Genomic DNA, 110,233 nt, shown 5'->3' with positions numbered 1-110,233 from the left:
CATCAGCGGCCCGGCGGTGTGGACCAGATCGACGGCGGCCATCGCAGGATGCGCTGCCATGGCGGCGTGCTGCTCGGCTGCGTCCGCGCCAAGCTCCAGCATATCGCCCAGAATTGCCACGCGGCGCTGCCCCGGCAGGCGCGAGAGTGTCTGTAATCCGGCGCCAAGTGAGGTCGGGTTGGCGTTATAGGCATCGTCGATCACGTCGATATGGCCCGCGCCCCATGCGATCCGCTGCACCCGGCCGCGACCGGCGGGGGGTGTCCATGCCTCCAGCCCCGGCAGCAGTGCAGCAGGGTCCAGCCCAAGCGGGCGGGCCATCGCCAGAACGCCCGCAGCATTCATGGCGAAATGCGTCCCGGCCGAGGCCAGCCGCAGGGTCAGATCCTGCCCTTCGACACGGATGGTCGCGCGGGTCATGGCACCGTCCGGGGTGACATCCAGCAGGGCCACGTCCGCATCGGGACCGAATGTTGTGACATTCGCCCGCAAGGCATGGGCGGCATCAAGCAAAATCGGCGTGGTTGGCAGACCCGCAGGAATCACCGCCGCACCGCCCGGTTCCAACCCCTGAAAGACCGCCGCTTTTTCGCGGGCAATGCCGTCGATACTGTCGAAAGCCTCGATATGGGCTGCGGCAACGGTGGTAATCATTGCCGCATGAGGACGGGCCAGACGGGTCAGCGGGGCGATTTCGCCGGGGTGGTTCATGCCAATTTCGATAATGGCGAAATCGGTATCGGCGGGCATCCGGGCCAGCGTCAGCGGCACGCCCCAATGGTTGTTATAGCTGGCCTCGGCGGCGTGGGTGCGACCCAGCGGGGTCAATGCCGCGCGCAGCATTTCCTTGGTCGAGGTCTTGCCGACAGAACCCGTCACCGCCGCAATGCGGGCGCGGGTCCGAACACGGGCGGCGCGGGCAAGGGCCTCCAGCCCGGCCAGCACATCGGGAACGACCAGCAGCGGCGCATCCGGGGCCACGCCCTCGGGGATGCGGCTGACCAGTGCGGCAGCCGCCCCACAAGCCAGCGCCTGCGCAACGAAATCATGCCCATCGCGGGCAGCTTTCAGCGCCACGAACAGATCACCCGGCGCAATCGTGCGGGTGTCGATGCTGATCCCATTGGCCTGCCAATCGGCTGTCACCCGCCCACCAGTGGCGGCAGCGGCATCGGATGCGGTCCACAAAGCCATCAGATTTTCCCATCCAGAGCCGCAACGGCAACCGAGGCTTGTTCAACATCATCAAAGGGATAGACGTCATGACCGACGATCTGGCCGGATTCATGCCCTTTGCCCATAATCAGCAGCGCATCGCCCGGCTCCAGCGCATCGACGCCGCGCAGGATGGCCTCGGCGCGATCACCGATCTCGGTTGCCTCGGGGCAACCCTCCATCACGGCGGCCCGGATCAGCGCCGGGTCTTCGGTGCGCGGATTGTCGTCGGTGACGATCACCACATCAGCATGTTCGGCGGCGGCCTGCCCCATCAGCGGGCGCTTGCCCCGGTCGCGGTCGCCGCCCGCACCGATCACGGCGATGATGCGGCCCATCACATGCGGGCGCAACGATTGCAGCGCGGCGATCACCGCCCCGGGCTTATGCGCGTAATCGACGAAGACCGCCGCGCCATTGTCGCGGGTCGCAGCAAGCTGCATCCGGCCCGGCACCGTCGCCAGTTCCGGCAAGGTCGCAATGACGCGGGCAGTCTCGTCCCCCGCCGCGATGGCCAGCCCGGCGGCCAGCAGCACGTTTTCAGCCTGAAAACCACCGATCAGGTTCAGCCGCAGCAGATGCGTCTGACCCATGATCCGCGCCCGGAGTTCCTGCCCGGTAGCGTCGTAACGCTGGGCCAGAATCTGCAACTCGCAATCCTCGCCGCGCCCGACCGAGATCACCCCCTGCCCGGCATCCAGCGCAATGTCGCGCATCTGGCGGCCGCGCGGGCTGTCGGTATTGATGACGGCAATCGCGTCCTCGTCAAGGATATGGTTGAACAACAGCGCCTTGGCGGCGAAATAGCTGTCGAAATCTTTGTGATAGTCCAGATGATCCTGGCTGAAGTTGGTAAACCCGCCCGCCACCAGCGACACCCCATCCAGCCGCCGCTGGTCGAGGCCGTGGCTGGATGCCTCCATCGCGGCATGGGTCACGCCGGCTGCGGCGGCCTCGGACAGAACGCGGTGCAGGGTGATCGGCTCGGGCGTGGTATGGGCCAGCTTTGCCTGATAATCACCGATTACGCCCATGGTGCCAAGGCTGATCGCCTTATGCCCAAGCGCCTGCCAGATCTGGCGGATAAAGCTGGCAACCGAAGTCTTGCCGCTGGTTCCCGTCACCGCCACCATGGTTTCCGGCTGACGCCCGAACCACAGCGCCGCCGCTCCGGCCAGCGCCGCGCGGGGATCGTCAACGACAATCGCCACCACATCGGAATCGGCCAGCAGCCCCCCGGCGATGGCCGCGCCTTCGCGGTCGGTCAGCACCGCCGCCGCGCCCTGACGCAGCGCATAGGTGATAAACTCGGCCCCGTGGGTTTCCGACCCCGGCAGGGCCGCAAACAGGAAACCATCGCGCACCTGCCGCGAATCGACCGCAATGCCGGTAATCAGCGGGTCGCGGACCCCATGCAGACCCAATGTGGACAGGCGATGCGGCTCGGTCATGGGATGTCCCTTGTTCAGTTCATCGACAGCTTTACCGCAGCCTGCGGGCGCGGGGCAATCTCGGGCAGGCGCGGGCCGTCCTCGGGTTCCAGCCCAAGGATGGGAGACAGGCGGCGAATCACCTCGGCCGCGACCGGCACGGCGGTCAGACCCGCAACCCGGCTTTCGCCGCCGCCGGTCTGTGCGGATGGTTCGTCCAGCGTCACCACCAGCGCATATTTCGGCTGATCCTCGGGGAACACGGCGGCAAAGGTCGCCACCACCTTGTTGCTGTAATAACCGCCGCCCGGACGCGGCTTGTCGGCGGTGCCGGTCTTGCCCGCAACCTGATAGCCGGGAACCTCGGCCGAACGCGCCGTGCCGCGCACCACCACCCCACGCAGCAGATCAAGCGAACGCCGCGCCGCCGCTTCGGACAGCACGCGCGGACCTTCGGCATGGGTCTCGCTGTGAATCAGCGTCGGAGACACCCGCACCCCGCCATTCGCCAGCGTGGCATAGGCGCTGGCCAGATGCAGCGGGCTGGCGGCAAGGCCGTGACCAAAGGAGACCGTCGCCGCCGTTACCGCCGGCCAGCGCGTCGGCACCAAAGGCTTGCCGGTCGGGCCTTCGACCATCTCAATCGGGGTTGGCGTGAAAAAGCCCAGCTTTTCCAGGAAATCCTTTTGCCGCTCGACCCCCACCATCTGCGCAATGCGCACCGTCCCCACGTTCGAGGATTTCACGATGATATCCTCGACCGACATGCTGGAACCGTATTGGTGCAAGTCGTGAATCCGATATTTCCCAATCTGCATCGGCGTATTGGTGTTGATCTGCGTGTTCGGGTTCACCAGACCCAGATCCATCGCCTGCGCCACCGGGAAAATCTTGAAGGTCGAGCCAAGCTCATACTGGCCCTGCACCACCCGGTTGAACAGCGGGCTGTCAGACGGATCGCCTTGCAACAACGGGCTGGGACGGTCGTTTGGGTCAAAATCGGGCAGGCTGGCCATCGCCAGAATCTCGCCGGTTTTCACATCCATCAACACGCCCGCCGCGCCTTTGGCATTCATCACCCGCATCCCCGACGCAAGGGTCTGCTCCATCGCTGCCTGCGCCGACAGGTCGATGGACAGGGACAGCGGGCCATCCTGACCGGGATCGCGCAACTGGCGGTCGAATTGCTTTTCGACGCCCGCCACGCCAAGGATCTCGGCGCTGCTGACGCCCTCGGCCCCGAAACCGGCACCGCCAAGGATATGGCTGGCAAGGCGACCATTCGGATACAGACGCATCTCACGCGGGCCGAACAGCAGGCCGGGGTCGCCGATGTCATGCACCGCCTGCATCTGCTCGGGGCTGATCTTGCGCTTGATCCAGTCGAACTTGCGCTGCGATTTGAACAGCTCCAGCAGCTTGTCCTCTTTCAGATCCGGGAAGATCCGGGCCAGCTCACGCGCGGCCTTGTCGGGGTCAATCAATTGCTGAGGATGCACATAAAGCGAATGGGTCATCAGATTCGTGGCCAGAATCCGGCCCTGACGATCTACAATATCCGCCCGCTGGCTGATAATGTCGCTGCCGCCTTGCTGAACGCGCGGCTCGCTGGGTTGGCTGGCAGCGACCATGCCCATACGCACACCGACCGCCCCAAAGGCCAGCAAAAAGGCCAGCCCCATAACCCAAAGCCGCCCATCGGCGCTGTGCCGGGCGGTCTCTTGAATCTCGGCATGACGCGCGGCGCGGTTCTCGGCCTCGATCTCGTCAGGGTTGGCACCCTGTTCGCGGGCGCGAAGGATGCGGGCCAAAGGGCGCAAGGGGGTGCGGATCATGGCGTTTGCTCCTGTGCGGGGGCGTCGTTTTCGGTGATTTCGCCGCCTTCGGGGGTAAAGCCCTCGGGGCGGCGCGGCGGACGAACCAGCTTTTCCGGCGCTGGCGGATAGGCGATATTGCCCGCGCCCGCGAATTGATCCGAAGTCAGAGGCACCAGCCGCAGCGTATCAAAGTTCATCTGCACAAGCTGGCGCAGGCGGTCGGGCCGGTTCAGATAGGCCCATTCGGCATTCAGCACGCTCAGTTCATCGCGCAAGCTGGCGATTTCGCGCTGAACCACACGCATTTCGTCGATCACCGCCTGCGTGCGATAGTTTTCCCGGTAGGTCCAAAAGGCCAGCCCCATCAGCACAACAATGCCCGTCACCACGGCAAGCAACCGCATCACCGCCCCCTTTGCGCTGGCAGGCGCGGCAAACCCAGCGCCGCCGCATCAGCGGAACCGGCGGGTGCATCGGTGCGCACGCCCACACGCAGATAGGCGCTGCGGGCGCGGGGGTTGGCGGCCAGTTCGGCATCATCGGCCCCAATGGCGCGACGAAACGGCAGGGTAAAAGCAGGGGCTTCAACGGCCATGACCGGCGCATGACGGCTACCACCCCCGGCCTGACCCGAACGCGCCTGAAAGAACCGCTTGACCACCCGGTCCTCCAGCGAATGAAAGCTGACCACCGCCAGCTTGCCACTCGGTTTCAGGGCGCGTTCTGCCGCCATAAGCCCCTGAAGAAGCTGGCCGAACTCATCATTCACCCAAATACGAATAGCCTGAAAACTGCGCGTCGCCGGATGGCTCTGCCCCGGTTTCGGACGCGGCAGACAGCGGGCGACGACCTCGGCCAGCTCCAGCGTGCGGGTCAGCGGGCGCGCGGCGACAATCGCCCGCGCGATCCGCCGCGAGGCGCGCTCCTCACCATAATGATACAGCACATCGGCAATCACCGATTCGTCGGCGCTGTTCAGCAGATCGGCGGCACTCGGCCCATCCTGCGCCATGCGCATATCCAGCGGCCCGTCACGCAGAAAGGAAAAGCCGCGCTCAGCCTGATCCAGCTGCATCGAGCTGACGCCAAGGTCCAGCACCACCCCATCGACCGGCTGCCCGGCCAGCACATCAAGGTCGCCAAACTCGCCCTGACGCAGCAACAGGCGGTCGCCATAATCACCCGCCCAAGCGCGGGCCATGCCGAAGACCAGCGGGTCGCGGTCAATACCGATCACCTGATCCGCCCCCGCCGCCAGCAGCCCGCGCGTGTAACCGCCCGCGCCAAAGGTGCCATCGACCCAAGTGCCAGAAACCGGCGCAACCGCCCGCAGCAGCGGGTCCAGCAGAACGGGGATATGGGGCGCGGCCATGGCCTTAACCCTCCTCGGGCAGACCGGGAAGCAGGCTCAGCAGATCAGTGCCGGGTTCAAGCGAATCAATAAAGGCGTCCAGCTCGGCATCGGCGTCCTGCTGATCCTCGGCAGCCCAAAGCTTCAAGTAATCGCCCGAGGCCACCATATGCGCCCGGTCCGTCAGACCCAGCTTGTCACGCAGCTTTTGCGGCATCACCAAGCGGCCGTCATCGTCGATCTCGGCCTCGATCGACTGGCCGTTCATCAGCCGCTCCAGCACAAGACGCTGGACCGAACCGCGCGGCATCCGATGGATCTGTGCGTCGATTTCTTCGATCGCCTCAATCGTATAAAGTTTGAGGTGATCCTGCTGCGGGCCGCCATAGACAATGACCATCTGCGCCCGGCGGCCGGATTCAAAATCAGGATCGGACAGTTCAAAGACGCGGCGAAACCGCGCCGGGACGGACATCCGTCCCTTGGCGTCGATCTTGACGTCTTCTGAACCTCTGAACCTGCGCGCCACCTGCGGCGTCTCCTTAACTGTCCCACCTTTTCGGCCCGCCCGAAAAGGAAAGGGCGGACCGGGCCGCTGCCACCGCCCGATCCGCCGCCCTCGTTCCCATCTCTGGGCCCCGTTTCGCGGGGATCGTCCGGGTTATCGCGCCACCTGGGGGAGGTGCTGCTCATGCGCCCCGGATCACATCACGGAAAGCGGGTGCCTGTATGAAGCCTGCTTCGCCTTCGCGGGGTCTTTTGATCGCCCCTTCTATCCCGTCTCCGTGAACAAGAAATGCCACGGGAAAACATGGGACGCAATGGAATTATTCGCCACCAACCAACAGCAACCAGAGGCCAGCCACATCATGTTCCACTATAGTTCGCAGAAAACCAAAGGCAGAGAAGCAAACCTAGCGGAATGACAGTCAACAAAACACTAGATATAGACAGATCGCGCATAGGCAAAAAAGTGCCGCATATTCCCAGAAAATATAGAAAGGCCGACATCAGACCGCTGAACATCCACCCGGACAGGTCAGAAAAGCTCAGAATCACGACCAATCACGCCTGCGCGATTCGGAATCTCAACGACGATTCCATGATTTCCCAAACTCGATTCCATAATGTCCCAGCACGCTCTCAGCAGACGAATCGAACCAGACCACGCCCCGCACCAGACATGGCGCACGGCACCACCCCACAACGGCGGAACTGGGCCGAACCGCGCCCCCTCACGAGGATGCGATCTTGACGCTAGGTTAACTTCTCTGGTTAGCGATAACGCTGCATTTGCACGATACCCCAAGCCAAGCCTGCGGCACCACGTCGCAGCACTGCAAGAAACGCAACGTCAGAACCAGAAAACAGACATCCCCACCGTTAAAAACCCCTGCACATCAGACAAGATGTCATCAATCCTTCATGTTTGCGACCCCCTCCGCTTCGGCTTGGAAAAATAGGTCAGCACTTGTTATGCATTTTGCGCATGGCAGCATGGCAGCAATGGTTGTTGTGCAAGCGCAGCAAAAGGCGCATCTTCTGTCCATCGGAAGCGCGATAGCGTTAACGATACGGAATTAAGTTTCCCGGCCGAATACCTCCTCCCTTTCGGCACGGGTTCAGGCGGTGCCCCTCTCCTCCTCCCTCGGGGCGCCGCCAAGAGTTACGATGACGCCCCTTCTCCTCCCTTGGGCGTCATGGTGAAAGCGGCGGCTTCCTTCCTCCTCCCTCGGAAGCCGCCGTAGTTCACCCTCCGCCGAATGGCGGGCAGTTGCGATGGCCCCTCCTCCTCCCTTGGGGCCGATCGTTAGTACTGGTGGCCTCTCCTCCTCCCTGGCCACCAGTGCATCTTATACGCGGCCCACCTCCTCCCTAGGGCCAGCGTTATGCGGCGGTGCCCCTCCTCCTCCCTTGGGCGCCGCCGCTTTTATTTTCTGCGCAGCACGTTATGACAGGGCCATGTTATCTTATCAGCACGGCTATCACGCTGGAAATCTGGCCGATCTGCACAAGCACGCGCTGCTGGCGCGGGCTTTGGCCTATCTGACCGCCAAGCCCAAGCCGTTAACCTACCTTGAAACACACGCCGGGCGCGGGCTTTACGACCTGTCCGGCGATCAGGCCCGGCAGACCGGCGAGGCCCGCGCCGGTATCACCCGCGCACTCGCGGAAGGCTGGCTGCCCAAAGATCACCCGTTACTGGCCGCACTGGTCGCGGTGCGGGCGGAATATGGATCGGAAAGCTATCCCGGCTCGCCGCTGATTGCCCGGCATTTCCTGCGCCCCGGCGACCGCGCCCATCTGGCCGAACTGCATCCGCAGGAATATGCGGCGCTGGAGCGCGTGGCGGATTTTGCCACGCTGCACCATCAGGACGGTTTCGCCATGGCGCAGGCGGTTTGCCCCCCCACCCCGCGGCGGGGCCTGTTGCTGATCGACCCCAGTTATGAGGTCAAGGCTGACTACGCCGCCCTGCCCCGGCAGATCGCACAGATCACCCGCAAATGGAATGTCGGCATCATCGCACTATGGTATCCGATCCTGCGAGAGCCGCGCCACGCCGGAATGCTGGCCGCGTTGGTCGCGGACCATCCCGAAGCCCTGCTGTCCGAAGTCACATTCCCCGCAGCCCGCGACAATCACCGCATGATCGGGTCCGGCATGTTCATCCTAAACCCGCCCTGGGGATTACAGGACGAAGCCCACACCCTGACCCGCATCTTTGCCGGGGCCTAGAACGGCACATCATCCGGCGCATTGGCAGGCTGGACATACCCCGCCTTGACGTTTTTCACCATGTCCCCGAATTGCACAGTCAGGGTATCCTCGACCACGCCAAGGATCGTGCCATCACCGAAACGCGCATGACTGACCCGATCACCGACCGCAAAGCTGGCGGCAGCCTTGGCCTCGATCACCACCGGGCGCCGTGGGCTGGTCTGCTGGCGGTCCTGCAATCGCCGCCAGCCGGGTGAGTTATAGACATCCGCCCGCGCGGCACGGTCCTGCATGGTCGCCGCACCTGCCATTGCCGCCGCGCCGAAGCCGCCGCCGTAAAGGCCGGGCGGCGTCAGCACCTCGATCTCATCCCCGGGCAATTCGTCGATAAAACGCGAGGGCAGTTGCGATTGCCATTGCCCATACATCCGCCGGTTTCCGGCAAAGCTGATGGTGCAAAGTTTTTCTGCCCGCGTGATGCCGACATAGGCCAGGCGGCGCTCCTCCTCCAGCCCTTTGGTGCCGGTTTCGTCCAACGCACGCTGGTTCGGAAACAGGCCATCCTCCCACCCCGGCAGAAAGACGATAGGATATTCCAGACCCTTGGCCGCGTGCAGGGTCATAATGCTGACCTGATCCACCGCATCGCCCGAATCGCGGTCCATGACCAGCGCGACATGCTCGAGAAACCCTTGAAGATTGTCGAAATCTTCCAGTGCCTTGACCAGTTCTTTCAGGTTATCCAGACGGCCCGGCGCATCAGGGGATTTGTCGTTCTGCCACATCGCCGTATAGCCGGATTCATCCAGAATCCGCTCGGCCAGTTCGATATGATTGACAGCCCCATCCAGCGCATCGGCGTGCCAGCGCCCCATCGCCTGAACAAAGTTCGTCAGCCCCGACAGAGCCTTGCCCGAAACCGCCTTTTCTGCCACCGCCCGCTGCGCGCCGATCAGCAGCGGCTCTCCCGCCCGACGGGCAAGGCTCTGGATGGTCTGAACAGCCTTGTCACCAAGCCCCCGGCGCGGCGTGTTGATGATACGTTCAAAGGCCAGATCATCCGCCGGACTGACCGCCAGCCGGAAATAGGCCATCGCATCGCGGATCTCGGCCCGTTCATAGAAGCGCGGCCCGCCAATCACACGATAGGGCAGTCCAATGGACATGAAGCGGTCTTCAAACGCCCGCATCTGATGGCTGGCGCGAACCAGAATCGCCATATCGTTCAGGTCGTTCTGGCCCATGCTGGCCCGGTGGCCGCCATGAAACGCCTCGATTTCCTCACCGATCCAGCGCGCCTCGGCCTCACTGTCCCAATGGCCGATCAGCCGAACCGGGGCGCCCGCCTCGGCCTCGGTCCACAAGGTCTTGCCAAGCCGCCCCTGATTCGCCGCGATCAGCCCCGAGGCCGCAGCCAGAATCTGCGGGGTCGAGCGGTAATTCTGTTCCAGCCGGATCACCTGCGCACCGGGGAAATCAGTCTCGAACCGCAGGATGTTCCCAACCTCGGCCCCACGCCAGCCATAGATCGACTGGTCGTCATCGCCCACACAACAGATGTTGCGATCCCGCGCCGCCAGCAGCCGCAGCCACATATATTGCGCGACATTGGTGTCCTGATACTCGTCCACCAGAATATAGCGGAACCGATCCTGCCACTTTGCCAGCAGGTCTGGATGCGCCTGAAACAGCGTCACGCAATGCAACAGCAAATCGCCAAAATCGACAGCGTTCAGCTCCAGCAAGCGGCGCTGATAGGCACGGTAAAGCCGCACGCCATGGCCTTCAAACGCTGCCTGATCAGATTTCGGCACCCGGTCAGGGATCAGCGCCCGATTCTTCCAGCCGTCAATCAGCCCCGCCAAGGCCCGCGCAGGCCAGCGTTTCTCATCCAGCCCATCAGCGGCAATCAACTGTTTCAACAGGCGAATCTGGTCGTCCGTATCCAGAATGGTAAAGGACGGTTTCAGCGTGATTTCGCCATCACCCACCAATTCCGCATGGCGGCGCAGAATCTTGACGCTGATCGAGTGGAACGTGCCAAGCCACGGCATCCCCTCGACCGCCTCACCCAGCAGCCGCCCGATACGGTCGCGCATTTCCCGCGCCGCCTTATTGGTGAATGTAACCGCCAGAATCTGGCTAGGCCACGCCCTGCCCTGGTTCAGAATATGCGCGATTCGCGTGGTCAGCGCCCGCGTTTTCCCCGTCCCGGCCCCCGCCAGCAGCAGCACTGGCCCATCCAGAGCCTCGACCGCAGCCCGCTGTGCCGGGTTCAGCCCCTCCAGATACGGCGCAGGCCGCGCCGCCAGCGCCCGCTGCGACAGCGGGATGCGGGTTTCGGCCTCTGCCGCCTCGAATGGGTCGTCAAAATCACTCATGGCCGGACCATAGCGCAGCTTGCAGCGCAGGGAAAGATGTTCCTGACTTGTTCCTTAACGGCAGCTTAACCACAATGGATCAGCGAGGCGAACACCAGCGGGTCAAGGCTTTGCGCCTCAAACGTAGGACCTTCGGTCAGAATACTGACCGCATCATGGGAATGCAGCGATTCCTGATGGCTGGCGACGATGCGGAAATCCCCGATCCGCGCATCCGCCAACAACCCTTCGGCAAAGGCGCGCACGGCATCCTCGACGAAAATCGGATGTGCGGCGTTCAGTTCCGCGAAAGCCTGTTCATCCTCGCGCTTCACCATGACCTGCGTTTCGGTCGGCACGGCGCGGCGACAGATGTCCAGCAAGTCCTCGATCCACAACCGCTCCGCGCCCTGCATCACCGCCGAAATCCGCGCAACCGAGCGTTGCGAATGCGGCGTCGCAAGCTGCCCGCGCGTCATCCGCGCATGTTCCGACAATTCCAGCGAGCAAGGGCAGGTCGAGCTGTAAACATAGTCCAGATGGATCACGCGCAGGCGCTTCCCGCCCTGGTCAATCACCTCAAAAGCGGTATCATAATACTGCCAGCCACTCAGCCCCGAGCGCATCGAACCAACCTGCATCGGATAGCTGAGCCGCATCTGAATCCGCGCGTCATAGGCGTCCAGATGGTCCTTATAGTCATCCAGCGCGGCTTGCAGCACCGACAGGCTGAACTCTTTTTCCGCATGGCCGTAAAAAGAGCGCATGATCCGGGACATGTTGATGCCCTTTTTCTCGGCATCCAGACTGACCGTCCCGGTGACTGAGGTCTCCAGCATCACCTCGCCGCCCGCACGGGTGCGATAGCGGATCGGCAGGCGAAAATTACTGATCCCAACATGCTGGATCATTTTCCGCGCCCCGACGATGGTGCTGGACGGGCCGTTCTGCATATCCGGCAGGCTGTCCTTATAGACAGGATCAACCTTGAAATCATTAGGATATTCACGGTTCAGAACCGGATAGCCCGTGTTGGTCATGGCCTTGTTCATCGCGTGATCCCTTGAATTGCGCTGCAAATAAATGGGGGCTGTAAACCAGATTTTAACCCCTTGCAGGCCATAACGGCCCGCATGAGGCTTTGGTTCGATATCAGAATGATTCTTTTGGCGGTGGCGGGGTTAATCCGCCAGCGCCTGCTCGATGTCGCGGATCAGGTCATCGGCATGTTCCAGCCCGATCGACAGACGCACCAGCCCCGGCGTGATGCCAAGCTGGGCCTTGGCCTCATCGCTCAACCGCTGGTGAGTGGTGGTCGCCGGGTGGGTAATGATCGACCGCGCGTCGCCCAGATTGTTGGAAATCGTGACGATCCGCAGCCCGTCCAACAGGCGGAAGGCCGCGTCCTTGCCGCCCGCCAGTTCCAGCGCAATCATGGTCCCCCCCGATCCCATCAGCCGCATGGCCAGATCATGCTGCGCGTGGTTGGCAAGGCCCGGATAGATCACCTGCGAAAACGCCGGATTGCCGGACAGACGTTCGGCCACGATCAGCGCGGTTTCCGCCTGCTGACGCACGCGCAGGTCCATGCTGGTCAACCCGTTCAGCATCAGCCAGGCGTTGAACGGGCTGATCGCACCGCCGGTATGTTTCAGATAAGGCTCGGCCTTGCCACGCACGAAATCACTGCGGCCACAGATCGCGCCGCCAAGCGCCCGGCCGCCGCCGTCGATATGCTTGGTCGTGGAATAAATGATAACATCCGCCCCTTGCTCAACCGCACGGGAAAACACCGGCGTGGCAAAGACGTTATCCACCATGACCAGCGCACCGACGGCATGGGCCAGCTCTGCAATGGCGGGCATATCGGCAACCTCAAGACCGGGGTTCGAAACGGTTTCAAAGAACACCGCCACGGTTTCCGCATTGATCGCTGCCCGCCACTGATCCAGATTGGTGCCATCGACAAAGACCACATCGACGCCAAACGTCTTCAGAATCTCCAGCACATAGATGCACGACCCGAACAAGGCGCTGGCGGCAACGATGCGCTTGCCCGGCTCGGCCACCGCCATAAGTGCGCCATTGACCGCCGCCATGCCGCTGGCGGTGGCAAAACAATCCTCGGTCCCCTCCAGCGAGGCGAGGCGATCTTCAAAAATCCGGCTGGTCGGGTTGCCATAGCGGGCATAGATGAACTCATCCGGGCCGGACTTCACGAAACGCGCCTCGGCCTGTTCGGCACTGTCATAGACGAAGCCCTGCGTCATATACAGCGCCTCGGCCACCTCGCCATATTGGCTGCGGCGGGCGGCCTGATGAACGGCGCGGGTGCGCGGATGACAATCCGAAACATCCTTGAGCGTGGACATGGCATGGCCTTTCTGTGTTCGCTGCGGTTTTGCCCTACTACCGCAGACGGGGCGAGGCAAGAACCCGCCAGAGCAGCCTGCGTCACACAAGTTTCATGCTCTGGTCACATGTCCGTCGCCGCAGCGCGGCATATTGCACCCATCGGAACCGGAACGGAGTCCCCCGATGGCACTGCGGATCGTCAATACCGACGCCCCCCTGCCCCCGGACCTGCTGGAACAGGCGGCAAACCTGCCTGCCGGGGCACCGGTGATCGTGATGATCCACGGGTTTCGCTTTGCGCCGACCCATCCGACCGCCTGCCCGCACCGTCACATCCTGTCCCTGACCCCGGACCTGCCCGGCCCAAGGGTGCGGTCCTGGCCGGAAGGGCTGGGGTTTTCGCACGACTCCCTGACCGACGGGCTGGCCATCGCCTACGGCTGGCCTGCGCTTGGCAAACTCCGTCAGGCTTATGGCCGCGCCGGAATGGCGGGGCGCGGGCTGGCCACACTGGTTCAGAATCTGGCGCAGGCATCGGGGCGTCCGGTCGCGCTGATCGGCCATTCTCTTGGAGCGCGGGTGGCGCTTACCGCAATCCGCCATGCCGCGCCGGGCAGTATCAACCGGGCGATCCTGCTGACCGGGGCCGAGTTTCAGGACCGCGCCCGAATGGCGCTGCGCCCGGACGGCCCGGAAATCCTGAACATCACCACGCGCGAGAACGACCCGTTCGACTTTGGCTTCGAGCTGTGGCTGACGCGCGGCCGCCTGCACCGGCGCAGCATCGGCGCGGGACTGGCCCGACCGCATCCACGCTGGCTGGACATGCAGATCGACGATGGCCAGACGCGGGCGGCTTTGCGACGGCTTGGCTTTGGCATCGGCTGGCGCGACCAGCTTGCCTCACATTGGTCGCCCTATCTGCATCCCGGCATTTTCGAGCTTTACCGCAGCTTTCTGCGCAGCCCACAGCTCATGCCGCTTGGCCTGCTGGCCGCCACCCTACCCGAACAACAGGAGCCGCGCTGGTCCCGCCTGCGCCGACTGGCGCGGCCCGCGTGGGGCTGGCGTCACTCCTCAGGCGTCAGCGCATAGCGTTTGAACAGGCCCGCATTGCCCATAAGAAACACAAAGATCAACACCGGCAGGCCAAAGGTCTTGAAATTGACCCAAAACGTGTCGGACATCAGCCGCCACACGATTTCATTTGCCACGGCCAGCCCGGCAAAGAACAACGCCAGCCGCGCAGTCAGGATGCGCCAGCCCGTCTCTTTCATCGGCAGGGCCTCGCCCATAACCGCGCGCAGCCAGTTGCGGCGCGTGAGCCATGCGAAACCCAGCAGTCCGGCAAAGGCCAGATAGATCAGCGTCGGCTTCATCTTGATAAAGCGCGGGTCGTTCAGCCAGATGGACAGCCCACCGAACAGCACCACCACGACCAGAGTCACGATCTGCGCCACCGACAGCTTGCCGGTTCTGGCCCATGTCACTGCACTGGCCAGCACCGTCAGCGGCACGAACACCAGCGTCGCCAACACGATACTGCCATAGGTTTGCCCCCACAGCGTGACCTCGTGATTGCGGAACAGCATGAAAACCGCGAAGAAAACGGCAATCGGGCCATATTCCAGCACCGCCTTGAGGCGTGGCGACAGCGTGGGGGAAGTATCAGACATTGCGGGCCTTGCTTTGATAAGATCGCTGCCGTTGTGGCGCAGCCCGCCCCGGCGGGCAAGCCCGTGTGGTCAATCCAGCCGGATCGCGGCCAGAATCGGACCGGGCAGTGCGGTCTTGCGGTTGATGATCTGCTGCACCAGCAGCGCATGACGGGTATCGGCGGGCCAATCCTTGCCGGGGGCTACGGCCGGGGGCATGAAATTGGTAGTCACCTCTTGTTGCAGAGAAGCAGCTTCGCCCTTGGTGACACGCAGCGCCATCGGCTGCCGCCCGTCCCATTCAGCCAACATCTGCATATCCAGAACGACATTGCTGTAATTCAACGTCCTGTCCTGATTTTCGCCCGCCGTGATCGTGGCCCGACGGTTCGGGACATAGCGCACCATCACCAGCGCCAGCCGCCCGCGCAGGTCGTTCTGTGGCACAAGGCGGATGTGAAATGCGTCCCCCTCGTGCCGGGCCGAAACCGAAACCGGCACCGGCGCGGCCCGCTGCGCCTCAATAATGCGCATCAGATCAGCAGGTTGCGGATTCATCAGCGCATCCACCCCGCCAATGATGATCTGCGGTGTATAAAGGCTGTCGCCACCAGTCGCCTGCGCATAATTTTTCTGGCGGCGGGTGAAAGCCGGGCTGGCAAGTTCATCTTTCCAGCCCAGATAATCCCAGTAATCGACATGCAGCGACAGCGGCAGAATATCAGGATTTTGAGCCAGATCCGCCAGCATCTGATCAGCGGCGGGGCAGGCCGAGCAGCCTTGCGACGTAAACAGTTCAACCACGATGGGCGCATGTTTCAGCGGCCCCAAGCTCCGCCCCTGCGGGGCACTGCCGCCGATGGCGGACAATGGCGCAACCGGGTCAGGCGCACCCCCACCCGGCTCTTGTGCCATGACCGCCTGCCCGACCAGCAGGGTCAGGGTAATCAGAACATGACACAGGCGAAAGCGGCGAAACATGGTCAAAGGCTTGGGAAACGTGGCAATCTTCATGGCTTCCCCTTAGCGCCCCATCCCGCGCGGGCCAAATCACCGCTGCGTCAGTATCGCCGGCATGGATCAGCCCGTGGCATTGCAGCCACAATCAGGGCCGGAAACGGGCTTGCAACCGCTCCGCCGTTTCGGTATACAACCGCATACAAACGCGGCCCTGCCTTGCAACCAGACCGGAAACAAGGCATCCGGGAAGCGTTCGCCAGACCCATCAATCGACAGGGAGGCCCTGATGCCCATCGTCACCGGAACCGACACCGCCAAGACCCGCCGCAAGCTGAGCGCGGGCGGCAAGGATTATGTGTATTACTCGATTCCCGCCGCGACCGAAGCCGGTCTTGGCGATTTCTCGAAGCTGCCCGCCAGCCTGAAAGTGGTGCTGGAAAACATGCTGCGGTTTGAGGACGCCGGCCACACCGTCAGCGTCGATGACATCAAGGCTTTCGCAGAATGGGCGCAAAAAGGCGGCAAGAACCCGCGTGAGATCGCCTACCGTCCGGCCCGCGTTCTGATGCAGGATTTCACCGGCGTTCCGGCGGTCGTGGACCTTGCCGCGATGCGCGACGGGATCAAGGCGCTTGGCGGCGATGCACAGAAAATCAACCCGCTGAACCCGGTTGATCTGGTCATCGACCATTCGGTTATGATCGACGAGTTCGGCACCCCGCGCGCCTTCCAGCGCAACGTCGAGCTGGAATATGAACGCAACATCGAACGCTATACCTTCCTGAAATGGGGTCAAAAGGCGTTCAACAACTTCCGCGTGGTGCCACCCGGCACCGGCATCTGCCATCAGGTGAACCTGGAATATCTGGCGCAGACCGTCTGGACCGACACCGACCAGAACGGCGAAAACGTCGCCTATCCCGACACGCTGGTCGGCACCGACAGTCACACCACCATGGTGAACGGTCTGGCCGTCCTCGGCTGGGGCGTCGGCGGGATCGAGGCCGAAGCCGCGATGCTGGGTCAGCCGGTTTCCATGCTGATCCCCGAGGTTGTCGGCTTCAAGATCACCGGCGCGCTGCGCGAGGGCGTGACCGCGACCGACCTTGTGCTGAAAGTCGTGCAAATGCTGCGCGCCCATGGCGTCGTCGGCAAATTCGTCGAGTTCTACGGCGAAGGTCTGGACCACATGCCGCTGGCCGACCGCGCGACCATCGCCAACATGGCCCCCGAATATGGCGCGACCTGCGGCTTCTTCCCGGTTGATGCCGAAACCCTGCGTTACCTGCGCCAGACTGGCCGGGACGAGGACCGCATCGCGCTGGTCGAGGCTTACGCCAAGGAAAACGGCTTCTGGCGCGGTGCCGATTACGCGCCGGTTTACACCAGCACGCTGGAACTGGATCAGGGCGATGTTGTCCCCGCGATTTCCGGCCCGAAACGTCCGCAGGATCACGTTGCCCTGACCGATTCGGCTTATGAGTTCAGCAAATACATCAGCGGCACCCGCAAACTGGCCGAACCGGCCCGGCGCGAGATCAAGGAATGGAACGACGAGGGCGGCGCACCTGCCCCGGATTACCTGCCGGGCCATCTGGACGGGTTCAATTCCGGCGCGGTCGAGGGCGAAGGCTACAAGCTGCATGACGGCTCGGTCGTGATCGCCTCGATTACGTCCTGCACCAACACCTCGAACCCCTATGTGCTGATGGCCGCCGGTCTGGTCGCCCGCAAGGCGCGCGCCCTTGGCCTGAACCGGAAACCGTGGGTGAAAACCTCGCTGGCCCCCGGATCGCAGGTGGTCGAGGAATATCTGAAGGCCGCCGGTTTGCAGGAAGATCTGGACGCGCTGGGCTTTAACCTTGTCGGTTTCGGCTGCACGACCTGTATCGGCAACTCTGGCCCGCTGGAGCCTGCGATTTCCAAGTCGATCAACGACAACGATCTGGTCGCCGTGTCGGTGCTGTCGGGCAACCGCAACTTTGAAGGCCGGATTTCGCCGGACGTGCGAGCCAACTATCTGGCCAGCCCGCCGCTGGTCGTGGCCTATGCCATCGCTGGCGACATGAACATCGACCTGACTACTGAACCGCTGGCCTATACGCCCGAGGGGAAAGCCGTGTTCCTGAAAGACATCTGGCCGACCAGCAAAGAGGTCGCCGATCTGGTCGATACCATCGTCACCCGCGAAATGTTCCAGGCGAAATACGCCGATGTGTTCAAGGGCGACGAGCGTTGGCAGGCGGTGGAAACCACCGACAGCGAGACCTATGACTGGCCCGCGTCCTCGACCTATATCCAGAACCCGCCCTATTTCCAGGGCATGGGCAAGGATGCCGGTTCGATCCACAACATCGACGGCGCCCGCGTTCTGGCGCTGCTGGGCGATATGATCACCACCGACCACATCTCGCCCGCCGGTTCGTTCAAGGCCGATACGCCCGCCGGTCGTTACCTGACCGAACGTCAGGTCGCGCCGCGTGATTTCAACAGCTATGGCTCGCGCCGTGGCAACCACGAAATCATGATGCGCGGCACCTTTGCCAACATCCGCATCAAGAACGAGATGCTGGACGGGGTCGAGGGTGGTTTCTCGAAGGACGCCTCGGGCAAGCAGGCGGCGATTTATGACGCGGCGATGTCCTATGTCGAGCAGGGGACGCCTCTGGTCGTGATCGGCGGCATCGAATACGGTGCCGGTTCCTCACGCGATTGGGCGGCCAAAGGCACTAACCTGCTGGGCGTCAAAGCCGTGATCGCGGAATCCTTCGAGCGTATCCACCGTTCCAACCTGGTCGGCATGGGCGTCATCCCGTTCGAGTTCACCGGCGGCGACAACCGCAAATCGCTGAACCTGACCGGGGATGAGGTTATCAGCATCGACGGTCTGGAAGGTGATTTCAAACCGCTGTCGCTGGTGCCTTGCACGATCAAATATGCTGATGGCACGGTGAAAACCATCCAATTGAAAGCCCGCGTCGATACCGAGGTCGAAATCGACTACCTGAAAAACGGTGGTGTGCTGCATTACGTTCTGCGCAATCTGGCGAAAGCGTAAGCACCCATGAATGAAAAGCCCCGCTTCGGCGGGGCTTTTTTTTGTCAAAAAAACTTCACACAACATGCCGGAATAATCCTGCCGCCACGCCGTTAGCCTTACAGGGACGGAATGATCCGCCCTGTATCTGAGGAGAACAAAATCATGGCGACGATCCGGGGAGCTGGCAAAGCCGATCTGATTCGCGGCACCAAATGGGCCGATATTCTGACTGGCGGCGATGGTGAAGACACCATCTATGGTCTGGAAGGCAACGATTCAATCAATGGTGGTGACGATGACGACCGCCTGTATGGTGGGGCCGGCAATGACACCATTCAGGGCGGTAAGGGCGAAGATCGCCTGTATGGCGGCGACGGCGACGACCGACTGATTGATTCCAGCGGCAATGATTACATGGATGGCGGCAACGGCAATGATTATATGAATGCCGGCGAAGGCAACGACACCATGTATGGCGGGGCCGGTGCCGATACCATGTATGGTGGTGAAGGGAATGACCGCATGTTCGGCGGTGCGGGCAACGACCGTATGTTCGGCGGCGAAGGCGACGACCTGATGCTGGGCGATGCCGGGCATGACCGTCTTGTCGGTCACGAAGGCAATGACACGCTGAACGGTGGTGCGGGCAATGACACCCTGACCGGCGGCGAAGGTGCCGACCGTTTCGTGTTCACCGGCGGGCGTGACCGTATCACTGATTTCGAAAACGGTGATGACGAAATCGACCTGCGCAGCTTTACCAACATCAACCGCTGGTCGGATATCAGCAGCAAGCTGACCCAATCCGGCAACGACGTGGTGTTCACCAACGGCACCCACACGCTGCGGATCGAGGATACCCGCCTGCGCGATCTGGACGCCGACGATTTCATCTGGTGATCAGCAGTTAACCAAAACAGGCAGTGATACAGGCAAGGAAGGGGGCGTTCGCGCCCCCTTCATCTGTCAGTTCAGCAGCGGACGGATGTCGCGCTCAACCAGTTGCGGGGTCAGCGGCCCGGCAAAGCGATACAGCACCTTGCCATCACCATCGACAACAAAGGTTTCCGGCACCCCATACACGCCCCAATCCAGCGCCATCCGGCCCTGCGGGTCGCTGCCAACAGCGGCAAAGGGGTTGCCAAGCTCACGCAGGAAACCGTCAGCCTTGCGGGCATCATCTTTGTAATTCACGCCCAGAATGGTGACGCCCTGCTTGTCCAGCGCCTCAAGAATGGGATGCTCGACCCGGCAGGGCGCGCACCAACTGGCCCAAAAGTTCACCAGCTTGACCTGACCATCACGCAGGGTTGCGTCGCTGAAGCCGGGCTGGCCGGCAAAGGTCGTGGTCTCGACCGCGGGGGCTTCCTTGCCGATCAGCGCCGAGGGCAGGCTGTTCGGGTCTTGCCGTGCCATGCCCCAGACAAAGATCCCTGCCAGCACGGCAAAGGCCAGCGGCGGAATAATGGCAAGCGGTGGAATCTTAGCCATGGCTGGCCTCTTTCATGCGGGTTTCCTGAGCTTCCAGCGCACGGCGGGCGCGGGCGTTACGCAGGACAGATTGCACAATCAGGCCGACAATCAGCAGCCCCGAAATACCATAAGCCGACAAAACCGTCGTCGTATATTTGCCAAGTTCGATCATGCGCGGGTTTCCCTTGCTTGCAGGGCGGCGGTGCGGCGGATGCGGATTTCGGTGCGGGTGCGGATCAGCAGCAGCGCCACGAACAGCAGCACAAAGCCGGTCATCGTCAGATACAGCGGATAACGGTAAACCGCGCTCATCCGCTCACCCGGCGCGACTGAGAGGCTGGCCCCCTGATGCAGCCCCTGGTTCCAGAACAGAACCGCATAGCGTGACAGGAACGCAAAGACCGAACCGACGATGCAAAGAACCGAGGTCAGATCGGCGGCGCTGTCGGCATCGTCAATCGCGGCCCACAGCGCCATATAGCCCAGATAGAACAGGAACAGGATCAGGAAGCTGGTCAGGCGCGGGTCCCATTCCCACCACGTCCCCCACATCGGCTGGCCCCAGACCGCGCCTGTCACCAGCGCAATCAGCGTCATCACCGCCCCGATGGGGGCTGCGGCCTTGGCGGCAAGGGCGCTGACATGGTGACGGCGGATCAGCCAGATCAGCGAGGTCGCCAGCATCATCACCCAAATGTTAATCGCCATCAGCGCCGATGGCACATGCAGGAAAATGATCTTGACGGTTGATCCCTGCCGGAAATCCTCGGGCGTCAGAAAGCCCCAGATCAGCCCGCCGACCGTGGCCAGCACGGCAGCGGCGACCACAAAGGGCAGCACTGCGCCAGACAGGCGCATGAACTTGACGGGGTTGGCGTATTCCCAGATCGACATGGGGCTTCCTACCTTGTCATGCGGGGGCTTCTCAAGCCCCGCTTACCTCAGATTCACCCGCAGCGCAGCCGCTGCGGCAAAGGGTATCAGGGCCACCGTCGCGGCGGTGATCCCGGCCAGAAAGGCCAGCGGCGTAGCGACACCGGCGCCCTCGGCGCTGCGGCGCACCAGCTCGGCCCCGAAGATCAGCGTCGGCACATAAAGCGGCAGCACCAGCAGCGACAGCAGCAAACCGCCGCGCCGCAGCCCGACCGTCACCGCCGCGCCAAAAGCACCCAGCATCGACAGCGCGGGCGTGCCAACAGCCAGCGACAGCACCAGCCCCGCCATCGCCTGCGCCGGCAGATGCAGCAGCACCCCGAACACCGGCGCGGCCAGCACCAGCGGCAGGCCGGTGGTGATCCAATGCGCCAGCGCCTTGACCGCGACCGCGCCTTCCAGCGGCAAGGGCGCAGTCGCCAGCAGGTCAAGCGAGCCATCCTCGTGATCCAGCGCGAAGATACGGTCCAGCGACAGCAGACAGGCCAGCAGCGCCCCGACCCAGAGGATACCGGGGGCGATGCGCGCCAGAATCCCGCCCTCTGGCCCGACGCCGAACGGCACAAGCGTGCAGACGATCAGAAAGAACGCCAGCCCAAGGCCAAAGCCGCCCCCGGCCCGCGTGGCCAGCCGCAGGTCGCGGATCAGCAGCGCCAGCATCGTGAGCCTCCTGCGCGTGTCATGCGAAAGCCTCGTTGAAACCCGACGCGCGGGTGACGGGCGCATCGGGACGGGCGCGGAAGGGCGTCAGGTCCAGCACATCGGCCTCGGGGATGCCAAGGTCGATGTGGGTTGCCATCAGCGCCGCACCGCCAGCCGCCAGATGGGCGCGGATCACCCCAGCGAACAGCGCCACCGAATCAGCGTCCAGCGAAACCGTGGGTTCATCCAGAACCCAGACCGGGCGTCCCGTGACCAGCAGCCGCGCCAGCCCGAGGCGGCGCTTTTGCCCCGCCGACAGCGACCCCGCCGGACGGTCGGCAAGCTGCGTCAGGTTCATCCCCTGCAAGGCGGTATCAATCGCCGGACCGCCAAAGACCTGCGCCCAGAATTGCAGATTTTCCGCCACAGTCAGCGCGGCTTTCAGCCCGTCGGCATGGGCGGCATAGGCGATGCTGTCAGGCTCCGCGATGACCTCGCCCGCGATGGGCGGTTGCAGGCCCGCGATACAACGCAACAGCGTGGTCTTACCAATGCCGTTCGGGCCGCGCAGCACCAGCGCCCGGCCCAGAGCAAGCGTAAAGCTGACGCCTTCGACCGTGCGCAGCCCGCCTCGGGCGACAGTCAGATCGTGGACGGCCAGCAGCGCCGTCATACCGGCAGCAGCGCCGCAGCGACGCGGCGGCCCTCGGACAGCAGCACGTTATAGGTGCGGGCCGCGGCGGGGCTGGCCATGATTTCCGCCATGACGCCCTGCTCGGCCAGCGCGTCGATCAGCCCCGCAGGCGGGTGCGCAATTTCCGCCCCCATACCCAACAGCAGCACATCGACCTGACCGGCCAGCGCAAACAGCGCCGCCTGATCGGTCAGCCCGACCCAGTCCTGCGCCCCTTCGGGCCGGACAATCTGCGCACCATGCCGCACTTGCCCGCCAATGCGGAAAAAGCCGGGGCCATAGCCATCAATCGGCATGGCCCCGGCGAAATCGGAGGGTTCCAGCCCGATCATGGCATCCGCTCGAACGGGGTATCGCCATTGGGCGAAACGTCGGTCGGCTCGGGCTTGTCCCAGTCACGCTTGACGCCCAGCCAATAGACGAGGTTCTTGGCGACATAGATCGAGGAATACGTCCCGATCACGATGCCAAAGGTGATCGCAAAGACAAAGCCCCGGATCACGTCCCCACCCAGCACCAGCAGCGCAATCAGCGCCACCAGCGTGGTGCCAGAGGTCATAATCGTGCGCGACAGGGTTTCGTTCACCGACAGGTTGATCAGGTCATAAAGCGAAACCGACTTATACTTGATCAGGTTTTCGCGCAGCCGGTCGAACACCACCACGGTATCGTTGATCGAATAGCCCAGAATGGTCAGCAGCGCCGCGATGGTGGTCAGGTCAAACTTGATCTGGAACAGCGCGAAAACGCCGACCGTAATCAGCACGTCATGCAACAGCGACACAAAGGCCCCGACCGCGAACTGCCATTCGAACCGCAGCCAAATATAAATCGAAATCCCCGCAAGCGAGGCCAGAACGGCATAAATGGCGGTCATAATCAGCTCGCCCGAGACCTTCGGCCCGACCGATTCGACCGAGGCGAACATGATTGTCGGATCGACTGTTTTCAGCGCGGTTTCCACCGCGGCGATGGTCTCGGGGCTAAGGGCCTCGGAACCCTCTTGTGCCTGAATCCGCACCTGCGCCACATGCTGATCGGGCCGGAAGGTCGGGTCAAACACCTGCGTGATCGCCACATCGCCAAGGTCCATCCCTGCCAGCGCCTGACGATAGGCGCCGACATCGACCGCCGTGCGGGCCTCGGTGCGGATGGTGGTGCCGCCCGAAAAATCGATGCCGTAATTCAGCCCGTTCATCAGCAGCACGACGACCGAAGCCACCGCCAGAAAGGCGCTGAGGCCAAAGGTCAGCACCTGCCAGCGCAGAAAGTCGAAATTGGTCTTTTCCGGGACAAGTTTCAGACGCCAAGCCATATCACACCTCCAGCGTTTTCGGGCGGGCGCGCTCGAACCAGGTCACCGTCATCAGGCGCGTCACCCAAAGCGCCGTAAAGACCGAGGTCACAATCCCGATGGCCAGCGTCACCGCAAAGCCCTTCACCGGGCCAGAGCCAAGCGTGAACAGAATCGCCGCAACGATCATCGTGGTGATATTGGCATCCACAATGGCCGACATGGCATGACGATAGCCCTGGTCGATGGCCTTTGCCGGACCTTTGCCAAGGCGCAGTTCCTCGCGGATACGCTCGAACACCAGCACATTGGCGTCAACGGCCATACCGATGGTCAGCACGATCCCCGCAATGCCCGGCAGGGTCAGCGTCGCCCCTATCATCGACAAAAGGCCAAAGATCAGCCCCATGTTGATCGACAGCGCCAGCGAGGCGAACACCCCCAGCAGGCCATAGCTGGCAATCATCAGCACCACCACAGCGACAAAGCCGACGCCAGCGGCCAGACGGCCCGCGTCGATGCTGTCCTGACCCAGTTCCGGGCCGATGGTGCGTTCTTCAAGGAACGTCATTTCGGCAGGCAGCGCCCCGGCCCGCAGCAGCACCGCCAGCCGGTTCGATTCGGCCACATCCATCGCGCCCGAAATCTGCCCCGTCCCGCCCGGAATGGCCGAGCGGATCACCGGGGCAGAAATCACCTCATTATCCAGAACGATGGCGAAGGGCTGACCGATATTGGCCGCCGTATAGGCACCAAAGCGGCGCGCGCCGGTGGGGCCAAAGCGGAACTCAACCGCAGGCTGGCCGTTCTCATCAAAGGCCGGGCGGGCGTCGGTCAGATCCTCGCCGGTGACGACGGGGGCTTCCTCGATGGTATAGTAAAGCCCCGGCTGATCCTGCGAAGGCAGCACCAGATTGCCAAGGCCGGGCCGCGCGTCAGGATCGCTGCCGGTCGCAATCACCGGGTTGAAGGTCAGTTTTGCGGTGGTCCCGATAAGCTGTTTCAGTTCCTCGGCGGAACCGATCCCCGGCACCTGAATCAGAATCCGGTCGCCACCTTCGCGCACGATGGTCGGTTCGCGCGTGCCGACCGCATCAACCCGGCGGCGCACGATTTCCAGCGATTGCTGAATGGTGCGGTCATTGGTCAGAGCTTTCTCGGCCTCAGAAAGCTGAATGGTCAGCACATTTCCCTGCGCCGAAACCGCCAGATCGCTTTGCCCCGCGCCGGTCAGCGTGGTGATCGGCGTCGCCAGCCCCCGCGCAAGCTGCACCGCGCGAGCCATCTGGTCGGCATTGCCGATTTCCACCTGCAACTGACCATCCGGGGCCGTGATACGGCGGATTGCGCCGATGGTATTGCGCTCGGCCGCAAGAACCGTGCGCAATTCCGGCCAGAGACTGTTCATCCGGGCCTGATACACGTCCTGCGTCTGCACCTCGGCCAGAAGCTGCGCACCGCCGCGCAGGTCCAGCCCCAGATTGACCAGCCCCGAAGGCAGCCAATTCGGCCAGCCATCCGCTGCGGCCTGCTGTTCAGGCGTTGCCGCCCCCCCGGCCTGCTCGATCGCAGCGCGGGCGTCGTTATGCTGCTCGACCCGTTGGTAAAACAGGTTCGGCATGGCGTAGAACAGGCCGAAAACGCAAGTCCCGATAATCAGGATGCGTTTCCACAACGGAATCTGAAGCATTGGCAGCGCCTTTCGTCAGGCTTTGGAAGGTCAGGCTTTGGCCGGCGCGGTCTTGTTCAGCACCTGGCTGATCGAGCTGCGCACCACGCGAACCTTGACGCCTTGCGCGATCTCGACCTCAAGCTGATCGTCGGTCACATTCGTAACCTTGCCCAGCATACCGCCCGAGGTCACGATCTGGTCGCCACGGGTGACGGCCTCGACCATGGCGCGATGCTCACGCAGTTTTTTCTGCTGCGGGCGGATCATCAGGAAATACATGATGACAAAGATCAGGATCAGCGGGATGAATTGCGCCAGAGCGCCAGCACCACCGGCGCCACCGGCGGCCTGAGCATAAGCGGGGGATACGAACATCGGTTTTCCTTCGGCTGCGGGCGCGCGTTCGGCCCGGATTTTAGTCGGCCCGCACCCTAGACGCGGGCGGGCCTATTGGCAAGAATGGCGCGGAAGAAGGGGGCTGTCTGCCCCCGTCGCCCGATGGGCGACTCCCCCGAGGATATTTCTGGACAAAAGATGAGGGCGAGATGAGCGCGGCGCAAGACGAGATCGAACGGCTGATCGGGATTATGGCGGCTTTGCGTGATCCGCAGACGGGTTGCCCCTGGGACATCGAGCAGGATTTCGCATCCATTGCGCCGCACACGATCGAGGAAGCCTATGAGGTCGAGGACGCCATCACCCGGCAGGCATGGGATGAGTTACCCGGCGAATTGGGGGATCTGCTGTTTCAGGTCGTCTTTCACGCCTATATGGCGCAAGAGGCTGGAATGTTTGACTTTGCCGATGTTGCGCGGGCGATTGGCGACAAGCTGGTGTTCCGCCATCCGCATATCTTCGGGGACGCGTCGCGCGATAAATCCGCCGCGCAACAGGTCAAGGATTGGGAGGACATCAAGGCGCAGGAACGCGCCGCCAAGGCCGAACGTGGCGTGCTGGATGGGGTGGCCCTTGGCCTGCCGGCGCTGACCCGAGCGGTCAAACTGCAAAACCGTGCCGCCCGCGTGGGGTTTGACTGGCCCGGCCCTGCCGAAGTGCTGGACAAGATCCGCGAGGAGGCTGCCGAGCTAGCCGAAGCGCAGGCAGGCGCGGACCCTGCACATCTGCGTGAGGAATATGGCGACCTGCTGTTCGTCATGGCCAATCTGGCCCGGCATTTGCAGATCGACCCCGAGGAAGCCCTGCGCGAGGCCAATGCCAAGTTCACCCGCCGCTTTGGCGCGGTCGAGGCGGCGCTGGCCGCACAAGGCCGCCGCCCGCAGGACAGCGATCTGGCCGAGATGGATGCGCTCTGGGACGCCGCAAAGGCCGCCGAGCGGGCGTAATGGGTGGCGTATTGTCGCAGCGTCAGGGGTAAGTGCCGGAAATGCTGCGCTTGCACATGGCTGACAAGAAACGTAATTCAATATTCTGTTAGTTGGCAGACAAGTTTCTGTCATATTTTGTGCCTATAGGCAAAGCTGCAAGGCGACTGAACCGGCAAGGGGTCAGGATGACAGAACAACGGGCAGATCTTCCACGGGTGGCAAAGGCCGGCCTGGCGCGTCGGCAGCTTCGGGCGATTTTTCTGTCGGACATTCATCTGGGCACCATTGGCTGCAAGGCTGACCGGGTGCTGGACTTTCTGAACCGGAACGAAGCGCCCGTGATTTATCTGGTCGGGGACATTCTGGACACTTGGCGGCCGCTGGGTGGCAATTACCGCGATTCGCACCATCAGGTGCTGAAACATCTGTCGGACCGGGTGAACGAGGGCGTCCGGGTGATTTTCCTTCCCGGCAACCATGACGATTTTTTCCGCAATCACCTTGGGTCCAGCCTGTTCGGGTTCGAGATCATGTCTGACGCCGAATACGTCACCCAATCAGGGGAACGGCTGCTGGTCATTCACGGGGATTGCTGCGACGTGTTTTCGGACCGTCTGGCGATGCTGTCCAAGGCCGGAAGCTGGCTGGAAACCGGCATCCGCCGCCTTGGCAACGGCATCAACAAGTCGCGCGAATGGCTGGGTCGCGGCGGCTGGGACGGATTGGAGCGGCTGCTGGCGCGGGTCAATGGTTTCATCCGCCGCAGCGACCGTTTCGAGGCCCGGCTGCTGAACCTTGCGCGTGAGCGTGGCTTTGACGGCATCATCTGCGGCCATTTTCACAAGCCGAACCTGTATCGGGAAAACGGGCTGATCTATGCCAATTGCGGCGACTGGATCGAGAATTGCTCGGCCCTGATCGAGCCAGAGGGTGGGCCGCTGACCCTGATCCGCTGTCAGCCTGTCCCTGACGGCTTGTCCCATGTCGGGGAACATGCCGGGGAAAGCGACGCCCGCGCGGCACTGACATGATCTTTCTGGTGCTGCTGGCACTGGCTTTGCTGGCCGTGCATCTGGTCAGCGTGGCGCTGATCTGGCCGCGTTTTGCCAAACCCGCGCCCGTGACCGCCCCCGCTGATATGCCGCGCGTGACCCTGCTGCGTCCGGTCTGCGGACTGGAATATGCGCTGGAGCAGACGCTGGAATCCGGCTTTACGCAGGACGCGCCGGGCTATGAGGTGATCCATTGCGCCGACGATGAGACCGACCCGGCGGTGCCGCTGGTGCGGGCCTTGATGGCCCGGCATCCGCAGGTGTCGGCGCAACTGCTGATCGGGCGCGACCAGATCAGCGGCAACCCCAAGCTGAACAATCTGGCCAAAGGCTGGCCCGCCGCATCCGGCGACTGGGTGGTGATGGCGGACAGCAACCTGTTGCTGCCACCGGATTATCTGCGGCAGGTGATGGCTTGTCGCGCGCCGGGGGTGGGGATGGTCAGCAGCCCATCCTTTGGGGCCGGGCCGCAGGACTTTTGGGCGCGGGTCGAGGCGGGTTTCCTGAACACATGGCAGGCCCGCTGGCAACTGGCCGGAGATCAGACCGGCAACGGTTTCGCGCAAGGCAAAACGCTGGCCTTTCCCCGCGACTGGCTGACGGCGCAGGGCGGGCTGGCCGCGCTGGCGGGGGATCTGGCCGAGGATGTGGCCTCGACCAAGCTGGTCCGCGCCGCCGGGCTGCGTGTCGCGGTGACGCCGCAGCCATTCGCGCATCCGGTTGGCCCGCGCAACCGGGCGCAGGTCTGGGGTCGTCAGGCGCGTTGGGCGATGCTGCGCCGCCACGGCTTCCCCGCGCTTTACGCGCTGGAGCCGCTGACCGCCCCCGCCCTGCCCGCGCTGGCCCTGCTGATTGCCGCGCCGCTCTGGCTGCCGCTGTTTCTGATCCTGTGGTATGGGGCCGAATATCTGCTGGCCCGTCGCGCCAAGTGGCCGCATGGGCTGGACGACCTTGCCGCATGGATCACCCGCGATGCCATGCTGCCCGCTTTATGGCTGGCAGGCTGGCGGCAAGCTGCGCTAAGCTGGCGCGGCAATGCCGTGACCGAGGGACCAACATCCGAAGGGCAGGCCAAAAAACGGGTGCCCTAGGGACTGGGAATGGAACTCGACACGATACGGCAGATCATTCAGGACCACGGCTTGCTGGTCCTTGCCCCGGTCTCGATCCTCGAAGGCCCTATCGTCACCGTCATTGCGTCGTGGCTGGCGCGTGAAGGGCTGCTGAACATCTTTGCCGTCTATGTGATCTGCGTAATCGGGGATCTGGTTGGTGATGTGGCGATGTATTGGCTGGGCCGCAGGGGCGTATCCCCCCGCTGGCGCAAGCGGTTCGGCCTGACGCCCAGCCGCATGACCGCCCTGCGCAAACATTTCCGCGAACAAGGCCCGCGCACGGTGATGATCGGCAAGCTGACCCATTCGGCGGGCTTTGCCGTGCTGCTGGCGGCAGGGGCGACACGGATGCGGTTCTGGCCGTTTTTCTGGTGGAACACGCTGGCCACGCTGCCGAAAACCCTGTTTTTCGTGCTGCTTGGCTATTTCATGGGCGGGGCCTATGCCTCGATCAACCATTGGATCGGGCGGGTGACGCTGGTTCTGCTGGTGCTGATGATCGCGCTGGCCGCAGGCTGGTGGATCAAGCGCCGGATCGCGGCGGCAGCGGGCGAGGTCGCAAAGGAATGATCTCCTGCATCATCCCCGCCTATAACGAAGGCCCGCGCATCCGGGCGGTGGCGGCGCTGGCCGTCGCCCATCCGCAGATTGCCGAAGTGATCGTGGTCGATGACGGATCGCGCGATGATACTGCAGCGCAGGCGGCCGAGGTCCGCGGCCTGCGGCTGATCCGCCAGCCACGCAACATGGGCAAAACGGCGGCGGTGGCCCGCGGTATCCATGAGGCACGCGGCGATCTGATCCTGTTGCTGGACGCCGACCTGATCGGGCTGACCACCGACGACCTGACCGCCCTTATCGCCCCGGTAACAGCAGGCCGCGCAGATATGTCGATCAGCCTGCGGGGGAACACCCCTGCCCCATGGCGCTGGATCGGGCTGGACTATATTTCGGGCGAACGTGTCCTGTCCCGTAACCTGCTGGCCCCGCATCTGGATCGCCTGAACGCCCTGCCCCGTTTCGGGCTGGAGGTCTTCATGAATCAACTGCTGGTTCAGGCCCCGCTGCGGCTGGCGGTCGTTGGCTGGCCAGAGGTGAAAAGCCCGCTGAAATCGGCCAAACTGGGCCTGTGGCGCGGGCTGCGGGCGGATATGGCAATGATCGCGGATATGATGCGCACCCACGGCCCGCTGCGACTGGCCCGCCAGATCATCGCCATGCGCCGGATGCGGGTCACATCCTGATGGACCCCGTGATGGAACAGGCGGTGCAAGAGCTGTTCCGCCAATATCAGCGGTTCTTCATGCAGGCGCTTGCCGGTCAGCCTGATCCGGCAGCCATTGCGAGGCTTTACACGCCCGAGTTCATCGCCGCCTCTGCCGCCGGAGTGACGACCGGCAAACAGGACGCCGATTTCATGCAGGCCATGGCCCAAGGCTATGATTATTACCGCGACATCGGCACTCGGGATATGCAGATCAGCGCCATCCGCATCTCTCCCATCGACCCGACACATTGCATCGCCCATATTGGCTGGCAGGCACGTTATGCCCGCGACGACCTGCCTGAAACCGTGATTGCTTTCGATGTTCACTATCTGGTGCAATACCTCGACGGGATCGCCAGAGTCTTTGGCTGGATCACGGGTGACGAACAGGCGACCTTGCGCGAAAACGGCGTGATCTGAACCAACATTCGTTAAGTTTCCGCGTATCCTCTGGAAAAACAGGCCGAATCGGTTCATGTTAGCGCCCGACTGACCCACTCTGCCCCTCAGGCGGACAGGCCAAAGCGAAAGGCTTTGCTATGGACTATGGCTTCTCGGCGCTGGATTTGGCGCGGTTCCAGTTCGCGTTTACCATCTCGGCCCACATCATCTTTCCCGCCTTCACCATCGGGCTGGCAAGCTGGCTGGCGGTGCTGAACGCCCGCTGGCTGATGACCCGCGATCCGGTTTATCGCTCGCTGTTTGAGCAGTGGAAAACCATCTTTGCGGTGGTGTTCGGCATGGGCGTAGTGTCAGGCATCGTCATGGCCTATCAGATCGGCGCAAACTGGGCCGTCTTTTCCGACAAGGCCGGATCAGTGATCGGGCCGCTGATGGGCTATGAGGTGCTGACGGCCTTTTTCCTTGAAGCCGGTTTTCTGGGCATCATGCTGTTTGGCCGCGACAAGGTGGGCGACGGGCTGCATATGGCGGCGACCGCGCTGGTCGCCATCGGCACCGCCATTTCAGCCTTCTGGATTCTCTCCGCGAATAGCTGGATGCAGACGCCGCAGGGCCATACCATTGCCGAAAACGGCCAGTTCGTGCCGGTGGACTGGTGGGCGGTCGTGTTCAACCCGTCCTTTCCCTATCGCTTCGTGCATATGGTGCTGGCGGCCTATCTGACGACGGCCTTTGTCGTCGGGGCTTTCGGCGCGCTGCACCTGCTGCGTGACAGCCGCGACCGGGCCGCGCAGGTGGCCTTTTCCATGGCGATGTGGATGGCCATTCTGGTCACGCCGATCCAGATTTTCGCGGGCGACCAGCACGGGCTGAACACGCTGGAGCATCAGCCCGCCAAGATCGCCGCGATGGAGGGCCATTATGAGGGCTTTCCCGATGGTCACGCCCCCCTGATCCTTGTCGGCTGGCCCGATGACGCGGCGGAAACGACCCGCTGGAAGATCGAGGTTCCCCTGCTCGGCAACCTGATCCTGCGCCATGACCTGACCAGCCCGATCCCCGGTCTTCTGGATTTCCCGCCCGAGGACCGCCCGCCCGCGACGCTGATCTTCTGGACCTTCCGCATTATGGTCGCGGTCGGCCTTGGGATGCTGGCGCTTGGGCTGTGGGGGGCGTGGGCGCGCTGGCGCGGGCGGCTGTATGACAGCGACTGGCTGCACCGCGCGGCAATCCTGATGGGGCCAGCGGGGTTTCTGGCCGTGCTTTGCGGCTGGATCACGACCGAGGTCGGTCGCCAGCCATGGACCGTTTACGGCCTGCTGCGCACCGCTGACAGCCATTCGCCCCTGTCGGCAGCAACGGTTGGCACCTCGCTGACCGCCTTTATCATCGTTTACTTTTTCGTCTTCGGCTCAGGCACCTTCTATGTCCTGCGACTGATGAACCGCGCCACCGAAAACGCCGTCGAGGCCGACGAGATCGGCCCCACCCGCAGCGCAGGAACGACTCCGGTCGCATCCGCAGAAGAACAGGGGTTGACGAAATGATGGGCTTTGATCTGGCGACAATCTGGGCGGCAATCATCGCTTTTGCGGTGCTGGCCTATGTGATCCTTGACGGATTCGACCTTGGCATCGGCATCCTGTTCCCGGCGCTGCACAACCGCGAGGACCGGCATCTGGCGATGAACACCATCGCCCCGGTCTGGGACGGCAACGAAACTTGGCTGGTCATGGGCGGCGGCGGGCTGCTGGCGGTGTTTCCGCTGGCCTATGCCATCGTCATGCCCGCGCTTTACCCGCTGATTATCGCCATGCTGCTGGGCCTGATCTTCCGCGGCGTCGCGTTCGAGTTCGTCCACCGCACGAAACGCTGGCAAGCCTTCTGGGAATGGGGCTTTTTCGTCGGGTCGCTGGTCGCCGCACTGGCGCAGGGTTTCGCGCTCGGCGCTCTGGTCGAGGGCATCGCCGTCGAGAACCGCGCCTATGCCGGCGGGCCATGGGACTGGCTGACGCCGTTTGCCGCGCTGAGCGCCGTGGCGCTGGTGGTGGGCTATGTCACCCTTGGTGCCGCGTGGCTGAACCTGAAAACGTCGGGCCGCGCACAGGCCCGCGCCCGCGAAATCGCCCGCATCTTCGGCCCGGCCTTTATCCTGCTGATCGGTGCGGTCAGCCTTGGCACCGCCTATGCCCGCCCCGAATATATGGACCGCTGGTTCGCATGGCCGATGATGGGCTTTTCCATAATCGTGCCGCTGGCGATTGTCGCTTGTGCATGGCTGTTCTGGACCGGGCTGCGCGATCACCGCGACGCCCGCCCCTTCCTTGCGGTTCTGGCGGTGTTTGTGCTGTCTTTTGCCGGGCTTGGGATCAGCTTCTATCCGCATATGGTGCCGCCTTCGCTGACCATTGCCGAGGCTGCCGGGCCGGACGTCTCGCTTGGTTTCCTGCTGACCGGAGCGTTGGTGCTGATCCCACTGATTCTGGCCTATACCGCCTATTCTTACTGGGTGTTTCGCGGCAAGGTGCAGCCGGGCGAAGGTTATCACTGATGCGCCGCTGGCTGTGGTTCATCAGCCTGTATCTGGCCGGAGTCGCGACCCTGGGCCTTATCGCCTATGGGCTGCGCCGGGTGATTATCGGTTAACGGGGCAGCCATGTCCTGCTGAACGGCTTGGCCTGCCGGGGCGACTGACGTATAGGGCCGGCATGATAACGCCCATGGACCCGCAAGCCCCCCGCTTGTCCACCGCCCCGATGATGGACTGGACCGACCGCCATTGCCGCGGCTTTCACCGGCTGCTGTCGCGGCGGGCGCTGCTTTATACGGAAATGGTCACGGCTCCGGCGGTGATCCATGGCGACAGGGGGCGGCTGCTGGATTATGACGCGGCCGAACATCCGGTGGCGCTGCAACTTGGCGGTTCAGACCCGCGCGAGCTGGCCGAGGCCACCCGCATTGCCGCCGACTGGGGCTATGATGAGATCAACCTGAATGTCGGCTGCCCATCCGACCGGGTGCAATCGGGCTGTTTTGGTGCGGTTCTGATGAAATCCCCCGATCTGGTGGCCGAATGTGTGGTGGCGATGCAGGCCGCCAGCCCGGTCGAAATTACCGTGAAATGCCGCATCGGCGTTGACGAGCAAGACCCCGCGACCGTCCTGCCCGATTTCCTGAACCGGATGCAGGCTGCGGGCATCCGCCGCCTGACCATCCACGCCCGCAAAGCATGGCTGCAAGGGCTGTCGCCCAAGGATAACCGCGAAATCCCGCCGCTGGATTACCCGCTGGTGCATCGGATGAAGGCCGATTTTCCCACGCTGCACCTGTCGATCAACGGCGGCATTGACGATCTGGACGCGGCCCGCGCGCATCTGGCGGTGATGGATGGGGTGATGATCGGCCGCGCCGCCTATCACCAGCCATGGGCGATTCTGGGGCAGGCCGATACGCTGTGGGGGGACGCCCCGCCGATGGCCAGCCCGCAAGAGGCAGCGCAGGCGATGCGCGAGGTTCTGGCCCGGCACTTGCGCGAAGGCGGCCGGATGCACCAGATCACCCGGCACATGCTGGGCCTGTTCCACGGCCTGCCCGGCGCACGCGGCTGGCGGCGGATCCTGTCCGAAGCCTCGTCGCGCGGCACGCTGGCCGATTATGACGCGGCCCTTGCCGAAGTGATGGGCTGAAAACATCTCAGCACTTCATTTCGCCTACAGATTACGGCGTATTCGAGCCGAAGTTACAGGCAGAAAGGCCAGACATGGCCCCCGTCCAAGCTGCTGGCGGATTTCCCTTCCCGCTTTGAAACCGGCCGAACACCCCTGTCCTGCCCCCCTGACGCCTTATGAACAGAGGGCAGATCAGGCAAATGGCATCAGCTATCGTGATTATATGGACTTAGCCGGGGCCGAAAGCTACCTTGCCACGCCAGAACATCGTGAACGGAACCAGCCATGACCCTGACCGAAGCCCTTCCCCTGATCCTGACCCTTGCCGCCTTCAGCGCCCTTGCCGGGGTGCTGGCCGGGCTTTTGGGCATTGGCGGTGGCATCGTTCTGGTGCCGGTCTTTGCATGGGTGTTCGACAAGGCCGGCTATGGCGGACCGGATCTGATGCAGATCTGCCTTGCGACATCGCTGGCGACCATCGTCGTAACCTCGGCCCGGTCGGTCATGGCGCATCATGGCAAGGGCGCGGTGGATTGGGACATTCTGCGGCAATGGGCGCCCGGCATCGCCATTGGTGCGATCATTGGCGTGGCCACGGTCTCATCCCTGCGCACACCAACGCTGCAAGCGATTTTCGGCGTACTGGTCATGCTGATTGCGATTTACATGATCGTGTCGCGCCCAAGCTGGAAGCTGGCCAATGACATGCCGCAGGGGCCGGTGAAATGGGCGCTGTCCGCCGCCTCGGGGTTCCTGTCGGTGCTGCTTGGGATCGGCGGCGGCAGCCTTGGCGTGCCGCTGATGACCCTGCATGGCCGCCCGATTCACCGCGCGGTCGCCACCGCTGCCGGATTCGGAGTGCTGATTGCGGTGCCTTCCGTGATCGCCTTTTTGTTCCTGCCCGCCCGCAACGCGCCGCCGCTGACCGTGGGTTCGGTCAATCTGGCAGCATTTTTCATCGTGATTGCGCTGACCATGCTAACCGCACCGCTTGGCGCGGCGCTGGCGCATCGCACTGATCCAGTTCGGCTCAAGCGGATTTTTGCAGGCTTTCTGGTCATTGTCGCCCTGAACATGCTGCGCAAGGCGCTGATGTAATTATCCAATCGCCTCATCACGGGTTTCCTGCCGGATCGCCAGCGTCACAAGCGCCGCTGCCAGCAGCAGCGCCGCGAACAGCCCGATGGCAAGCGTGAAATCCCGCGCAATGACCGCCCCAAGCAGCGAGGGCGCGGCCAGCCCGCCCAACCGCGCCGTGGCACTGGCCAGCCCCATGCCGGTGCCGCGCAATCGCGTCGGGTAAAGTTCCGGCGTAAAGGCGTAAAGTGCGCCCCATGTGCCAAGCAAGGCAAAGCTCATCAGCATCAGCGTTGCAGCGATCACCACCGGGGTTGAGGCCAGCGCAAATCCCGCACAGCCAAGTGCCGAGAGCGTCAGAAACAATTGCAGCGTCGGCTTGCGCCCCCAGCGTTCAACGCCATAGGCCGCCAGCGCATAGCCCGGCACCTGCGCCAGGGCGAGGACCAGCAGGAACCCATAGCCGCGCACCCAGCCAAAGCCCTCACCCGCCAATTTGGCCGGCAGCCAGACAAAGACGCCGTAATAAGACAGCGACACCAGAAACCACAGCGCCAGAACCGCCAGCGTGGTGCGCAGCATATCCGGGCGGAACAGACCCTGCCGCCCCTCGGGCATGGGTGGAGCGATCAGCCTTTCTCCCACCGCCATTGGCGCGACGCCGTTGCCGATCAGCACCCGGTCCACCACCGCGCGGGCGGCAGGCTCATCCCCCTGACGCAGCAGAAACATGGGCGATTCAGGTATCCACAGCCGCAGCCAGATCCCGATCAGCGCCGGGAAAGCCGCCACGGCATAGATCCAGCGCCAGGCATCCTGCACCCCAAGCGACGCACAAATCCAGGCGGTCGCCGCGATGATGATGGTGCCGACGGCCCAAAACCCCTCCAGCCAGACCAGCCAGCGGCCACGGGATTTGGGTGGCAAAAACTCGGCCATCATGGCGTAATCGACGGGCAAGGTTCCCCCCACCGCCACCCCGGTCAGAAAGCGTAGCGCCAAAAGCAGCGTAAAATCATTGGCAAAGACCGAGGCCAGCCCGAAAACCGCATCGCATGTCACCGTCAGCAACAGCACCCGGCGCCGCCCGATCCGGTCCGCCAGCCGCCCGAACAGGGCCGCGCCAAAGAACATGCCAAGGAAAAACAATGTCCCGGTTTGCAGCGCCTGCGGAACGGTCAGGCCGAATGTCGCGGCCAGCGGCACTGCGGTAAAACCGACCGCCAGCACCTGCATCGCATCCGCCGCCCACACCATACCGAACACGCCAAACAGCTTGCGCTGATACGGCCCGGCGCCTGCGCGGCCAAGAATATCGTCAACGCTATGCCCCATGCGTCCCCCTGAACCGCATCTTGCGAATCACGCTCAGGTTGTCATTGCACAAAAAACTTGCAGAGTCGTTAATTCTGGAAAGCAACCAGCGGAATATCCTGATCTTCCGCCAGCTCTGTGACCTGATCGCGGGTCATGCCGGCCAGCGCCGCCGCCGGATCCGCACCAAGCGCCGCATGGAAACGGGCGGCGAAATGCGCCTCCATCGCCGCAGCGGCAACCCAGCCATCGGCCAGCGGATAGATGCGATATTCCGGCAGAACACCCGACAAAAACCCGCCCGGCGCGGTCAGGCCAAGGTGCAGCGGCTCGGCCAGCCATTCCGCCGACTGGCGCAGACCAACGGCGCGATGACGCGCGGTATCGCCCCGCTCGCGCCCCATCAGCAGGGTCAGCGCCGCCTGCGTGGCCCGCGCAACGCCGCCCATATCGGCCAGCAGGCTGCGCGGCATGGCCGGAGGCGACAGCAGCCCGGCCTCGGCCTGATAGGTCAGGTCATGGCCGGGGACGTCGGGGGCCGTCTCATCCCCCACAATCTCGACCCAGCAGAGGTTCGGGGCCAGTTCCGCCAGCGTCCCCGGTGTCAGGCCAAGCCGCGCCAGCGCCCCACGCCGATGCGAGGAAATCAGCAGGTCCGCCCCTTGCATCAGCGCCACGAAATCCGCCCAACCGGCAGGATCACGCAGGTCAATACGCTGCACCTGAAAGCCATCGTTCAGCACCCGATACCAGTCCGGCGCGGCGCTCAGCAGGAAATCCCCGGCAGGCGGCTCGATTTTCAACACCTGCGCGCCGTCGCGCATCAACTCGCGTGCGGTGGCGGGGCCGGGCAGGTTCTGCGCGATGCACAGGACGGTCAGGCCAGACAGCGCCCCCATCAGCGCCGCCCCAGCAGGCGCGACAGCCAGCCCGAAGCCCGGTCGCGGGCGGCATCTGCACGGGCGTCCACGCGGTCCCATGCGTCGTCGATATTCTGCAAGGCCGGGTCGATGGTGCGTTCGCGGAACTGCGCCCACATCCGCCAGATCAGGAACAACAGCGCCCCGATCAGCAGCAGCACAATCTGCCGCCCCCAGTTGGTCGGGCGATCATCCGGCCCCGCCACCGGCACCATCTTGACCGCGTTCGGATAGATCGAGGCCCATGCAACCCGCCAGCCGTAAGAGGTCACGCTGACCCAACGCGGATCGGCCGAGGCGGATTTCATATCCGACGCAATCGCTTGCAGATTGGAACTGTCGTATTTGAAATAGGGGGGCCAGATAAAGCCGGTATCCTCATTGCGGAACACCAACGGCTTACCATTGGGGCGCATCGTGTCGATAAAGCGCACATCGCGGTTGTCGCTGGCGTTGCGGGTGGTGCCGGTGTCCTCGCCCGACCAGAAAAACCCGTTCCAGCTTATCGGCGTCAACCGGGTCTGCGCCTCGACCACGCGGACGGTGTGCTTGGCGGGCAGGGTATAATCCAGCACCGCAAACACCAGCAGCGCAAAGACCAGCCGCAAACCCCAGACGATATATTTCATACCCGCACCTTTCAGCGATGGTTCACAAACCACGCTATAACAACAATCGCCACCGTTGGCAGCACAAAGACCAGCCCCACCATCCGCGCCCGGATGCTGCGGTTGAAACCCTGCATCGAACGCTCGACAAAGGCGCGGCGTTCCGGGCCTTCGCCCATAAGATCAGGGTGACGCCGGTTCCATTCCTTTTCCAGCGATTCCCGCCGCAAGGACCGGATGTAAAGCCCGATCAGCACATAGAACAGCGCCTCGACGGCAATCAGGGCAGCGATAAAACGCAACAGCGCCATAGGCAGGGCCTTTGAAGAACAGCAATTTGCAAAGGTTAGCGCGGGGTTGCGCCAAGAACCAGCCCTGCGGTGGACAGCCCGCCCCCTTGCGCGTAAGTTTCCCGCAAAAAGGATGCCCCATGGCCAGACGCAATTCTATCGGCACCACCGTCGCCTTTCTTCTGATGCTGGCTTTTGGCGTTTATCTGGTATTTTCCGCCATTCAGGGGCCGTCCGGCATCATGCAGCGGATCGAACTGAAGGCCGAGACCCGCGAATTGCAGGCCGAGCGCGATGCCCTGCGCGCCGAGGTCGAGCAGATGCGCAACCTGACCCGGCGGCTGTCGGATGATTACCTTGACCTTGACCTTCTGGATGAACGCGCGCGTGCGGTTCTTGGCCTTGGCCGCGCCGATGAGGTGATGATGCGCTGATGCGCTGACCCGTTGCGGCCCGCCCGCGCTGGTGTTAGGGATAGTTTAACGCTGAACTATCCACCTGTCAGCCAGTGGAGGAGCCTTAAATGGTCAAGAAACCCGCCGCCAGCGCCACCGCGACGCCGAATGTGTCGCGTGATGAGTTGCTGAAATATTACCGCGACATGCTGCTGATCCGCCGCTTCGAGGAAAAGGCCGGCCAGCTTTACGGCATGGGCCTGATCGGTGGCTTTTGCCACCTGTATATCGGGCAGGAAGCCGTTGTCGTGGGCCTTGAGGCTGCGGCCGAAGATGGCGACAAGCGCATCACATCCTATCGTGACCATGGGCATATGCTGGCCTGCGGCATGGACCCGAAAGGCGTCATGGCTGAGTTGACCGGGCGTGAGGGCGGCTATTCCAAGGGGAAGGGCGGCTCGATGCATATGTTCTCCAAGGAAAAGCATTTCTATGGTGGCCACGGCATCGTGGGTGCGCAGGTGCCGCTGGGTGCCGGGCTGGCCTTTGCTGACAAATACCTGGGCAATGGTCGCGTGACTTTCACCTATTTCGGGGATGGCGCGGCAAACCAGGGTCAGGTCTATGAGACCTATAACATGGCCGAGCTTTGGGATCTGCCCGTAGTTTTTGTCATTGAAAACAACCAATACGCCATGGGCATGAGCGTTCAGCGTTCGACCAAATCCAAGACCTTCTATGGCCGGGGCGAGGCGTTCGGCATCCCCGGCGAGCAGGTGGACGGCATGGACGTTCTGGCGGTCAAGGCCGCCGGTGAAAAGGCCGTCGCCCACTGCCGCGCGGGCAAGGGGCCGTATATCCTTGAGGTGATGACCTATCGCTATCGCGGCCACTCCATGTCCGACCCGGCGAAATACCGCACCCGCGAGGAGGTCCAGAAGATGCGCGACGAACGCGACGCCATCGACCATGTGCGCGATCTGCTGCTGCAAGGCGGCCACGCCACCGAGGACGACCTGAAAGCCATCGACAAGGAAATCAAGCAGATCGTCAACGACTCTGCCGAGTTCGCCAAGGAAAGCCCGGAACCGGCGCATGACGAACTCTGGACCGATATTTACGCTGAATAAGGGGATAGTGATATGGCAACCGAAATCCTGATGCCCGCCCTTTCCCCGACGATGGAGGAAGGCACTCTGGCCAAGTGGCTGAAAAAAGAGGGCGACACCGTGGCCGCCGGCGATATTCTGGCCGAGATCGAAACCGACAAGGCCACGATGGAGTTCGAGGCCGTCGATGAGGGTATCCTTGGCAAGATCCTCGTCCCCGAGGGGACGCAGGGCGTGGCCGTGAACACCCCCATCGCCGTGATGATCGAGGAGGGCGAATCGGCAGATGACATCGCTGCCCCGAAAGCCGAATCGAACACCGCCGCCAAAGGTGCCTCGGCCGAGGCGGTGAAAGACCCTGAGCAATCCGCTTCCGCTGCCCCTTCCGCCGTGGCCGAGGTTAAAACCCCCGAGCCGGACGAAAGCCCTGACTGGCCCGAAGGCACGGAAATGAAGACCATGACCGTGCGCGAGGCTCTGCGTGAGGCCATGGCCGAGGAAATGCGCCGCGACGAAACCGTGTTCCTGATGGGGGAAGAAGTCGGGGAATATCAGGGTGCCTACAAGATTTCGCAGGGCCTTCTGGACGAATTCGGCCCCAAGCGCATCGTCGATACGCCGATTTCCGAATACGGTTTCACCGGCATTGGCGTTGGCGCGGCCTTTGGCGGCCTGCGCCCGATCGTTGAGTTTATGACCTTCAACTTTGCCATGCAGGCAATCGACCACATCATCAATTCGGCCGCGAAAACCCTGTATATGTCGGGCGGCCAGATGGGTGCGCCGATGGTGTTCCGCGGCCCGAACGGTGCCGCCGCCCGCGTGGGGGCGCAGCACAGCCAGGATTACGCCGCCTGGTATTCCGCCATTCCCGGCCTGAAAGTCGTGATGCCCTATACCGCCGCCGACGCGAAAGGTCTGCTGAAACAGGCCATCCGCGACAATAACCCGGTGATTTTCCTTGAAAACGAAATCCTCTATGGCCGCTCATTCGAGGTGCCGGCGCTGGAAGATTTCACCATTCCCTTTGGCAAGGCCAAAATCGCCCGCAAGGGCAACGACGCGACCATCGTCAGCTTTGGTATCGGCATGTCGCACGCGCTGGAAGCCGCCGAAAAGCTGGCTGCCGACGGGATCGACGCCGAGGTGATCGACCTGCGCACCCTGCGACCGCTGGATTATGCAACGATCATCAAATCGGTGCAGAAAACCAACCGGCTGGTGACGGTCGAGGAAGGCTTTCCCGTGGGGTCCATCGGCAACCATATCTCGGCCTATGTCATGGAAAACGCATTCGATTACCTCGATGCGCCGGTCATCAACTGCACCGGCAAGGACGTTCCCATGCCCTATGCCGCCAATCTGGAAAAATTCGCGCTGGTGACTGCCGATGAGGTGGTCGAGGCGGTGCGCAAAGTCACCTATAAATAAGGGGGCAATCATGCCGACTGAAATCCTGATGCCCGCGCTGTCCCCGACCATGGAGGAGGGGACTCTGGCCAAATGGCTGGTCAAAGAGGGCGATATGGTCAAATCCGGCGATATTCTGGCCGAGATCGAAACCGACAAGGCCACGATGGAGTTCGAGGCGGTGGACGAAGGCACCATCGGCAAGATTCTGGTGGCCGAAGGCACCGCTGGCGTGGCGGTGAACAGCCCCATCGCCGTGTTGCTGGAGGATGGCGAAACGGCGGATGACATTTCCGCTGCCAAGCCTGCCGCTGCTGAAAAACCCGCTGAAACCAAGGCCGAGGCCGCAGCAGCAGCTAATGCGGAACCCGCCAAAACCCCCGCGGCGCCGAAATCCGGCGATGGCGACCGGATCTTCGCCTCGCCTCTGGCCCGGCGGATCGCAGCGGACAAAGGGATCGACCTTGCCAGCCTGACGGGCTCTGGCCCGCGCGGGCGGATCGTCAAGGCCGATGTCGAAAGCGCACAGCCCGGCGCGGCGAAACCCGCTGCGGCTGCCCCTGCTCCTACGGCTACGGCAGTTGCGGCCCCGCAAGGCCCCTCGGCCGACACCATCGCCAAGATGTATGCCGACCGCGAAACCGAGGTCGTCGAACTGGACGGGATGCGCCGCACCATCGCCAAGCGTCTGGGTGAGGCAAAACAGACCATCCCGCATTTCTACCTGCGCCGCTCGGCCAAGCTGGACGCGCTGATGGCGTTCCGCGCCACGCTGAACAAGCAGTTGGAAACCCGCGGGGTGAAGCTGTCGGTCAATGACTTCATCATCAAAGCTTGCGCACTGGCGCTGCAGGAGGTGCCGGATGCCAATGCGATTTGGGCGGGCGACCGGATCATCCGGCTGAAGCCCTCGGATGTGGCGGTCGCCGTTGCCGTGGACGGCGGGCTGTTCACCCCGGTGCTGAAGGATGCGGACAGCAAAACCCTGTCCAAACTGTCCACCGAGATGAAAGACCTTGCCACCCGCGCCAAGTCGAAAAAGCTGGCACCGCATGAATATCAGGGCGGCAGTTTTGCCATCTCGAACCTTGGGATGTATGGGATCGAGAACTTTGACGCCGTGATTAACCCGCCGCATGGGGCCATTCTGGCCGTCGGCGCGGGTATCCAGACCCCGGTGGTCGAGGATGGTCAGGTGGTGATCCGCAACGTCATGTCGATGACGCTTTCGGTCGATCACCGGGTCATTGACGGCGCACTCGGGGCGCGGCTTCTGGCCCATATCGTGCAACATCTGGAAAACCCGGTCGGGATGCTGGCCTGACCCCCAAAGGCGCCTTCGGGCGCCTTTTTTCATAGGGCTGCACATATTTGTGAAAGACGCTGCCGCTGCTGGCTGGCTGTCACATGGCCATGATATAGGCCGGCCATGAGCCATATGCGCGACATCACACTTCCCCTTATCGCGCTGCTGGCGCTGATGCTGATTTTCGCCATCTGGCCCGGTCTGGACCTGATGGTTGCACGACTGAGCGGCGGGCCGGACGGCTTTCCGCTTGCCGGGATTCCATTCCTGGAAACCATCCGTCATAGCATCTGGAACCTTGGGCTGTTGCTTTTGGTGGTGTTGCTGACCCTGTGGGCTATGTCGCTGCGACTGTCGCGCTGGCTGCGACTGCCGCCAGTCTTCTGGGGCCGTGGCGCGCTGGCGCTGCTGCTGGGACCGGGGCTGCTGGTGAATGTCATCCTCAAGGCGCATTGGGGCCGCGCCCGCCCGCGTGAGCTGATCGAGTTCGGCGGCGGCAGCCACTTTACGCCGCCGCTGCTCATGGCCGGAGCTTGCCCGCGCAACTGTGGCTTCCCCTCGGGCGAGGGGGCGCTGGCCTTTACCGTGGCGCTGCTGATCTGGTGCATGGTTTTTGCCCATGCCGGCCCCCGCACCCGGTTTTGGGGCGGAACCGTTTTGCTGGCGCTGGCCCTGACCGGAGCGGGCCTGCGCATGGCGATTGGTGCGCATTTCCTGTCTGATACGCTGTTTTCCGCGGCGCTATGTGCGCTGGTAATCGGGTTGCTGAACCACGCTCTGCCCGCACCTGCGGCCACACCCGCCGATCTGCGAGCCGATCTGCGCATGATGCGCAGCCGGATCGCCCGCGCCCTTAGAATTGCACGGTAACACCGGGCAAGCGCAACTCATTCACCAGATCGCGCAATTCCTGCCGGGCGGCAATATTCGACATGGAAAGCTGTTCCGTCCCAAGGTCTTTCAGATCCAGCAGCGTCAGCCCACGCGGGAACAGTTCGCGGAAAATCACCCGTTCGGCAAAGCCCGGCGCGACGCGGAAACCGATCCGCTTGGCCAGCTTGGTCAGGGCCGAGCCGACCTTGCGCTTATTGTGCATCGCCTGCGTTCCCAGACGGTTGCGCAGCACGATCCAGTCAATCGGCCCCGCCCCGGCCGCCCCACGCATCTGCCGCGCGTTCCAGACCATTTCCGAATAGATCGACGGCCCGATAATATTCTGATCCGGGTCCATCCGCGCCAACAGATCAAAGTCGATAAAGCTGTCATTCAACGGCGTGATCAACGTATCCGCCAGCATATGCGCCATCTGGCTGAGTTTGGTATGGCTGCCCGGACAGTCCAGCAGAATGAAATCGCAATCCTTTTCCAATGCCTCTAACGCACGGGAAAGCGGGTCCGTATCCGTGTTCGGATCGCTGATTTCCAGCACCCCCAACAGGGGCATTGGCAGGCTGACACCTTCACGCGCCAGGAGGGCCGCACGGTTTTCCAGATAGCGACCAAAGCTGCGCTGCCGCACATCCAGATCCAGCGCCCCCACGCGATGCCCCATCCGCGCCAGCGCCGTCGCCACATGCATCGAGGTCGTCGATTTGCCCGAGCCGCCCTTTTCATTGCCCACGACGATGATATGCGCCATGCGCGAATCCCCTTCCAAAATCAGGCGCCGACCATAGCGCCCCAAACCGCAAGCACCAGACCCGAATCATACCCTTGGCCCTCAACTCTTTCATAACACGATAAACCCTAAGGAATAATTCACGACGAATGAAAGCGTGATTTTTTCCTTGCAATACACGATAATCTTGGTAGATATATTCATGTCAGAACGGACTGACCCGAAAAGGAGACAAACGCATGACGCTTCATACGCAAATGACCGCTTTCGCCAGCGCGCTGCGTGCGCGCCTGCCGGAAATCGCCCGCCCTTCGGCCGGCGTCTATTCCTTGGGGCTGATCGACGAGATGACCGGCAAATGCCATCGCATCGTCCGCAGCACCAACCCTGACCGGATCATGACCGAGATGATGCGCAACCGTGACCCGCGCCGTTGGCGCGCCGTCATTCTGCGCAACCCTGCTGCGGAGGTGATCCAATGAACGCGATTCTGATGGGCGGGATGGTCTATCCCGAGGCGTTCCTTCTGGATGCAACCCCGGCACAAGACCTTGGCTACGCCACGCTTGTGACTGGCAAGCAATCCGCACAAGGCCCGGTGCTGCGGCGCTGGCTCGATGGGCGGGTCAGCATTGACGCGGGTGGCCGCACCATGACCGGCTGGCCGGTCGGGGTGACGCCGCGCGGCTGGTGGTCACGCCTGACCGGGCGCAGCTAGGACCTGATCTCGCCCCATCTTTTGTCCCTAAATATCCCCGCCGGAGGCGGCGGCGCTGGCAGATGCCTCCGGCGGGGATATTTAAATGAAGAAGATACAGCCAGAGCCATCAGACCGTGCCGCTGATCCGTTCGCTGATTTCGCGCAGCCGGGTCAGGGCCTGCAAGGCGATCGGCAGTTGCACGGCGGATTGCAGAAACTCTTGCGAATAGCTGACGACCGAGAAAATCGTGCCGGGGCTTCCGCCCAGCTTTGTTGCCGCAAACCAGATGTTATATGCCAGCATCCCCAGCAGCACCGAAAAGATCAGCCCATAGACGATGCTTTCAGTGTCTGACAGCCGCACCTCTTGTTTTCGCAGGCGCAGGAAATGCGCAGCGATTCGGCGCGGACTGTGGCTTTCGAGGGCGCTGACCTGACCTTCGGACGCCTCGTTCAGCGCCCCGTTCAGCCGGAAAAATCGCGGCGCGGCCACGGCATAGATCAGCAGCATCAGCGCCAGCGCACTGACCGAGCTAATCGCCAGCAGCCCGTGAAAGCTCAGCAGGACGACGACCGCGACAAAGACCTGAACCAGCGCAGTCATCGCCTCGGGTGCGGTATTTTCTAGAAAATCAACCAGTTCGCGCCCCATCAGAACGCGAGCGTTGCGCACGCTGACCGGGGCGGTCGCGGAACGCGCCGCCTGCACCTTGCCCAACTCGACCCGGATCGTGCCGTAAACCCGTGTATCGTAAACCCGGCGCAGGGTGGCCACCACCATCAGCCCCAGCAGCATCAGCACCAAATGGCGAAACGCCGTCCAGTCATCCTTGATCAGCCCGTCAATCGACCAGCCGATCAGCAGCGGCATCAGGGCGAACAGCCCGGTTTCCACCAGCACCAGCAGCCATGTCACCATGATCTGCCACCAGAAAACGCGGAACAACCGGGCGACGGACAGCCGGTCTTGCAGGTTCAGCGGCATTGTCGTCCCCTTTAAATCAAAACGCCGCCCCGATGGGGCGGCGCTGTTTCCATACATCGGTTCGGGATCAGAAACCCAGACCGGCGTATTTGTTCTTGAACTTGGACACGCGACCGCCGGTGTCCATCAGTTTGGCCGAACCGCCGGTCCATGCCGGGTGCGAGGTCGGGTCGATGTCCAGCGACATGGTGTCGCCTTCTTTGCCCCAGGTCGAACGCACCTGATAGGTGGTGCCGTCGGTCATTTTGACCTCGATCATGTGGTAGTCGGGATGAATGTCTTTTCTCATGGCGCTTATCCTCAGATCGAGACGTCGTTCTTGCCAGGCTTGGCTTTATAGTTCGACTGTTCGGCGATACGGGCCGATTTACCGCGACGCTCGCGCAGGTAATACAGCTTGGCGCGACGGACGCGGCCACGGCGCACGACTTCGATCGAGTCGATATTGGTCGAATACAGCGGGAACACACGTTCCACGCCCTCACCGAACGAGATCTTACGCACGGTGAAGCTGGCCGAGATGCCGCCGCCCTTGCGCGAGATGCAGACGCCTTCATACATCTGCACACGGGTGCGGGTGCCTTCGGTCACTTTGTAACCGACGCGAACGGTGTCACCGGCCTTGAAATCCGGGATTTTCTTGCCGAGTTCAGCGATCTGCTCGGCTTCCAGTTGGGCGATCAGGTTCATCGCGTTAATCCTTTTCCTGCGCGGGGTGGTTCCCCACTTGGTCTGATGCGCCCGAGAGCTGTCGGTCCTTTGCCGGGTCCATATCCGGGGCCTTGCGGTCCTGATATGCCCGCCACAGATCGGGGCGGCGTTCCTTGGTCAGCCTTTCGGCCATCTCGTGCCGCCAACTGGAAATAGCCGCGTGATTGCCGGACATGACAACATCCGGGATCGTGCGGCCTTCCCACTCGGCAGGGCGAGTATATTGCGGGTGCTCAAGCAGACCGTTGGAAAAGGATTCCTCGGCCAGCGAATCCTGATTCCCCAGCACGCGCGGTATAAGCCGAACCGTCGCATCAATCAAGACCTGAGCCGCCAGTTCACCGCCGGTCAGGACATAATCCCCGATGCTGACCTCCTCGACCGCGAAAGCGTCCAGAACGCGCTGATCCACGCCCTCGAAGCGGCCACAGATGAACACCGCCCCCGGCCCCTGCGCCAAAGCCCGCGCGCGGGCCTGCGTAAAGGGCTTGCCGCGTGGCGACAGATAGATCACCGGCAGCCCGCCTGCCCCGGCTTCCCGCAGCGCGGCGGCCATCACATCGGGGCGGATCACCATGCCCGCACCGCCCCCCGCCGGGGTATCATCAACATTGCGATGCTTGCCGATCCCATGCGCCCGCAGCGGCACGGTTTCCAGATTCCACAGCCCATCCCGCAGCGCCTTGCCTGTCAGCGACAGCCCAAGAACACCGGGAAAGGCCTCGGGGAACAGGGTCACGATGCGGGCGGTCCAGACGCCTTGCACCTGCGGCTCGGCCATCAGATCGCGCGGACGGGTGCTGGCGCGGATCGACATACGCCCATGCGAACGGGGGGCGGGGGTATCGCCCATCGGAACATCACTCATCGTCTTGCGGCGGGTCGGCAATGATGCGGCCTGCCGTCAGATCGACGGTCGGCACCACCGCACGGGTAAAGGGCAAAAGGATCACGCCCCCCTTGCCCGCGACCTCCAGAATATCGCCCGCGCCATGATCAAAGATCGCACGCACCCGGCCAAGGCTGACGCCGCCGGGGTCCAGAACCTCCAGCCCGATCAGGTCAGCGTGGTAAAACTCATCATCGGGCAGCGAGGGCAGCGCCGCGCGGGGCGCCCACAGGGTCATGCCTTTCAGCGCCTCGGCCTGTTCGCGCGTCTCTACACCGGACAGCCGCGCACCAAGCCCGCCCGTCACGGGCCGGGTCAGCTTTACGGTGAAAGAACGGGCGCCATCTTCGCTGGTCAGCGCCCCATATTGCGCAATATCAGCGGGTTCAGTGCAAAAACTTTTCAGCCGCACCTCGCCCCGGACGCCAAAAGCGCCGGCGATTGCCCCTACGCAAATGCGATCAGCCATATTGCCCCCTTTGTGACGCACAGCCGGATTATAGGCAGCCAGGCGCACGCAATCCAGCCGCCCCCGGATATGGAAAAGCGGGGCGCAAAGGCCCCGCTGATCCGCGCGTCCGGTCGATTATTCCGACGCGGTTTCTTCTGCCGGGGCCTCGGCGGGCGCGGCAGCAGCTTCGGCAGCGGCGGCGGCCTTATCAGCCTTTTCCTGCGCACGTTCCTGAGCTTTCTTGCCCGGCTCGGCTTTCTTCAGGTTCTTGCGTTCGGTTTTTTCCTTGACGCCGGCGGCTTCCAGGAAGCGGGCCACACGGTCGGTCGCCTGTGCGCCCTGACCCAGCCAGTATTGCACGCGCTCCATGTTCAGCTTGACGCGTTCTTCGCTGTCTTTCGGCAGCAGCGGGTTATAGGTGCCCAGCTTTTCGATAAAGCGGCCATCGCGCGGCATACGCGAGTCGGCGGCGACAATAGCGTAATGCGGGCGTTTTTTGCTGCCACCACGGGCCAGACGGATTTTCATGGACATTTGAATAGTCTCCTGAGGGGTTATTTCTGGAATTGCTCGTGATGCCGGATCACTTCCGAGATCACGAAGTTAAGGAATTTGCGCGCGAATTCCGGGTCGAGGTCGGCCTCGCGCGCGAGGCGTTCCAGCCGCTCGATCTGGTTCGCCTCACGGGCGGGATCGGACGGCGGAAGATCGTGTTCGGCCTTGAGGCGGCCGACGGATTGGGTGTGCTTGAACCTTTCGGCCAGCGTATAGACAAGGATCGCATCCAGCCGGTCGATGCTGGCGCGGTGTTCAGCCAGCAGGCTGGCGGCGCGGGCGGTGGCGTCGGTCATGCGGTCGTCCTTATGGGCAGGGCAGCCCCCTGCGGGTGGCGATAGGCAAGGCAGGGGCGCCCGTCAAAATCCGGGGTTGCGGCCATATCGTCACGGATGGCACCAAGCCGTTCTGCCAGCGCGATCGAGCGCGCATTGTCAGGGTCGATATAGCTGACAATTTCAGTCCAGCCGAGGCTGTCACGCGCAAACTGACGGGCGGCAACGGCGGCTTCATGCGCGAAGCCCTGACCTTCGGCTTGTGCTGTCCAGACGGTCCAGCCGACTTCATGTTCGGGCCAGCCTTCTGGAAACCACGGGCCAACCATCCCCAGCGGCGTATCATCACCGCGCAGGGTAAAGACGAACATCCCATAGTCACGCAGCACCCAATGGCCGATCACATGACCAAAGGCGCGCCAGCTTTGCCGAGGCTGAGTATCGCTGCCACCGCCAACAAACCGCGCCCGGTCCGAGCCGTGAAAGGCACACCAATGCGGCCAGTCCGCCGCGACCGGCGCACGCAGCACCAGCCGTTCGGTGGTCAGAACCGGAGTGGAGCCAAGCTGGATCATGCCGCGCCTTTCGGGTGCAGCCAGATGGCGATGGGACCAAAGGGGCTGTCCCCCTCGGCCATGCGGGTTGCCCCGATACGTTCGGCCAAAGCGTTCGAGCGAATATTATCCGGCGCGATCAGCGAGATCAGCTCATCCATGCCCTGCGCCGCAGCCCAGTCGCGGGCGGCAAGCGTGGCCTCTTGCGCATAGCCCTGGCCTTCGCCCTCGAACAATTGCCAGCCCAGTTCGGGCGCGGGCCAGCCGTCATGCATAACGATCCCGACCGCACCCAGCAGGCGACCCGTCGCAGTTTCCTCGACCATCCAATAGCCATAGCCGCGCAGCGCCCAATGGCCCGGCAGCGCGAGGAAGATGAACCAGTTTTCCAGCCGCTCACGCGGGCCACCGACAAAGCGCGAACGCTCACTGCCATAAAAGGCATTGTAAGCCTCGAAATCCTCGGGCCGGGTGGCGCGAAGGGTCAGGCGGTCAGTGGTCAGCGTAGGGGCAGCGGTCATCATTTCTTGCCAAACAGCCCCGACAAGCCCGAAGGCAGGTTCATGCCACCGAGCTGGCCGCCGATGCCTTTGGGATCTTGCAGCATCTTGGTCGCCTCGGCCATTTTCGACGGATCCACGCTGCCCATATCCGGCAGCCCGCCGCCGCGCCCGGTCATGGCGCGCATGGCCTGACGCAGCATCCCGCCCTTCATCTTGCCCAGCTTTTTCATTGTATCGGCCATCTGCCGCTGCATTTTCAGCAGCCTGTTCAGATCCTGCACATCCAGCCCTGCGCCTGCGGCAATGCGCTTCTTGCGGCTGGCTTGCAAAAGGTCCGGGTTCGCCCGCTCCTTTTTGGTCATCGAGTTGATCAGCGCGATCTGACGGCGGATCATCTTGTCGTCCATGCCCGCTTCCTCGGCGGCCTTGGCCATTTTCGCCATACCCGGCATCATGCCCATGATGGACTGCATCCCGCCCATTTTCTGCATCTGCTCAAGCTGGCCTTTCAGGTCGTTCATGTTGAACAGACCCTTCTGGAACCGCTTCATCATGCGTTCGGCCTGCTCGGCCTCCAGCACTTCCTGCGCCTTCTCGACAAGGGCCACGATGTCGCCCATGCCAAGGATGCGGCCCGCGACACGGCTGGCGTCGAACACCTCCAGCGCGTCCATCTTTTCGCCAAGGCCGACAAAGCGGATCGGCTTGCCCGTGACCTGACGCATCGACAGCGCCGCACCGCCGCGCCCGTCGCCATCCATCCGGGTCAGCACCACGCCGGTCACGCCAACCCTGGCATCAAACTCGGTCGCCACATTCACGGCATCCTGCCCGGTCAGCCCATCGACCACCAGCAGGGTTTCGCGCGGGTTGGCGACATCGCGGACGGCCTGAACCTCGTCCATCAACACCTGATCTATGTGCAGGCGCCCCGCCGTATCCAGCATATAGACATCATAGCCGCCAAGGCTGGCCTGTTGCTTGGCGCGGCGGGCGATCTGAACCGCCGATTCGCCCGGTACGATGGGCAGGGTATCGACGCCGATCTGCTGACCCAGAATCGCCAACTGCTCCATCGCGGCGGGACGGTTGGTATCGAGACTGGCCAGCAGGACACGCTTTTTCTCGCGCTCTTTCAGGCGGCGGGCCAGTTTCGCGGTCGTCGTCGTCTTCCCCGACCCCTGCAAGCCCACCATCAGGATCGGCGCGGGCGGGTTGTCGATGCGCAGCGCCTCGGGGGCCTCATCGCCTTGCAGGGTGCGGATCAGCTCATCATGGACGATTTTCACGACCTGCTGGCCGGGCGTCACCGATTTCGTTACCGCCGCGCCGGTGGCCTTGGCGGTGACTTTTTTGACGAAATCGCGAGCGACGGGCAGGGACACATCGGCCTCAAGCAGCGCCACGCGCACCTCGCGCATGGCGGCGCGAACGTCATCCTCGGACAGCGAGCCTTGCTTGGTCAGCCGGTCGAATACGCCGCCAAGCCGGTCGGAAAGAGATTCGAACATCGCAAGCCTCATCGCTGCCAAACAGGACTGCCCCCGTGGGCGCAACGCGCTGACGGAGGGCGATCCCCAAGAAAACAAGGGACCGGAAGGGCTGCCTTCCGGGGATTTCCGGCCCATTAGCCCGAAAAAACGCCTCGAGTCAAGCCGGGCGGGCGTTAACGGAATCTTCAGCCATGGCTGTTATGACAGGCCAACCGAGAGAAAGACCAGACAATGACATGACCGCAGATAGCAACCCAACCATCGTTCTGAACACGGTGCCGTTGATCGTAGACTTCGCCATTCCCGCGCTGATGCTGATTGCGGATCGGTTTCCGGCGCTGCAATTCCGCTATCGCTCCAGCTTTGAACAGGCGCCGCTTGGGGTGCTGGCGGATGGTGTGCATATTGCTCTGCGGGCCGGGAAAGGCCCCGATGTGCCGGGAATGACGGCCCACCGCATCGGACCGCTGCCCTTCGGGATTTACGGCTCGCAGGATTATCTGGCGCGTCATGGGCCGATTTCAGGATCCGGCACCGGGCATCGGCTGGTCAGCCACGATCAGCCCGCCGATTACGCGCCTTTTGACAGATGGGCGCGGGTGCATCTGACCGAAGCGCATGTCGTGCTGCGCAGTTGTGACGAATCGGCCCAGCGTTTCGCCATCCGCAGCGGGAAATGCGCCGGTTTCCTGCCGTTTTCATCGCTGGCCTATATGCCGACATTGGCAGAACTGCACCCGCCCTTGCCCGATTGGCAGGCGATGCTCTGGTTGTTGTCGCCCGACGCACCGCTGCCGCCGGATGCCGCGCAAGCCATCGACGCGCTTGGGGCGCTGATGGCGCGGTCGCTGGCATGAGCGTGCGCGGCTTCATCCTCGGGCTGATGGCCCTGACCTGTCAGCTTTGGCGGGCAGCCTCAGGCCGCCGCCCCTGCTGGCTCGACCATCGCCACAATATCCATCATAATCTGGTTCAGTTGGAAATCCTTGGGCGTATAAACCCGCGTGACCCCCATCTGACGCAGCCGGGCCGCATCCTCGTCCGGAATGATCCCCCCGACCAGCACCGGGATATGCGCCAGTCCGGCCGCCCGCATCCGGTCCATCACATCCTGCACCAGCGGCAGATGACTGCCCGACAGGATCGACAGACCGACCACATGGGCCTGATCCTCGATCACCTTGGCGACAATCTGTTCAGGGGTCAGGCGGATGCCGTCATAGGTGATGTCCATGCCGCAATCACGGGCGCGAAAGGCGATTTGCTCGGCACCGTTGGAATGACCGTCCAAACCGGGCTTACCAACGACAAACTTCAGTCGCCGCCCCAGGCGGGTGCTGACCGCATCGACCGCTTCGCGGATGTCCTCCAGCCCTTCGGTCCGGTTGCTGGGGTTCGGGGAAACCCCGGTCGGACCGCGATATTCACCATGCACTGCCCGCATGATCCCAGCCCATTCGCCGGTAGTCGCGCCCGCTTTCGCAGCGGCGATACTGGCGGGCATGATATTTTCCCCCGCCCGCGCCGCATCACGCAGCGCGCCAAGCGCAAGCTGCACCGCACCCTCATCACGGCTTGCGCGCCAATCGTTCAACCGGGCAATTTGTTCGGCCTCAACCGCCGGATCAACGACCATGATGCCACCATCACCCGCAACCAGCGGCGAAGGCTCGCCCTGCTGCCAGCGGTTCACCCCCACGACGATGGTTGCGCCGTCCTCGACCCGGTTCAGCCGCGCCGCGTTGGATTCGACCAGCCGCGCCTTCATATAGTCAATCGCCGCAATCGCCCCGCCCATCGCGTCCAGCGTCGCCAATTCGTCGCGTGCGCCAGCCTTGAGCGCCTCGACCCTGGCGGCAACCGCCGGGTTCCCGTCGAACAGGTCGCCATATTCCAGCAGGTCGGTTTCATAGGCCATGATCTGCTGCATCCGCAGCGACCATTGCTGATCCCACGGCCGCGGCAAGCCCAGCGCCTCGTTCCACGCCGGAAGCTGCACGGCCCGCGCCCGCGCATTTTTCGACAGCGTGACCGCCAGCATCTCGATCAGGATACGATAGACATTGTTTTCCGGCTGCTGCTCGGTCAGGCCAAGGCTGTTGACCTGCACACCATAGCGGAAACGACGGAACTTCTCCTCCTCGATCCCGTAACGGTCGCGGGTGATTTCATCCCACAGCTCGGTAAAAGCCCGCATCTTGCACATTTCGGTGACGAACCGAATGCCCGCGTTCACGAAAAAGCTGATCCGCCCAACCATCGCCGGAAAATCCTCGGCCGGGACCTTGCCGCGCAGGTCGTCCAGCACCGCGATGCCGGTCGCCAGCGCATAGGCAAGCTCTTGTTCCGGCGTCGCCCCCGCTTCTTGCAAGTGATAGGAACAGACGTTCATCGGGTTCCATTTCGGCAGATGCCGCGCGGTATAGGCTGCCACATCGGTAATCATCGCCAGCGACGGCTTCGGCGGACAGATATAGGTGCCGCGCGACAGGTATTCCTTGACCAGATCGTTCTGCACCGTGCCTTGCAGCGCGGCAATATCGGCCCCCTGCTCCTCAGCCACCGCAATATACAGCGACAACAGCCACGGCGCGGTCGCATTGATCGTCATGGACGTGTTCATCTGTTCCAGCGGAATCTGATCGAACAGCGCCCGCATATCGCCAAGGTGGCAAATCGGAACGCCGACCTTGCCCACCTCGCCCCGCGCCAGAATGTGATCGCTGTCATAGCCGGTCTGCGTCGGCAGATCGAAGGCCACCGAAAGCCCCGTCTGCCCCTTGGCCAGATTCGTACGATACAGCGCATTGGATTTCGCCGCCGTCGAATGACCGGCATAGGTTCGGAACAGCCAAGGCTTATCTTTCTGGACCATAACGCGCACCCGCAACAATATTTCAGTCGCAGAACAAATACCGCAACAATAATGCCCCGTCAATTCGCCGCGATGCAGCAGACCACCCCAAAACGTCAGGTCATAAAATTACAACACGGCAATGATATTGGTTGCAATGTTGCGCAGCCACATCTAGCGTTCAGGGCAAGCCCGCCGATTCTGCGGCGCGGCATGAACAGCTTTGAAGGTGAGACATGGCCCTCGACGCCCCGACCCCGATCGCGCCCTATGATGCGCCCAAGAAAGACCTTTACGAAATCGGTGAAATGCCACCCTTGGGTCACGTCCCTGCGCAAATGTATGCTTGGGCGATCCGGCGTGAGCGTCACGGCGAACCCGACAAATCCTTTCAGGTCGAGGTCGTGGACACCCCCACCATCGACAGCCACGAAGTTCTGGTCATGGTTATGGCTGCGGGCGTCAACTATAACGGCATCTGGGCCGGGCTTGGGGTGCCGATCAGCCCCTTTGACGGGCATGGCGCGGATTATCACATCGCCGGCTCTGACGCGGCGGGTATCGTCTGGGCCGTGGGCGATAAGGTGAAAAGCTGGAAAGTCGGGGATGAGGTCGTCATCCACTGCAACCAGGACGACGGCGACGACGAGGAATGTAACGGCGGCGACCCGATGTTCAGCCCCACGCAGCGCATCTGGGGTTATGAGACTCCGGACGGCAGCTTCGCCCAATTCACCCGCGTGCAGGCGCAACAATTGATGCGTCGCCCGCAACATCTGACCTGGGAGGAATCCGCCTGCTATACGCTGACGCTGGCCACCGCCTACCGGATGCTGTTCGGACACGAACCACATGAGTTGAAACCCGGCATGAACGTGCTGGTCTGGGGTGCCTCGGGCGGCCTCGGTTCATTCGCCATCCAGCTTATCAACGCGGCGGGCGGCAATGCCATCGGCGTGATTTCCGAGGAGGACAAACGCGCCTTCGTCATGGGCCTTGGCGCGAAAGGCGTCATCAACCGCAAGGATTTCAAATGCTGGGGGGCGCTGCCCAAGGTGAACAGCCCCGAATACAAGGAATGGTTCACCGAGGCGCGCAAGTTCGGCAAAGCCATCTGGGACATCACCGGCAAGGGCAACAACGTCGATATCGTGTTCGAACATCCGGGCGAGGCGACCTTTCCTGTCTCGACACTCGTCTGCAAAAAAGGCGGCATGGTGGTCATCTGCGCCGGGACCAGCGGGTTCAACTGCACCTTTGACGTGCGTTATATGTGGATGCACCAGAAACGCTTGCAGGGCAGCCACTTTGCCCATCTCAAACAGGCGTCCGCCGCAAACAAGCTGATGCTGGAACGCCGCATCGACCCCTGCATGTCCGAAGTGTTCCCCTGGGCGGAGATCCCGCAGGCGCATCTGAAAATGTATCGCAACGAACACAAGCCGGGGAATATGGCGGTTCTGGTCCAGTCCCCGCGCACCGGATTGCGCACATTTGAGGACGCGCTGGAGGGCTAAGAAACCCAAAGGGGCGTCAGTCCGGCGCCCCTTAAAACAGCCGATAAAGAATCGCGCTGATCGCAATGCACCCCATCACCGCGACAAAAGCATTGGACCGGCCGCCGCGATAACGCGCCAGCGCAGGGATGCGCTGAAAAGCGTAAACCGGCATCAGATACAGAATTGCCGCAATTACCGGGCCGGACAGCGACTCGATCAGCCCAAGGACCGAGGGGTTCGCCACCGTAACCGCCCATGTCGTCACGAAAATGAACGCAGCAATCCCTGCGTTCAGGTGACGATCGGGCATGGTCCGCACAACCCCGCGCAGGATACCACGCAGCCCCTCGGCGGCACCAAGGTAATGGCCGAAAAACGACGAGGCGATGGCGACGATCGCCACCACCGGACCCAGCCATGCAATAAAGGGGCTGTCCTGCACATTCGCCAGATAAGACAGGATCGGCAGGTTCTGCGCCTTGGCCTCGGCCAGTTGCGCGGGCGTCAGCGCCAGCACGCAGGAAAACACGAAAAACATCACAAAACCGACCAGCATTATGGCAGTATTGCGCAAAATACGGCCAGCGCGAGCCTCGGCCTCTGGTCCATATTCGCGGGCCATCGCGCAGGAAAACTGTGAGATCGCGGGGGAATGGTTAAAGGCAAACACCAGCACCGGAATCGTCAGCCAGATCGTCAGCGCCGCCGTATCAGGGGGAGAGACATCACGCAGGGCCGACAGGTTCCATTGCGGGATCAGCCAGACCGAGACGAACAGCAAAATCACGATCAGCGGATAGACCAGCCAGCGCGTGACCGTCAACATCACCCGCTGTCCCGCCAGCATGACCGCCATCATCGCGGCGACCAGCAGCCCCGCCAACAGCCAGCGCGGAGGCGGGGTCAGGCCAAATTGGTTGGCAATCAGACTGTCCACCGTATTCGTGATGCCGACTCCATAAATCAAAACAACGGGATAGATTGACAGAAAATACAACAGCGTGATCGCCCTTCCGGCCTGAGGACCGAAATGCTGCTGCACCACCTCGGTGACATCCGCCCCTTCGCGGTCCCCGGACAGCACGAAACGCGACAGCCCCCGATGCGACAGCCATGTCATCGGCCCGATCAGAATGGCCATGATAACCAGCGGCCAAAAGCCTCCGATCCCGGCATTGATCGGCAAAAACAGGATTCCCGCCCCGACCGCCGTGCCGAACAGGCCAAGCATCCAGCCCATATCCACCTGATTTCCACGCGCCATAGGTCCGGCTTTCGCTTGCTGCATTTTTGGGCAGGGTATCACCACGCGCAGGGGAACGGCAATCCGTGCGGCTTTGCTTTGCCTCGGGCCTCGGGTAAGGACAGCATATGACCGCCTTAACCCTTTCCTCCGATCAGGCCGAAGCCTGGGACGCGCTGGCCGAAACCTTCGCCGCCGCCGGCATCGACCTTGTGGCCGAGGAAGTCATGCCACCCATGCCCGGCAAGGGGCGGGTCATGGCGGTGACGGGCAAAGCGGGTTCAGGCAAGACCCTGCTGCTGGCCGAACTGACCCGCGCCTTGCGGGCCGCCGGGCTGCAACTGGTCACGGGCGACTGGGAAAGCAACGCGAAACATGACCGCCGCAGCGTGGCCGTGCTGGCCCCGACCAACAAGGCAGCCTTTGTGCTGCGGATGCGCGGCGTGCCTGCGACGACCATTCATCGCATCCTTTACACCCCCGTCTATGACCCGGAATATGAGCGCATCGTCGAATGGCTGGCCGGCGAAGGCCCCCGGCCCGCCCCGGAAAAGCTGACGGATGAGCGCCTGACCCCCGAGGCGCTGGACCGCGCCAAGGCGTTCTACGACCTGCACGCCTCGGTTCCCGGTGCGCTGGCAGCAGCGGGCTTGCGCGGTTCGGATTTCATCCGGGGCTGGAAGCGGCGCGAGGAAGGGCTGGATGTCGGGCTGATCGACGAAAGCTCGATGCTGGACGAACGCCAGTTCGACGACCTGCGCGAGATTTTCTCGACCCTGATCCTGTTCGGTGACCCGGCACAGTTGGCCCCGGTCGGCCTGTCCGGTCAGATGGTGTTCGACCGGCTGGCCCCGGCACAGCGCCTGCATCTGCACCGCATCCACCGGCAGGAAAGCGACAGCCCGATCCTTGATTTGGCCCATGCGCTTGCTGATGAAAGCCTTGATTTCGCAGGGTTCGAGCGCATGATCCGCGATGCCGCTGCCCGCGACCCCCGCGTTATCTGGGCCGAGCGCGTCGAATCCGACCTGATGGCTCGCAGCCCGGTTCTGGTCTGGCGCAATGCGACGCGCATCCGCCTGATCTCGGCCTTTCGCGCCGCCCATCAGGCCCCCGAAGACAGCCTGCTGCCCGGCGAACCGCTGATCTGCGACGGGATCGAACTGCCGCTGAAGCACCGCAAAAAGCGCATCGACCTAGAGGCTCGCGGCCTCATCAAAGGCGCGCAGGTGGTCTATATGGGACCGGGCCGCAAACCCGGCTTTGCCCGGCTGCATGTCATCGGCGCTGAAGACCCGCGCCTGTCCGCCGCCAGTATCATCAAGATCGAAAAGCCAGACGAAGAAGAACCCTTCATCCCTGCCGCCGCCCGCATGGGTGCGATTTTCCTGCATGGCGCGGCGGTCACGATCCACAAGGCGCAAGGCTCGCAATGGCCCGATGTGCAGGTTTTTGGCCCCGATATTTCCGCCGCCGCATGGTCCGGCCGGGTCGAGGCCGGGATTCCGCTGTGGAAACGCCTCGCCTATGTGGCCATCACCCGCGCACAAGAGCGGCTGTTCTGGATCACCCGCGCCCGGCTGGCCCGCCCGGCCGGACCACTGACGCTGGACGATCTGGAAGCCCCCGCCCCCACGCTGGAACTGGCGCGCGAGGACGACTGAATCTTTTGTCCCTAAATATCCAATCCGGCATCTGACGCAAAACGGCGTTCAGTCGCTTCAATCCCGCAATTGCGCAATCCGCAACCGCACAGCCTCTGCCACCGCCTCGCGCGGCAGATCTGCTTCATCGGCCAACCGCATCATCCCGAAATGCACCCGCGCAAGCTGTTGATAATAGGCCGCAAAGGTATAGTTGATCGAGGCACCCGCCACCGCGCCAAGCACCGGCGCCGCCTGCGCTGCCAGCTTTTGCGCCAGCGTGGCTGACAGGCGCGGCGCGACCTTGGCAATCAGCCCTTGCAACGTCTGACCAGTGATCGTCAGCCGCGCCGCCAGCAGGCCAACATCGGTGCCGTCGTCCTCGGTCCCCGGCCCGCCCGCTGCGAAAATCAGCAGACATTCGCGCCGCACCTCGTCACTGTCGGGATCAAATCCATGCTCTGCCGCGATTTCCAGCATCGCCCGCAGCAACAGGGTGATCGTCACCGGCAATTCGACCACCGCGCCCGGCAGCCCCGCCACACCGCCCGCGACCCCGCTGGCCGTCGTCGCCAGGCGATTGAACCAGTCGCCACGATCGCGCACCACCCGGCGCGAACGATCCGCGGCATCATAGGCTCGCTCCAACCCAAGCGTCACAATCTTGTCCAAACGGCGGGTGACAAAAGACGGCAGCCGTTTCAGCGCCGATTCTGCGCTGCCCCCCACCATGTTCATAATCTCCATGCCTATGCCGCCTGCACGCAGATAGCGCCGCGCCAGCCGGTCGATTGCGGCATGAACGGTCGGATCGGTGATCGGCGGCAGGACAGCCTGCCCCTTTGCTGGCATCGTCGAACGCGGCATCGCATCCCTTTCGCTGCGCCCTCAGCCGCGCGCGATATGCACCTCGCGGCAATCGGGCAAATCAGACCCGGCGGCGCCGTCATCACGCTCGACCGGCCCCGAGACATCAACCCACGCGCCGGGCGTAAGTTCCAGACCCAGCACCCGGTCCGGATTGGTGGGCGGCGGCATCTGGACGTGATCCAGCTTGGTAAAGCCGAATCGCCGGTAATAGGGCGCATCGCCAACCAGCAGCACACGATCCGCTGCCAGCCCCCGCGCCCGGTCCAGACTTTCACGCATCAGCCATGCCCCAAGCCCTTCGCCCTGCGCTGTCGGATGCACCGCGATCGGGCCGAGCAGCAGCACGGGTAATCCCGCCACGCGCACGGGCCAATAGCGGATCGCAGCCAGCAAAACGCCCCCTGCATCGCGCAACAGCAGACACAACGGCCCGACCGGCGGCACCCCGTCCCGCAGCCGATAAGACGACAGCGCCGTTCGCCCCGGCGCAAAGCACAGATCATAAAGCGCCTCGACTTCGGGCGTATCCTTGGGCGTTTCGGGACAAAGACTGTATTCCATGCGCCGCAAATAATCATCCCACGCCCGGCTTGTCACCGGGAAAATACGCTGGTGCTTGCCCCCGTGGCATGGCACTTTCAGCCCCAGTCCTGATGCGAGTTCCGCCATGTTCTATCGCCCCGAAAACGGCCACGGCCTGCCGCACAACCCTTGGAACGCTATCGTTGCACCCCGACCGATCGGCTGGATCTCGACCCGCGCGGGTGGACAGGACAACCTTGCCCCCTATTCCTTTTTCAACGCGCTCAGCTATGAGCCGCCGCAGGTCATGTTTGCCTCGACCGGGACCAAGCCCGACCGGAACGGCACCAAGGACAGCCTGTCGCTGATCGCGCAATCGCAGGTCTTTTGCGTTAACATCGCCCCCTACAGCCTGCGCGACGCCATGAACGCCAGCTCCGCCGCCCTGTCCGCCGACCAGTCCGAGTTCGACATCGCCGGGCTGACCCGCGCAGAATGTGCAACCATCGACTGCCCCCGCGTGGAACAGGCTGCCGCAAGTCTGGAATGTCGCGCAACCCGCATCCTGCAACTGGCCGGAAACGTCAATTTCATGGTGCTTGGTATCGTGACCGGAATCCATATCCGCGACGATTTCCTCAAGAACGGGATTTTTGACCTGTCCGACGATGGCTGGCTGGCGCGGATGGGCTATAGGGATTATGCCCGCGTCACAGACCGCTTCCAGATGGACCGCCCATGAAAACCGTCAAAGACTATATCCGCAGCATCTATGACTTCCCGCATGAAGGCATCATCTTTCGTGACGTGACCACGCTGTTTGCGGATGCACGCGGCTTTCGCATGGCTATCGACCAGCTTTTGCACCCCTATGCGGGTGAGCGTATCGACAAGGTTGTGGGTCTTGAGGCGCGCGGCTTTATCCTTGGCGGGGCCGTCGCGCACCAACTGACCACCGGCTTTGTGCCGATCCGCAAAAAGGGCAAGCTGCCCGGAACGGTCATTTCCGAAGCCTATACGCTGGAATATGGCGAAGCGGTCGTGGAAATCCATGACGATGCCCTGCGCCCCGGCGACAAAGTGCTGATCGTGGACGACCTGCTGGCCACCGGGGGGACCGCAGCCGCCAGCATCAAACTGTGCCAGCGCCTTGGCGCCGAAGTCATCGGCTGCGCCTTTGTCATTGACCTGCCGGATTTGGGCGGGCGCAAGTTGCTGGAATCGCTGAACATGCCAGTCCACGCACTTTGCGAGTTCGAGGGCGAATAGCCCCAAAAGCAACCAGAGCATGATTCGCCCTCCTTTCAAGGGCGATCATGGCCGCAAAGGGTTAAGATTCCGTCACCGCCGGCAAAATAACCCCCGGATTCAGGATACCCGCCGGATCAAACAACGCCTTGATCCCGGCCATCATCTGCACGCGGGCGGGATCACCCCAACGCGCCAAATCCTTGGTTTTCAGGCGTCCAATACCGTGTTCCGCGGAAAACGACCCGCCGCGTGACACCACCATATCATGCACAAGCTCCTGCACCCGCGGCGCGTCATAATCCGCACGACTGCGCCCCGGTGCCGGAAACACATTGTAATGCAGATTGCCGTCTCCCAGATGGCCAAAGGCGTTGATCCGCACCCCCATCCCGGCCAGCATCGCCCCGGCATCCCGCAGAAAATCCGGTATTTCCGACAGGGGCAAGCTAATGTCATGGCTGGAAATCGAGCCGATCCGCCGGTTTGCTTCCGGCAGGCTTTCGCGCACATGCCAGAACTCAGCCGCCTGCTGCCCCGATTGCGCGATCACCCCATCAAGAACCAGCCCCCCGGCCATCGCTGCCGTAACCAGCCCTTCGCTCGTCACCTCCGGGTCCAGCCCCTCGGGCAGGCCAAGCTCTAACAAAACCAGCCAATCCGGGCGCGGGTCAAAAGGCTGCCGCAGAGGCAGAACCTCGTCCAGAAAGCGCAACCCCTGCCCCGAGATCAGCTCGAACGCCGACACGCAGCCCGCCAGCCTCGCCCCGGCCAAAGCCAGCAGATCCAGCGCCGCTGCCGGGTCTGGCACCACCAGCATCATCACCGCCTGCGCCGCAGGACGCGGTGACAAGGCCAGACTGGCGGCGGTAATGACCCCCAGCGTCCCCTCGGACCCAATCAGCAGATCACGCAGATCATAGCCCGTGTTATCTTTGCGAAGCCGCTGCAACCCGTTGATAACACGTCCATCTGACAGAACAGCCTCGACCCCCAGACATAAGGCGCGGGCATTGCCATAGCGTAACACATTCACCCCGCCCGCATTGGTCGCCAGCACCCCGCCAACCGTCGCAGACCCCTGAGAGGCAAGCGCCAGCGGAAACAGCCGCCCTACGTCCTCGGCCGCATCCCGCACCGCCTGCAAGGTCACACCCGCCTCGGCCACCAGCACGTTTTCCGCCGGGTAAACCGCCCGCACCCGCGCCATCCGCACCAGCGACAGGATCAGCGGCGCAGCATCCGGCATCACCTGCCCGCTGACCAGCCCGGTGCCGCCGCCACGCGTGACCACCGGCACCCGCGCCGCCTGCGCCGCCCGCAGCACCGCGGCGACCTCATCCACGGAACGCGGCGCTGCCACCACACCGCCCTGCCCCCGCCAGCGCCCGCGCGGCTCGGTCAGGTAAGCCTCGGTCAGCGGACGAACCACCCCTTCGGGCAAGTTCCGGGCAAAATCCTCATCCGCATCTCTGAGCATCTTTTGTCCATAAATATCCCGGGGTCCGGGGCAGCGCCCCAGTTCTGCCCTCACCGCACATCCGTCCGCCCGCGCCTGTCCCCACGCAGATTCGCATAAAGCACATGGTTCCGCCAGCGCCCGTTGATTTGCAGATAGCTTTGCGCGACGCCTTCGTATTTGAACCCAAGTTTTTCCAGAACCCCGCGCGAGGCCGCATTTTCAGGCAGGCAGGCGGCCTCGATCCGCGACAAGTCCATGACCTGGAAGCCATGATAAACAACGGCTTCCAAGGCTTCGCGCATATAGCCCTGCCGCGCGAACTGCGCCCCGATCCAATAGCCGACAGTGGCCGCCTGCGCCGGGCCGCGACGGATATTGTCCATGGTGATAGCCCCCAGCAACGTGCCATCATGCCGGATCAGAAACAGCGGCAAAGCCGTCCCCTGACGGCTGGCGCGGGCCGCCCAATAGACGCGGTTGGTGAAACTTTTGCGGGTCAGGTGGTCGGGTGACCAGACGGGTTCCCAGCGGGTCAGAAAGTCCCGGCTTTCCACCCGCAGCGCCGCCCAAGGGGCAAAGTCGTGATGCGCAGGCAGGCGCAGGGTCATGCGGTCTGTTTCCAGCCGCAGGCCCCGCCGCCGGAACATCACGCCGCAAGCCTTTCGGCCAGCGCCTCACGCGCGGGGGCCGCTGCAACCGGGCCATAGAGCGCCAGCGCAGGCCGCGCCTTGGCCAGCATCGCCTGCGCATGGTCACGCAGATCCCGCGCCGTTACCGCGTCGATTTTCGCGGCAGCCTCGGCAGGGTCCGGCACCCGGCCCCAGATAGCCAGCGCGCGGGCGATCCGCTCAGCCTGCGACGAAGGGCTTTCCAGCCCCATCAGCAGCGAAGATTTCATCTGCGCCTTGGCCCGCGCAATTTCGGCATCCGTCAGCCCGTCAGCCGCGCGGCGGATTTCATCGACGGTCAGTTCCGCCAGCCCGGCGACCTCATCGCCGCCGGTCCCGGCATAGATGGTCAGCATCCCGGTGTCATGGTGGAATCCCGGCTGCGCAAAGATCGTATAGCACAGCCCTTTTTCCTCGCGCAGCTTCTGGAACAGGCGCGAGGACATACCGCCCCCAAGCGCCGCCGCGAAAATCTGCGCGGCATAGAAATCCTGCGCCAGATAGCCCGGCCCTTCCAGCGCCAGCGCGAAATGGGCTTGCTCCAGATCCTTGAGATGACGGGCCTCGGCCCCCTGCCAGCGGGCGGCATCACGGGCCGCCATCGGGCGCGGCGGCAGGTGGCCAAAGGCAGCCTCGGCCTGACGAGCGATCTGGTCGTGATCCACCGCCCCGGCGGCCGCAAGAATCATGTGCTGCGGGCCGTAATGTTCCGCCACAAAGCCCGACAGATCGGCGCGGGAAAACCGGCGCACGGCCTCGGCCGGGCCAAGGATCGGGCGGCCGATAGGCTGGTCGGGATAGGCTGCCTCTTGCAGCCAGTCAAAGATGATGTCGTCGGGCGTGTCCAATGCCTGCCCGATTTCCTGCAAGATCACACCGCGCTCGACCTCGATTTCACGCGCATCAAAGGTCGGGTTCAGCAGAATGTCCGAGATCACATCCAGCGCCAGCGGCACATCACCCGCCAGTACCCGCGCATAATAGGCGGTCACATCGCGCGAGGTATAGGCGTTCAGATAGCCGCCGACATCTTCGATCGCCTCGGCGATCTGCAAGGCGCTGCGGCTGGTCGTGCCTTTGAAGGCCATATGTTCCAGAAAATGTGCAATGCCGTTCTGGTCTGCACGCTCGTCACGGCCCCCGGCATCGACCCAAATGCCGATGCTGGCGGAATGAAGGCCGGCCATGTTGCGGGTGGCAATGCGCATCCCGTTGGGCAGGGTGGTCAGGTTGAAATCGCTCACGCTGTTCTCCGTTCAAGGATCAGCGATTTAAGCGCATCGAGGCTATTTTCAAGCCGCACCACCCGTTCGGGCTTGTCGAACAGCCCCTCCATATGCGGCGGCAGGTCGGGGCGCAGCCCGACAGCCTCCTGCACCGCATCGGGGAACTTGGCCGGATGCGCGGTGGACAGTGAAATCATCGGCACGCCCGGTTTCACATGCTGGCGGGCGACGGCCACGGCCACGGCGGTATGCGGACAGATCACCTGCCCGGTCTCGGCCCGGATGGTGCGGATCATGTCCAGCGTTTCCGATTCAGACACACGGCCGCTGTCATAAAGGCTGCGCAACGCCTGTAATGCGCCCTGGGAAATGCGGAAACCGCCCTGCGCCAGCTCATCCATCAACTGCCGCACCGCGCCTGCATCGCCGTCATAGGCCATGAACAGCGCCCGTTCAAAATTGCTGGACACCTGAATATCCATCGACGGGCTGATCGAGGGTTCGACCCCCGCTGGCCGGTATTCCCCGGTTTTCAGTGCGCGGTCCAGAATGTCATTCTGGTTCGTCGCAATCACCAGCCGATCCACCGGCAAGCCCATCGCGCGGGCAACCGAGCCGGCAAAGATGTCGCCAAAGTTCCCGGTCGGCACCGTAAAGCTGACCTTGCGATACGGCGCCCCCAGCGACACGGCGCTGGTGAAATAATAGACCACCTGCGCCAGCACCCGTGCCCAGTTGATGCTGTTCACCCCGGCCAGCCCGACCGTATCGCGGAAGGCGTGATCGTTGAACAGATCCTTGACCCGCGCCTGACAGTCATCGAAATGCCCGTCCAGCGCGATGGCGTGGACATTGCTATCGGCGGGTGTGGTCATCTGGCGACGCTGGACTTCGGACACGCGGCCATGCGGAAACAGGATGAACACATCGACATTCGGCAGGCCCCGGAACGCCTCGATCGCCGCCGAGCCGGTATCGCCCGAGGTCGCCCCCACAATCGTGATCCGCTGCCCCGACCGCGCCAGCGCGATCTGGAACAACTGCCCGATCAGTTGCATGGCAAAGTCCTTGAAGGCCAGCGTCGGGCCGTGGAACAGCTCCAGCAGGTGATGGCCGGGGGCAAGCTGGACCAGCGGCGCACGGGCGGCATGACCAAAGCCCTGATAGGCGTGGGCAATGGCCGCCGTCAGTTCCGCATCGCTGAAACTGTCGCCGGTAAAGGGCCGGATGATGCGCAGCGCGGCGTCCTCATAGGGCAACCCCTCCAGCGCGGCGATCTGGTCATGGGTCAGGGTCGGGATGGTCTGCGGCAGGTATAACCCGCCGTCACGGGCCAGCCCGGTCATCATCGCCTGTTCAAAACTCAGCACCGGGGCCTGACCCCGAGTCGAAATATACTGCATCGCCCGACCTTAATATTGACGCTGCCTGATACGCCAGATCAGCGCGATTGTCATGCCCAACCAAACAAAAGCAAGCATGAACCATGTCGCGGCATATTCCAGATGGTTGTTCGGGATGCCGCTGATCCCCACCGGCAAGGGCTGCACCCCCTGCCCATCGCCAGAAACCTGCGCGGCAACAACCAGCACCGGCTCGGTTCCCAGATGCGCGGCCATGGCTGGCACGTCGCGGGCGAACCAGATGTTTTCCGCCATATTCGGCGCAGGGGTCGAGCTGTTGATTTCATTCGGGAAATGAATGTTGCCGACCACCTGCAACGGCACCGGCGGGCGCGGCTTGTGGCGGTCCTGTTGAGGAACATAGCCGCGGTCAACCATGATCCGCCGCCCGTCATCCGTCACGAAGCCCGAGACGATCTGATAGCCACCACCCTGTTCGCGGGTCGAGGACAGCAGGTTGATTTCTTCCCCCGTCGTCACGCCGCTGACGGTGACGGGATCGTATTTCATCGCCTCGGTCACGGTGGCAGGCAAAGGCTGCGGTGCGGCGTCGATGCGGGCCTGAACCTGCGCCAGCATGGCCTGTTTCCATTCCAGCCGGTGAAGCTGCCAGACCCCAAGGCTGACCAAAATCGCACAGCCGATCACGCCAAGCAGGACGGGGAAAAGATAGCGCATCGTAACCTTTCAACGACAAAGGCGCGGGCCAGACCCGCGCCCCGCCGGAATGTTTCAGACCTCAGCGGCCCCAGACATAGATGGCAAAGAACAGGAACAGCCAGACCACATCGACAAAATGCCAATACCACGCGGCAGTTTCCAGCCCGACATGCTGTTCCTTGGACATCTGCCCCCGGATCAGCCGGATCAGACAGACCAGCAGAAAGATGGTGCCGATGATGACGTGGAACCCGTGGAACCCGGTCGCCATATAGAACACGCCGCCATAGACCGTATCCGACAGACCAAAGGCCGCGTGGCTGTATTCATAGGCTTGCAGCAGGCTGAAGAACACGCCCAGCACCACGGCGATGGTCAGGCCGCGAATGGCGGTCTTGCGGTCGCCCTCATGCGCGAAGGCGTGATGCGCCCATGTCACCGCGACGCCCGACAGCAGCAGCACCAGCGTGTTGATAAAGGGCAGGTGCCACGGGTCAAAGGTCACGATCCCTTCCGGCGGCCAGACGCCATCTTTCAGGGGGCTGTCCGGCCCCATCGGATAGAGCGCGAATTTGAAGAACGCCCAAAACCACGCCAGAAAGAACATCACTTCGGACATGATGAACAGGATCATGCCATATTGCAGGCCGATGCGGACGACGGGGGTGTGGTCGCCCTCCTCGCCCTCCTGCACCACGGCAACCCACCAGATCAGCATGGTATAAAGCACACCGGCCAGCCCAAGCAGCGTGCCGACCATGCCCATCTGGTCGCCTTTCATCCAGAACGGCGCGGAAAACAGCATCACGAAAACCGAGATTGCCCCCATCAAAGGCGCAATCGAGGATGGCAGAATATGGTAATCGTGGTCCTTAGCATGTGCCATGATCGGTCCCCCGTTGGTTTTGTGTCATTGCCGCACCGCCGCCCGCTGGTCATTATCCGGAAAGGGCGCGCTGCCCGGTTTTTCAAAGAAGGTATAAGACAGGGTAATATCGCGCACCCAAGCCGCGTCGCCGTCGTTCAGCATCTCGGGATCGACGAAAAACGTCACCGGCATTTCCACCCGCTCACCCGGTTGCAGGGTTTGCTCGGTAAAGCAGAAACAGGCGATTTTGTTGAAATGATACCCCACCACATCGGGCGCCACGTTATAGGCGGCGGTGCCGGTGATCGGGCGGTCGGTGTTGTTGATGGCCTCGTAAAAGGCCAGCCCGGTTTCACCCAGACGAATGGTCATCTCGCGCTGCATCGGACGGAAGGTCCAGCCAAGATCGCGGGCTACATTGGCGTCAAAACGGACCCGCACGGTCTCATCCAGCACTTGATCGGGCGCGCGCTCGGCCACATTGGTGGTGCCGCCATAGCCGGTCACACGGCAGAACAGGTCGTAAAGCGGCACTGCGGCCCAAGCCAGCGCGCCCATGGTCACGACCACGGCCATAAGTTGCCAGACGGTGCGGCTGTTGCGGCTCATGGTTGCGCCCCTTGTGTCAGCACCGGCTTGGGCAGGCGGTGGTCAAAGCCCTGAATCACGTCGCCCCGGCTGAGCTTGACGATGGTCAGCCCAAAAATCAGCAGGATGGCCACCCCAAGCACAAGCCCAAGCCCGACATTGCGCGACCGGCGGCGGCTGTGGATTTCATGTTCTGCCCGCAGCATCACCAGCCCCCCAATCGGTGCTGAACCAGCAGCGCCGCGAAATGGGCAAAGGTATAGATCAGCGACAGCCGGAAGAACCGCTTTTCAACCACATAACCGTCAGCCTGCGCCGCGCTCTCATCCCGGCGCATGACCCGCCAGCCACCCGCGATGAACAGCCCGTTCAGCACCAGCGCAACCACCAGATACAGCGGCCCGCCAACCGAGGTCAGCCCCAGCCAGACCGCGAAAGGCGCCAGCACCAGCGTATAGGCAAAGATGTGGCGCCGGGTCGCCGCACGGCCATGGGTCACGGTCAGCATCGGCACGCCCGCCTTGTGGTAATCCTCGCGCATGAACAACGCCAGCGCCCAGAAATGCGGCGGCGTCCAGAAAAAGATCAGCGCGAACATCAGCAGCGATTCGATGCTGATACCGCCCGTTGCGCAGGCCCAGCCGATCATCGGCGGGAACGCCCCGGCCGCGCCACCGATCACGATATTCTGCGGCGTGCTGCGTTTCAGCCAGACCGTATAGACCACGGCATAGAAAAAGATCGTAAAGGCCAGAAACCCGGCCGCAAACCAGTTCGCCGCCAGCCCCAGCATCATGCAGGCGATCAGCGACAAGGCCAGCCCGACCGCCAGCGCCTCACCCGGCGCGACCCGGCCCGAGGGGATCGGGCGACGGCGCGTGCGGCTCATCACTGCGTCAATATCGGCATCATACCACATATTCAGCGCGCCAGAGGCCCCGCCACCCAGCGCGATGAACAGCACCGCGCAAAAGGCGACGAACGGGTGCATATCACCCGGCGCAATCCACAGCCCGACGAAAGCCGTGAACACCACCAGCGACATGACGCGCGGTTTCAGCAGCGCGACGTAATCGCTGAACTGCGCTTCGGGTGCGCCCTCATATGCGCGAACGTCAACCATCAGTCAGCCATCGCCAGACGCGGGGCCGCAGGCGCGGCAGCCGCCGCCAGCGTCACCCCCTGAGCCGCCAGCCAGGCGTCGTATTTTTCCTGCGACACGGCCTTGACCATGATCGGCATGAAAGCATGGTTAATGCCGCAGATCTGGTTGCACTGGCCAAAGAAGATACCCTCTTTGTCGGGGTCCACCTCGAACCACGCCTGCGCGATCCGACCCGGAACGGCGTCCTGTTTCACCGCGAAAGACGGCACCATCCAGGAATGAATCACATCGCTGGCGGTAATTTGCAGCAGCACCTTTTTGCCAACCGGCACCACCATCGCCGTATCGGTCGCCAGCAGATACAGGCTTTCATCCAGCCCGGCGGCGACCACGCCCTCGCGGTCCAGCAGGGTCGAGTCGAACTCCAGCTCATGCTGCGGATATTCATAGGACCAATACCACTGATGCCCGGTAATCTTGATGACCACATCCGGGTCGGCGGGCATTTCCTGCTGGCGGAACAGGATCGGCAGCGAGAACACGCCAATCATAATCAGGATCAGCACCGGAACCAGCGTCCAAGCGACCTCCAGCGGCGAATTATGCGTGAACCGCGCAGGCACCGGATTGCTGCGGCGGTTATAGCGCAGCATGACCCACAGCAGCAGCCCGACCACCAGCAGCGTTACCGCGGTAATGATGATCAGCACGAAATTATCCAGCCAATGCTGCTCATGCGCCAGCGAGGTCGCGGCTGGCTGGAAATTGATCCCGCTATTGATCGGCTGCCCAATCACCGGCAAATCACCCAGAACCGCATCCGCTTCCTGCGCCCATGCCGTCCCGGCCAGCACCAGCCCACCAAGCGCCACCACCAGACCACGAAGATTGGTCATCCCTGCCATCATGCTGCCTTCCATCCCTCGACCGGCGCGGTAATTTGCCATGCGACCAGTTGTCACTCCCTTGAGCCAAGGAACCACATCTTTTTCCATGCGGCAAGTCTTGGCTTGAGATGGCACCGGGAAATGCGTCATATGTCGTCCCCATGACAGCCATGACCCCCGATTTTCGCCCGTTTGACAGCCTTCTGGACCGCGACCGCGCGCTGGCCATCCTGCGCGATGCCACCGCTGGTGCCGATGATGGAGAGCTGTTTCTGGAACGCGCCCATGGCGAAACGCTGGTCTATGACGACGGGCGGCTGCGCAGCGCGGGCTATAATGCGGCGCAGGGGTTCGGCCTGCGGGCGGTGCGGGGTGAGGTCACGGGCTATGCCCATTCAACCGAGATTTCCGAGGCCGCACTGAAACGCGCCGCCGCCACCGCACGGCTGGCGGTGGATCAGAACGGCGGCACACTGGCTGCGCCCCCCTCGGGGCCGGGCGAATCACTTTACATGGACCGCGACCCCGCCGCGCTGGTGCCTTTTGCCGCGCGGGTCGAGGTCTTGCGCGCCATCGACGCCTATGCCCGCGACCGTGATCCGCGCGTGGTACAGGTCACGGCCAGCATCGCCAGCAGCTTGCAACAGATCCAGATCCTGCGCCCCGAAGGCGGGCTGTTTACCGACATCCGCCCGATGGCGCGGGTGAATGTCTCGGTGATTCTCGAAGACAACAGCCGCCGCGAAACCGGCAGCGCCGGCGGTGGCGGGCGCATCGCGCTGGATGGGCTGCTGACCCCGGACCATTGGCAGGCGCAGGTCGATGAGGCCATCCGCATCGCCCGCGTCAACCTGCGATCCGTCCCGGCTCCGGCTGGCGAAATGGATGTGGTGCTTGGCCCCGGCTGGCCCGGCATCCTGCTGCATGAGGCCGTCGGGCATGGGCTGGAAGGCGACTTCAACCGCAAGAAAGCCTCTGCGTTTGCCGGGCTGATGGGGCAACGCGTCGCCGCCCCCGGCGTGACGGTGATCGACGACGGCACCATCCCCGACCGGCGCGGCAGCATCAGCGTTGACGACGAAGGCACGCCGCCTGCCCGGAACGTGCTGATCGAGGACGGGATTCTCGTCGGCTATCTGCAAGACCGCCAGAACGCCCGGCTGATGGGCGTCGCCCCGACCGGCAACGGGCGGCGCGAGAGCTTTGCCCATACACCCATGCCGCGCATGACCAACACCTTCATGCAAGGCGGCAATGCTGCGCCCGATGCGATTCTGGCCGATCTGCGCGACGGAATCTATGCGGTGGGCTTTGGCGGGGGTCAGGTGGACATCACCAACGGCAAGTTCGTATTTTCCTGCACCGAAGCCTATCGGGTCAGGAATGGCGTCGTCGGAGACCCGATTCGCGGCGCCACCCTGATCGGAGACGGCGCCACCGCCCTGCGCCAGATCCGCGCCATCGGCAACGATCCCGCGCTGGACCCCGGCATCGGCAATTGCGGCAAACAAGGCCAATGGGTGCCGGTGGGCGTCGGCCTGCCCACGCTGATGATCGGCGGGCTGACGGTCGGCGGCTCGGCCCGCTGATTTTTCTGACCGCCGTAAACCATTTCTTAACCTGTCATGGGATATGTCTGCCTTTGGATAGGGCAAAGGCAAAACCACATGCGGCTGTTTTCTTTCGGCACCCCCGGCGTCAGAACGACGGCAGATGATGTTGACGTGCTGCGCCTGATCCGCTCGCGCCGGGTTGGTCCGGCGACGTTCCACCGGCTGACCGCCGAACATGGCAGCGTTGCGGCGGCGCTGGCGGCCTTGCCGCAGATCGCGGCGGCGGCAGGGGTGCGTGACTACGCCCCCTGCCCGCCCGGCGTGGCGCAGGCCGAATTGCGCGCGGGTCAGCGCATGGGGGCGCGGCTGCTGCGCTATGATGCGCCCGACTATCCGCCGCTGCTGCGCACCATCCCCGATGCGCCGCCGGTGCTGTGGTGCCTTGGCGACCCGGCCATGCTGACACGGCCTGCGGTGGCGGTGATCGGGGCGCGGAACGCCTCGTCTCTGGGACTGCGCATGGCGCAAGGGATGGCGCATGGCTTGTCGCAGGCAGGATTGGTGGTCACGGCAGGGCTGGCACGCGGAATTGATACGGCAGCCCATAAAGCCGCGCTGGAGGGCGGGACGGTGGCGGTCTTGGCCACCGGGCTGGACAGCATCTATCCGGCCGAGAACACCACCCTTGCCGCCCGCATCGCCGAAACGGGCTGCCTGCTGACCGAACAACCCTTTGGCACCAAGCCCGCCGCCCGGCATTTCCCGGCCCGTAACCGCATCGTCTCGGGCCTTTGTGCGGCAACCGTGGTGGTCGAGGCCGCGCAAAGATCGGGCAGCCTGATTACCGCCCGACTGGCGCTGGATCAGGGGCGCGAAGTCATGGCCGTGCCGGGGCACCCGATGGACGCCCGCGCCTCGGGATGCAATGCGCTTATCCGCGACGGTGCGGCGCTGGTGCGCCACTCTGGCGATGTGCTGGCCGCGCTGGCGGAACTTGGCATCGAACCTGCCGCCGCCGCAGGCACCTTGCCGGACCCCACACCGGAACCTGTGCTGTCCCCCGCACCTCAGGCCCCACCCGCCGATCTGCGCGATCACATCCTGTCGCAACTGTCCCCCTCGCCCACCGATGAAGACTGGCTGATCCGCCACCTTGCCGCGCCTCCTGCTGCTGCCACCGCCATGCTGACCGCGCTTGAACTTGAAGGCCGGATCACCCGCATGTCCGGCGGAAAACTGGCGTTGACCGGGTAAGCCTTGCAGATGCGGCGTTGACAGCCCGCCGCTTCGCCCCCATGTTCCCGGCCCAAATCTGCGAAAGGGTGGAACATGGCTGTCGTCGTCGTCGAATCTCCGGCCAAGGCCAAGACGATCAACAAATATCTGGGCGATGATTACACCGTTCTGGCCAGCTTTGGCCATGTCCGCGACCTGCCGCCCAAGGACGGTTCAGTTGATCCCGACCACGATTTCACAATGAAATGGGAAGTCGCCGCCGACAGCAAGAAACACATCAAGGCGATCAAGGACGCGCTGGCCGATGACGACACGCTGATCCTTGCCACCGACCCCGACCGCGAGGGCGAGGCGATTAGCTGGCATCTGCAACAGGCGCTGGAGCCGGTGCTGAAAAAAGGCAAATCCGTCAGCCGCGTGACCTTTAACGCCATCACCAAGGCCGCCGTGACCGAGGCCATGGCCAATCCGCGCCAGATCGACCAGCCGCTTGTCGATGCCTATTTGGCCCGGCGTGCGCTGGATTATCTGGTCGGCTTCAACCTGTCGCCGGTGCTGTGGCGCAAGCTGCCCGGCGCGAAATCGGCGGGCCGGGTGCAATCCGTCTGCCTGCGCCTGATCGTTGACCGCGAAATGGAGATCGAGGCATTCAAGCCCCGCGAATACTGGTCCGTCAAGGCCGAGTTGGCGACCCCTTCGGGCGACATCTACACGGCCAGCCTGATCGAACTGGCCGGCGACAAGCTGGACCGCTTCAGCCTTGCGAATGAGGAACAGGCAGGCATGGCCGTGGCCGCGATCAGCAGCCGCGACCTGACCGTGCGCTCGGTCGCCAGCAAACCGGCCAGTCGCAACCCCTGGCCACCCTTTATGACCAGCACCTTGCAGCAGGAAGCCTCGCGCAAGCTGGGCCTTGGCGCCCGCGCCTGCATGTCGGCGGCACAACGTCTGTATGAGGCCGGGCTGATAACCTATATGCGGACCGACGGCATCGACATGGCCCCCGAAGCCGTCATGGCCGCCCGCGACGCGATCAAGGCGCGGTTTGGGGAAAACTATGTCCCGAAATCGCCGCGCATGTATAAGAACAAGGCCAAAAATGCGCAGGAAGCCCACGAATGTATCCGCCCCACGGATATGTCGCTGTCGCCCGACAAGCTGCGGGTGACGGCGGATGACCAGCGCAAGCTGTATGATCTGATCTGGAAACGCACCATCGCCAGCCAGATGGAAGCCGCCCGGATGGAACGCACCGTGGTCGAAATCGCCAGCGCCGATCAGCAGGTCGCGCTGCGGGCGAACGGTCAGGTGATGCTGTTCGACGGTTTCCTGAAGGTTTACGATCAGGGCCATGACGATGACGAGGGCGAGGACGGCAACCGCCTGCCCGCCATCACGCAGGGCGAAACCGCGACCAAGCACGGCATTACCCCTGAACAGCATTTCACCCAGCCGCCCCCCCGCTTTACCGAGGCAACCCTCGTCAAGCGGATGGAGGAACTGGGCATCGGGCGGCCCTCGACCTATGCCAGCATCGTGACCACGATTCAGGACCGTGAATATGTCCGCAAGGACAAGAACCGTCTGATTCCAGAAGATAAAGGTCGTCTGGTCACGACTTTTCTGGTCAAATACTTCCCGCGCTATGTCAGCTATGACTTTACCGCCGATCTGGAAACCGAGCTGGACGAGATCAGCGCGGGCGACCGCATCTGGCGCGAGGTTCTGACCCGGTTCTGGCGCGATTTCAGCGCCGCGCTGGCCGACACCTCGGAACTGCGCATCACCGAAGTGCTGGAGGCAATCGACGACGCGCTGGCCCCGCATCTTTACCCGCCACGCGCCGATGGCGGCGACCCCCGCGAATGTCCACTGTGCCACAAGGGGCGGCTGAACCTGAAAACCGCGCGTTCCGGCGGGGCGTTTATCGGCTGCAACAACTATCCCGAATGTCGCTATACCCGCCCGCTGTCGGCGCCGGGCGATGACGAACCGCAAGGCGACCGCATCCTCGGCACCGATCAGGGCGATGAGATCAGCCTGAAAAACGGCCGCTTCGGCCCCTATGTTCAGCGCGGCGAGGCGACAGCGGATCAGCCCAAGCCCCCCCGCGCCAGCATCCCAAAAGGCTGGAATCCGCAGGAAATCGACCTCGACCGCGCCCTGATGCTGCTGAACCTGCCGCGCCAGATCGGTCCCCACCCCGAAGACGGCGAGATGATCGAAGCTGCCATTGGCCGCTATGGTCCCTATGTCAAACATGGGTCGAAATACGCCAACCTGCCCGATGTCGAGGAGGTTTTCACCATCGGCATGAATCGCGCGGTCGAGGTGCTGGCCAGCAAACCGACCCGCGGCCGCGCAACCGCCGCCGCGCCGCTGAAAGACCTGGGCGAGCATCCCGAGGGCGGGAAGATTGCCGTCCTCAGCGGGCGCTATGGTCCTTATGTGAAATGGGAAAAGATCAACGCCACCCTGCCCCGCGATGTGGAACCTGCCGATCTGACGCTGGAACAGGCGCTGGAGCTGATCGCCGCCAAAGCCGCTAAAGCCCCGAAAAAGAAGGCCCCGGCGAAAAAACCGGCGGCCAAGAAAGCCGCTGCCACGAAGCCAGCGGCAAAAAAAGCGACAACGAAAAAGCCGGCGGCGAAAAAGGCCACCGGGAAAGCCGCATCGGACACATAACCGCCAGAGCGGGCGACGATCACCGGCTGCCCGCACCTTTTCGTGGGGGTTTCACACCCCCACACCCGCACCTTTTCGTGGGGGTTTCACACCCCCACACCCCCGTGGGATATTTCCAGACAAAAGATGCATTTCTTCTTCACTTAAATATCCCCGCCGGAGGCAAGGGGGCGTCAGCCCCCTACCCGTCCAACAGATAATCCCGCAGCACCACGGCGTTGTTATGCTCCTCATCATGGGCCGCATAGATCAGCGTCACCGGCCCTTTCGCCGCCAGTGCCCGCAGCGCCCGCACGGCTTCGGGATTGGCGTCCAGCTCGGCCCGGTAGCGTTGCTGAAACCCGGCCCATTTCGCCGGGTCGTGGTCGAACCAATGCCGCAACGCATCGCTGGGTGCGATATCGCGCAACCACTCGGCCAGCGCGGCATGGTCCTTGCTGACCCCGCGCGGCCACAGCCGGTCCACCAAAACTCGCACCCCATCCTCTGCCGCGGGCGGATCATAGGCCCGCTTGACTGAAATCTGCATCTTTTCACCCCCTGTCTGTCGATAACATCGCTTTACACCATCAGTTCCCGCCTGCGGCTTATTGACACTTGCCGCGACGGCAGGTTGAAATCCCCACCAGACCATAAGGGGGAGTCTTATGAAAAAGGTTTACGCCACCGCCGCCGAGGCGCTGGATGGGCTGTTGTTCGACGGCATGACCATCGCCGCCGGCGGCTTCGGCCTCTGCGGCATCCCGGAATTGCTGATCGACGCAATCCACAAGGCCGGCACCAAGGATCTGACCATCGCCAGCAACAACTGCGGCGTGGACGGGTTCGGCCTTGGCGTCCTGCTGGACGCCAAGCAGATCAAGAAAATGCAATCGTCCTATGTCGGTGAAAACGCCGAGTTCATGCGCCAATACTTGTCCGGCGAGTTGGAGCTGGAGTTCAACCCGCAAGGCACTCTGGCCGAACGGATGCGCGCAGGCGGTGCCGGCATCCCCGGCTTCTACACCAAGACCGGCGTTGGCACGGTGGTCGCTGAAGGCAAGGAAATCAAAACCTTCGACGGTGAGGATTACGTTCTGGAACGCGGTATCGTTACCGATCTGGCCATCGTCAAGGCGTGGAAGGCTGACGAAACCGGCAACCTGATCTTCCGCAAGACCGCCCGCAATTTCAACGTGCCTGCCGCCACCTGCGGCAAGGTCTGCGTGGTCGAGGTCGAGGAAATCGTGCCGACCGGCAGTCTGGACCCGGATCACATCCACCTGCCCGGCATCTATGTCCACCGCATCGTGCAAGGCCCGCATGAAAAGCGCATCGAGCAGCGCACCGTTCGGAAAGGTTAACCCATGAGCGCAGAAACCAAAGGTTGGGACCGCAACCAGATGGCCGCCCGCGCCGCGCAGGAATTGCAGGACGGCTGGTATGTGAACCTTGGCATCGGGATTCCCACGCTGGTGGCGAATTACATCCCTGAAGGCATCACCGTCACCCTGCAATCGGAAAACGGGATGCTTGGCATCGGCCCCTTCCCGACCGAGGACGAGGTGGACGCCGACCTGATTAACGCCGGGAAGCAGACCGTGACGGCGCTGCCGAACTCGGCCTATTTCGACAGCGCGACCAGCTTTGCGATGATCCGCGGCGGCAAGATCGCCATGGCCATTCTTGGCGCGATGGAAGTTGCCGAAAACGGCGATCTGGCCAACTGGATGATCCCCGGCAAGCTGGTCAAGGGCATGGGCGGCGCGATGGATCTGGTCGCCGGTGTCGGGCGCGTGGTTGTGGTCATGGATCACACCAACAAGCACGGTGAATCCAAGGTGCTGAAGGAATGCACCCTGCCGCTGACCGGCAAGGCGGTGGTGGACCGGATCATCTCAAACTTTGGGGTGATGGATGTGGTCCCTGGCGGGCTGAAAATCGTCGAGCTGGCCGATGGCGTGACCGAAGCTGACCTGCGCGCCGCCACACAGGCCACCATCGTCGGCTGACAAACCAAAGCGGGGCCACTGGCCCCGCTTTTTTGTCGGGTCAGGACCGTAAACTGCCAGCGGTCACATATTAAAATCTGACCTGCCCGTGCTGATGCTCGGACACATCCGCACTCTATCTAACCGGCAGGCTTATTGCTGATATGTCGGCGGTGGCGCGAACCCTGTCTGCCCCCGGTCGCCGGGAAAGGCACGCGGCCCATTCGGGCGCGGCGCGGGCGTTACCAGTTCAAACACCGCCGTTCCGATCACCCCGATATTCGACCGCGACCCGGCGCGGCTGTTGGCGGCATAGGCATCCGCCGGGGCCGAAAAGCGAAAGGCCGCGACCTCGCTGCGGTCCTTGCGGAAGCCCTCGATCCGCAGCACCTCGCCCGGACGCAGAACATAGCCGCGATTGCGCAGGCTGCCCGCACGACCGTTCAGCACATCCAGCCCATCGACCGTTGCGACGATCTCATAGCTTTGGACCGAGGAATAATTCCGGTATTCAAGGATATAACGCTGCCCCATCCGGCCTTGCAGATGCGCCGGTCCGGCCTGCCAGATCGGCCACGGCTGGCCATTTTCACGCAGCACCCGCAGCCCCGCACGACCATCGGCCAGTTGCAGCTCACGCACCGAAGCCCCCCGCCCGGCATCCGCTGAATAATGCAGCGTGCTGACCGTCAACGGCATAGCCGAGGCCCGCCGGACATCCGCCCCACGCACCTGCGATTCGACCCCCTCGCCCCATTGGGTGCCAAGCTGACTGTTGCCGGACGGCGCCGCACAGGCAGCAAGGACAGCCAGCCCCAGAAAGGCAAGAAAGCGGCGAAGGATGATGGACATATCGGCCCCCAAGGATAATTTGGCGTATTCCTGCATATCACACACCAGCGGTCAATCTGACGGACACGCCTGCCCCCGTCCGGCGGGATCAGGCCGAGCAGGGTTCTGATAAATCAAAGGGTTGACGGATTGCTGCCCGTCACGCAGAGAGATTTCCCTGCCAAGCCATGATAGTTGCCAAGGATTTTCCCCGCTCGCCACTTGCCGCGCAGGCCCGGCCTGCCTAGCTTGCCCCCGTCACGAACCCGGAGTTCCCTATGTTCCGCCCCCTCTTTACCCTGCTGCTGGTTCTCGCCGCAGCCCTCGGGCTACGCGCCGAAGCGCAGAGCTTTGGCCCCCTTGTCACCCCGGCCGAACTGGCCATGCGTCAGGATGAAATCAAGCCGACCCTGCTGGACATCCGCGGCGAAGGTTACGACAAATCCCATATCCCCGGCGCGATTTCTGCGCCTTACGGGTTGTTCCGCGGCCCGGCGAACAACCCCGGCGCGGTGCCTGCGGCGGATCAGTTGCAGGCCACCTACCGCAGCCTTGGGCTGGAACTGAGCACCCCCATCGTGGTGGTCTCTGAAGGCAATGACGACACCGATTTCGGTGCCGCCGCACGGGTTTACTGGACGCTGAAATCCTCGGGCTTTACCACGCTGTCGGTGCTGAATGGTGGCCAGATTGCATGGGAAGCGGCGGGCTTTCCGACTGATAACACGGTGGTGACGCCCGCACCCTCTGACGTCAGCATCAGCTTTTCTGACCGCTGGCTGGCCGATACCGCCGAGGTCGAGCGGCTGTCTCAGGAACGGGGACAGGCGCTGTTGGTTGATGCCCGCCCGGAAGGATTCTTTAACGGTCAGCAACAGCACACTGCTGCGGCCCGTCCCGGCACTCTGCCCGGCGCGGTCAGTCTGCCTTATACCGATTTCTTCGCGCAGGGCCGCGCAACCGTGAACCCGCAGGCCGATGCAGGCGCGATCCGGCAGGCGCTTGGGTTGCAACCCGGTCAAACCGAAGAAATCGTATCCTTTTGCAACACCGGCCATTGGGCGGCGACAAACTGGTTCGTGATGTCCGAACTGGCCGGGCTGCCGGATGTGAAGCTCTATCCCGGTTCGATGGTCGAATATTCGCAGACCGGGCAGCCCATGGATCACACACCGGGGCTGTTCCAGAACGCCCTGCGCCAATTGGGAGGCGGGAAATGAGCGCCGCCGCCCGCCCCGCACCCGCCATGCTGACCCGCCCCACGCTGATCGGCGGCGCGCTGGTCGCCGTTCTGGCCGTCGCCCTGCTGGTCGGGGTCAGATACGGGCTGATGCTGGCGATCGGCCTTGGCCTTGGCATCACGCTGGAGGGGCTGCGCTTTGGTTTTGCCGGGCCGTGGCGGGCGATGATCCTGCGGCGCGAACCTGCCGGGCTGCTGGCGCAATTGCTGGCTATTGGCGTGGTGGCTTGTGTCGCGCTGCCGCTGATCCAGTCGCACCCGGATGAGATCATGGGCGCGCAAGGCCGCATCGGTTACGCAATGATCGGGGGCGCTTTTGTCTTTGGCGCAGCAATGCAGGTGGTGCTTGGCTGCGGCTCGGGAACGCTGGTAAACGCGGGATCGGGCAACCCGGTCGGGCTGCTGGCACTGCCGTTCTTTGCCATCGGTTCATTCCTTGGCGCATACAGCCTGATCTGGTGGACCGAGCTTGGCGCGCTGCCGCCGCTGGTCCTGTCGGGCAGCGGCGGGCTGGCGATCACGCTGGCAGGACTGGCGGCGGTTGCGGTGCTGCTGCTGGCGCTGGCCGCGCCGGGCAGTCGGCGTATTCCGGGCCGCCTGCTGCTGGCCGCCGGGCTGATGGCGGGCTTTGCGATCCTGAACCTGATCGTTGCAGGCCAGCCTTGGGGCGTGGTCTATGGCCTTGGCCTGTGGGTCGCCAAGGCGGCAACGGCCATGGGCGCGGACCTGTCCGGTTCCGCCTTTTGGGCCGCACCGGGGACGCAGGCGATCATCAACGCCAATGTGCTGACCGATTACACCTCGCTGACCAATTTCGGCCTGCTGGCGGGGGCCTTCATCGTCGCCACATGGCGCGGACTGAACCAACCCCTGCCGCGCCTGCCTGCACGAGCATGGCTGGCGGTGGTGATTGCCGGGCTGGCGCTTGGCTATTCCTCGCGCCTTGCCTTTGGCTGCAATGTGGGGGCGTTCTTTTCCGGTATTTCCACCGGCAGCCTGCATGGCTGGGTCTGGTTCGCCGCCGCCTTTGCCGGGTCATTCGTGGGCATCCGCCTGCGCCGTATCAGCGGGTTGGAGGGCTGAACATGACACGCAAACCTATCGCCATTCTGGCGCTTGCGCTGATCCTGACGGTGATCGGGCTGGACAGCCTGCGCCACCCCGCCAACCCCTACCTTGCCCCCGCCGCCTTTGCGCTGGGGTCCGGGCAGGTCGCAACCGGAGGCTTCTGCGGCGCGTTACCCGGCTAATCAAGGCAGCGGGATAAACTCGTCCCGGTCATTCGGGGGCAGGTCGAATTGGCCCTGCCCCCATTTCGCGGCCCGCCATTCCTCACGCGCGGCCTCGATCCTTTCGCGGGATGAGGCAACGAAGTTCCACCAGACATAGCGCGGCCCGTTCAGCGTCGCCCCGCCAAGCGCCATCAGCCGCGCACCTTGCGGGCCTGCGGCGACGGTGATCTTGTCGCCCGGACGAAACACCATCATGCGCCCGGCCTCAAAGGTCTGGCCAGTAATCGTCACGCTGCCTTCGGTGACATAAATGCCGCGATCCTCGTGGTCATCGGGCAAGGGGAAACGCGCCCCGGCCTGCAACACCACATCCAGATAGAAGGTTTCGGAATACAGCGTCGCCGGGGCCTTTTCGCCATAGGCATTGCCAAGGATCAGCCGCGCGGTGATGCCTTCGGCCTGTAATTCGGGCAGGGTTTCCTTGCCGTGATGCTCGAAAATCGGGGCCATATCCTCATGCGTTTCAGGCAGAGCGATCCAGGTCTGGATGCCGTAAAGGCTGCTTGGCCCGCTGCGCCCTTCTGCGCTGGTGCGTTCGGAATGGGTGACGCCCTTGCCCGCGACCATCCAGTTCACCGCACCGGGCAGAATCACCTGATCGGTGCCGATACTGTCGCGGTGGTGAAAATCGCCGCGATACAGATAGGTCACGGTGCCAAGCCCGATATGCGGATGCGGACGGATGTCGATGCCCTTGCCGGTCAGGAACTCGGCCGGGCCAGCCTGATCGAAAAAGATGAACGGCCCGACCATCTGGCGCTGCGGCGCGGGAAGGGCGCGTTTGACCTCGAATCCGCCAAGATCGCGCGCGCGGGGGATGATAACCGTCTCGATGGCGTCCTCTCCGATCTGGTCGGGATCGCCGGGGGTCAGTGCGGGGTTCCAGCTCATGTCGTTTCTCCTTTGCCGTTCAGCTAGGCGCAACCAGCGACCCGAACAAGTGCCAAGGCGTTCGCTTTTTCAGAACGCTACATCCGAAAGCGCCTGCTGGACAGGCCCATGAAAAGCCCCCATCTGATCCACAAAGGAAAGGGGGCCACCATGACAACCGGCATCCATCATATCACCGCCATCACCCGGAACGTGCAGAAAAACGTCGATTTCTGGATGGGGTTCCTGGGGCTGCATCTGGTCAAGCAAACCGCCGGGTTCGAGGATGGCGCGCAATTGCATCTGTTCTATGGCGACGCAGAGGGCCGCCCCGGCACGCTGGTCAGTTTTCTGGTCTGGCAGGACGGGGCTTCGGGCCGCGTAGGGCTTGGGCAGGTGTCCGAGATCAGCCTGACCGTGCCGCAAGAGACGATCGGCGACTGGCTGTCCCGCGCCCTGAGTGCCGGGGTGCCGGTTCAGGGTCCGGCGCGGGAAGCGGGCGAAACCGTGCTGCGGTTGAAAGACCCTGACGGAATCACTGTCCGGCTGGTCGGCGCTGACGGGCCAATGCGGATTCACTCGGCCACGCTGCTGACCGACCGCCCGGATGAAACGGCGGCTTTCGTGACACGGTTTGGCTATCGCCGGGCCGGGCAGGATGGGCCGGTGATGCGGCTGGAAAGCGATACGGATGCGGTGCTGATCCGGGCGGCGGCGGGCTATGTCCCCGGCGTTCCCGGCACCGGAATCGTCGATCATGTCGCCTTTCGCGCGCCCGATTTGGATGCGCTGCGGGCGATGCGGCTGGCGCTGAAGGACCATGACGGCGTGACCCATGTGCATGACCGCAAATATTTCACCTCGCTTTATGTGCGCGAGCCGGGCGGGGTGCTGATCGAATATGCCACCGACGCGCCCGGCATGGGTGTGGACGAGGCACCGGGCCATTTGGGCGAAACCCTGATGATCCCGCCCCATGACGCCGCCCGCGCCGATGATCTGCGCGTGCAACTGCCACAATTTGCCCGACCGGGCGAGGAAAGGATGCCGATGCGAGACCTGCCCTTTATCCACCGTTTCCACACGCCTGCCGATCCTGACGGCAGCACGATTGTCTTGCTGCATGGCACCGGCGGGGACGAAACCGACCTGATGCCGCTGGCCGCGCGGATCAACCCGCGGGCGGTTCTGCTGGGGTTGCGCGGGCGCTCGACCGAGGAGGGGATCAACCGCTGGTTCCGCCGCTTTGACGCCGTGACCTATGATCAGGCCGACATCCGCGCGGAATCCGAGGCGTTCGCGGCTTTTGTCAAAGGGGCGGTCAGCGCCTATGGGCTGGACGCGGGGCGCATCAGCTTTCTGGGTTATTCCAACGGCGCAAACCTGCTGGCGGCGGCGATGCGGCTGCACCCCGGCCTGATCCACCGCGCGATTTTGCTGCGGGCGGTCGAGGCGCTTGAGGCCGCGCCTGCGGTTGATCTGACAGGGGCGCAGGTGCTGATGCTGAACGGCCAGAACGATCCCTTTGCCCGAATGGCCGCACCGCTGGAAAACGCGCTGCGGGCTGGCGGGGCCGCGCTTGATGCCCGCACCATTGCCGCAGGGCATGAGCTGAACGGGCAGGATCTGACCATCGCGCAGGACTGGCTGCACGGGCAGGATGCCTCCGGCGGGGATATTTAGGGACAAAAGATGGTTTGGGCCTTAGCCATCAGGCCCAAGCCGCATAACCAGCCGGGCGCGGGCGGCGGGCAACGGTTTCCCGACCATCGCCGCCAGCCGGGTTTCCAGAAAATGCCCGGTCAGCGCCAAGCCCTGCGCCAACCCGCCGTTGCCCTGTCCGCCCAGCATCGGCGGCAGCGGCAGCAGGCGCGGCGCCCAGTCGCCCGCCGCTGCGGCACTGACGGCGCGGCCCGTGCGGGGGCTGACATAGGCCAGCCCTTGCCGCGCCCCGGTCACGGCGCAGGCGCTCAGATCGAGACCAAGGCCAAGATCCTCCAGCAGCGCAAGCTCCCAGCGCAGATAAGCGTCGCGCCAGTCTTCGCCCGCATCTGCGGCATCAAGCAGGGCCTCGGTCCGGTCGGTCAGGGCAGGATGCGGGTCGGCTTCGGGCAGAGCGTAAAGCAGCAGGGCGCAGACCGCATTCAGCGCCGCCAGCGCATCGCCATCGGCCAGAATTGCGGCACGGGGGCGCAGGGGTTCGGCGGCAAAGGTGCCAAGCTGGCCCTCAACCCGCGCCCGCCAGTGCAGGGACAGCACATGGCCCGGCTGCATCATCGCCGCGCGTTTGCCCGATGCACCACCCGGCACAATCCCCGCCAGAAGCCCCTGATCGCGGGTCAGCACGCGCAGGATTACCGCATGTTCGCCATGCCGGGCGCGGCCAAGCACCGTTCCCTGCCCGCGCCAGTCCATCAGATCAGATAGGCCGAAGGGTCTGCCTCGACCTCGATCAGCCACAGGTCAGGGTCAAAGCTGCGCTGACGGGCGGCGGCGGCCTCGATCTCGGCGCGAGGGCCTTCCTGCGTTATGCGCCAGACCTGCGCATCGGTATCCATGTCATATTCCCGCACCCAAAGCGCCGCCGAGCCATCGCGGCGGTCGTGGATCAGCAGTACCGACCCCGCCGTATCGTCACCGCGCCGGACCACATAGGCCCCGACCGCATCCGCATCCAGCCGATGCAGCAGGGCCGAAACCCAGATGCCGGTGGCCAGCCGCGTGGCCATGGTCAATCGCCGTCGCGGAAATCGAGACCGATATTCTCGAACCGTTCGGCCTCGTTCTGCCAGTTCTCACGGACACTGACGGTCAGGAACAGGTGGACGGGGCGGCCCAGAAACTCGGCCAGTTCGACGCGGGCGGCCTGACCGATGGCTTTCACCGTCTCGCCCTTATGACCAAGGACGATGCCCTTGTGACCGGGGCGGCTGACAAAAATCACCTGTTCGATCCGGGCGGAACCGTCGGGGCGGTCTTCCCAGTTTTCGGTTTCGACGGTCAGTTGATAGGGGATTTCCTCGTGCAAACGCAGCAGGGCCTTTTCACGGGTGATTTCCGCCGCGATCTGGCGCATAGGCAGATCCGCGATCTGATCTTCGGGATAAAGCCACGGGCCGGGCGGCACCGCCTGCGCCAGCCAGTCGCGCAAATCGTCGCAGCCATAGCCCTTTTCGGCCGAGATCATAAAGGTTTGCACAAAGGGATAGGCGGCGTTCATCTGTTTGGACAGGGCCAGCAGATCCGGGGCCTGAACCCGGTCGATCTTGTTGATCGCCAGCGCCACGGGGCGTTCGCCCGCACGTTCGCGCAGGGCGTTGATGATCGCGGCGACACCATCGGTCAGCCCGCGATGCGCCTCGATCAGCAGCACGACGACATCGGCATCGGCGGCACCGCCCCATGCGGCGGCGACCATCGAGCGGTCCAGACGGCGGCGCGGGCGGAAAATGCCGGGCGTATCGACAAAAACAAGCTGACTGTCGCCCGCCATCGCAATGCCGCGGATACGGGCGCGGGTGGTCTGGACCTTATGGGTCACGATGCTGACCTTGGCCCCGACCATATGGTTCAGCAGGGTGGATTTCCCGGCATTAGGTTCCCCGATCAGGGCGACAAATCCGGCGCGGGTCTCAGTCATTCTGTCACCTTCATTCTGTCACCTTGTCCAGCATGGCGCGGGCAGCGGCCTGTTCCACGCCCCGCTTGGTTCCCGAGCCGCTGGCCGAGGCGCTTTGCCCATCCGCCAGCCGCACGGTGATTTCAAAGACCGGCGCGTGGTCCGGTCCGCTGCGGCCTGTCACCTCATAACGCGGCGGGGCCATGCCCTGCGCCTGCGCCCATTCTTGCAGAGCGGTCTTGGCGTCGCGGGCGTCTTGTTCCACACTGTCCAGCCGGTCGCCCCACAGGTTCAGCACCACCGCCCGCGCCACCGCAAAGCCCGCATCCAGATAGATCGCGGCCAGAACCGCCTCCATTGCGTCGGCCAGCAGGGCGTCCTTACGACGCCCGCCCGACAGCATTTCTGAACGGCCCAGTTTCAGCACATCGCCAAGGCCGATTTCCCGCGCGACGGCAGCGCAGGTCTCGCCCCGGACCAGCGCGTTATAGCGCGGCGCAAGCTGGCCTTCGCTGGCCTGCCGGTCAGCGGCGAACAATGCTTCGGCCATCACCAGACCAAGCACACGGTCGCCTAAAAACTCCAGCCGCTGATTATCGGGCCGGGTCGGCGTGGCGATGGAACCATGGGTCAGCGCCCGCAGCAGCAGCTCAGGCCGGGCGAAATCATGCCCAAGGCGGCGCTGAAACGCCGCGATGTCCGCCCCGATCTTCAATGCACCGCCTTGAAAAAGCGGTCGCCGCGCCATGTCCAGAAATACAGCAGGGACGCGCCGGCCGAAGAAAAGATGATCCGGTCGGCCCGCCCGATCAGGTATTTCGCCGGGACAAAGCCCACGCCCCCTGCCTGCGGCGCAAAGCGCGAATCCATCGAATTATCGCGGTTATCGCCAACGAAGAAATACTGGCCCTCGGGGACGGTGAACTCGGGCGTGTTGTCGGATACCCAATCGTCGGTGATGTTCAGCACGTCATGGCTGCGGCCGTTGGGCAGGGTTTCGGTAAAGCGCGGCACCTCGCACACACCGCCCGGCTGCGGGTTATTGGCACAGCGCGGCCATTCGCCGCCGGGGCCTTGCTGCTCGAACGGTTCGGTAAAGATGCCGTCCGGGGTCTGCGGAGCCTCAGCCCCGTTGATCCACAGCACGCCATCGCGCATCTGGATCCGGTCGCCGGGCAGGCCGACCACACGCTTGATGAAATCGACACCCTGCACCGGATGGCGGAACACCACCACATCGCCCCGTTCAGGTTCCGAGCCAAGGATGCGGTCCGGGATCGGGCAGACGCTGAACGGGCAGGAGACCGCACCATAACCATAGGCCATCTTGTTCACGAACAGAAAATCCCCGACCAGCAGCGTGTCTTTCATGCTGCCCGAGGGAATCCAGAACGGCTGAAAGAACAGCGTACGGAACAGCCCGGCAATGACCAGCGCCCAGAAAACAGTCTTGATCGTTTCCCAGATGCCTTCTTTCTTTTTGGTCTTGCTGGCCATAGCGGTTCCTTTGCTGCGATTGCGGGCTTCATGGTCCCGCGTGGGGGTCGGTGTCAAGCTGCGCGTCGATCACGACGAAAGCCTGCGCCCAGGGGTGATCGTCGGTCAGCGTCACATGCACCACCGCGCGATGTCCGGGCGGGGTCATTTGCGCCAAGCGCTGCGCGGCCCATCCGGTCAGCGCCATGACCGGCTGACCCGTTTCCAGATTGCTGACCGCCATATCACGCCACGCAATACCCATGCGCAGCCCGGTGCCGAGCGCCTTGCTGCACGCTTCTTTCGCAGCCCAGCGTTTCGCCAGCGTCGCGGCCTCATGCGCACGGGACCGGGCGCGGGCCAACTCGTTATCGGTAAAGACGCGGTTGCGAAAGCGGTCGCCGTGGCGGTCCAGCACATCCGCAATACGGTCAATATTGCACAGGTCCGAGCCGATACCGAGGATCACGGGACCAGCCTTGCGCTGATGTCACTGTTCATCGGGATGGTCACGGTCAGGGTTCGGGAAAAGCCGTCTGCCACCACGCCATCGGTGGAATCCTCGGGCAAGGCCACGGGAATCACCAGTTTTAGCCCGGTTGCCGGATCATAGCTGGCCTTGCGCCCGGCGAAATCCATGCGGAAGAACCCCGAGGGCCAGCCGCCTTCGGGCGCGACTACCGCCGAGACTACCCGACACCGCCGCATTTGCCGCAGATCAAAGGGCGGCGACAGGATCAGCAGATGTTCCGCCGCCAGCGCCGGTTCGCCCACATCCAGCAGCGCCACCCGCACCGCACCATTGGCAAAGGTGTCGGTGTTGTCCTCCCACGGTTCAGCGATATTTTCCGCCGCCGCCCATTCTCCGCAAGGCCCCACCGATTGCGCCGCCGCCGGGCCAGTCAGCGCAGCCAGAATTGCCAGCCATTTCACCGCGCTGTCTCCATGCAGCGCCGCATTTCGCGGATCGCTTCGGGCAGGCCGGTAAAGATCGCCTCTCCGATCAGGAAATGACCGATATTCAGTTCTGCCAGTTGCGGGATGGCCGCGACAGGGCCGACGTTATCATAGGTCAGACCGTGGCCTGCGTGGACCTCCAGCCCCAGACTGTCGGCCAGCGCGGCACCGGCTTGCAGCGCGGCCAGTTCCGCCGCGACGCCCTCCGTGTCGCCCGCAATGCCAAGGTCGCAATAATGGCCGGTGTGCAGCTCTACCACGGCCGCACCGATGCGAGCGGCAGCCTGAATCTGCGCGGGTTCATGGCCGATGAACAGCGACACCCGGCAACCGGCCTCGCGCAGCGGCGCGATGAAATCGGCCAGCCGCGCTTCGTCACCGGCGACGTTCAGCCCGCCTTCGGTCGTGCGCTCCTCGCGCCGCTCGGGGACGATGCAGACGGCATGGGGGCGGTGACGCAGGGCGATGGCCTGCATCTCATCGGTCGCCGCCATTTCAAGGTTCAGCGGCAGGCGCAGGTTCGCCATCAGCGCGTCTATATCCGCGTCCGAGATATGCCGTCGATCCTCGCGCAGATGGGCGGTAATACCATCGGCACCCGCCTCTTCGGCCAATTGCGCGGCACGCAAAGGATCAGGCCAAGGCGCCCCCCGCGCGTTACGGATCGTCGCCACATGGTCGATATTCACCCCGAGTCGCAGCATCTTACGCCCTTTCCGTTACGCGGTCAGACTAGCCCCTCAGCGGGGTTTGCGCCAGTTGCGATGCGTGTCGCCTGCACCCACCAGCCGGGATGCGCCTGCGCAATGGCACGCCCCGCTGCCGCACAGGCGGCATCGTCCAGAAACAGCCCGAAACAGGTCGCCCCCGACCCCGACATCCGCGCCAGATCCGCCCCCTGCCCACGCAAGGCCGCCAGCACCGCGCCAACCTCTGGCACCAGCGTCAACGCGGGCGGTTCCAGATCATTACGGCAGGCGCGAGCATAGGCAATCAGCACCGGCCCGTCCCAAGCGGCAGGCAGCGCGGGCATCGGTGGATTATCACGGCTTTTCAGCGCCTTGAAAACAGCCGGGGTGGACACCCCCACGCCGGGATTAACCAACAGCATCGGCAGTGCGGGCATGTTAGGCAGCGCCTCCAGCACCTCGCCCACGCCGCGCATCCGGGCGGGGATCGAGGCCACACAGACCGGCACATCCGCACCCAGCGTCAGCGCATCCGGTCCCGTATAGCCCAAGCCCCGCAGCACCGCCGCCGCATCAGCCGAGCCACCGCCGATCCCCGAGGCCACCGGCAGCCGCTTGTCCAGCGTGATCGCACGTTCCGCCCCCGTCAGCGCCAGCGCCCGCAGGCACAAATTGCCCGGCCCGGCGTCCAGCCCGGCGGCAAAGGGGCCGGTGATCGTCAGCCCCGCCCCCGGTCTCAGCGTCAGCACATCGCCATATTCCGCAAAGACCACCAGCGAATCCAGCAGGTGATAACCATCCGCCCGCTGTCCGGTGACATGCAGTGTCAGGTTGATCTTGGCGCGGGCAGTTTCAGTTACCACCATTCGGCGCAGACTCTGGCTGACTATGGAACAGATCAACGGCATTATGAACCCGGTCCGGCCCGCCGCCATTCGCGGCCTCATCGGCCAGCACCGCATCAAGTCCGCGATCCAGCTTGTCGCGGATACGCACAGCTTCGGCTTCGGTCTCGGGGTTCAGCGACAAGGCACGGCGCCATTGCACCACGGCCTCGCGCTTACGGCCAACCATCCAGTAAATATCGCCCATATGATCATTCACCAGCGGGTCGGCAGCCATCAGCGTCACCGCGCGTTCCATCGGCGCAACGGCCTCGTCATAGCGGCCCAGCCGGTAATAGGCCCATGCCAGCGAATCGAGAATATAGCCATCATCAGGCCGCGCATCGACCGCACGCTTGATGAAATCCAGCGCCTCATCCAGATTTTCGTTCCGGTCGATCCAACTGTAACCCAGATAGTTCAGGATCTGCGGGTGATCGGGCTGCAATTCCAACGCCGCCCGCATATCGCGTTCCGCCGCCGGGAAACGGCCCGCGCGTTCTTCGGCAATGCCGCGGGCGTAAAGCGGGAACCAGCGGTCCTGACGATCAGCGGGCAGCAGCTCCAGCGACTTATCATAGGCGGTGATCGCCTCATCATATTTCTTTTGCGCCCGCAGGATGTCGCCAAAGTTGATCCATGCGGCAGCCATTTCGGGATGCGTTTCGGCCAGCGCACGCGCGGCACCTTCGGCGTCATCCATCCGGCCCGCATTGGTCAGCGCGTCGATCCGGGCCATTTCAGCAATCGGGCGCACCTCGCCCTGCTGACGCAGCACCGCATATTCCGCCTCGGCCAGATCGAATTGACCCGCCGCCTGCAAAAGCTGCGCGGTCACGATACGGGCATCGCCAAGCTCGGGCGACAGCCAGACCGCCAGCCGCGCATGGATCAGCGCCAGAGGGTCCGGGGCCTCGCTGTCGGCCAGAACCGAGGCAAAGGTCAGAAACACCTGTGCGATCCCGTCCTGCGCGGTCCGCACCACGGTGAAGGGGATGGTTTCACCCGCTTGCAACCGGGTTTTCATCGTCTCCAACTGAGGTTCGGCATCCGCGCCGGGCAGGTTGTCCAGCAGATTGACCGCATCAGCATCCCGATCAAGCTGCGACAGAATCTGCGCACGCGCCGTGATGGACAGCAGGTTCGCACCGACCGAAGACTCTGACAGCAGCGCCTCGGCACCCTCATAATCACCCACCAGTGCGGCAATCAGGGCAAGCTGGTAATCCGCCATCCCCCGCGCGCCCGAGATACGGCCCAGACTGCGGAATTGCTCATTCGCATCGCTGGCGCGACCGGCCCCGAACTCGGCCCAGGCGCGGATCATGCCATCCATCAGCTCCTGAGGCTGTGGCCGCCGCGGCAGCGGACCAAGCGCGTCGATCAGCGCCTGCCAGTCGCCTGCCTTGGCCAGCCCGGCCCGCTGAATCAGCTTCGACAGCTCGGATGCCTGATCGTCATTGGCCATTTGCCCGGCCAGAGCCACTGCCTGATCCATATTCCCAAGCGACACCAGCGCCACAAGCGCACTGTCGCGCAGGAAAACATCTGACGGATCGGCTTGCATCGCAGCCTGAAACCAGCGCGCGGCCTCGGTGAAATTGGCGTCGGATGCGGCCTGACGCGCGGCCAGATAGGGACCGGCGAGTTTCGTCATCGGCACAAAGGCAGGCAGCGGCTCCGCCACAGGTTCCGCCCTGGGTTCCGCCGCGCTGCGCGAGGGCGTCAGGTGGTCCGGGCGCGGCACCGGGGGCGTATCGTCAACCGGCTGGCCTTGTTGCGACAGCGCGGGACCAGCCATCAGGGCCAGCACCACAAATGCGGTCAGAGTGCGGTTCACGTTTGCGCCTTCCTGCCTGTAACCTTTGGACCAAAGCGGCCAATTCGCCTAACCCTAATGGCAGGCGGGCGCGGGGGCAACGCCACCCGCGCCCGCCGTTTCACATCTGCGCGATCACATATTCGGGTAATTCGGCCCATCGCCCCCCTGCGGCGTGGTCCAGTTGATGTTCTGCAACGGGTCTTTGATGTCGCAGGTCTTGCAATGCACGCAGTTCTGGAAGTTGATGACAAAGCGCGGCTGGTCGCCGTCGCGCACCACCTCATAGACACCCGCCGGACAATAACGCTGCGCCGGTTCATCATATTCGGGCAGGTTGACGCGGATCGGCAGGTCGGGATCGGCCAGTTTCAAGTGGCAGGGCTGGCTTTCCTCGTGGTTGGTAAAGCTGAACGACACATTGGTCAGCCGGTCAAAGGACAGCTTGCCATCCGGTTTGGGATAGGCGATCGGCGCGAAATCCTTGGCCTTGCCGGTTGCCTGCGCGTCAGTTTTGCCGTGTTTCAGCGTGCCGAACAGGTTGAACTTCAGCAGGTTGGCGACCCACATATCGAACCCGCCCAGCGCCAGCCCGCCGACCAGACCAAAACGCGACCACAGCGGCTTGACGTTGCGCACGGGTTTCAGGTCACGCGCAATCGGGCCAGAGCGCAGGTCATCCTCATAGGCGGTCAGCTCGTCCCCTTCGCGGCCCTCGGCAATAGCGGCGGCAGCGGCCTCGGCGGCGGCGATGCCGGACAGCATGGCGTTATGGTTGCCCTTGATGCGCGGCACGTTCACCAGTCCGGCGCTGCACCCCAGCAACACCCCGCCGGGGAAGGCCACTTTCGGGATCGACTGCCAGCCGCCTTCGCTGATCGCGCGGGCGCCATAGGCGATGCGCTTGCCCCCTTCCAGCAGCTCCGCGACCAGCGGATGATGCTTCCAGCGCTGGAACTCCATATAGGGGAACAGATGCGGGTTCTGATAATTCAGGTGAACCACGAAACCGACCAGAACCGTGCGTTCGTCCAAGTGATAGATGAACCCGCCGCCGCCCGCGTTCTTGCCAAGCGGCCAGCCCATCGTATGCGTCACGGTGCCGGGATTGACCTTTGCCGGGTCCACCTCCCAGATTTCCTTCATGCCAAGGCCGAACTTTTGCGGCTCATGCCCCGCCGACAGGTCGAAATGCGCCATCACCTGCTTGGACAGGCTGCCACGCACACCTTCGGCCAGCATCACATATTTGCCGCGCAGCTCCATGCCGGGTTCGTAAGCCTCGCCGATGCTGCCGTCAGCCTCGCGCCCGAACTCGCCCGCGACGACACCGGCCACACGGTTGCCGTCCCACACAAGCTGACTTGCGGCCATGCCGGGGAAAATCTCGACCTCCAGCGCCTCGGCCTGTTCGGCCAGCCAGCGACAGACGTTGCCCATGCTGACCACATATTTGCCATGATTCGACATCAGGGGCGGCATCGGCCAGTTGGGGACGCGAACCTGCCCGCCCTCACCCAACACATAGAAATTGTCGCGGTGAACCTCGGTCTCCACCGGCGCACCCTTTTCGCGCCAGTCGGGGATCAGCTTGTCCAGCCCCACCGGGTCCAGAACCGCGCCGGACAGGATATGCGCCCCGACCTCGGACCCCTTTTCCAGCACCACCACCGACAATTCCGGGTTGATCTGCTTTAACCGGATCGCCGCCGACAGCCCGGCAGGACCGCCCCCGACGATCACGACATCATATTCCATCGCCTCGCGTTCGATCTGGCTTTCGTCGGTCATGGCTGTGGCCTCCCTCGCTGCGACCCGTTTGCGTAAGCGTTAGCCTGAAAATCCCGCTGGCACAATTGTGACGCCACGGGCGCAACTGGCGGGAAACAGCCGCTCCGGTCGCACAAGGTCTTGCAATCCACCCGGCCTTCGGGTCACGATGCTGCCGGTTTACGCGGGCGCCCTCGTCAGGAAATGACGGGGGCGTTCGGCCACGCATCAGACGCGCCCAAAGAGAGGCACCGAATGGAAAAGATACCGATGACGCGGGCGGGTTTCGACCGTCTGGACGCCGAATTGCGTCGCCTGAAGGCGGAGGACCGCCCCGCCGTGATCCGCGAGATCGCAGAGGCGCGCGAGCATGGCGACCTGTCGGAAAACGCCGAATATCACGCTGCCCGCGAAAAACAGAGCCATATCGAAGGCCGCATCAAAGAGCTGGAGGCGCTGATTTCCCGTGCCGAGGTGATCGACCCGACCAAGCTGTCGGGCAGCGTGAAGTTCGGTGCCACCGTCGATCTGGTCGATGAGGACACGGACGAAAAAAAGACCTTTCAGATCGTCGGTGAGGCCGAAGCCGATCTGGAGCGCGGCTTGCTGAACCTGCGCAGCCCGCTGGCACGGGCGCTGATCGGCAAGGATGAGGGCGACAGCGTAGAGGTCGTCACCCCCGGCGGCGGCAAGGCTTACGAGATCCTTGCCATCCGCTATATCTGACCGATGCGCTGGCCGGACGACCAGCGCGATGCCGCGACGCTGATCGGGGCAGCCGTCAGCGGCGTGTGGCTGCTGATGGTGCTGGCGTTCTGGCTGCTTGGCCCCGAAGGCGCGCCACAAAGCGGTCTGGCGCGGCTGGCCACGCTGATTGGTGTGGCGCTGCCGCTGGTGCTGATCTGGCTGGCCGTCGGGCTGGCCCGCGCCATCGCCACGCTGCGCGATGAGGCCGCCGAACTGCGGCTGCAACTGGCAACCCGCGGGCCTGGGGGTGCTACCCCGGCAGGCGCAGCGGTTGTTCCAGCCCGGCCTGCGATGCAGCCGGTGCCCGTTCAGCAACCCGCGCCCCGCTCTGCCCCTGCATCTACCGCTGCCGCTGCGCCCGCCCCGCGCCCGGCACCACCCGCAGATTCCCGGCAGGCCAGCATGAGCCTACAACCGCCGCAGCCGGAAACCTCGGTCAGCCCCCGGCAACTGGTGCTGGCGCTGAACTTTCCCGACGGCCCCGAGGATCGCGCCGCCATTGCCGCCCTGCGTCTGGCCCTGCGCGACCCCGACCACGCCCGGCTGCTGCGCGCCGCGCAGGATGTGGTCACGCTGCTGGCCGGGCGGGGCATCTTTATGGATGACCTTCCCACGGACACCAGCGAACCCGCACTCTGGCGGCGCTTCGCAGCGGGGGAACGCGGCGGCGACATCCTGTCGCTGGCCGCGATCGACGACGATCTGGCGCAGGATGAAATTGCCGCAATGCTGCGCAATGACGAGATTTTCCGCGACACGGCGCATCACTTCCTGCGCCATTTCGACCGGATGCTGACCCGTATCGCACCGGAACTGGACGATCCGGCGCTGGCCGCGCTGACCGGCACCCGCAGCGCCCGCGCCTTTATGCTGTTGGGCCGTCAGGTGGCCATTTTCGGACGGCAGGACTGACCGAAAGGGCGGATGCCTCCGGCGGGGATATTTGGGGACAAAAGATAGGCCGGTTTACCGCGACCAACGGGTCAGTTCGGTTTCGTCGCTGTCTTTGGCCTCGACCCACGCGCCGGCACCATCCGGGCCGATCTCGCGCTTCCAGAAAGGGGCGCGGGATTTCAGCCAGTCCATCAGATATTCCGCACCGTCAAAGGCCGCCTTGCGATGGCGGGCAGCCGTGGCAACCATCATAATGGGTTCACCCACCGCCAAACGGCCAACCCGATGCACGATCCGCCAATCCAACAGGGCAAAGCGTTCCGCCGCCGCCGCACCAAAGCGGGCAAGCTGGGTTTCGGTCATGCCGGGGTAATGTTCCAGCTCCAGCGCCTGCATCTGGCCGGTATCGTCGCGGACCACGCCGGTAAAGGTCACGACCGCCCCCGCGCCTGCACCAAAGCCGCGCAGCTCTGCGGCCAGATCAAAAGGTTCGCTCTGGACCCGCGCCGACATCGCCTAGCCGCCCGTCATTGGCGGGAAAAAGGCGACCTCACGGGCATCGGTCAGAGGCGCATCCAGCGCGACAAGCTCCTGATCCACCGCCACCCGGATCGCGCCCATATCGGCAAAAGCCGCAGCATAGCGATCGTCCCGACCGGCCAGTTCCGCGACCAGATCGGCAACCGTTGCAGCCTGTGTCTGGACCGTTTCAGAGGCCTGCCCGATGCGTTCACGCAGCCATGCGAAATACAGCACATCAATCTTCATGGTGATCCCGCAGGTAAGGCATGGATTTCTGGAAATAATCCCAGCCGGTGATTGCGGTCAGCAGCGCCGCAATCCAGATCAGCAACAGACCAAACCCCGTCGCAATATCGGACCAGCCGGTGCCCCAAGGCAGCCGCCCCTCGCCCAAAAGCGGCGGGCGGCCCTGCTCGACATAGGCCAGCCCGGTGCCAAGAAACAACACCGCGATGGCGACCATCTGCGCGGTGGTTTTCCACTTGGCCAGTTTCGTGACCTGAAGTTTGCCCGCGTCCGCCCCCAGATATTCGCGCAAGCCCGAGACGAACACTTCACGGAACAGGATCACGGTTACGGGCAGGATCAGCCACGGGTTCATCCCCGAATAGCCGGTAATGACCACAACGGCGATGACCACCATCGCCTTATCCGCAATCGGGTCCATCGCCGCACCGAAACGGCTGACCTGATTCCATGCCCGCGCAAGCTGGCCGTCGAACCAATCCGTCACCGCCGCCAGAATAAAGATCGTCAGCGCCGCGAAATCCGCCCAAGGGCGCGAGAAATACAGGAACATCACCGGCACCAAGGGCGCGGCAACCAGCCTGAATACGGTCAGGATATTGGGGATTGTCCATCTCATGCGCGACAGATTAACCACCTGCCGGGCAAAGGGAAAGCCCGCTTAATGATAACTGGCAATCTCGATCAGGTTGCCGTCGGGGTCATTGAAATAGATCGAGGTGATCGGCCCCTGCGCCCCGGTCTTGGCGACCGGACCTTCGACCACTGCGACGCCCCGCGCGGTCAGCCGGTCCAGCACCTGCGCAGGCGTCCAGTCGGTTATCAGGCAGACATCACCGCAGCCGATGGCGGCATGGTTGCGGGTCTCCTGCCCCAGTGTTTGCAGGTTGATTTTCTGGTCGCCCACCTGCAAGGCACGGCGGTTGCCAAAAGACACCACCGGCAGGTCCAGCACCCGCGCATAAAAGGCGCAGGCCGCGTCAATGTCGCGCACAGTCAGAACGATATGGTCAATAGATCGGATCATGGAATCTATGTCTGACATAACCGTCCCCGCCCCGACAAGAGGCACCCAGATCGCCGCATCCGCATCACCATAAGGTGCCGCCTCGCCCCGCAAGATCGAGACTCCGACGACGGCACAGATTGCAGCGTCCAGCATGTCCTCATAAGCCTTCAGCGCCTTGCCGCGCGCCGCCGGATCAGGGACGGGCAGCAGGTCAGCGGCACCGTGCAAATGCGACTGCAAGGCCGTGACGATCTGCGCCCAGACATTGCGCAATTGGGCATGACGCTCTGCCGCCGACAAGGCTGGCCAATATTTTTGCAGGTTCCCCTGCTTATAGGGCAGCCGGTAATCAACCCCCAGATATTCGATCAGCGCCGGGTGGGGATAAACCTCGGCCAGCCTGCCATCCTGCCCGGCGGTTTTCAGGTGATAGCCCCGCGCCGCGAAACCGCCGCGCAGATCGGTCGAAACCTGCCCCGGCTGCTGAGGCGTCGGGCTATGCGTGCCTGCACCGCGCCCGCCGTAAATCTGCGACAGGCTGTTATCGGCCACCCGCCGCGCGGTGATCGGTTGACGCGACAGCGGCATATCCACCGTCACCAGCGACACCGGTGCCCCGGCCAGCTCCGCTGCCCGGTCCAGAAGCTGCCCGGCAAGCGCCGGGCCTGCGCCGGGCGGCTGGTCCAGAAATGCGGCATAGGATGGGGCCACCGCAATCAGCCGCCAGCCCGAAGCGGTCTCGGTCGCCAAGGCCACGCCGCTGTCATGGTGGGCTGACCATGCCGCATCTATCCCCAAAATCACCCGCACCGCGAACCTCTTTACCTGCGGGCAACCACCCGGAACATCGCAGCATCAAAGCCCCGCCGGGCATGAAGCGCAACGCCCCGCGAACGGCACCGGACAGAACCGGCGGGGAATGGCCGATGATCGCAAGAAACCCACGCAAACAATTGCGACAAATGGGAATTATGGACCGCAGGAAAACCTGCGCCGCCTAACCCCGGGCGTTGAAATGATCGTAAATAACCTGCGCCATAGCGTCGCTGATGCCGTCCACGGCTTGCAGATCGGCAAGGCCCGCACGGCTGACGGCCTTGGCGCTGCCAAAATGCAGCAGCAGGGCGCGTTTACGGGTCGGGCCGATGCCGGCGATCTCATCCAGCGGGTTGGTCAGCGCGGCCTTGGTCCGCTTGGCGCGGTGGGTGCCGATGGCAAAGCGGTGGGCCTCGTCCCGCAAACGCTGGATGAAATACAGCACCGGGTCATTCATCCGCAGCGCAAAGGGACGCCCCCTGCCTTGACTGGCGGGACGGTGGAACTCCTCTTTTCCGTGGTCACGGTCCTCACCTTTGGCGACGCCAAGCATGGGGATGTCCTCAACCCCCATATCCTCCATGATTTCCGCCACGGCCGAGACCTGCCCCGCGCCGCCGTCGATCAGCAGCAGGTCGGGCCATGCCTCGGTCTGGCGATCGGGGTCTTCCTTGAGCAAGCGGGAAAAACGGCGGGTCAGCACCTCGCGCATCATGCCGAAATCATCGCCGGGGGTGATCTCGGTGCCTTTGATGTTGAACTTGCGATACTGGCTTTTCAGGAACCCCTCCGGCCCCGCCACGATCATGCCGCCAACGGCATTGGTCCCCTGAATATGGCTGTTGTCGTAAACCTCGATCCGGCGCGGCGGGCCATCCAGATCGAAGGCTTCGGCCAGCCCCTCCAGCAGCCGGGCCTGTGCGGCGCTTTCGGACATGCGGCGGGCCAGGCTTTCGCGGGCATTGCGCAGGGCGTTCTCGACCAGATCGGCCTTTTCCCCACGCTGCGGGACAGTGATATCCACCCGCCGCCCGGCACGTTCGGACAACAGCTCCACCATCAGGTCCATATCCTCGATCTCATGCGACAACAGGATCAGCCGGGGCGGAATCTTGCCGTCATAGAACTGCGCCAGAAACGCCTCCATCACCTCATCGGCGGATTCGGCACCGTTCAGTTTGGGATAAAAGTCGCGGTTGCCCCATGACTGGTTCGCGCGGATAAAGAACACCTGCACGCAGGCCAGCCCGTTTTCCATATGCAGCGCCACAATATCGGCCTCAGGCACGGCCTTGGGGTTGATCGCCTGCACCGACTGCACCGCCGTCAGCGCCTTGATCCGGTCGCGCAAGGCGGCAGCGCGTTCATATTCCATCGCCTCGGCGGCCTCGGCCATCTGCGCGGCAAGATCGGCCTGAATCGTTGTGGTCTTGCCTTGCAGGAACAGCTCGGCATCCGCGACCAGCGCACGATAATCGGGTTCCGAGATCTTGCCCACGCAAGGCCCGCTGCACCGCTTGATCTGATACAAAAGGCACGGCCGACTGCGGCTTTCGAACATCGAATCGGTGCAGTTCCGCAGCAGAAACACCCGCTGAAGCTGGTTCAGCGTGCGGTTCACCGCCCCCGCGCTGGCAAAGGGGCCGTAATAGTCGCCCTTTTCGGTCTTGGCGCCCCGGTGTTTCTTGATCTGCGCAAAGGGATGGCCCTTGGCAACCAGAATATTCGGGAAACTTTTGTCGTCACGCAGCAGCACGTTATAGCGCGGCTTCAACTGCTTGATAAGGTTCTGTTCCAGCAGCAGCGCCTCGGTCTCGGTGCGCGTGGTCAGGAACATCATCGAATGGGTTTCGCGGATCATCCGCGCGATCCGCGCCGTATGGCCATGCCCGCGGGCATAGTTCGACACCCGCGCCCGCAGATTGCGGGCCTTGCCGACATACAGCACCTCACCCATGGCCCCAAGCATACGATAGACGCCGGGCGAGCCGTCCAGCACCTTCAGATAATCGGCAATCAGCGCCTGTCCGGTTTTGGGTTTCTGGGTCATGTCCGCAAGATAGTGATTCCCCCGCCCCGCTGCCATGCCGGGCGGGTTGGTTCAAGGGTTTATATGCCCACAGAATCTGTGGATAAGTTTGTGGATGGGCTGTGGCAGCACATGGCTCGGCTGGCGATTCATGGGCTCCTTCGTGATCTGCCTGTTTTTTAGGCAGCTTTTCAAGTCATTGTTTTTGAATATTTTTTTAACTTCCCTGTCGCAACCCACTGATTTTCGTGCAAGAATCGTGACGCTTTTGTTACCCTACAGCGGGAAGTGGACAACTTGACGCGGGCAAGGCTGCGGCGAGGTCAGGATTCGCCCAATATGTCCGGGGTGCGCCAGCCAAGATGCTGACCTCCGTCCACGCAGATCAACTGCCCGGTGACGGCTTTGGCATCCAGCAAAAACCCAAGCGCGGCAGTCACGTCATCAGGGTTCGCGCCACGTTGCAAAATCGTCGCCGCCCGCTGGCGGTCGAAATGATCCTGCGTCTGCCGCGCCCCTTGCAGCGTCGGGCCGGGACCAATGGCGTTGACGCGGATCGCCGGGGCCAGTGCCTGTGCGCTGGTCCGGGTCAACGCCCAAAGCGCCTGCTTAGCCAGCGAGTAGGTCATAAACTCGGGCGTGGGTTTCAGCACCCGCTGATCGACCATATTCACGATCAGCCCGGCGGCCAGAGGCTCACCGTCGCTTGCGGGCTGTAAACCCTGCGCGGCCATCGCCTGCGTCAGCAGGAACGGCGCGCGCAGGTTTGACTGCATATGCCGGTGCCAGCTTTCCGCGCTGGCGCTGGTGATGCTGTCATATTCAAAGATCGAGGCGTTATTGACCAGCACCGTCACCCGACCCATGGCCTGCGCCCGGATAAACAACGCCTGCGTGGCATCATCGTCCAACAGGTCGGCCTGAAACGCCTGCGCCCGGACTCCCATGGCGCGGGCGTCAGCGGCGGTGGCCTCGGCCTCATCAGCGGAACGGTCGTAATGCACCGCCAGATCATAGCCGCGGCCCGCCAGATACAGCGCCATCGCCCGGCCCAGCCGCCGCGCCGCGCCCGTGACCAGCGCGACCGTCATTTCAGCAGCACCACGACATAGGCAGCATAAGCGGCCACCATCGCCACCCCCGCAGCACGGCCAATGGTCTGCCCCCGGAACAGGAACGGCCACAGGATCAGCGCCGCCGCCAGCATCACCCAGAAATCCAGCCGCAGCATCTGTTCCGGCACAGGCATCGGCTTGATCAGCGCGGTAATGCCCAGAATGCACAGAATGTTAAAGATATTCGACCCAACCACATTGCCCAGCGCCAGATCCGACCGCCCCCGCAGCGCCGCCATGACCGAGGCCGCAAGCTCTGGCAGCGAGGTTCCTACGGCCACCAACGTCAGCCCGATCACCGCCTCGCTGACGCCAAAGGCACGGGCGATGTCGGTCGCCCCCTGCACCAGCAGATGCGCTCCGATGGGCAGCGAAATCAGCCCGATGGCCAACCAGATCGCCACATTGCGCCACGGTGCCAGCCCGGTGCCTTCGGGCAAATCGGTGTCATCTGCGCCCGCCGTCGAAAGCTGCCGCCACAAGGTCATGCCCAGCCCGGCCAGCAGCACCAGTCCCGCCACCAGACCCAGCGGCCCGATCAGCGCCAGCGCAATCAGCAGGACCGAGGCCCCGACCATCATCCACCAGCTTTCCCGCAGGTCATGTCCACGGGTCACAATCGGCGCAATCAGCGCGGAAACGCCCAAAATCACCAGCACATTGGCAATGTTGGATCCCACGACGTTGCCCATTGCCAGATCGGTGGCCCCCTTCAGCGCGGCCGAGACCGAGACGATCATTTCCGGCGCAGAGGTGCCAAAAGCCACTACCGTCAGCCCGACGACCAGCGGCGTGATCCCCAGCCGCAGCGCCAGCGCCACCGCGCCACGGACCAGAAACTCGCCCCCAGCGACCAGCAGCACCAGCCCGGCGGCGATCAGCGCAAGATCAACGACCAAAGCGATCAAGCCCCAGCAGACGCGCCATGACACGGCGGAACTTTGGCCCGGCGACAATGGCCATGACCACCATCACGATCAGGAAAACAATGACGGCGCGAATACTCATACGGGGCTTTCAGCTTTTTGTTACCTGCCCCAGATAGGGACAGCGGCAGCGCGGCACAAGTGACCCCCTCTTATCAGCAGTCCCGACCGGCGCTATGCTGCCCGCCAGCAGAATGACGACAAGGCCCGGCAAATGGATATGACAGCCCGCAGATGGCGCAACGGTGGTTGGGTTGCGGATATGCCCCCGCCCCCGCCTGATGAATCCCCCGTGGCTATCGTTCTGGACGGGGTGGCGCAGGCCGTTCTGATGGCCACGCCGCAGGATTTACAGGATTTCGCCACCGGCTTTGCCGTGACCGAGCGGCTGATCGACGACCCCGCCGACATCACCGGGTTCGAGGCGGCGCAGGTCTCGGTTCAGGGCCGCCCCGCGTGGGAAGCGCGGCTGTGGCTGCGCCCCGGCCTTGCCGTGCGGGCGGCGGGGCGGCGGGCAGCGGCGGCCCCGGTCGGCTGTGGGCTGTGCGGCGTGGACAGTCTGGAGCAAGCCCTGCCCGATGTGGTGCCTGTCGCCAGCGACCTGACCCTGACGCCCGCCGAACTTCTGGCGGGCTTTGCCGCGCTGGAACAGGGCCAAGTGCTGCGGCTGAAAACCCCGGCGATTCATGGGGCCTGCCTGTGGCGTCCCGACGGCCCCGCCCTGCTGCGCGAAGACGTGGGCCGGCACAACGCACTGGATAAGCTGGCGGGTGCCGCTCTGCGTGACGGCACGGACCCGACCCGCGCGGTGGTGGTTATCAGCAGCCGTCTGTCGGTCGATCTGGTGCAGAAATGCGCCCGCATTGGCGTGCCGGTGCTGGCGGGGGCGGGTGCGCCCACGCGCATGGGGCTGGAATGGGCAAAAGCCGCCGGAATCACGCTGATCGGGCGGCTGCGGGCCGATGGGTTCGATCTTTACGCACACCCTGAACGGTTGACCTGACGCGGCGTTGCATTTCGGCCCCGGCACGCGCATATAGGCGGCAACATCCGGTAAAGGGGTTCCGATGACCTATCTCGACTTTGAAAAGCCGCTGGCCGATCTGGAAGGCAAGGCCGAGGAGCTTCGCGCCATGGCCCGTCAGGGCGAAGGCGTTGATCTGGAAAAAGAGGCCGCCGCGCTGGACAAAAAGGCGGCCGAAATGCTGACCGAACTGTATTCCAGCCTGACCCCATGGCGGAAAACTCAGGTCGCCCGCCACCCGGATCGCCCGCATTGCGGGGCCTATATCAATGCGCTGTTCACCGAATACACCCCCCTTGCCGGGGATCGCGCCTTTGGCGACGATCACGCGGTCATGGGTGGGCTGGCGCGGTTCAACGACGCGCCGGTGGTGGTGATCGGCCATGAAAAGGGCCATGACACCAAATCCCGCATCCACCACAATTTCGGCATGGCCCGCCCCGAGGGTTATCGCAAGGCCATCCGCCTGATGGATATGGCGCATCGGTTCGGCCTGCCGGTGGTGACGCTGATCGACACGCCGGGCGCCTATCCCGGCAAAGGTGCCGAGGAACGCGGCCAGTCCGAGGCCATCGCCCGCTCGACGCAGAAATGCCTTGAAATCGGCGTGCCGCTGGTCTCGGTGATTATCGGTGAGGGCGGCTCGGGCGGGGCGGTGGCCTTTGCGACCGCCAACCGTGTGGCGATGCTGGAACATTCGGTCTATTCGGTGATCTCACCCGAGGGCTGCGCCAGCATCTTGTGGAAAGACGCCGAGAAAATGCGCGAGGCCGCAACCGCACTGCGCCTGACCGCGCAAGACCTGAAGAAACTGGGCGTTATCGACCGCATCATCACCGAACCCAAGGGCGGCGCACAACGCGGCCCGGATCAGGCCATCGCCGCCGTGGGTCAGGAAATCGCCGCCATGCTGGACGAGATGAAGGGCATGAAGCCCGCCGCACTTATCAAGGACCGGCGGCAAAAGTTTCTGGACATGGGCAGCAAAGGGCTGGCGGCGTAAAAGCTGCCGGGCCATTGTTCCGGAACGCCCCTGCGCCACACGACACGATCTGAACGGCTGCACCAGCGCCCGATAACCCTGCACAAAGGTGCCTGCCGATGGCCTCAGACCGTTTCGCCACCCTGCCAGAAGCACCCTATTTCGTCGTGACCTTTGCGTCACAACGGCGTGAAGGCGATCAGGGCTATGCTGAAATGGCCGACCGCATGGCGGAACTGGCGGCACAGCAGCCGGGCTATCTTGGAGCAGAATCGGCACGGGACGCCGAAGGCTTCGGGATCACCAATTCCTTTTGGGCGGACGAGGCCAGCATCCAGGCATGGAAACGTGACGTGGACCATCTGGCAGCACAGCAGCTTGGCCGTCAGAAATGGTATGCCAGCTATCGCATCCGCATCGCCCGCGTCACCCGCGCCTATGGTTTTGACGGGGCGTAACCGCCACAAGGTTTCAGCCGCGCGGGGACTTACCCGATCACCGTTCCACACTGTCCCCACGCCCATGCCCTGCGGCAAACATCTGCACAGCGGTCAGGGGTGACTTCCCCCGTTCCTCAGCACAGGGGGAACGGATCGACACGACACATAGGCGCGTTGGAAACCGCCCAAGGTTACGCCATAAAAATCATGCGCGGCACATCACCATTTTAGGCAAAACTGGCGCAGGAACATGCCGCCGGTCCGGGCTGGCGATCAATCTTCACCCGTCCAGTTCGTCAACCAGCGCATCACAGCCCCGCCCGCGCCATCAGCGCGTCGGATGCGCCTTCGATCACGTGCGGCAGGCGCTCCATCAGCTCAGTTTCGGGCAGGCCGGCGGGGATGGGGTCCAGAAACTCGATCACCGCGATGCCGGGGCGGATACGGATGCCCTCTTTCGGCCAGAACATCCCGGCATTGGTCGCAACCGGCTGACAGGGCAGCCCGGTTTCGCTGTAAAGCATCCCCGCGCCACCCTTATAGGGGCGCTTTTCACCGGGGCGGGTGCGGGTGCCTTCGGGATAGATGATAAGCTGGCCCAGCCCCTGCGGCATAGCCTGCCGAACCGCCTCGACAATCGCGGAGCGGGCCGAAGCCCCGCGTGTGCGGTCGATCGGCACCGAGCCGACTTTCCTGGCGAACCAGCCCATGATCGGCACACGCATGATCTGCTTTTTCATCACGAAGGCCCGCTGTGGGCAGGCCTGGGCGATGGCCAGAATGTCAAGGAAACTCTGATGCTTGGCTGCAACGATCACGTCGCCCGAAGGCGGCGTACCACGGATTTCATAGCGCACACCGAAATGCCACCGCGCGGCCCGCAGCATATAGGCGATCCAGCCCGTCGCCACAGCCTGCGCCCCTGCACGGCCCCAGATCAGCGCCCGCGGCAAACCGATGCTGCCATGCACCAGCGTCGCCAGCGCGACATGAACGTAATAGCTGATCGCCTTGATCCAGACCCAGATCAGCGGGCCGGCCGGCCCCGGAACATAAGGATCACGTTCAGCCATATCAGCGCACCTCTTGCAGCAACCGCAGGGCAGCATAGCGGGTGGCGAAAAAACCGACCAGCGCCGCAATCAGCGGGATAAGCACCGGCACCAGCCAGCCCCAGCCCTGAAAGCCCAGCCCGGTCAGGAACCCGCCCGCCTGATCCATGCGTGGCAGCGCTGCAATCGCCAGCACCCCCAGCACGGTCCCCGCCGCCGCGCCAAGCGCAGCGCGGCGGGTAAAGCGGCGCACAAAAGCCGTGGCGATGGTCGAATCCCGCGCTCCGATCAGGCGCAGCACCCGGATCACCTGCCCGTTCGCCGCCAGCGAGGATTGCGCCGCCAGCGTAATCATGCCCGCTGCCGCGCCGGTAATCAGCAGCAGCGACAGCCAGCCCATGATCCGCAGCCGCGACGCCGCCGAGATCAGCGGTTTGCGCCAGCGGGTATGATCATCCAGCACCGCGCCCGGTGCTTCGGTCGAAAGCCGCAGCCGCAACCCGTCGGCGTCGAAGCCCTGCCCGGTTTCGGTGACTTCGATCAGGCGCGGGATCGGCAGCGCGTCAATCGGCACATCCGGGCCGAACCACGGTTTCAGCAAGTCCTGCATCTCGGCATCGGACAGCAGCTTGACGGCGGCAATGCCGGGCGTGGTGCGCAAGACCTCCATCGCGGTGGTGGTCTGGCTGTCCAACTGATCGGCGGGGGCCGAAATCCGCACCGTCACCGTATTGGCCAGCGCATCCGACCAGCGCGCCGCCAGCCGCCCCGACGCCAGCGACAGCGCCAGCGCAAACACCGCCAGAAAGGCCATCGCCCCGGCGGTCAGCATGGTCAGGCTGGCGGTGTGACCCGTGGGCGGCACGATCCGGTCCGCCATCGCGGCATCACGCCGGAACAGGCTGCGCCACAGCCCCGCCACATCCAGCCCGCGCATATCCCTGAACCGCCCGATCATAGATCCGCCCCCGCCAGCCGCACGCGCTTGTCCGCGATCCGCAGCACCCGCGCCTGCACCTGTTGCTTGGTCGCACGGATCAGGTTCAGGTCATGGGTGGCAACCAGCACCGTCTTGCCACTGCGGTTCAGCTCGACCAGCAATTGCACCAGACGCATGGACATTTCCCAATCCAGATTCCCCGTCGGTTCGTCGCACAGGATCACATCCGGCGACAGGATCACCGCGCGGGCCAGTGCCGCCCGCTGGCGCTCGCCACCCGACAGGGATGGCGGCATGGCACGGGCATGGGCGGTCAGCCCGACCCACGCCAGCAGGTCGCGCAGTGATTCGAGGTCCAGCGGCTGCCCCGTCACCGTCAGCGGCAAAGCGATGTTTTCCGCCACCGGCAGGTGGTCCAGAAACTGCGTATCCTGATGCAACACCCCCACCCGGCGACGCAGGTCGGCAATGCCGTCGCGCGACAGGGTGGTGACATCCTGCCCGAACAGGCTGACGCTGCCAATCGTCGGCAGCAGGTCAACATAGCACATGCGCAGAAAGGTGGTTTTCCCCGCACCAGACGGCCCGGTCAGAAAGTGGAACGAGCCGCGCGCCAGTTCCAGCGTCATATCCGACAGCAATTCTCCGCCGCCACGATAACCGAAAGCGGCCCCCTGCATCTCGATCACGCACAACTCCTTTTTCTGCCGCACTTGGAAGCGGGCCGGGCCGTTGATAGAACAAGCCAAAGGCGAAGACCAGAAAGCAAAAAGCGGAACCCGCAGGAAACGGCGGGAACACGGAAAGGACAGGCACAGGATGCGGCTGATCTGCCCACGCTGCGGTGCGCAATATGAAATCGACGCGGCGCTGCTGCCCGCTGCCGGGCGCGATGTCGAATGTTCCAGTTGCAACCACGTCTGGCACCAACCGGGCCAGCCGCTGATTGCGCCGGTCAAGGCACTGCCCAAACCGCTGCCAGAGGCAAGCGCAACCCCGCTGAGCCGCCCTCTCAGCGCCGCCGTCCTGAACATCCTGCGCGAGGAGGCCGAGCGCGAACAGGCTGCCCGCGCCGCCGAGGCACAGGCTGATCTCGCCGCTCGGACAACCGAACCGGAAGCCACGCAGGAACAGGAACAGGAACAGGCGCAGGAAACCGCAGCCATCGCCCTGCCGCAAGTCTATGTCGATGAGGATGCCGAGGACGCCAACCCCGACGACAGCGACGACTGGCCCGCAACCACCATTATCACTGCCCCCGACGTCTCCGCCCCCGGCTCCTCCGCGACCGAAGCCGCGACCGAGGCCACCACGCCACAGTCAGCCCCGGCCGAAACCCCGCGCCCGGCCCCCTCGCAACCAAGCGTCACACAGACCAGCATCACATCGCAGCCCGCTGCGACCGACACCACGCCGGAACCGACCCCCATCCACCGCCCGATTCATCGGGTGCGACCCAACACCCTGCCCGACGCCGATCAGCTTGCCGCAACGCTGGTTCCCCCGGCCGCCGCAATCCTTGCCGGCCCAACCGCCGCCGCTTCCCCCCAAGCCGCCCCACAAGCCCAGACGACAACGCCAGCCGCCAGCCGCTATGCCGCCGGTTTCACCACCGCACTGGCCCTGCTGGCACTGCTGCTGGCGCTGTATCTGATGGGCGGAACACAGCCGCACGACAGCCCGCTGGGCCAGTTCCGCGACACGCTGGACCAGGCCCGCGCCGCACTGGCGGGGCTGTTTAGGGGGTGATCACCGGTTCACCCCGCCGCGCCTCGATCCCACAGTGCCACTATCTCGGCCGCACGGGTTGCGACCGTGGCCGCATCATCACTAGGCCGATACAGGGCTGAACCAACGCCGATGCCCGCCGCCCCCGCTGCGCGCCATTCGGGCAGGGTCTGTGCATCCACCCCGCCTACCGCATAACAACCCGTGCCCGGCGGCAGAACCGCCCGCATGGCGCGCAGCCCGGTTGGCCCGATCAACTCGCCGGGGAACAATTTCAGTGCCGTAGCCCGGGCGTCCAGTGCGGCGAAAGCCTCGGTCGGGGTCATGATGCCGGGATAGCTGGACAGCCCCGCCGTCCGCGTCGCCCGGATCACATCGGGGGCGCAGTTCGGCGACACGATCAGCCGCCCGCCTAGATCAGCAACTTGCGCCACCTGATCCACGCGCAGCACCGTTCCCGCTCCGATCTGCGCCCGATCCCCACAGGCCACAATCATCTGCGCGATACTGTCCAGCGCATCGGGAGAGTTCAGCGGCACCTCAATCAGCGTGATGCCTGCGCCGATCAGGGCGCGGGCAGTAGCGACGGCCTCGGGCGGGGTAATGCCGCGCAGGATGGCGATAATGGGACGGGTCATGCGGTTTCCTCATACTTGCGCCATGCAGCCAAAAGGCCGGCGCGGGTCAACTCAGCGGAATCGATGCTTTCGGAGACTGCGCCTTGCCCCGCCAGCGCAGCAGCATAAAGCGCGGTCAAGTATGGGCTGCCGATCAACGCAATCGGCAGCCCCAGCCAATATGGCCGCGCCGCGCCCAAATCCAGCCCGATCAGCGTACCCGACAGCCATGCCAGCGCCCCTCCCGGATCACTCTGTCCAACCAGCCCTGCCGTACGCAAGCGAAACAGCCGCGCCCAGACCCGATGCGGCTGGCTGAGCGCTTCTGCCACCGCCGCATCAAAACCAGCCCCTATCTGCACCGACCCCGCCGCCAGAGAATGCCGCAGCACCGATTGCGTGGACAACAGAGCAAAAACTTCGCCTGTCATCACGGTCTGGAAATGACAGATTTCCCCGGCAGAAATGCGCACCCATTTCGTGTGCGTGCCGGGCAGGCATAACACACCGTCAAAATCGGGCCGCGCCGCCAGAAAACCGGCGATTTGCGTTTCCTCGCCGCGCATCAAGGTCAGGTCAGCGCCAGAAAACTGCAACTGGCCGCTGAAAACTGCGCCATAACCCAGCCCGCCGCATCGCGAATGCTGGCCGAAATCGAAAAAGCGATGGGGATGCCGCTGTTTCTGCGCCAGCCCAAAGGGCTGGAGCCGACCGAGGCCGGCCGCCTTGTCCTGCGTCGCAGCGCGGTCATCCTGTATGAGCTGGACCGCCTGCGCAGCTATGTTGCGGCGCTGCATGGCGGTTTTGCAGGTATGGTGCGGATCGGTGCCGTCACCGGCCCGGCGATCAGCTTTCTGGTCAGCGCCCTGCGCGAAATCAAGGCGGAATCCCCGGCTGCCGATATTGATGCTCAGGTTCTGCCAACCCGCGACCTGCTGGAGCAGTTGCGGGCCGGACAGATCGACCTGGCCATTGGGCGTATTTTGCCCGAATACGACACACGCGATTTCGCCATTACCCCAATGCAAGGCGAGCGCGTCGGCTTGCTGATCCGCGCCGGGCATCCGTTGACCCGCGCCGAACGCGTCACCCTGACCGAAATTCTGGACGGCGAATGGATCATGCAGCCGCGCGGCGCTCCCATCCGCGAGGCGACCCTGCAATCCTTTGCTGCCCTTGGCCTGCCCGAGCCGCGCAACGTCATCCATTCCGCATCTTTGCTGTTCACCATCGCCTATCTGGCACAATCCGACGCCATCGCGCCAGTCCCGACCGAGGTCACGGACCTGCTGACCGGACCTCCGATCAACGCAGGTCTGTCAACGCTGAATATCCACGGTATCCCCCCGGTTCCGCCCTATTACCTGCTGCATATGCGTCGCCAACCCCTGTCGCCACTGGCCGAGCGCCTGCACACCGCAATCCTGCGCCACCGCCAGCAGGCCAGAGATGCGCTTGCCTCACCGGGCGCAGGGGGCTGAAGATCATTTTGGCTGCATCCGAACAGTCCGAGATACTGCACCTGTCACATCACCATCGAACAGGCTAGTCGCCAGCCGCCTTTGCCAGCACCTAGCGCGAGGCGCATGAAATCGCGGATGCCTGCACTTTTCTCTTTTCGCTACGCTCGGGACATACGATCGGACAATGGATGCTTCCCAATGGTAGCTACGCCTATCTGAGCCGGTGCATCATACCTAGCCGAATGCCTAAGACAAAATCAGCCACACCTCCACACGATCAGACCGGCATTACCGCCACCAACCTTTAGACATGGCTAACGACTGCTACGCAGATTTGCGATTATGGTGTCCAGCACATCCAGCGTATTGGAGAGTTGTTCAGGTTTAATCCCCGAAGAGATCAGCCGCTCATGCTCACGCGCATGGGCGATCAGCTCGGCCA

The 110,233-nt window shown here is 63.6% G+C and carries 118 protein-coding genes (1 of these 118 cut by a window edge); 43 read left to right on the top strand and 75 right to left on the bottom strand.

Annotated elements, in window-relative coordinates:
* The 6 genes in view from murF to mraZ are tightly spaced (at most 14 nt apart) and all read right to left on the bottom strand, a layout consistent with a single transcriptional unit that may run on beyond the window.
* Positions 1-1,194: the 5' portion of a UDP-N-acetylmuramoyl-tripeptide--D-alanyl-D-alanine ligase gene (gene murF, locus Q4G24_RS01570; protein WP_303364742.1), read on the bottom strand. Its footprint begins 201 nt before the window's first position; only the first 1,194 of its 1,395 coding nucleotides appear in the window; it begins with the start codon at positions 1,192-1,194; its stop codon lies off the left edge, out of view.
* Positions 1,194-2,666: a UDP-N-acetylmuramoyl-L-alanyl-D-glutamate--2,6-diaminopimelate ligase gene (locus Q4G24_RS01565; protein ID WP_303364741.1), complete on the bottom strand. Its 1,473-nt coding sequence runs from the start codon at positions 2,664-2,666 to the stop codon at positions 1,194-1,196. The genes murF and Q4G24_RS01565 overlap by 1 nt, the downstream gene beginning before the upstream one ends.
* Positions 2,667-2,680: 14 nt before the next feature.
* On the bottom strand, positions 2,681-4,480 hold the full coding sequence (locus Q4G24_RS01560) for a penicillin-binding protein 2 (protein ID WP_303364740.1): 1,800 nt from the start codon (positions 4,478-4,480) through the stop codon (positions 2,681-2,683).
* Positions 4,477-4,866: a cell division protein FtsL gene (locus tag Q4G24_RS01555; protein ID WP_303364739.1), complete on the bottom strand. Its 390-nt coding sequence runs from the start codon at positions 4,864-4,866 to the stop codon at positions 4,477-4,479. Before Q4G24_RS01555 ends, Q4G24_RS01560 begins: the two co-directional genes overlap by 4 nt.
* On the bottom strand, positions 4,866-5,834 hold the full coding sequence (rsmH, locus tag Q4G24_RS01550; protein WP_303364738.1) for a 16S rRNA (cytosine(1402)-N(4))-methyltransferase RsmH: 969 nt from the start codon (positions 5,832-5,834) through the stop codon (positions 4,866-4,868). The genes Q4G24_RS01555 and rsmH overlap by 1 nt, the downstream gene beginning before the upstream one ends.
* Positions 5,835-5,838: 4 nt before the next feature.
* Complete coding sequence (gene mraZ, locus Q4G24_RS01545) at positions 5,839-6,342, bottom strand: division/cell wall cluster transcriptional repressor MraZ (protein WP_303364737.1); 504 nt, start codon at positions 6,340-6,342, stop codon at positions 5,839-5,841.
* A 1,433-nt stretch (positions 6,343-7,775) separates the two neighbouring features.
* Between mraZ and rlmJ the strand changes: the two genes are divergently transcribed.
* On the top strand, positions 7,776-8,552 hold the full coding sequence (gene rlmJ, locus Q4G24_RS01540) for a 23S rRNA (adenine(2030)-N(6))-methyltransferase RlmJ (RefSeq protein WP_303364736.1): 777 nt from the start codon (positions 7,776-7,778) through the stop codon (positions 8,550-8,552).
* Here the strand turns inward: rlmJ and Q4G24_RS01535 are convergent.
* The 3 genes from Q4G24_RS01535 to Q4G24_RS01525 all read right to left on the bottom strand — a co-directional run bounded on the left by Q4G24_RS01535 (position 8,549) and on the right by Q4G24_RS01525 (position 13,266).
* Positions 8,549-10,915 (bottom strand): ATP-dependent helicase, encoded by a 2,367-nt coding sequence (locus tag Q4G24_RS01535; protein WP_303364735.1) that lies wholly within the window; start codon positions 10,913-10,915, stop codon positions 8,549-8,551. The two genes, rlmJ and Q4G24_RS01535, sit on opposite strands and share 4 nt — an antisense overlap.
* Positions 10,916-10,980: 65 nt before the next feature.
* Positions 10,981-11,946, bottom strand: a complete 966-nt coding sequence (gene folE2, locus Q4G24_RS01530; protein WP_303364734.1) for a GTP cyclohydrolase FolE2 — start codon at positions 11,944-11,946, stop codon at positions 10,981-10,983.
* A gap of 129 nt (positions 11,947-12,075) precedes the next feature.
* Positions 12,076-13,266 carry a PLP-dependent aspartate aminotransferase family protein gene (locus Q4G24_RS01525; protein ID WP_303364733.1) on the bottom strand — a complete coding sequence of 397 codons (1,191 nt, stop codon included), beginning with the start codon at positions 13,264-13,266 and terminating at the stop codon, positions 12,076-12,078.
* A 166-nt stretch (positions 13,267-13,432) separates the two neighbouring features.
* Between Q4G24_RS01525 and Q4G24_RS01520 the strand changes: the two genes are divergently transcribed.
* Entirely contained in the window at positions 13,433-14,344 is a 912-nt protein-coding gene (locus tag Q4G24_RS01520; protein WP_303364732.1) for an alpha/beta fold hydrolase, read from the top strand.
* On the opposite strand, the gene Q4G24_RS01515 is transcribed toward Q4G24_RS01520, so the two are convergent.
* Together Q4G24_RS01515 and Q4G24_RS01510 are read right to left on the bottom strand one after the other, a co-directional pair.
* Positions 14,320-14,925, bottom strand: a complete 606-nt coding sequence (locus Q4G24_RS01515) for an inner membrane-spanning protein YciB (protein ID WP_303364731.1) — start codon at positions 14,923-14,925, stop codon at positions 14,320-14,322. The two genes, Q4G24_RS01520 and Q4G24_RS01515, sit on opposite strands and share 25 nt — an antisense overlap.
* A 69-nt stretch (positions 14,926-14,994) precedes the next feature.
* Positions 14,995-15,918: a thioredoxin family protein gene (locus Q4G24_RS01510; RefSeq protein WP_303364730.1), complete on the bottom strand. Its 924-nt coding sequence runs from the start codon at positions 15,916-15,918 to the stop codon at positions 14,995-14,997.
* A gap of 232 nt (positions 15,919-16,150) precedes the next feature.
* Here Q4G24_RS01510 and acnA point away from each other — a divergent pair, with 232 nt between their 5' ends.
* Positions 16,151-18,922, top strand: a complete 2,772-nt coding sequence (acnA, locus tag Q4G24_RS01505; RefSeq protein WP_303364729.1) for an aconitate hydratase AcnA — start codon at positions 16,151-16,153, stop codon at positions 18,920-18,922.
* Between the two features lie 111 nt (positions 18,923-19,033).
* A complete protein-coding gene (locus Q4G24_RS01500; RefSeq protein WP_303364728.1) occupies positions 19,034-19,804 on the top strand; it encodes a calcium-binding protein in 771 nt (256 codons plus the stop codon).
* 66 nt (positions 19,805-19,870) lie between these two features.
* Here Q4G24_RS01500 and Q4G24_RS01495 read toward each other — a convergent pair whose 3' ends face one another.
* The 9 genes from Q4G24_RS01495 to yajC are packed head-to-tail and all read right to left on the bottom strand — an operon-like array spanning position 19,871 to position 25,987.
* The gene (locus Q4G24_RS01495) at positions 19,871-20,395 is read right to left on the bottom strand and encodes a DsbE family thiol:disulfide interchange protein (protein WP_303364727.1); all 525 of its coding nucleotides are present in this window, start codon (positions 20,393-20,395) and stop codon (positions 19,871-19,873) included.
* Positions 20,388-20,549 (bottom strand): heme exporter protein CcmD, encoded by a 162-nt coding sequence (gene ccmD, locus Q4G24_RS01490; protein ID WP_303364726.1) that lies wholly within the window; start codon positions 20,547-20,549, stop codon positions 20,388-20,390. Before ccmD ends, Q4G24_RS01495 begins: the two co-directional genes overlap by 8 nt.
* Positions 20,546-21,271, bottom strand: a complete 726-nt coding sequence (gene ccmC / locus Q4G24_RS01485; protein WP_303364725.1) for a heme ABC transporter permease CcmC — start codon at positions 21,269-21,271, stop codon at positions 20,546-20,548. Before ccmC ends, ccmD begins: the two co-directional genes overlap by 4 nt.
* A 42-nt stretch (positions 21,272-21,313) precedes the next feature.
* Complete coding sequence (gene ccmB, locus Q4G24_RS01480) at positions 21,314-21,970, bottom strand: heme exporter protein CcmB (protein WP_303364724.1); 657 nt, start codon at positions 21,968-21,970, stop codon at positions 21,314-21,316.
* A 19-nt stretch (positions 21,971-21,989) separates the two neighbouring features.
* A complete protein-coding gene (gene ccmA / locus Q4G24_RS01475; protein WP_303364723.1) occupies positions 21,990-22,625 on the bottom strand; it encodes a heme ABC exporter ATP-binding protein CcmA in 636 nt (211 codons plus the stop codon).
* Positions 22,622-22,978 carry an Mth938-like domain-containing protein gene (locus Q4G24_RS01470; protein WP_303364722.1) on the bottom strand — a complete coding sequence of 119 codons (357 nt, stop codon included), beginning with the start codon at positions 22,976-22,978 and terminating at the stop codon, positions 22,622-22,624. Before Q4G24_RS01470 ends, ccmA begins: the two co-directional genes overlap by 4 nt.
* Positions 22,975-23,961: a protein translocase subunit SecF gene (gene secF, locus Q4G24_RS01465; RefSeq protein WP_303364721.1), complete on the bottom strand. Its 987-nt coding sequence runs from the start codon at positions 23,959-23,961 to the stop codon at positions 22,975-22,977. Before secF ends, Q4G24_RS01470 begins: the two co-directional genes overlap by 4 nt.
* 1 nt (position 23,962) lies before the next feature.
* On the bottom strand, positions 23,963-25,630 hold the full coding sequence (gene secD, locus Q4G24_RS01460; protein ID WP_303364720.1) for a protein translocase subunit SecD: 1,668 nt from the start codon (positions 25,628-25,630) through the stop codon (positions 23,963-23,965).
* 30 nt (positions 25,631-25,660) lie between these two features.
* Positions 25,661-25,987, bottom strand: a complete 327-nt coding sequence (gene yajC / locus Q4G24_RS01455) for a preprotein translocase subunit YajC (protein WP_303364719.1) — start codon at positions 25,985-25,987, stop codon at positions 25,661-25,663.
* Between the two features lie 170 nt (positions 25,988-26,157).
* Here yajC and mazG point away from each other — a divergent pair, with 170 nt between their 5' ends.
* From mazG to Q4G24_RS01400, 11 genes are all read left to right on the top strand, one after another.
* Entirely contained in the window at positions 26,158-26,955 is a 798-nt protein-coding gene (gene mazG, locus Q4G24_RS01450) for a nucleoside triphosphate pyrophosphohydrolase (RefSeq protein ID WP_303364718.1), read from the top strand.
* 167 nt (positions 26,956-27,122) lie between these two features.
* Entirely contained in the window at positions 27,123-27,968 is an 846-nt protein-coding gene (locus Q4G24_RS01445) for a UDP-2,3-diacylglucosamine diphosphatase (protein WP_303364717.1), read from the top strand.
* Complete coding sequence (locus Q4G24_RS01440; RefSeq protein WP_303364716.1) at positions 27,965-29,080, top strand: ceramide glucosyltransferase; 1,116 nt, start codon at positions 27,965-27,967, stop codon at positions 29,078-29,080. Before Q4G24_RS01445 ends, Q4G24_RS01440 begins: the two co-directional genes overlap by 4 nt.
* Positions 29,081-29,089: 9 nt before the next feature.
* Positions 29,090-29,674 (top strand): DedA family protein, encoded by a 585-nt coding sequence (locus Q4G24_RS01435; protein WP_303364715.1) that lies wholly within the window; start codon positions 29,090-29,092, stop codon positions 29,672-29,674.
* Positions 29,671-30,348, top strand: coding sequence for a glycosyltransferase (locus Q4G24_RS01430; protein WP_303364714.1), 678 nt, complete (start codon positions 29,671-29,673; stop codon positions 30,346-30,348). Before Q4G24_RS01435 ends, Q4G24_RS01430 begins: the two co-directional genes overlap by 4 nt.
* An 11-nt stretch (positions 30,349-30,359) precedes the next feature.
* Positions 30,360-30,791 carry a nuclear transport factor 2 family protein gene (locus Q4G24_RS01425; RefSeq protein WP_303364713.1) on the top strand — a complete coding sequence of 144 codons (432 nt, stop codon included), beginning with the start codon at positions 30,360-30,362 and terminating at the stop codon, positions 30,789-30,791.
* A gap of 119 nt (positions 30,792-30,910) precedes the next feature.
* Positions 30,911-32,320: a cytochrome ubiquinol oxidase subunit I gene (locus Q4G24_RS01420; protein WP_303364712.1), complete on the top strand. Its 1,410-nt coding sequence runs from the start codon at positions 30,911-30,913 to the stop codon at positions 32,318-32,320.
* Positions 32,317-33,324 carry a cytochrome d ubiquinol oxidase subunit II gene (cydB, locus tag Q4G24_RS01415; RefSeq protein WP_303364711.1) on the top strand — a complete coding sequence of 336 codons (1,008 nt, stop codon included), beginning with the start codon at positions 32,317-32,319 and terminating at the stop codon, positions 33,322-33,324. The genes Q4G24_RS01420 and cydB overlap by 4 nt, the downstream gene beginning before the upstream one ends.
* On the top strand, positions 33,324-33,419 hold the full coding sequence (locus tag Q4G24_RS01410; protein WP_303364710.1) for a DUF2474 domain-containing protein: 96 nt from the start codon (positions 33,324-33,326) through the stop codon (positions 33,417-33,419). The genes cydB and Q4G24_RS01410 overlap by 1 nt, the downstream gene beginning before the upstream one ends.
* Before the next feature lie 62 nt (positions 33,420-33,481).
* Positions 33,482-34,459 carry a tRNA dihydrouridine(20/20a) synthase DusA gene (dusA, locus tag Q4G24_RS01405; protein WP_303364709.1) on the top strand — a complete coding sequence of 326 codons (978 nt, stop codon included), beginning with the start codon at positions 33,482-33,484 and terminating at the stop codon, positions 34,457-34,459.
* Between the two features lie 267 nt (positions 34,460-34,726).
* Complete coding sequence (locus tag Q4G24_RS01400) at positions 34,727-35,539, top strand: sulfite exporter TauE/SafE family protein (protein WP_303364708.1); 813 nt, start codon at positions 34,727-34,729, stop codon at positions 35,537-35,539.
* Here the strand turns inward: Q4G24_RS01400 and Q4G24_RS01395 are convergent, their stop codons facing one another.
* From Q4G24_RS01395 to Q4G24_RS01380, 4 genes are all read right to left on the bottom strand, one after another.
* A complete protein-coding gene (locus Q4G24_RS01395; RefSeq protein WP_303364707.1) occupies positions 35,540-36,853 on the bottom strand; it encodes an MFS transporter in 1,314 nt (437 codons plus the stop codon).
* A 68-nt stretch (positions 36,854-36,921) separates the two neighbouring features.
* Positions 36,922-37,731 carry a CoA transferase gene (locus Q4G24_RS01390; protein WP_303364706.1) on the bottom strand — a complete coding sequence of 270 codons (810 nt, stop codon included), beginning with the start codon at positions 37,729-37,731 and terminating at the stop codon, positions 36,922-36,924.
* Positions 37,731-38,381 carry a DUF1523 family protein gene (locus Q4G24_RS01385; RefSeq protein WP_303364705.1) on the bottom strand — a complete coding sequence of 217 codons (651 nt, stop codon included), beginning with the start codon at positions 38,379-38,381 and terminating at the stop codon, positions 37,731-37,733. Before Q4G24_RS01385 ends, Q4G24_RS01390 begins: the two co-directional genes overlap by 1 nt.
* 11 nt (positions 38,382-38,392) lie before the next feature.
* Entirely contained in the window at positions 38,393-38,671 is a 279-nt protein-coding gene (locus tag Q4G24_RS01380) for a hypothetical protein (protein ID WP_303364704.1), read from the bottom strand.
* A gap of 119 nt (positions 38,672-38,790) precedes the next feature.
* Between Q4G24_RS01380 and Q4G24_RS01375 the strand changes: the two genes are divergently transcribed.
* From Q4G24_RS01375 to Q4G24_RS01355, 5 genes are all read left to right on the top strand, one after another.
* On the top strand, positions 38,791-39,084 hold the full coding sequence (locus Q4G24_RS01375) for a septum formation initiator family protein (protein ID WP_303364703.1): 294 nt from the start codon (positions 38,791-38,793) through the stop codon (positions 39,082-39,084).
* 89 nt (positions 39,085-39,173) lie between these two features.
* Positions 39,174-40,175 (top strand): pyruvate dehydrogenase (acetyl-transferring) E1 component subunit alpha, encoded by a 1,002-nt coding sequence (gene pdhA, locus Q4G24_RS01370; RefSeq protein WP_303364702.1) that lies wholly within the window; start codon positions 39,174-39,176, stop codon positions 40,173-40,175.
* Between the two features lie 12 nt (positions 40,176-40,187).
* A complete protein-coding gene (locus Q4G24_RS01365; RefSeq protein ID WP_303364701.1) occupies positions 40,188-41,585 on the top strand; it encodes a pyruvate dehydrogenase complex E1 component subunit beta in 1,398 nt (465 codons plus the stop codon).
* 10 nt (positions 41,586-41,595) lie between these two features.
* Positions 41,596-42,888, top strand: coding sequence for a pyruvate dehydrogenase complex dihydrolipoamide acetyltransferase (locus Q4G24_RS01360; protein WP_303364700.1), 1,293 nt, complete (start codon positions 41,596-41,598; stop codon positions 42,886-42,888).
* 105 nt (positions 42,889-42,993) lie between these two features.
* The gene (locus Q4G24_RS01355) at positions 42,994-43,740 is read left to right on the top strand and encodes a phosphatase PAP2 family protein (RefSeq protein WP_303364699.1); all 747 of its coding nucleotides are present in this window, start codon (positions 42,994-42,996) and stop codon (positions 43,738-43,740) included.
* Here Q4G24_RS01355 and Q4G24_RS01350 read toward each other — a convergent pair.
* Positions 43,724-44,509, bottom strand: a complete 786-nt coding sequence (locus Q4G24_RS01350; RefSeq protein ID WP_303364698.1) for a division plane positioning ATPase MipZ — start codon at positions 44,507-44,509, stop codon at positions 43,724-43,726. The genes Q4G24_RS01355 and Q4G24_RS01350 overlap by 17 nt on opposite strands.
* Before the next feature lie 218 nt (positions 44,510-44,727).
* Here Q4G24_RS01350 and Q4G24_RS01345 point away from each other — a divergent pair, with 218 nt between their 5' ends.
* Together Q4G24_RS01345 and Q4G24_RS01340 are read left to right on the top strand one after the other, a co-directional pair.
* Positions 44,728-44,970, top strand: a complete 243-nt coding sequence (locus Q4G24_RS01345; protein WP_303364697.1) for a hypothetical protein — start codon at positions 44,728-44,730, stop codon at positions 44,968-44,970.
* Positions 44,967-45,206 carry a hypothetical protein gene (locus Q4G24_RS01340; RefSeq protein ID WP_303364696.1) on the top strand — a complete coding sequence of 80 codons (240 nt, stop codon included), beginning with the start codon at positions 44,967-44,969 and terminating at the stop codon, positions 45,204-45,206. Before Q4G24_RS01345 ends, Q4G24_RS01340 begins: the two co-directional genes overlap by 4 nt.
* A gap of 109 nt (positions 45,207-45,315) precedes the next feature.
* On the opposite strand, the gene Q4G24_RS01335 is transcribed toward Q4G24_RS01340, so the two are convergent.
* The 10 genes from Q4G24_RS01335 to ffh all read right to left on the bottom strand — a co-directional run bounded on the left by Q4G24_RS01335 (position 45,316) and on the right by ffh (position 51,622).
* Complete coding sequence (locus Q4G24_RS01335) at positions 45,316-46,173, bottom strand: ABC transporter six-transmembrane domain-containing protein (RefSeq protein ID WP_303364695.1); 858 nt, start codon at positions 46,171-46,173, stop codon at positions 45,316-45,318.
* Positions 46,174-46,240: 67 nt separating this feature from the next.
* On the bottom strand, positions 46,241-46,462 hold the full coding sequence (gene rpmE, locus Q4G24_RS01330) for a 50S ribosomal protein L31 (protein ID WP_303364694.1): 222 nt from the start codon (positions 46,460-46,462) through the stop codon (positions 46,241-46,243).
* 11 nt (positions 46,463-46,473) lie between these two features.
* Positions 46,474-46,863, bottom strand: coding sequence for a 50S ribosomal protein L19 (gene rplS / locus Q4G24_RS01325; protein ID WP_303364693.1), 390 nt, complete (start codon positions 46,861-46,863; stop codon positions 46,474-46,476).
* 4 nt (positions 46,864-46,867) lie between these two features.
* The gene (gene trmD, locus Q4G24_RS01320; protein ID WP_303364692.1) at positions 46,868-47,737 is read right to left on the bottom strand and encodes a tRNA (guanosine(37)-N1)-methyltransferase TrmD; all 870 of its coding nucleotides are present in this window, start codon (positions 47,735-47,737) and stop codon (positions 46,868-46,870) included.
* A gap of 7 nt (positions 47,738-47,744) precedes the next feature.
* Positions 47,745-48,242, bottom strand: coding sequence for a ribosome maturation factor RimM (gene rimM / locus Q4G24_RS01315; protein ID WP_303364691.1), 498 nt, complete (start codon positions 48,240-48,242; stop codon positions 47,745-47,747).
* A 117-nt stretch (positions 48,243-48,359) separates the two neighbouring features.
* Entirely contained in the window at positions 48,360-48,758 is a 399-nt protein-coding gene (gene rpsP, locus Q4G24_RS01310) for a 30S ribosomal protein S16 (RefSeq protein WP_303364690.1), read from the bottom strand.
* A gap of 20 nt (positions 48,759-48,778) precedes the next feature.
* Positions 48,779-49,075, bottom strand: a complete 297-nt coding sequence (locus Q4G24_RS01305; RefSeq protein ID WP_303364689.1) for a chorismate mutase — start codon at positions 49,073-49,075, stop codon at positions 48,779-48,781.
* Positions 49,072-49,629 carry a GNAT family N-acetyltransferase gene (locus Q4G24_RS01300; RefSeq protein WP_303364688.1) on the bottom strand — a complete coding sequence of 186 codons (558 nt, stop codon included), beginning with the start codon at positions 49,627-49,629 and terminating at the stop codon, positions 49,072-49,074. The genes Q4G24_RS01305 and Q4G24_RS01300 overlap by 4 nt, the downstream gene beginning before the upstream one ends.
* Entirely contained in the window at positions 49,626-50,129 is a 504-nt protein-coding gene (locus tag Q4G24_RS01295) for a GNAT family N-acetyltransferase (protein ID WP_303364687.1), read from the bottom strand. The genes Q4G24_RS01300 and Q4G24_RS01295 overlap by 4 nt, the downstream gene beginning before the upstream one ends.
* Entirely contained in the window at positions 50,129-51,622 is a 1,494-nt protein-coding gene (gene ffh / locus Q4G24_RS01290; protein ID WP_303364686.1) for a signal recognition particle protein, read from the bottom strand. Before ffh ends, Q4G24_RS01295 begins: the two co-directional genes overlap by 1 nt.
* 218 nt (positions 51,623-51,840) lie before the next feature.
* On the opposite strand from ffh, the gene Q4G24_RS01285 reads away from it, so the two are divergent.
* Positions 51,841-52,461: a LysR substrate-binding domain-containing protein gene (locus Q4G24_RS01285; protein WP_303364685.1), complete on the top strand. Its 621-nt coding sequence runs from the start codon at positions 51,841-51,843 to the stop codon at positions 52,459-52,461.
* Between the two features lie 59 nt (positions 52,462-52,520).
* Here the strand turns inward: Q4G24_RS01285 and Q4G24_RS01280 are convergent, their stop codons facing one another.
* On the bottom strand, positions 52,521-54,479 hold the full coding sequence (locus Q4G24_RS01280) for a protein meaA (RefSeq protein WP_303364684.1): 1,959 nt from the start codon (positions 54,477-54,479) through the stop codon (positions 52,521-52,523).
* A 215-nt stretch (positions 54,480-54,694) separates the two neighbouring features.
* Between Q4G24_RS01280 and ccrA the strand changes: the two genes are divergently transcribed.
* Complete coding sequence (gene ccrA, locus Q4G24_RS01275; protein ID WP_303364683.1) at positions 54,695-55,975, top strand: crotonyl-CoA carboxylase/reductase; 1,281 nt, start codon at positions 54,695-54,697, stop codon at positions 55,973-55,975.
* A gap of 31 nt (positions 55,976-56,006) precedes the next feature.
* Here ccrA and Q4G24_RS01270 read toward each other — a convergent pair whose 3' ends face one another.
* Positions 56,007-57,221, bottom strand: coding sequence for an aromatic amino acid transport family protein (locus Q4G24_RS01270; protein WP_303364682.1), 1,215 nt, complete (start codon positions 57,219-57,221; stop codon positions 56,007-56,009).
* 107 nt (positions 57,222-57,328) lie between these two features.
* On the opposite strand from Q4G24_RS01270, the gene Q4G24_RS01265 reads away from it, so the two are divergent.
* Entirely contained in the window at positions 57,329-58,864 is a 1,536-nt protein-coding gene (locus tag Q4G24_RS01265) for an ATP-dependent RecD-like DNA helicase (RefSeq protein ID WP_303364681.1), read from the top strand.
* A gap of 57 nt (positions 58,865-58,921) precedes the next feature.
* On the opposite strand, the gene Q4G24_RS01260 is transcribed toward Q4G24_RS01265, so the two are convergent.
* Together Q4G24_RS01260 and Q4G24_RS01255 are read right to left on the bottom strand one after the other, a co-directional pair.
* Positions 58,922-59,710: an EcsC family protein gene (locus Q4G24_RS01260; protein ID WP_303364680.1), complete on the bottom strand. Its 789-nt coding sequence runs from the start codon at positions 59,708-59,710 to the stop codon at positions 58,922-58,924.
* A 21-nt stretch (positions 59,711-59,731) separates the two neighbouring features.
* Positions 59,732-60,274 carry a GNAT family N-acetyltransferase gene (locus Q4G24_RS01255; protein WP_303364815.1) on the bottom strand — a complete coding sequence of 181 codons (543 nt, stop codon included), beginning with the start codon at positions 60,272-60,274 and terminating at the stop codon, positions 59,732-59,734.
* 106 nt (positions 60,275-60,380) lie between these two features.
* Between Q4G24_RS01255 and Q4G24_RS01250 the strand changes: the two genes are divergently transcribed.
* Positions 60,381-60,977, top strand: a complete 597-nt coding sequence (locus Q4G24_RS01250; RefSeq protein WP_303364679.1) for a flavin reductase family protein — start codon at positions 60,381-60,383, stop codon at positions 60,975-60,977.
* Positions 60,974-61,504 carry an adenine phosphoribosyltransferase gene (locus tag Q4G24_RS01245; protein ID WP_303364678.1) on the top strand — a complete coding sequence of 177 codons (531 nt, stop codon included), beginning with the start codon at positions 60,974-60,976 and terminating at the stop codon, positions 61,502-61,504. Before Q4G24_RS01250 ends, Q4G24_RS01245 begins: the two co-directional genes overlap by 4 nt.
* A 61-nt stretch (positions 61,505-61,565) precedes the next feature.
* On the opposite strand, the gene Q4G24_RS01240 is transcribed toward Q4G24_RS01245, so the two are convergent.
* The 10 genes from Q4G24_RS01240 to coxB all read right to left on the bottom strand — a co-directional run bounded on the left by Q4G24_RS01240 (position 61,566) and on the right by coxB (position 70,359).
* A complete protein-coding gene (locus Q4G24_RS01240; protein WP_303364677.1) occupies positions 61,566-62,963 on the bottom strand; it encodes an FAD-binding oxidoreductase in 1,398 nt (465 codons plus the stop codon).
* 50 nt (positions 62,964-63,013) lie between these two features.
* A complete protein-coding gene (locus Q4G24_RS01235) occupies positions 63,014-63,595 on the bottom strand; it encodes a GNAT family N-acetyltransferase (RefSeq protein WP_303364676.1) in 582 nt (193 codons plus the stop codon).
* Complete coding sequence (locus tag Q4G24_RS01230; RefSeq protein WP_303364814.1) at positions 63,592-64,821, bottom strand: pitrilysin family protein; 1,230 nt, start codon at positions 64,819-64,821, stop codon at positions 63,592-63,594. The genes Q4G24_RS01235 and Q4G24_RS01230 overlap by 4 nt, the downstream gene beginning before the upstream one ends.
* A 32-nt stretch (positions 64,822-64,853) precedes the next feature.
* On the bottom strand, positions 64,854-66,242 hold the full coding sequence (thrC, locus tag Q4G24_RS01225; protein WP_303364675.1) for a threonine synthase: 1,389 nt from the start codon (positions 66,240-66,242) through the stop codon (positions 64,854-64,856).
* 9 nt (positions 66,243-66,251) lie between these two features.
* A complete protein-coding gene (locus Q4G24_RS01220) occupies positions 66,252-66,920 on the bottom strand; it encodes an SURF1 family protein (RefSeq protein WP_303364674.1) in 669 nt (222 codons plus the stop codon).
* A gap of 61 nt (positions 66,921-66,981) precedes the next feature.
* On the bottom strand, positions 66,982-67,788 hold the full coding sequence (locus Q4G24_RS01215) for a cytochrome c oxidase subunit 3 (RefSeq protein WP_303364673.1): 807 nt from the start codon (positions 67,786-67,788) through the stop codon (positions 66,982-66,984).
* A 24-nt stretch (positions 67,789-67,812) separates the two neighbouring features.
* The gene (locus Q4G24_RS01210) at positions 67,813-68,379 is read right to left on the bottom strand and encodes a cytochrome c oxidase assembly protein (protein WP_303364672.1); all 567 of its coding nucleotides are present in this window, start codon (positions 68,377-68,379) and stop codon (positions 67,813-67,815) included.
* The gene (locus Q4G24_RS01205) at positions 68,376-68,564 is read right to left on the bottom strand and encodes a hypothetical protein (RefSeq protein WP_303364671.1); all 189 of its coding nucleotides are present in this window, start codon (positions 68,562-68,564) and stop codon (positions 68,376-68,378) included. Before Q4G24_RS01205 ends, Q4G24_RS01210 begins: the two co-directional genes overlap by 4 nt.
* Entirely contained in the window at positions 68,564-69,481 is a 918-nt protein-coding gene (gene cyoE, locus Q4G24_RS01200; protein WP_303364670.1) for a heme o synthase, read from the bottom strand. Before cyoE ends, Q4G24_RS01205 begins: the two co-directional genes overlap by 1 nt.
* On the bottom strand, positions 69,481-70,359 hold the full coding sequence (gene coxB, locus Q4G24_RS01195; RefSeq protein ID WP_303364669.1) for a cytochrome c oxidase subunit II: 879 nt from the start codon (positions 70,357-70,359) through the stop codon (positions 69,481-69,483). Before coxB ends, cyoE begins: the two co-directional genes overlap by 1 nt.
* Before the next feature lie 152 nt (positions 70,360-70,511).
* Here coxB and tldD point away from each other — a divergent pair, with 152 nt between their 5' ends.
* The 3 genes from tldD (at position 70,512) to topA (ending at position 75,824) form a co-directional block, all read left to right on the top strand.
* The gene (gene tldD / locus Q4G24_RS01190) at positions 70,512-71,939 is read left to right on the top strand and encodes a metalloprotease TldD (RefSeq protein WP_303364668.1); all 1,428 of its coding nucleotides are present in this window, start codon (positions 70,512-70,514) and stop codon (positions 71,937-71,939) included.
* Positions 71,940-72,017: 78 nt separating this feature from the next.
* Positions 72,018-73,157, top strand: coding sequence for a DNA-processing protein DprA (dprA, locus tag Q4G24_RS01185; protein ID WP_303364667.1), 1,140 nt, complete (start codon positions 72,018-72,020; stop codon positions 73,155-73,157).
* A 75-nt stretch (positions 73,158-73,232) separates the two neighbouring features.
* Positions 73,233-75,824 (top strand): type I DNA topoisomerase, encoded by a 2,592-nt coding sequence (topA, locus tag Q4G24_RS01180; protein WP_303364666.1) that lies wholly within the window; start codon positions 73,233-73,235, stop codon positions 75,822-75,824.
* 181 nt (positions 75,825-76,005) lie between these two features.
* On the opposite strand, the gene Q4G24_RS01175 is transcribed toward topA, so the two are convergent.
* A complete protein-coding gene (locus tag Q4G24_RS01175; RefSeq protein WP_303364665.1) occupies positions 76,006-76,353 on the bottom strand; it encodes a DUF488 domain-containing protein in 348 nt (115 codons plus the stop codon).
* A gap of 118 nt (positions 76,354-76,471) precedes the next feature.
* Here Q4G24_RS01175 and Q4G24_RS01170 point away from each other — a divergent pair, with 118 nt between their 5' ends.
* Complete coding sequence (locus Q4G24_RS01170; protein WP_303364664.1) at positions 76,472-77,167, top strand: CoA transferase subunit A; 696 nt, start codon at positions 76,472-76,474, stop codon at positions 77,165-77,167.
* 3 nt (positions 77,168-77,170) lie between these two features.
* Entirely contained in the window at positions 77,171-77,815 is a 645-nt protein-coding gene (locus Q4G24_RS01165; RefSeq protein WP_303364663.1) for a 3-oxoacid CoA-transferase subunit B, read from the top strand.
* A 132-nt stretch (positions 77,816-77,947) separates the two neighbouring features.
* Here Q4G24_RS01165 and Q4G24_RS01160 read toward each other — a convergent pair whose 3' ends face one another.
* Entirely contained in the window at positions 77,948-78,646 is a 699-nt protein-coding gene (locus tag Q4G24_RS01160; RefSeq protein ID WP_303364662.1) for a hypothetical protein, read from the bottom strand.
* Positions 78,647-78,903: 257 nt separating this feature from the next.
* Between Q4G24_RS01160 and Q4G24_RS01155 the strand changes: the two genes are divergently transcribed.
* The 3 genes from Q4G24_RS01155 to Q4G24_RS01145 are packed head-to-tail and all read left to right on the top strand — an operon-like array spanning position 78,904 to position 81,115.
* Complete coding sequence (locus Q4G24_RS01155) at positions 78,904-79,845, top strand: sulfurtransferase (protein WP_303364661.1); 942 nt, start codon at positions 78,904-78,906, stop codon at positions 79,843-79,845.
* Positions 79,842-80,948, top strand: coding sequence for a YeeE/YedE family protein (locus tag Q4G24_RS01150; RefSeq protein WP_303364660.1), 1,107 nt, complete (start codon positions 79,842-79,844; stop codon positions 80,946-80,948). Before Q4G24_RS01155 ends, Q4G24_RS01150 begins: the two co-directional genes overlap by 4 nt.
* A 2-nt stretch (positions 80,949-80,950) precedes the next feature.
* The gene (locus tag Q4G24_RS01145; RefSeq protein ID WP_303364659.1) at positions 80,951-81,115 is read left to right on the top strand and encodes a hypothetical protein; all 165 of its coding nucleotides are present in this window, start codon (positions 80,951-80,953) and stop codon (positions 81,113-81,115) included.
* Here the strand turns inward: Q4G24_RS01145 and Q4G24_RS01140 are convergent, their stop codons facing one another.
* Entirely contained in the window at positions 81,116-82,048 is a 933-nt protein-coding gene (locus tag Q4G24_RS01140; protein ID WP_303364658.1) for a pirin family protein, read from the bottom strand.
* A 150-nt stretch (positions 82,049-82,198) separates the two neighbouring features.
* Between Q4G24_RS01140 and Q4G24_RS01135 the strand changes: the two genes are divergently transcribed.
* Complete coding sequence (locus Q4G24_RS01135; RefSeq protein WP_303364657.1) at positions 82,199-83,710, top strand: VOC family protein; 1,512 nt, start codon at positions 82,199-82,201, stop codon at positions 83,708-83,710.
* A 21-nt stretch (positions 83,711-83,731) separates the two neighbouring features.
* On the opposite strand, the gene recO is transcribed toward Q4G24_RS01135, so the two are convergent.
* From recO to Q4G24_RS01080, 11 genes are all read right to left on the bottom strand, one after another.
* Positions 83,732-84,442, bottom strand: coding sequence for a DNA repair protein RecO (recO, locus tag Q4G24_RS01130; RefSeq protein WP_303364656.1), 711 nt, complete (start codon positions 84,440-84,442; stop codon positions 83,732-83,734).
* A complete protein-coding gene (locus Q4G24_RS01125; protein WP_303364655.1) occupies positions 84,442-84,756 on the bottom strand; it encodes a DUF1491 family protein in 315 nt (104 codons plus the stop codon). Before Q4G24_RS01125 ends, recO begins: the two co-directional genes overlap by 1 nt.
* 2 nt (positions 84,757-84,758) lie before the next feature.
* A complete protein-coding gene (gene era / locus Q4G24_RS01120) occupies positions 84,759-85,667 on the bottom strand; it encodes a GTPase Era (RefSeq protein WP_303364654.1) in 909 nt (302 codons plus the stop codon).
* A 10-nt stretch (positions 85,668-85,677) separates the two neighbouring features.
* Positions 85,678-86,361, bottom strand: coding sequence for a ribonuclease III (rnc, locus tag Q4G24_RS01115; RefSeq protein ID WP_303364653.1), 684 nt, complete (start codon positions 86,359-86,361; stop codon positions 85,678-85,680).
* Positions 86,358-87,143: a signal peptidase I gene (lepB, locus tag Q4G24_RS01110; protein WP_303364652.1), complete on the bottom strand. Its 786-nt coding sequence runs from the start codon at positions 87,141-87,143 to the stop codon at positions 86,358-86,360. The genes rnc and lepB overlap by 4 nt, the downstream gene beginning before the upstream one ends.
* A 28-nt stretch (positions 87,144-87,171) precedes the next feature.
* Positions 87,172-87,591, bottom strand: coding sequence for a holo-ACP synthase (gene acpS / locus Q4G24_RS01105; RefSeq protein ID WP_303364651.1), 420 nt, complete (start codon positions 87,589-87,591; stop codon positions 87,172-87,174).
* Positions 87,588-88,055 (bottom strand): hypothetical protein, encoded by a 468-nt coding sequence (locus tag Q4G24_RS01100; RefSeq protein ID WP_303364650.1) that lies wholly within the window; start codon positions 88,053-88,055, stop codon positions 87,588-87,590. Before Q4G24_RS01100 ends, acpS begins: the two co-directional genes overlap by 4 nt.
* Positions 88,052-88,783 (bottom strand): pyridoxine 5'-phosphate synthase, encoded by a 732-nt coding sequence (locus Q4G24_RS01095; RefSeq protein ID WP_303364649.1) that lies wholly within the window; start codon positions 88,781-88,783, stop codon positions 88,052-88,054. Before Q4G24_RS01095 ends, Q4G24_RS01100 begins: the two co-directional genes overlap by 4 nt.
* Before the next feature lie 23 nt (positions 88,784-88,806).
* On the bottom strand, positions 88,807-89,634 hold the full coding sequence (locus Q4G24_RS01090) for a 4-(cytidine 5'-diphospho)-2-C-methyl-D-erythritol kinase (RefSeq protein WP_303364648.1): 828 nt from the start codon (positions 89,632-89,634) through the stop codon (positions 88,807-88,809).
* Entirely contained in the window at positions 89,621-91,492 is a 1,872-nt protein-coding gene (locus Q4G24_RS01085; RefSeq protein ID WP_303364647.1) for a tetratricopeptide repeat protein, read from the bottom strand. The genes Q4G24_RS01090 and Q4G24_RS01085 overlap by 14 nt, the downstream gene beginning before the upstream one ends.
* Before the next feature lie 114 nt (positions 91,493-91,606).
* Positions 91,607-93,262 carry an electron transfer flavoprotein-ubiquinone oxidoreductase gene (locus tag Q4G24_RS01080; protein WP_303364646.1) on the bottom strand — a complete coding sequence of 552 codons (1,656 nt, stop codon included), beginning with the start codon at positions 93,260-93,262 and terminating at the stop codon, positions 91,607-91,609.
* Positions 93,263-93,496: 234 nt separating this feature from the next.
* On the opposite strand from Q4G24_RS01080, the gene greA reads away from it, so the two are divergent.
* Positions 93,497-93,967, top strand: coding sequence for a transcription elongation factor GreA (greA, locus tag Q4G24_RS01075; protein ID WP_303364645.1), 471 nt, complete (start codon positions 93,497-93,499; stop codon positions 93,965-93,967).
* A gap of 3 nt (positions 93,968-93,970) precedes the next feature.
* On the top strand, positions 93,971-94,900 hold the full coding sequence (locus Q4G24_RS01070; RefSeq protein ID WP_303364644.1) for a hypothetical protein: 930 nt from the start codon (positions 93,971-93,973) through the stop codon (positions 94,898-94,900).
* A 54-nt stretch (positions 94,901-94,954) separates the two neighbouring features.
* On the opposite strand, the gene Q4G24_RS01065 is transcribed toward Q4G24_RS01070, so the two are convergent.
* From Q4G24_RS01065 to Q4G24_RS01035, 7 genes are all read right to left on the bottom strand, one after another.
* On the bottom strand, positions 94,955-95,395 hold the full coding sequence (locus tag Q4G24_RS01065) for a molybdenum cofactor biosynthesis protein MoaE (RefSeq protein WP_303364643.1): 441 nt from the start codon (positions 95,393-95,395) through the stop codon (positions 94,955-94,957).
* A gap of 3 nt (positions 95,396-95,398) precedes the next feature.
* Positions 95,399-95,644 carry a molybdopterin converting factor subunit 1 gene (gene moaD / locus Q4G24_RS01060; RefSeq protein ID WP_303364813.1) on the bottom strand — a complete coding sequence of 82 codons (246 nt, stop codon included), beginning with the start codon at positions 95,642-95,644 and terminating at the stop codon, positions 95,399-95,401.
* Positions 95,640-96,269 carry a CDP-diacylglycerol--glycerol-3-phosphate 3-phosphatidyltransferase gene (gene pgsA / locus Q4G24_RS01055; protein WP_303364642.1) on the bottom strand — a complete coding sequence of 210 codons (630 nt, stop codon included), beginning with the start codon at positions 96,267-96,269 and terminating at the stop codon, positions 95,640-95,642. The genes moaD and pgsA overlap by 5 nt, the downstream gene beginning before the upstream one ends.
* A 42-nt stretch (positions 96,270-96,311) precedes the next feature.
* Positions 96,312-97,469, bottom strand: coding sequence for a DUF429 domain-containing protein (locus Q4G24_RS01050; protein WP_303364641.1), 1,158 nt, complete (start codon positions 97,467-97,469; stop codon positions 96,312-96,314).
* A gap of 187 nt (positions 97,470-97,656) precedes the next feature.
* Positions 97,657-99,525 (bottom strand): excinuclease ABC subunit UvrC, encoded by a 1,869-nt coding sequence (uvrC, locus tag Q4G24_RS01045; protein WP_303364640.1) that lies wholly within the window; start codon positions 99,523-99,525, stop codon positions 97,657-97,659.
* A gap of 302 nt (positions 99,526-99,827) precedes the next feature.
* Entirely contained in the window at positions 99,828-100,595 is a 768-nt protein-coding gene (locus Q4G24_RS01040) for an SDR family oxidoreductase (protein ID WP_303364639.1), read from the bottom strand.
* Positions 100,592-101,518, bottom strand: coding sequence for a calcium/sodium antiporter (locus Q4G24_RS01035; protein ID WP_303364638.1), 927 nt, complete (start codon positions 101,516-101,518; stop codon positions 100,592-100,594). Before Q4G24_RS01035 ends, Q4G24_RS01040 begins: the two co-directional genes overlap by 4 nt.
* Before the next feature lie 241 nt (positions 101,519-101,759).
* On the opposite strand from Q4G24_RS01035, the gene fdhD reads away from it, so the two are divergent.
* The 3 genes from fdhD (at position 101,760) to Q4G24_RS01020 (ending at position 104,009) form a co-directional block, all read left to right on the top strand.
* Positions 101,760-102,548 (top strand): formate dehydrogenase accessory sulfurtransferase FdhD, encoded by a 789-nt coding sequence (gene fdhD, locus Q4G24_RS01030; RefSeq protein WP_303364637.1) that lies wholly within the window; start codon positions 101,760-101,762, stop codon positions 102,546-102,548.
* Positions 102,549-102,612: 64 nt separating this feature from the next.
* On the top strand, positions 102,613-103,572 hold the full coding sequence (locus Q4G24_RS01025) for an acetyl-CoA carboxylase carboxyltransferase subunit alpha (RefSeq protein ID WP_303364636.1): 960 nt from the start codon (positions 102,613-102,615) through the stop codon (positions 103,570-103,572).
* A 98-nt stretch (positions 103,573-103,670) separates the two neighbouring features.
* Positions 103,671-104,009: an antibiotic biosynthesis monooxygenase gene (locus Q4G24_RS01020; RefSeq protein WP_303364635.1), complete on the top strand. Its 339-nt coding sequence runs from the start codon at positions 103,671-103,673 to the stop codon at positions 104,007-104,009.
* A 290-nt stretch (positions 104,010-104,299) separates the two neighbouring features.
* On the opposite strand, the gene Q4G24_RS01015 is transcribed toward Q4G24_RS01020, so the two are convergent.
* Genes Q4G24_RS01015 through Q4G24_RS01005 form a run of 3 tightly spaced genes read right to left on the bottom strand, consistent with a single transcriptional unit; the run spans position 104,300 to position 106,672 of the window.
* Positions 104,300-105,064, bottom strand: a complete 765-nt coding sequence (locus Q4G24_RS01015) for a 1-acyl-sn-glycerol-3-phosphate acyltransferase (RefSeq protein ID WP_303364634.1) — start codon at positions 105,062-105,064, stop codon at positions 104,300-104,302.
* 1 nt (position 105,065) lies between these two features.
* Positions 105,066-105,980: an ABC transporter permease gene (locus tag Q4G24_RS01010; protein WP_303364812.1), complete on the bottom strand. Its 915-nt coding sequence runs from the start codon at positions 105,978-105,980 to the stop codon at positions 105,066-105,068.
* A 17-nt stretch (positions 105,981-105,997) separates the two neighbouring features.
* Positions 105,998-106,672, bottom strand: a complete 675-nt coding sequence (locus tag Q4G24_RS01005; protein WP_303364633.1) for a cell division ATP-binding protein FtsE — start codon at positions 106,670-106,672, stop codon at positions 105,998-106,000.
* Positions 106,673-106,802: 130 nt separating this feature from the next.
* On the opposite strand from Q4G24_RS01005, the gene Q4G24_RS01000 reads away from it, so the two are divergent.
* On the top strand, positions 106,803-107,732 hold the full coding sequence (locus Q4G24_RS01000; RefSeq protein ID WP_303364632.1) for a zinc-ribbon domain-containing protein: 930 nt from the start codon (positions 106,803-106,805) through the stop codon (positions 107,730-107,732).
* An 8-nt stretch (positions 107,733-107,740) separates the two neighbouring features.
* Here Q4G24_RS01000 and Q4G24_RS00995 read toward each other — a convergent pair whose 3' ends face one another.
* Positions 107,741-108,349, bottom strand: a complete 609-nt coding sequence (locus Q4G24_RS00995) for a 2-dehydro-3-deoxy-6-phosphogalactonate aldolase (RefSeq protein ID WP_303364631.1) — start codon at positions 108,347-108,349, stop codon at positions 107,741-107,743.
* Positions 108,346-108,894: a 2-dehydro-3-deoxygalactonokinase gene (locus Q4G24_RS00990; protein WP_303364630.1), complete on the bottom strand. Its 549-nt coding sequence runs from the start codon at positions 108,892-108,894 to the stop codon at positions 108,346-108,348. Before Q4G24_RS00990 ends, Q4G24_RS00995 begins: the two co-directional genes overlap by 4 nt.
* Here Q4G24_RS00990 and Q4G24_RS00985 point away from each other — a divergent pair.
* Positions 108,874-109,809: a LysR family transcriptional regulator gene (locus Q4G24_RS00985; protein WP_303364629.1), complete on the top strand. Its 936-nt coding sequence runs from the start codon at positions 108,874-108,876 to the stop codon at positions 109,807-109,809. The genes Q4G24_RS00990 and Q4G24_RS00985 overlap by 21 nt on opposite strands.
* Positions 109,810-110,233 lie beyond the last annotated feature (424 nt).

Origin of the sequence: Paracoccus sp. (in: a-proteobacteria), from assembly GCF_030538695.1 — a bacterium.
Lineage (GTDB): Bacteria > Pseudomonadota > Alphaproteobacteria > Rhodobacterales > Rhodobacteraceae > Paracoccus.
The sequence above is the reverse complement of the archived record's forward strand: the minus strand, read 5'-3'. Positions and strand labels throughout refer to the sequence as shown.

What these genes read in the sequence shown, in the direction of transcription:
- Q4G24_RS01565 (WP_303364741.1), bottom strand. Translation starts at nt 2,666, where the DNA reads ATGACCGAGCCGCATCGCCTGTCCACATTGGGTCTGCATGGGGTCCGC.
- Q4G24_RS01560 (WP_303364740.1), bottom strand. Translation starts at nt 4,480, where the DNA reads ATGATCCGCACCCCCTTGCGCCCTTTGGCCCGCATCCTTCGCGCCCGC.
- Q4G24_RS01555 (WP_303364739.1), bottom strand. Translation starts at nt 4,866, where the DNA reads ATGCGGTTGCTTGCCGTGGTGACGGGCATTGTTGTGCTGATGGGGCTG.
- rsmH (WP_303364738.1), bottom strand. Translation starts at nt 5,834, where the DNA reads ATGGCCGCGCCCCATATCCCCGTTCTGCTGGACCCGCTGCTGCGGGCG.
- rlmJ (WP_303364736.1), top strand. Translation starts at nt 7,776, where the DNA reads ATGTTATCTTATCAGCACGGCTATCACGCTGGAAATCTGGCCGATCTG.
- Q4G24_RS01535 (WP_303364735.1), bottom strand. Translation starts at nt 10,915, where the DNA reads ATGAGTGATTTTGACGACCCATTCGAGGCGGCAGAGGCCGAAACCCGC.
- folE2 (WP_303364734.1), bottom strand. Translation starts at nt 11,946, where the DNA reads ATGAACAAGGCCATGACCAACACGGGCTATCCGGTTCTGAACCGTGAA.
- Q4G24_RS01525 (WP_303364733.1), bottom strand. Translation starts at nt 13,266, where the DNA reads ATGTCCACGCTCAAGGATGTTTCGGATTGTCATCCGCGCACCCGCGCC.
- Q4G24_RS01520 (WP_303364732.1), top strand. Translation starts at nt 13,433, where the DNA reads ATGGCACTGCGGATCGTCAATACCGACGCCCCCCTGCCCCCGGACCTG.
- Q4G24_RS01515 (WP_303364731.1), bottom strand. Translation starts at nt 14,925, where the DNA reads ATGTCTGATACTTCCCCCACGCTGTCGCCACGCCTCAAGGCGGTGCTG.
- Q4G24_RS01510 (WP_303364730.1), bottom strand. Translation starts at nt 15,918, where the DNA reads ATGAAGATTGCCACGTTTCCCAAGCCTTTGACCATGTTTCGCCGCTTT.
- acnA (WP_303364729.1), top strand. Translation starts at nt 16,151, where the DNA reads ATGCCCATCGTCACCGGAACCGACACCGCCAAGACCCGCCGCAAGCTG.
- Q4G24_RS01500 (WP_303364728.1), top strand. Translation starts at nt 19,034, where the DNA reads ATGATCCGCCCTGTATCTGAGGAGAACAAAATCATGGCGACGATCCGG.
- Q4G24_RS01495 (WP_303364727.1), bottom strand. Translation starts at nt 20,395, where the DNA reads ATGGCTAAGATTCCACCGCTTGCCATTATTCCGCCGCTGGCCTTTGCC.
- ccmD (WP_303364726.1), bottom strand. Translation starts at nt 20,549, where the DNA reads ATGATCGAACTTGGCAAATATACGACGACGGTTTTGTCGGCTTATGGT.
- ccmC (WP_303364725.1), bottom strand. Translation starts at nt 21,271, where the DNA reads ATGTCGATCTGGGAATACGCCAACCCCGTCAAGTTCATGCGCCTGTCT.
- ccmB (WP_303364724.1), bottom strand. Translation starts at nt 21,970, where the DNA reads ATGCTGGCGCTGCTGATCCGCGACCTGCGGCTGGCCACGCGGGCCGGG.
- ccmA (WP_303364723.1), bottom strand. Translation starts at nt 22,625, where the DNA reads ATGACGGCGCTGCTGGCCGTCCACGATCTGACTGTCGCCCGAGGCGGG.
- Q4G24_RS01470 (WP_303364722.1), bottom strand. Translation starts at nt 22,978, where the DNA reads ATGATCGGGCTGGAACCCTCCGATTTCGCCGGGGCCATGCCGATTGAT.
- secF (WP_303364721.1), bottom strand. Translation starts at nt 23,961, where the DNA reads ATGGCTTGGCGTCTGAAACTTGTCCCGGAAAAGACCAATTTCGACTTT.
- secD (WP_303364720.1), bottom strand. Translation starts at nt 25,630, where the DNA reads ATGCTTCAGATTCCGTTGTGGAAACGCATCCTGATTATCGGGACTTGC.
- yajC (WP_303364719.1), bottom strand. Translation starts at nt 25,987, where the DNA reads ATGTTCGTATCCCCCGCTTATGCTCAGGCCGCCGGTGGCGCCGGTGGT.
- mazG (WP_303364718.1), top strand. Translation starts at nt 26,158, where the DNA reads ATGAGCGCGGCGCAAGACGAGATCGAACGGCTGATCGGGATTATGGCG.
- Q4G24_RS01445 (WP_303364717.1), top strand. Translation starts at nt 27,123, where the DNA reads ATGACAGAACAACGGGCAGATCTTCCACGGGTGGCAAAGGCCGGCCTG.
- Q4G24_RS01440 (WP_303364716.1), top strand. Translation starts at nt 27,965, where the DNA reads ATGATCTTTCTGGTGCTGCTGGCACTGGCTTTGCTGGCCGTGCATCTG.
- Q4G24_RS01435 (WP_303364715.1), top strand. Translation starts at nt 29,090, where the DNA reads ATGGAACTCGACACGATACGGCAGATCATTCAGGACCACGGCTTGCTG.
- Q4G24_RS01430 (WP_303364714.1), top strand. Translation starts at nt 29,671, where the DNA reads ATGATCTCCTGCATCATCCCCGCCTATAACGAAGGCCCGCGCATCCGG.
- Q4G24_RS01425 (WP_303364713.1), top strand. Translation starts at nt 30,360, where the DNA reads ATGGAACAGGCGGTGCAAGAGCTGTTCCGCCAATATCAGCGGTTCTTC.
- Q4G24_RS01420 (WP_303364712.1), top strand. Translation starts at nt 30,911, where the DNA reads ATGGACTATGGCTTCTCGGCGCTGGATTTGGCGCGGTTCCAGTTCGCG.
- cydB (WP_303364711.1), top strand. Translation starts at nt 32,317, where the DNA reads ATGATGGGCTTTGATCTGGCGACAATCTGGGCGGCAATCATCGCTTTT.
- Q4G24_RS01410 (WP_303364710.1), top strand. Translation starts at nt 33,324, where the DNA reads ATGCGCCGCTGGCTGTGGTTCATCAGCCTGTATCTGGCCGGAGTCGCG.
- dusA (WP_303364709.1), top strand. Translation starts at nt 33,482, where the DNA reads ATGATAACGCCCATGGACCCGCAAGCCCCCCGCTTGTCCACCGCCCCG.
- Q4G24_RS01400 (WP_303364708.1), top strand. Translation starts at nt 34,727, where the DNA reads ATGACCCTGACCGAAGCCCTTCCCCTGATCCTGACCCTTGCCGCCTTC.
- Q4G24_RS01395 (WP_303364707.1), bottom strand. Translation starts at nt 36,853, where the DNA reads ATGGGGCATAGCGTTGACGATATTCTTGGCCGCGCAGGCGCCGGGCCG.
- Q4G24_RS01390 (WP_303364706.1), bottom strand. Translation starts at nt 37,731, where the DNA reads ATGGGGGCGCTGTCTGGCCTGACCGTCCTGTGCATCGCGCAGAACCTG.
- Q4G24_RS01385 (WP_303364705.1), bottom strand. Translation starts at nt 38,381, where the DNA reads ATGAAATATATCGTCTGGGGTTTGCGGCTGGTCTTTGCGCTGCTGGTG.
- Q4G24_RS01380 (WP_303364704.1), bottom strand. Translation starts at nt 38,671, where the DNA reads ATGGCGCTGTTGCGTTTTATCGCTGCCCTGATTGCCGTCGAGGCGCTG.
- Q4G24_RS01375 (WP_303364703.1), top strand. Translation starts at nt 38,791, where the DNA reads ATGGCCAGACGCAATTCTATCGGCACCACCGTCGCCTTTCTTCTGATG.
- pdhA (WP_303364702.1), top strand. Translation starts at nt 39,174, where the DNA reads ATGGTCAAGAAACCCGCCGCCAGCGCCACCGCGACGCCGAATGTGTCG.
- Q4G24_RS01365 (WP_303364701.1), top strand. Translation starts at nt 40,188, where the DNA reads ATGGCAACCGAAATCCTGATGCCCGCCCTTTCCCCGACGATGGAGGAA.
- Q4G24_RS01360 (WP_303364700.1), top strand. Translation starts at nt 41,596, where the DNA reads ATGCCGACTGAAATCCTGATGCCCGCGCTGTCCCCGACCATGGAGGAG.
- Q4G24_RS01355 (WP_303364699.1), top strand. Translation starts at nt 42,994, where the DNA reads ATGAGCCATATGCGCGACATCACACTTCCCCTTATCGCGCTGCTGGCG.
- Q4G24_RS01350 (WP_303364698.1), bottom strand. Translation starts at nt 44,509, where the DNA reads ATGGCGCATATCATCGTCGTGGGCAATGAAAAGGGCGGCTCGGGCAAA.
- Q4G24_RS01345 (WP_303364697.1), top strand. Translation starts at nt 44,728, where the DNA reads ATGACGCTTCATACGCAAATGACCGCTTTCGCCAGCGCGCTGCGTGCG.
- Q4G24_RS01340 (WP_303364696.1), top strand. Translation starts at nt 44,967, where the DNA reads ATGAACGCGATTCTGATGGGCGGGATGGTCTATCCCGAGGCGTTCCTT.
- Q4G24_RS01335 (WP_303364695.1), bottom strand. Translation starts at nt 46,173, where the DNA reads ATGCCGCTGAACCTGCAAGACCGGCTGTCCGTCGCCCGGTTGTTCCGC.
- rpmE (WP_303364694.1), bottom strand. Translation starts at nt 46,462, where the DNA reads ATGAGAAAAGACATTCATCCCGACTACCACATGATCGAGGTCAAAATG.
- rplS (WP_303364693.1), bottom strand. Translation starts at nt 46,863, where the DNA reads ATGAACCTGATCGCCCAACTGGAAGCCGAGCAGATCGCTGAACTCGGC.
- trmD (WP_303364692.1), bottom strand. Translation starts at nt 47,737, where the DNA reads ATGGGCGATACCCCCGCCCCCCGTTCGCATGGGCGTATGTCGATCCGC.
- rimM (WP_303364691.1), bottom strand. Translation starts at nt 48,242, where the DNA reads ATGGCTGATCGCATTTGCGTAGGGGCAATCGCCGGCGCTTTTGGCGTC.
- rpsP (WP_303364690.1), bottom strand. Translation starts at nt 48,758, where the DNA reads ATGTCCATGAAAATCCGTCTGGCCCGTGGTGGCAGCAAAAAACGCCCG.
- Q4G24_RS01305 (WP_303364689.1), bottom strand. Translation starts at nt 49,075, where the DNA reads ATGACCGACGCCACCGCCCGCGCCGCCAGCCTGCTGGCTGAACACCGC.
- Q4G24_RS01300 (WP_303364688.1), bottom strand. Translation starts at nt 49,629, where the DNA reads ATGATCCAGCTTGGCTCCACTCCGGTTCTGACCACCGAACGGCTGGTG.
- Q4G24_RS01295 (WP_303364687.1), bottom strand. Translation starts at nt 50,129, where the DNA reads ATGACCGCTGCCCCTACGCTGACCACTGACCGCCTGACCCTTCGCGCC.
- ffh (WP_303364686.1), bottom strand. Translation starts at nt 51,622, where the DNA reads ATGTTCGAATCTCTTTCCGACCGGCTTGGCGGCGTATTCGACCGGCTG.
- Q4G24_RS01285 (WP_303364685.1), top strand. Translation starts at nt 51,841, where the DNA reads ATGACCGCAGATAGCAACCCAACCATCGTTCTGAACACGGTGCCGTTG.
- Q4G24_RS01280 (WP_303364684.1), bottom strand. Translation starts at nt 54,479, where the DNA reads ATGGTCCAGAAAGATAAGCCTTGGCTGTTCCGAACCTATGCCGGTCAT.
- ccrA (WP_303364683.1), top strand. Translation starts at nt 54,695, where the DNA reads ATGGCCCTCGACGCCCCGACCCCGATCGCGCCCTATGATGCGCCCAAG.
- Q4G24_RS01270 (WP_303364682.1), bottom strand. Translation starts at nt 57,221, where the DNA reads ATGGCGCGTGGAAATCAGGTGGATATGGGCTGGATGCTTGGCCTGTTC.
- Q4G24_RS01265 (WP_303364681.1), top strand. Translation starts at nt 57,329, where the DNA reads ATGACCGCCTTAACCCTTTCCTCCGATCAGGCCGAAGCCTGGGACGCG.
- Q4G24_RS01260 (WP_303364680.1), bottom strand. Translation starts at nt 59,710, where the DNA reads ATGCCGCGTTCGACGATGCCAGCAAAGGGGCAGGCTGTCCTGCCGCCG.
- Q4G24_RS01255 (WP_303364815.1), bottom strand. Translation starts at nt 60,274, where the DNA reads ATGGAATACAGTCTTTGTCCCGAAACGCCCAAGGATACGCCCGAAGTC.
- Q4G24_RS01250 (WP_303364679.1), top strand. Translation starts at nt 60,381, where the DNA reads ATGTTCTATCGCCCCGAAAACGGCCACGGCCTGCCGCACAACCCTTGG.
- Q4G24_RS01245 (WP_303364678.1), top strand. Translation starts at nt 60,974, where the DNA reads ATGAAAACCGTCAAAGACTATATCCGCAGCATCTATGACTTCCCGCAT.
- Q4G24_RS01240 (WP_303364677.1), bottom strand. Translation starts at nt 62,963, where the DNA reads ATGCTCAGAGATGCGGATGAGGATTTTGCCCGGAACTTGCCCGAAGGG.
- Q4G24_RS01230 (WP_303364814.1), bottom strand. Translation starts at nt 64,821, where the DNA reads ATGCGCATTGCCACCCGCAACATGGCCGGCCTTCATTCCGCCAGCATC.
- thrC (WP_303364675.1), bottom strand. Translation starts at nt 66,242, where the DNA reads ATGCAGTATATTTCGACTCGGGGTCAGGCCCCGGTGCTGAGTTTTGAA.
- Q4G24_RS01220 (WP_303364674.1), bottom strand. Translation starts at nt 66,920, where the DNA reads ATGCGCTATCTTTTCCCCGTCCTGCTTGGCGTGATCGGCTGTGCGATT.
- Q4G24_RS01215 (WP_303364673.1), bottom strand. Translation starts at nt 67,788, where the DNA reads ATGGCACATGCTAAGGACCACGATTACCATATTCTGCCATCCTCGATT.
- Q4G24_RS01210 (WP_303364672.1), bottom strand. Translation starts at nt 68,379, where the DNA reads ATGAGCCGCAACAGCCGCACCGTCTGGCAACTTATGGCCGTGGTCGTG.
- Q4G24_RS01205 (WP_303364671.1), bottom strand. Translation starts at nt 68,564, where the DNA reads ATGCTGCGGGCAGAACATGAAATCCACAGCCGCCGCCGGTCGCGCAAT.
- cyoE (WP_303364670.1), bottom strand. Translation starts at nt 69,481, where the DNA reads ATGGTTGACGTTCGCGCATATGAGGGCGCACCCGAAGCGCAGTTCAGC.
- coxB (WP_303364669.1), bottom strand. Translation starts at nt 70,359, where the DNA reads ATGACCAATCTTCGTGGTCTGGTGGTGGCGCTTGGTGGGCTGGTGCTG.
- tldD (WP_303364668.1), top strand. Translation starts at nt 70,512, where the DNA reads ATGACAGCCATGACCCCCGATTTTCGCCCGTTTGACAGCCTTCTGGAC.
- dprA (WP_303364667.1), top strand. Translation starts at nt 72,018, where the DNA reads ATGCGGCTGTTTTCTTTCGGCACCCCCGGCGTCAGAACGACGGCAGAT.
- topA (WP_303364666.1), top strand. Translation starts at nt 73,233, where the DNA reads ATGGCTGTCGTCGTCGTCGAATCTCCGGCCAAGGCCAAGACGATCAAC.
- Q4G24_RS01175 (WP_303364665.1), bottom strand. Translation starts at nt 76,353, where the DNA reads ATGCAGATTTCAGTCAAGCGGGCCTATGATCCGCCCGCGGCAGAGGAT.
- Q4G24_RS01170 (WP_303364664.1), top strand. Translation starts at nt 76,472, where the DNA reads ATGAAAAAGGTTTACGCCACCGCCGCCGAGGCGCTGGATGGGCTGTTG.
- Q4G24_RS01165 (WP_303364663.1), top strand. Translation starts at nt 77,171, where the DNA reads ATGAGCGCAGAAACCAAAGGTTGGGACCGCAACCAGATGGCCGCCCGC.
- Q4G24_RS01160 (WP_303364662.1), bottom strand. Translation starts at nt 78,646, where the DNA reads ATGTCCATCATCCTTCGCCGCTTTCTTGCCTTTCTGGGGCTGGCTGTC.
- Q4G24_RS01155 (WP_303364661.1), top strand. Translation starts at nt 78,904, where the DNA reads ATGTTCCGCCCCCTCTTTACCCTGCTGCTGGTTCTCGCCGCAGCCCTC.
- Q4G24_RS01150 (WP_303364660.1), top strand. Translation starts at nt 79,842, where the DNA reads ATGAGCGCCGCCGCCCGCCCCGCACCCGCCATGCTGACCCGCCCCACG.
- Q4G24_RS01145 (WP_303364659.1), top strand. Translation starts at nt 80,951, where the DNA reads ATGACACGCAAACCTATCGCCATTCTGGCGCTTGCGCTGATCCTGACG.
- Q4G24_RS01140 (WP_303364658.1), bottom strand. Translation starts at nt 82,048, where the DNA reads ATGAGCTGGAACCCCGCACTGACCCCCGGCGATCCCGACCAGATCGGA.
- Q4G24_RS01135 (WP_303364657.1), top strand. Translation starts at nt 82,199, where the DNA reads ATGACAACCGGCATCCATCATATCACCGCCATCACCCGGAACGTGCAG.
- recO (WP_303364656.1), bottom strand. Translation starts at nt 84,442, where the DNA reads ATGGACTGGCGCGGGCAGGGAACGGTGCTTGGCCGCGCCCGGCATGGC.
- Q4G24_RS01125 (WP_303364655.1), bottom strand. Translation starts at nt 84,756, where the DNA reads ATGGCCACGCGGCTGGCCACCGGCATCTGGGTTTCGGCCCTGCTGCAT.
- era (WP_303364654.1), bottom strand. Translation starts at nt 85,667, where the DNA reads ATGACTGAGACCCGCGCCGGATTTGTCGCCCTGATCGGGGAACCTAAT.
- lepB (WP_303364652.1), bottom strand. Translation starts at nt 87,143, where the DNA reads ATGGCCAGCAAGACCAAAAAGAAAGAAGGCATCTGGGAAACGATCAAG.
- Q4G24_RS01095 (WP_303364649.1), bottom strand. Translation starts at nt 88,783, where the DNA reads ATGCTGCGACTCGGGGTGAATATCGACCATGTGGCGACGATCCGTAAC.
- Q4G24_RS01090 (WP_303364648.1), bottom strand. Translation starts at nt 89,634, where the DNA reads ATGGTGGTAACTGAAACTGCCCGCGCCAAGATCAACCTGACACTGCAT.
- Q4G24_RS01080 (WP_303364646.1), bottom strand. Translation starts at nt 93,262, where the DNA reads ATGACCGACGAAAGCCAGATCGAACGCGAGGCGATGGAATATGATGTC.
- greA (WP_303364645.1), top strand. Translation starts at nt 93,497, where the DNA reads ATGGAAAAGATACCGATGACGCGGGCGGGTTTCGACCGTCTGGACGCC.
- Q4G24_RS01070 (WP_303364644.1), top strand. Translation starts at nt 93,971, where the DNA reads ATGCGCTGGCCGGACGACCAGCGCGATGCCGCGACGCTGATCGGGGCA.
- Q4G24_RS01065 (WP_303364643.1), bottom strand. Translation starts at nt 95,395, where the DNA reads ATGTCGGCGCGGGTCCAGAGCGAACCTTTTGATCTGGCCGCAGAGCTG.
- pgsA (WP_303364642.1), bottom strand. Translation starts at nt 96,269, where the DNA reads ATGAGATGGACAATCCCCAATATCCTGACCGTATTCAGGCTGGTTGCC.
- uvrC (WP_303364640.1), bottom strand. Translation starts at nt 99,525, where the DNA reads ATGACCCAGAAACCCAAAACCGGACAGGCGCTGATTGCCGATTATCTG.
- Q4G24_RS01040 (WP_303364639.1), bottom strand. Translation starts at nt 100,595, where the DNA reads ATGACGGTCGCGCTGGTCACGGGCGCGGCGCGGCGGCTGGGCCGGGCG.
- fdhD (WP_303364637.1), top strand. Translation starts at nt 101,760, where the DNA reads ATGGATATGACAGCCCGCAGATGGCGCAACGGTGGTTGGGTTGCGGAT.
- Q4G24_RS01025 (WP_303364636.1), top strand. Translation starts at nt 102,613, where the DNA reads ATGACCTATCTCGACTTTGAAAAGCCGCTGGCCGATCTGGAAGGCAAG.
- Q4G24_RS01020 (WP_303364635.1), top strand. Translation starts at nt 103,671, where the DNA reads ATGGCCTCAGACCGTTTCGCCACCCTGCCAGAAGCACCCTATTTCGTC.
- Q4G24_RS01015 (WP_303364634.1), bottom strand. Translation starts at nt 105,064, where the DNA reads ATGGCTGAACGTGATCCTTATGTTCCGGGGCCGGCCGGCCCGCTGATC.
- Q4G24_RS01010 (WP_303364812.1), bottom strand. Translation starts at nt 105,980, where the DNA reads ATGCGCGGGCTGGATGTGGCGGGGCTGTGGCGCAGCCTGTTCCGGCGT.
- Q4G24_RS01000 (WP_303364632.1), top strand. Translation starts at nt 106,803, where the DNA reads ATGCGGCTGATCTGCCCACGCTGCGGTGCGCAATATGAAATCGACGCG.
- Q4G24_RS00995 (WP_303364631.1), bottom strand. Translation starts at nt 108,349, where the DNA reads ATGACCCGTCCCATTATCGCCATCCTGCGCGGCATTACCCCGCCCGAG.
- Q4G24_RS00990 (WP_303364630.1), bottom strand. Translation starts at nt 108,894, where the DNA reads ATGCGCGGCGAGGAAACGCAAATCGCCGGTTTTCTGGCGGCGCGGCCC.